A 115,343-nucleotide genomic window follows, 5' to 3' on the forward strand; every position below is an offset into this window, starting at 1 on the left:
TTTTTCCATTTAAAAAAACGGATCAGCAGTACAGCCAAAAACGGCAATAGCAACAGCAATAACAAATACCAGTAGTTTCCTAAATACCAATCCATTAGCTTAACAATTTATAAAATACCCATCTCAATAAAGCATCAAAAATCAGCATTCCCAATGCAATCCAAAGAAAAATCTTAAAATATTCTTCGTAATTATACAGTTTGGAAACCTTGATATCAGATTTTTCCAATTGATTAATCTCATCATATACTTCAGCCAATCCCGAATTCGACGTTGCTCTGAAATACTTCCCTCCCGTCATCTGCGCCACCTCTTTCAAAACCGGTTCATCAATCTTAACTTCAGTTTCTGTAAATACTAAATCTCCGAATATATCGGTCTGTGTAGGCATTAAAGCATAGCCATTGGTTCCGATTCCGATAGAGTATACTTTGATATTATTATTTTTGGCAAGCTCAGCGGCAATTTGTGGCGGCATTGCATTTTCGATTGTATTCACACCATCTGTCATAAGGATAATGATCTTACTTTTAGCCTTGCTGTTTTTAAGGTGATTGACCGCAACAGAAAGTCCTTCTCCGATCGCCGTTCCCGGTTGAAGCTCCATTGGATTCAGATTTTTCAGTTCATCTATAACAACCTGATGATCGGAAGTTACCGGTACTTTCGTAAACGCTTCTCCGGAATACGCAACTAAACCAATCCTGTCATTTGGACGTTTTTCAACAAACTTAACCGCAATATCCTTCAAAGCACTTAAACGATCCGGAGTTAAATCTTTTGCCAGCATACTTAAAGAAACATCCACAGAAAGCATAATATCGACTCCTTTCGTATCATCCCTGTCCTGAGAAATGGTAAACGTTCTTGGTCTTGCCATCGCAATAATCAAGGCAGAAAGAATGATATACTTCGATATTTTCAGTAAAAAAAGTACCGGCAGAACACCATTGTTACTGCTCATATTTTTCACGGTAGGAACTTTAATTCCTTTTCTTTTCTGCTTCCTTATATCTTTAATTAAAAGAGGAATAAACAGTAAAAAAAGAAGCAAGAACCACGGACTATAAAATTCAAAATCAAACATCCTTTCTCAAGTTTTCAAATTCCAAATCCTTTGATGAGCGCTTTACAAATTCTCTGATATTTGCAAAATCTTTTTCCATGGCTTCCTGATCCGGAAAGGTTTTAGCAAATTTCACCAGATCTCCGCGCAAGAAGACCTCTTCCACTACTTTTTCGTTTTCCTGAGAAATGGTATTATTTTTTTTCATCAAATCAATTAAATCATCTGTCAATAACACATCTGCGGGCAAATGATATTGTCTGGAAATAAATTTTCTGGAAATATCGATCAGTTCTACATAGAATGAGCGGTAGTCTCCACTTTCCACATATTTTTTCTTCTTTAAGGAATCCAACTCTTTCAAAGTCTGATTGGTTGCTACTACAGGAGAATCTTTAGCTTTCCTTCCCCATTTAATAAACATAATGATCGCAATAATTAAGGCTATCACTGAAAGAGCGGCTAAAATATACCATTTATAAAGTTCCCAATAATCTTTTACTTCCAGATTTACCCCTTTATTGTTCATAATATCATTAATCTGATCGCCTTTTTTTGCCGTATTAATGACATCTATTTCATAGGGAATTGTTTTTAAAACCTTTCCATCCACTTTGAATTCCAGTTCGGGAATTTTAAAAGTTCCTTCTTCAAATACCGCAAATTCAATTCTCCGGTAATAAATATCCTTAGTCTGGGCAATACTGTCTTTTACTTCTTCAAAATGAAAAGGCAGAAGCTCATTTTCAGGAGCGGCAGAAACTTTTTTATCGTGTAGATTATTAATGGTGATCACAATATGATTGAGTTCTCCCAAAGCAATGGTTTTCTTCTCAACGCTGGAAGAAAGGATCTGCGAAAAAGCATTCGCACAGATCAAAAAACAAAATATGAATAGTAGTTTTTTCAATTTTATCTTTAAATTTTAAAATCACACTTGTCATTCTGACAAAGGAAGAATCTAAATATTAATATTCTTACTTTTTCAAATAAACTTAGCATTTAAAAACATGCCGTTAAGTTCAAATTGAGAAATTCTTCATTTCGCTTACGCTGCATTCAGAATGACAGAAGAAGCTTTATTTTTATTTCTTCTGAAAATAGTTATACAATAACTTTGAGTAATCGGAGCCTGTATTAATATTCATAAAACTCGCTGAACTATTGGCAAAATCCTCTTCTAAAGCTCTCAACTTCTGTTTCTGGGCTTCTGCAAAAGTATATCTCCACCTTGCACTGGAAGTATTTGCCCAGATTTGCTTTCCAGTTTCCGCATCATACAATAAAGTATAGCCGACATCAGGAATTTCATTGTCTTTTTCATCAAAAATCCTCATTCCCAGCAACTGATGCTTTTTTGAAGCCACTCTCAGCATTTTGGAATCATATTCATCTTCAAAATCCGAGAAGAGAAATACCAGAGATTTTCTCTTGAAAATTCCCATCATATATTCCATGGCCTTATCAATTCTTGACACTGCAGGAACATAATCTGCCGTGAGAATATTACTGATAATTGAAAGAATATGTTTTCTCCCCTTTTGCGGAGGAATTACCTTATATACTTTATCTGCAAATAAAATCAAACCTACCTTATCATTATTCCCTGCAGCAGAAAAGCCTAAACTTGCTGCAATTTCTGCAACATATTCTCTTTTCAGCTGAGTTTTTGTTCCGTAATCCATGGAAGCAGAAATATCTACGAGTAGCATCATCGTCAATTCCCTTTCCTCTTCCATCACTTTCACGAATGGTTCACGGAAACGTGCTGTTTTATTCCAGTCAATTCTTCTGATCTCATCGCCAAACTGATACGGACGGACTTCCGAGAAGGTCATTCCCTGCCCTTTAAAAGCACTGTGATATTGTCCCATCAAAGTAGCTTCCGTCTTCTTTCGGGTACGGATTTCTATTTGCTTGACTTTTTTTACAATATCTTTTATCTGCATAAATTAATTTTAATGTTGAGGTTGAGATTAAGTTTGAGAAACTCATCAATTTTCAACTTATTTAAATTCTATAGAAACATTAAACCATTCATCATCAAATTTCGGGCTGTATTTTTTATAGAAATTAATCGCCGGTTCGTTCCAGTTCAACACCTGAAAAACCATTCCGTTGTATTGATTGGATTTTCCGTGTTCCATCGTTGCTTCAAATAATTTCTTCCCGATTTGTTTTCCTCTCAGCTTTTCCGTCACCACCAAATCCTCAAGATATAGTCTTCTTCCTTTCCATGTTGAATATCTGTCATAATACAAAGAGATTCCAACAATTTCTCCATTATATTCAGCCACAAAAGCTCCCCAAACCGAGGATTTCCCAAATCCGTCTTCAATAAATTGCTCTAAAGTCAAAGTTACTTCATGCAACGCCTTTTCATAATCGGCCAGTTCTTTAATTAATTCCAACATCGGAGCACAATCTTCCTGAACTGCCTTTCTAATCATTACTTCATTCATTACGGAGCCTGTATTTTAGCTAAAATTCTATTAATAATTTCTTCTGTGGATATTTCTTCAGCTTCAGCTTCGAAAGTCAAACCAATTCTGTGTCTCAACACATCTTTTGCCAGTTCTTTTACATCTTCAGGAATGACAAATGCTCTTCCTTTTAAAAATGCATAAGCTCTTGATGCTATTGCTAAATTGATTGACGCTCTTGGTGAAGCTCCAAAACCGATGTAATTTTTCAATTCTGCAAGACCATAATTTTCCGGGAAACGGGTGGCAAAAACCATATCCAGAATATATTTTTCAATCTTTTCGTCAAGATAAATCTGATTGATCAGCTCTTTTGCATCTACAATATCCTGTAAAGAAATAACCGGTTTTACCGTGGGTTGATGCGAGGTTGAAACCATTCTCATCACGGTTCTTTCATCTTCAAATTTCGGATAATCAATCGTACATTTCAACATGAAACGGTCGCTTTGAGCTTCCGGTAAAAGATAAGTACCTTCCTGATCGATCGGGTTCTGCGTCGCCAGTACCAGAAAAGGTTTTGGAAGCTTCATGGTTTCGTCACCAATGGTTACCTGCTTTTCCTGCATTACCTCTAATAAAGCCGACTGTACTTTTGCCGGAGCACGGTTGATCTCATCCGCCAATACGAAGTTCGCAAAAACAGGCCCTTTTTTTATTGAAAAATCATTGTCTTTAATATTATAAATCATTGTTCCGACAACATCTGCAGGCAATAAATCCGGGGTAAACTGAATTCTTGAAAAATCACCATGAACAGCATCTGCCAAGGTTTTGATTGCCAGTGTTTTTGCCAAACCCGGAACTCCTTCCAAAAGAACGTGACCATTCCCCAGAAGTCCGACTAAAAGACGGTCTATCATATATTCCTGGCCGATAATCACTTTATTGATTTCCTGTCTCAGAAGAGAAAATAAGTAGTTTTTTTCTTTTACTTTTTCCGTCAGCTGGCGGATGTCTTCTGCTTGATACGTATCTGACATAATTTAATTTAAAATAATTGGTAAATTTCTAATAAATACTTGCATTAATCAACACAATGGATGCCATTTTTGAGTTAAAGTTTGTTAAATATTCCGGCAATAATGCGAGATTCAAAATAGTTGAAACCTTAAAACTCAATGCGATTATTTTATTTTTTCATAAAAATATATAAATTTTGCTTCAATCTGCCGTTCAAAAATTGTCATTTCCAGTTTATTAAACTATTTTTGGTGATTAAAATTTTTGCAAAATGAATTATCATTTTCAAGCTCACAGACAAGTAAGAAAAAACCTTCTAGAAATCCTTCAAAACACTTCTCACGAAGATCTTTTGCTGATTCCTGACGGCTTCAACAATAACATATACTGGAACATTGCCCACACCGTTGCCACACAGCAACTTTTGCATTACTATTTAAGCGGAAACCCTTTCAGAATAGACAAATACTGGATCGAAACCTACAAAAAAGGGACTTTACCTAATTTCGATGTTCAGAAATCGGAAGTGGAAGATTTGGAGTTTTTACTGACTGAAACTTCAAAAATTTTAATGAAAGATTATGACAGTGATTTCTTTTCGGATTACACGCCTTATACGACAAGTTTTGGGATGGATTTGAAAAGCATTCAGGATGCCATTATTTTCAACAATATGCATGAAAGCCTGCATTACGGCTATGTGATGTCTCAGAAAAGAGCAATTTTAGGAGAAAAAGGAAGATAGTTAAATGTGAATTTTGCTTCGCAAGTTAATAGTGAACTATGAATTTTTAGCTAAAAATTGACTTACAAAGTAACATTGACATTTGACAATTCACTATTTAAAATAATAAGATGACAGATAAAAAAGATGATTTTATTTTCGGGCTACGTCCCGTAATTGAAGCAATTGAAGCGGGAAAAACGATTGACAAGGTCTTCGTGCAAAATGCTTTGCAAGGACCCATTTATGCTGAATTAAAAGCAATTTTAGCCAAAAATAAAATCCGTCCCAACTATGTGCCGGTTGAAAAACTGAACCGTTTTACAAGAAAAAATCACCAAGGTGTAGTTGCCTTTATTTCGGATGTCCCGTTTCATAAAATCGAAGATATTGTTCCTCAGCTATTTGAAGAAGGGAAAACTCCGTTTTTATTAATCCTTGACCGATTAACAGATGTGAGAAACTTCGGGGCAATATGCAGAACTGCAGAATGTGTAGGCGTTGATGCTGTAATTATTCCGGAAAAAGGAGCAGCTCCTATTAATTCAGATGCAATAAAAACTTCTGCAGGAGCACTTTACAACGTAAAAATCTGTAAAGAACCGAATTTAGCACATGTTGTAGATTTCCTTCAGCAAAGCGGAATTTCCGTATATGCCGCAAGTGAAAAAGCTCAAAAGCTGATCTATGATGTAGATTTCAAAGAACCTTGTGCGGTTGTAATGGGGAATGAGGAAACAGGAATTTCTAAAGAAGTACTTCATCATGCAGATGAAAAAATAAAGCTACCGATTGAAGGAAAAACACAGTCTCTGAATGTTTCTGTTGCGTGTGGAGCTATTTTATATGAAGCGGTAAGGCAGAAAATGGCTGCAATTCCAAATTTATAATCTATGAAAATTCAATTTCTTTTGCCATTATGTTTTGCAGTGTTCACTTGTAATGCTCAAACGAAGGAAATTCCTACAGACAATCCTCTGAAAACTGAACTTGATCAGTTAGTTCAAAAGGAAGCTTCTGTTTATATGCAGGATCCGGCCCGTGTTGGGATTTCTATAGGAATTTTTAGAGATGGTAAAAGTTATTTTTATAATTACGGAACAACAGAATTAGGAAAGTCACAACTTCCGACTTCCAAAAGTATTTACGAGATTGCCTCCATCACCAAAACTTTTACAGGAACACTTTTAGCCCATGCTTTAGTGGATGGTAAAATTAAATTGGATGATGATATCCGAAAGTATTTAACCGGAAATTATCCCAATCTTGAGTTTGAAAAGCATCCGATAACGATTGCTAATCTTACCAATCATTCTTCGGGATTGCCGCAGTTTTTACCGGATCAGTCCGAAACATTTAAGAAGCCTATGGATTCTGTAGCTTTGATATTATCCGATTTTTATAAAAATTATTCCAAAAAGAAATTTTATGAAGATCTTCATGAGGCAAAAGTAGCTTTTGTGCCGGGAACGGATTATAAATATTCAAATGCAGGAACGCAGATTGCAGGTGATATTCTTGAAAAAGTATATCATAAAAGCTATGAGAATATCCTGTCAGAATATATTACGAAGCCTTTAAAAATGAATCAGACCATAGTTGGTACAGATTCTGCAAAGCTTTTGACCGGCTATAATGAAAAAGGAAAGGTAATGCCCAGAAATATGACCACCATTATTGCACCGGCAGGCGGAATTCTCTCTACAACGGAAGATCTGGTGAAATACATGCAATATCAACTTAATGAAAATGATCAGTATGTAAAAGCTTCCCATACTCCGGTGGTAAAAAGTGAAGGTGATCAAATAGGATTATATTGGAGAATTCATACGTATGATGACGGAACTAAAACCATTTTTCATACAGGAGGAACTTTTGGTTTTTCGAGTGTGCTCCAAATCTATCCTTCAAAAAATATGGGTGTAGTCGTCCTTTCTAATGAATCCGACGGAGAGTCTCAAGGAAAACTGCAGGATATTGCAGACAGTATATTAAGAAATAGTAGTAAAAAATAAAATTAAAAAATTCAAATGAAGAATATTGCGGCGCTTGCGCTAGTTTCAACGATAGCATTGGTTTCTTGTAATAAAAAAGAAACGGCAAAAATTACAAAAGTAGATCCTAAAACAGGAAAAACAGTAACGGTAGAAGTTCCGGCAGATTCTGTTGTAAAAGTAGAGGCAAATCCTGCTATTAAAGACTCATTGGGAATCTTCAAACAGTCTTTTAAATTGGAAAAAGGAAAAACATATCCGCTTACCACTTACCAAAGAGATGTAAAAACCATGACCGATCCGCAAGGAAAGTCGATCACTGCAACCAGCGAGTCTACCGATGAGATGAATTTTGTAGTGAATGACCTCAAAGGAAATGTATATGATCTGACACTCAATCTTGTTGCCAAAAGAAATTCTCAGTCGGCTCAAGGTAAAACACTTGTTGTAGATACCAAACTTCCGGAACCTAAAGAGGAAGATCTTAAGATGCTTTGGATCGTTAACAGAGCCCTTACCAGCAATAAGCTGAATGTAAAAATGGATACTAAAGGGAATGTGATCTCAATTACAGGCTTTGACCCTATCTACACAAAAGTTGCTAATGCAGTGGGAGCTCTTGTAAAAGATCCAGCTCAGAAAGCAGGAGTAACAGCCAACTTGAAAGAAAGCTTCAATGAAAAAATATTGAAAGACCAACTTTCAAAAAACCTGACACTTATTCCTAAAAAAGGAGTAAAAATAGGAGAAAAATGGACAAACAGTGAAAACGCAGATCCTAACGGAAAAATAAAAGTAACGTCTAACTACACTTTAAAAAGTGCAGGAAATGGTATCGTAGAAGTTTCTATTTCAGGAGGAATTCCTAAAAAAACTGAAAAACAGGCACAAGGCCCTGTTACACACAGCATGAGCAGCGAGCTTGTTCAAAACGGAACCATTAAGTTTGACCAAAATACAGGATGGATTACCAACCAGAACATCAATGTAAAAACATCACAGATTGAAACCATTTCAGACGGGAAACAATCTCAGTCTATGAAAAGTATTTCAAACTCTTCTGTTATGGTAAACCCTTCCGGTAAATAAGAAAAGAAAAAGTTTAAGGGAAGTGATTTTTAAATCATGAACTTTAAACTTTGAACAAAAATCAAAAATTATGAAGTACATTCTTGAGTTAGTACTCTCTGCTATTATTATTTTCTTTGTCTGGAATATTCTGAAAAGAATTTTCTTTAAAACTTTTTACAGTTACAGATTTAACAACAATAATGGCTCAAACAACAAACAGCAGGACATTCATAGTTCACAAAAAGGAAAACAGAATCTTAACTGGGATGCAGAAACCGTAGATTTTGAAGAGGTAAAAGAGAGCAAAGATAAAAGGTAACAATTCCGAAAAATAAAAGATAATAACCATCAATATGGCGAAAAATAAAAACTTAATTTATATTGCAATTTCATTAGTTGTATTTATAGTTTTAGCATTTTTATATTCTACTCCTGTTTTCACGGGAAAACAGCTTTTCCAGCATGACATTGTACAGTACAGAGGAGGTGCAAAAGAACTTTTGGACTACAGAGCTGATACAGGAAACGAAACCTATTGGAGCGACTCTATGTTCGGAGGAATGCCTACTTACCAGATGGGAAGCAGATTTAATGGTGATATTATTAAGAAAATTGACAGCTATCTGAACATTCTTCCAAGACCTGTCAATTATATCTTCTTACTTTTTTCAGGATTTTTCCTTTTAGGAATGGTAGTAGTCAGAAACTGGAAATATGCTCTTCTGGGCGCTACATTTTTTGGGCTTTCCACCTATTTTTATATTGCCATTGCGGCAGGGCACAACGGTAAGATCAATACACTTGAGTATTTTGCACCGCTTTTAGCTGGGATTTTACTTGTTTATATGCGGAAACAATACATTTGGGGATTCATTGTCACAACCCTTTTCATGGGGCTTCAGATTGCAGCGAACCATCCGCAGATGACCTATTACCTGTTTATTGCATTAGGCTTTTTATTTATTTCTGAAATTGTAAGAGTCATCCAAAAGAAAACAGAAGTAAAACACTTCCTGATCTCTTCAGGAATCATTGCAGCATCATGCTTAATCGGTGTTGGAATGAATTCCCAAAGAATCATGGCCAACTCCGAATACATCAAAGAAACCGTACGTGGAAAGCAGATCTTAACCAACGACAGTCATACCGGAGGAAACTCAGGGATGGATAAAGAAAGTATGCTGATGTGGAGCTACGGAAAACTGGAAACCTTAAACCTTTTCATTCCAAGATTGATGGGAGGCGGAAGTCAGGAGCCGGAAGGAAAAGAAATGATGGCAAAAATTCAGGAGCTGGTTCAGCAGAATGTAGAATCCCAAACCGAGTACGACAGAATTTCCAAAGGATTCGGAAGTCTTACGTATTGGGGAGACCAACCGGGAACTTCCGGACCTGCTTATCAGGGAGCGATTGTCTGTTTCTTAGCTGTTTTAGGATTCTTCTTTGCCTCTAAAAAATACCGTTACTGGATTTTAGGAGCTTCCATTCTTACCATCTTTTTAGCTTGGGGAAGCAACTTCATGGCCCTTTCAGACTTCTTTATAGATTTTGTTCCGTTTTATAATAAATTCAGGGCTCCGTCATCTATTTTAGTAGTAGTTGAATTACTATTCCCGTTAATTGCAATTATCGGACTGTACAGATTCTTTACAGATGAAAAGCTGACAGAAGAATATAAACAGAAAATTCTTACGTATGTAGGCGGAGGAACATTAGGTTTGATCTTAATTCTTCTTGTTTTTGGAAAATCTTTATTAGGGTTCCATACAGATAATGAGCAGGCATATTTACCTCCATTCCTGTTGGATTATCTTACAGAAGAGCGATTTAAGCTATTCAGAATAGACGCTATCAAAGCATTTATTTATGTTGCGATTACTATTATTCTTTTATTCTTATGTTTAAAGAAAAAATTAAATCAGAATATAGCTTTAATTATTATTGGTGCGGTAAGTTTATTCGATCTATGGTCAGTTAACAAACGGTATTTAAACGATGATAACTATGTAGACAAGATTTTTGCCGAGAATCCTTTCCAGACTGAAAGTTCAGATCTTCTGGCTGAAAAAGTTCAGGGTAATCCTAATCTGGAATCTATTATAGCCAATGTAAATGTCAATAAGACGTTGGAAACCATTGCCGAAAAAGACAAAACACACTACAGAATTTTCAATAATATTTTAGGAACATTCAGCGAGACTAACACTTCATATTTCAAATCTTCAATTGGAGGCTATCACGCTGTAAAACTGAGAAGATATGATGACGTCATCAACGAATACTTCCAGGTAATGGATTCTGTAAAAGTTCCGAATATCCTGAACCTTTTAAATGCAAAATATTGGGTAGTCGGAGGACCAGAACAGCCTCAAGCAGTTCCAAATCCAACTGCAAATGGAAATGCATGGTTTGTAAGTGATTTAAAATTTGTAAATACCCCGAATGAAGAAATTAAGTCTATCGGAGTTATTAATAACAAGAAAACAGCGGTAATTGCTTCTTCTGATAAAGAATATTTCAGTAACAAACCCGTTCAGGCAGATTCTACTGCAACGATCAGCTTAACCGGATATCAGCCGAATGAGCTTGAATTCAAATCAAAATCAAAAACTCCTCAGTTAGCCGTATTCTCTGAGATCTACTATCCTCATGGATGGAAAATGTTTGTGGACGAAAAAGAAGTTCCTTACATCAAAGCAGATTATCTGCTTCGTGCAGTTCACGTTCCTGCAGGAAATCATAATATAAGAATGATCTTCGAGCCGGAAGTTATTGAAAAAGGAAAATGGATCTCTCTTCTTTGTTTCGGTCTATTTATCATATTAAGCGGATTTGGAATTTTTCTTTTAAATAAAAAGAAGAAGGAAATCGTTATTAAAGAAGCATAAATTACACTCTGTCATTCTGAATGAAGCAAGCCGTAGTGAAGATTCTTTACTTTAAATGAGATTCTTCATTCCGTTTCACTTCACTCAGAATGACAAAAGAACGTATCGTTTACTCTACAATTAATGGAACACAAAAAAATATTGATCATCACCTATTACTGGCCTCCTGCGGGAGGTCCTGGTGTTCAAAGGTGGCTGAAATTCGCAAAGTATTTACCTGATTTTGGTTGGAAACCTATCATTTATACTCCGGAAAATCCAAGCTATCCATTATTGGATGAAAGTTTACTGAAAGACGTTCCTGAGAATATTGAAATTGTAAAGACAAAAATCTGGGAGCCCTATCAATTGGCAGAAAAGCTGAATAAAAGCAATAAAAAATTCAAAGCCGGACAATTTGATGTAGGAAAAAATCAAAGCTGGAAATCAAAATTTTCGATCTGGGTAAGAGGAAATTTTTTCATTCCCGATGCTCGTGTTTTCTGGGTAAAACCTTCAGTACAGTTCTTGGAAAAGTACTTAAAAGAAAATAAGATTGATGTTGTAGTGACTTCCGGTCCACCCCATTCTTTACATTTAATTGGTTTAGATTTAAAAAAGAAACTTCCCGATTTAAAATGGATTGCTGATTTTCGTGATCCGTGGACGGAAATCTCCTATTATAAACATTTAAAACTTACCAAAAGTTCGGATAAGAAGCACCGCCAATTGGAAAGTGACGTTTTTAAAAACGCAGATATTACTTTAGCGACAAGTTATACAGATGCCGAAAACTTCAGAAAAAACGGAGCCAATGCAGTTTGTATTACCAATGGATTTGATGAAGATGTGAAGATGTTAAATCGTGAAGTTGTTCAATCGTCTGTTGAAAATTCAAAAACTCAACTCAACAACTCAACGCCTTCACAACTTACCAGTACAGCCCAATTCACATTAAGCTATATCGGTGTTTTAGAACAATTAAGAAATCCTGAAAACCTTTGGAAGGCACTTGATGATCTGGTGAAAACAAATCCGGATTTTTCAGAGAACTTCAGCTTGAAATTTGCAGGAAGAGTAGATGATAAAATCTTACACGAAATTGAAAACACAGGATTAAGGAATCATATTTCAAATCTGGGGTATCTGTCTCATGACAAAGCGATTGAAGAAATGGCGAAATCCTCACTTTTATTGATCACCAACTTCCCTAATGAATCTTCTAAAGGAATTATTCCCGGAAAGATCTTTGAATATCTTGCTACAGGAAAACAGATTATTTCTTTCGGACCAAATGACGCCGATGTTTCAAAAATCTTGAATGAAACTAAAGCAGGAAAACATTTCAGCTATAATGATTCCGAAATCATCAAGAGCTTTATTTTAGAAAAATTTGAGCTGTGGAAAAACGGAAGCCTTTCTGACAATACGCAGAATATTGAGCAGTTCTCCAGAAAAAACCTAACCAAAAAATTGTCTGAAATACTGGGTTAAAAATTTTAAAACGCAAAGATTATATAGATTAAAATCTTTGCGTTAATATTTTATATTGTCCATTGATCATTAACCACCGCAACTAGATAATATTTTCCGTTAAGCTCTTCAAAAACCAGACGAAGGCTTTTCCAGTCCATCTCAGCATTGGCTTCTGATCCTTTTATATAATTCTCTGTAAAATCTCCTTTTGGGTAGATTGCCTTTAGATTATTGAGTGAATTTCCTTTTCCTAAAAATTCATTAAGAGCGACCTGCCCTGTTGCAAAATCCTTTGAATACACCCATTTTGTAAGATAATGATCTATAGTGGCCTTATACAGATCACCTGAACCATCCAATGTTCCCCAAGTGAAAAGAGTTTTAGTCGGCTGATATTGCATGAATTCGGATTTAGAAAAATTCTTATCCTCTTTAGGGTTCACAAAAGCATACATTGAAAAACGTACTCCTTTTTCAGGATGAATAAAGTCAGAAAACTTTTTGTAATCCTTATCCTTCAAAGCCTGAATAATCTCTTCATTAAGTTGTTTTAATTCCTGATCTTTATTCACCTCAGCTGGACTAATCTTTGTAACATCAGTTTTTACATATCCTGTAGAATCGGTTTTGTCATTGATAAATTTATCCGGATTTTTCTTGCAGGCGATTACACTTAGAATGAGTAATGAAACAAATAGTTTTTTCATATTTTTTAATGTTTGCTGTAAAAATTCACCAAAAGCAATGCCATATTTGAATGAGATACAGATTGATGATTATCTCCATAGTTTTTTTGTATACCGCTAAAAGCTCTTTGCATCATGTTTTTTGTATTTTTGTTAGATGGAAATTTTGGATATTCTTATTATCGGCGGAGGTCCCATCGGATTGAATTGTGCATTGGAAGCTCAGAAAAACAATCTTACTTATTTAATTATCGAAAAGGGAACCATTGTAAATTCTTTATATCATTATCCTTTATACATGAGATTCTTCTCAACTGCAGAAAAGCTGGAGATTGACAATATTCCTTTCATATCGACCTCTCCAAAACCCGGCAGACAGGAAGCCTTGGAATACTATCAGGGAATTACAAGACAACGAAATCTAAGCATCAACTTATACGAAAAGGTTGAAAAAGTATCCAAAGAAAATGAAATCTTTACCATTGAAACCACAAAAGGAAAATATCACGCTAAAAATGTCATTATCTCTACCGGATTTTATGATATTCCGAACATGATGAATATTCCGGGAGAAAACTTACCGAAAGTAAAACATTATTATACGGAACCCTATCCTTATGCGCAACAGAAAATTGTGGTCATAGGATCAAGCAATTCTGCGGTAGACGCGGCATTGGAAACGTATAGAAAAGGCGCGGAAGTTACGATGATTATTCGTCATTCTGAAATTTCAAAAAGTGTAAAATACTGGGTGAAACCGGATATTGAAAACAGAATTGCGGAAGGAAGTATTAAAGCATTCTTTAATTCAGAAATTATGGAAATTAAGGAGCATTCTGTCATTTTTAAAGATGAAAAGGGAGAAATCAAAGAAATTGAAAATGATTTTGTCTTAGCAATGACAGGTTATCTTCCCGATTTTGATTTCCTGAAAAACTCAGGAATTGAGTTACAAGGAGATTGCCTGAATCCAGTTTATCATCCTGAAACCATGGAAACCAATATCCCTAATTTATATCTTGCAGGTGTAGTGTGTGGCGGAAAAGACACTCATCTTTGGTTTATTGAAAATTCAAGAATTCATGCTGAAATGATTGTAAAAAATATTCTTTCGAAGTCCTAAATCTATTTTATTTTTTAAGGATTCAATAATAAAAGACAAGCTTTAAAAAAGCTTGCCTTTTTGACGAAATTTCATTTTTATCCTTCTATTTCTAACTCTTCTTTTTTATCTCCAATCAACCAAGGAACAATAAAATAAAAAGCAATGGCAATAATTGACGCCAATATTCCCGTTCCGATCCACAATACATTGAATCCGAATTTTTCAGCAATTAAAGTTCCCAAATACGGAGTGACAATAAATGCTACGGAAAATGAAATTCCATTCAATCCCATATAAGCTCCCTTATTGTTTTTACCGGATCTCAAAGCTGTAATGGTTGACATGAAAGGTAATGTCCAGATTTCTCCAATACAAAGCAACGTCATGGAAATTATTAACGTAATGATGCTGTAATCAAATGCCATCATAGCATACGAAAACCCGCAAATAAAGGTTCCCAAAAGCATCGTTACTGCCAGATTAAAATACTTTTCTGCAATTTGTACAAATCCCATTTCAAGCAGTACAATCAGAAAACCACTATATCCTAAAATATATCCTATATTCTGCTGGCTTAGTTTTGCTGTATCCTTATAGAAAATCGTTAAGGTACTGAATAACTGAAAAAAGCAAATAGAGAACAGCATACAAAAGAAACAGTAAATCAAGAATTTACCATCCCGATACGGCGAATTTTCTTTCTTTATTTCAACAGCCTCTTTCACCTTTTTAGCTTTCAATCTGGCAATTTTATTACGCTTTCTGAAAAATATAATATAGAGAATTCCCGCCGACAAAGCTGCTAAAGCATTGGAGAAAAACAAAAATTCGTATGAAATAGCAGATAAGATTCCACCCAAAGCAGGACCTATTGAAAACCCTAAATTGACCGCCATTCTATTTAATGAAAAGGCTCTGGTTATATTTTCAGGTTTTGCATATTTTGTAATCGCCACTGAGTTTGCCGGACGGAAAGCATCACTGATAATACTCTGAAGTAAAATAATCGCAGCCACTCCAACTTCTGTTTTGAAAACTGGAATTAAACAAAACAGAGGAACACTCAACAGCAGGCTCATATACTGAACTTTATATTCTCCTATTTTATCGGTAATATAGCCTCCCAACCATGATCCTATTACAGATCCGATCCCGAAAAAACTGAGGACAATTCCCGTATTTTCTATACTGAATTTTAAATGATCAGTCATATAAACTCCCAGAAACGGAAGTACCATTGAACCTGCCCGATTAATAAGCATTACCAACGCAAGCATCCAGCTTTCCCGAGAAAGCCCTTTGAAAGAATTGGTATATAAATGTATAATTTTCACAATTTTTATATTTTATGATGATTTGATTTGTTTAAATAAAAAACAGGACTTAAAAAAATTAAGCCCTGTTTTCATTTATATAAATAAACAATTTTTACTCCGGCTTATAAGAGTCTTTTAAGGTCACGGTTCTGTTGAACACAAAATTTGTATCCGTAGAATCCTGATCCTTTGTAAAATAGCCAATTCTCTGGAATTGAAGAGGTTCTCCAACTGCAACATCTTTTAAACTAGGCTCAGCAAATCCTTGAACTGTAGTTACAGAATCCGGATTGATGAAATTTAAGAAATCCACATCTTTCTCTGCATCAGGCTGTTCTACCGTGAATAATTTATCATAATTTCTTACTTCCACAGGAATTGCATGTTTTGCAGAAACCCAATGAATCGTACCTTTTACTTTTCTTAAGCTTTCTTCAGTTCCGCTTCCTGACTTAGATTTTTCATCATAAGTCGCATAAATGGTAGTAATATTTCCGTTTTCGTCTTTCTCTACTCTTTCACCTTTAATGATGTAAGCAGATTTTAAACGGACTTCCCCTCCCAATTTCAATCTAAAGAACTTATTATTGGCTTCTTCCTTGAAATCTTCACGTTCAATATATAATTCTCTGGAGAATGGAATTTCTCTGGTTCCTGCATTTTCCTGTTCAGGATTATTTTCAGTTTCCAGCCATTCTTCCTGTCCTTCAGGATAGTTTTCAATGATTAATTTCACCGGATCAACTACCGTCATTACACGCTTCGCCACTTTGTTTAAGTCTTCACGAACGCAGAATTCCAATAACTGAAGCTCAATTAAATTTTCTCTTTTGGCAACTCCTACTTTCTCAATAAAATTCCTGATAGAAGTAGCGGTATACCCTTTTCTTCTCATTCCGGAAATTGTAGGCATTCTCGGATCATCCCAACCGTTCACTACATTTTCAGCGATCAGCCTTTGCAGTTTTCTTTTGGAAGTGATCATATAAGAAACATTCATCCTTGCAAATTCTCTCTGCTTGTTTCTCACCTTACCTTCATCATATACCTGATCCAGATACCAGTCATAAAGCGGTCTGTGATTTTCAAACTCTAACGAACAAAGCGAATGTGAAATTTGCTCAATATAATCAGATTCACCATGTGCCCAGTCGTACATTGGATAAATTTTCCAATCCGTACCGGTTCTGTGATGAGGTTTATTTAAAATTCTGTACATCACAGGGTCACGCATATTCATGTTTGGTGACGTCATATCGATTTTTGCACGAAGAGACATTGATCCGCTTTCGAATTCACCGTTTTTCATCTTTTCGAATAAATCTAAAGATTCTTCAACAGGACGGTTTCTGTAAGGAGATTCAATTCCCGGTTCTGCAGGATTTTTTCTTTGTTCAGTAATCACTTCAGAAGGCTGCTCGTCTACGTAAGCTTTTCTTTCTTTAATTAACTGAACTGCCCAATCGTAAAGCTGCTGGAAGTAATCGGAGGCGTACAAAACTTTATCCCATTTGAAACCTAACCATTCAACGTCTTTCATAATAGAATCTACGAATTCCTGCTCTTCTTTTTCAGGGTTCGTATCGTCGAAACGAAGGTTTACGGGAGCATTGTATTTTTCACCCAAACCAAAATTGATGCAGATCGCTTTAGTATGGCCTACATGCAGATAACCGTTTGGTTCAGGCGGAAAACGGAAACGGATCTGATCTCTTCCCAGACCGTTTGCCAAATCATCTTCGATAATTTGCTCAATAAAATTGAGTGATTTTTTTTCTTCTTCCATTAAAATTCGCTTTAAGATGTCGAATACTACGACAATTTGCAAATTTAAGAAAATTTAAGGGTAAAAAAAATTGAATGTCATTACATAGAACTTAAAAAATTCACCAATCTGTTATTTTTTCCTAAGCCTTAGATAAAAAAACTTAAATAATTGTTCAAATAAAGATTTTTAATCTTATTTTTGTGCTTCAAGAATAACACCAAGAGTGTAGTACCGTTTTTGAAAAAATTATCACTATATCATGAAAAAAATAAAATCTAAATTCTCACAGTTTGTTGATTATATCAAAAAAGTTATTTTTGTAGAAAACGTAGTTTAAGATTTTAGACTTTTTTTGGTCATTCAATTTTAAAATAGAGCTTCTCACCGCTCAATTCCAGCTGTGTATCGAAGTTATTTGTGAACAACCCTCCAGTTCCTAACCCTTGAGGCATTCTATTATTTTTGGTAAATGTGTACTGAGCAATCGCATTCAAGCCGATATTACTTTCCAAAGCAGACGTAATCCACCAACCTATACCTTGTTTTTCAGCAAGAGAAATCCATTCGTTACTTCCCTCAAAACCTCCAACCAACGCTGGTTTTAAAATAATATATTGGGGGTTTATAATTTGTAACAATTCTTTCTTTTTATCTGAATCAATAATTCCTATTAATTCTTCATCTAAAGCAATCGGAGTAGGAGTTTTTGCGCATAATTCTGCCATATCTTTCCAGTTTCCTGCTTTAATAGGTTGTTCAATGGAATGAATATTTAAATCGTCCAATTGCTGCAAGACAATTGGTGCTTCTTCTTTCGTGAATCCTCCATTTGCATCAACTCGCAGTTCCAATATTTCTTTTGAGAATTTTTGTCTTAATTTCTGAAGAACTGCATGTTCAGATTTCCAGTCGACTCCTATTTTTAATTTAATACAGTGAAAGCCTTTTTCTAATTTATCCTGGATCTGTTCCTCCATATAACCAACATCTCCCATCCAGATCAATCCGTTGATTATAATGGCAGTCTTCCCATCTGTAAATTCACTTGGAAAATATAAGTTTTCTCCGTGCTTTAAATTTAAAACAGCCTGTTCATATCCAAACCAGATAGAGGGAAATTCTTTTAGTTCTTCTTTTAAAAGCTTGGGATCCTGATTAATGTTTTCACAAAGCCATTGCAGTTTTTTTTCATAATCCGGTCTGTCATCAAAACTTAATCCTCTGAAAACTGCACATTCCCCTATTCCTTTTTTCCCATTTTCGGAAACTTCTAAAATAAAGGTCTCTTTTTCATGCAAAACGCCACGAGATGTTCCACTCGGGCGTTTGAATTGTAATAAATATCTTGAATATTCTGCTTTCATTATTTTACGCTATCAATTCGCATAAACTCTTCTGCCTTTTCTACCATTTCAACACTTCCACAGAAGAAAGGAATTCTTTGATGAAGCTCTGTTGGTTCAATTTCCAGAATTCTTCTGAAACCGTCTGTAGCTTTTCCTCCTGCCTGTTCCGCCAGGAAAGCCATCGGGTTACATTCATATAACAATCTCAATTTACCGTTTGGAGCTTGCGAATAGGATGGATAAATATAGATTCCGCCTTTCAGCATATTTCTATGAAAATCAGCCACTAAAGAACCAATATATCTTGAAGTATACGGTCTGTCACCTTCCTCCATCTGGCAATATTTAAGGTAATTTTTAACCCCCTGAGGAAATTTAATATAATTTCCTTCGTTGATAGAATAAATTTTCCCTGTTTTTGGGAAAGTCATATTCGGATGAGAAAGATAATAAGTTCCTAAAGACGGATCCAATGTAAACCCGTTCACTCCATTTCCTGTTGTGTAAACAATCATTGTTGATGAACCGTAAATCACATATCCTGCCGCAATCTGATTAATTCCTTTTTGTAAAAAGTCTTCCAGCTGAACGGGAGTTCCCGGCTCGGTAACTCTTCTGTAGATTGAAAAAATTGTTCCTACAGAAACATTTACATCAATATTTGAAGAACCATCTAAAGGATCAATTAAAACCACATATTTACTTAAATGCCCGTTTTCACCACATTTAATATCAATAAAATCGTCATTTTCTTCAGATGCAATCCCACAAACCACTTCTCTTTGAGACAATGCTGTAATAAAAATTTCATTAGCAATCACATCCAGTTTTTGTTGTTCTTCTCCCTGAACATTCTGGTTTCCGGCAGCGCCTGCAATATCTACAATGCCTGCTTTGTTTACTTCTCTGTTTACAACTTTCGAAGCCAGTCTTATTGCACTAAGAAGACGAGAAAACTCTCCTGTAGAATACTGAAAATCATCTTGTCTATCAATAAGAAATTCTCCTAAAGTCTGTAATGGTTGCTCTGACATATTTTTCTTTTTACGTTTTCTCCAAATTTCGTAAAATTTATCACAACTAAAAAAAATTATCAACAAAAGACCTTATCACCTGTTTATCAATTCAATAAAACCTTATTCAGTAGGTAAAACAACACCTTATCATAAAAAAGGACTCCCTTTTTCTTGAAGCAATCTGAATTATTTCACCTAATTCTTAATTTTAATAAAATCTTAAGCTCGTACAATTGCAGGGCTATTTCATATCTCATCGTAAATGCATAATTTTGTCACCCGTAAAAAACTCTCATAAATTTTTATCTAACAATTTTATTATTAACAATTTAATGAAGATTTTCAAGTTTGGTGGAGCGTCGGTAAAAGATGCTGAAAGTGTGAAGAATGTCTCTATGGTGTTAAAAAGCCAGGGATTTTCAAAATGCCTGCTGGTAATTTCAGCAATGGGTAAAACAACTAATGAATTGGAAAAAGTGGTAGAGCTTTATTTCAAGAAAGATAACTATCAAACTGAAATTGGAAAGATAAAACAAAAACATATTGAGATCGCTGAAGGATTATTTCCTGAAAACCATGCTGTTTTTGCAGAAATAAATCTGTTTTTTGATGATATAGATTCTTTTTTAAGAAGAAACAAATCTCCAAATTACAGTTTTGTATACGATCAGGTTGTAAGCTGTGGAGAAATGATTTCTACGAAAATTGTAAGTGAATATTTAAATGAAATTCAGTTTACCAACCGTTGGTTAGATGCAAGAGATTATATAAAAACAGATAACTCTTATAGAGAAGGGGTTGTTAACTGGGTAAATACTGAAGAGTTAATTTCACATCTGAATAAAGAGAACTGCTATGTTACACAAGGCTTTCTCGGATCAGACGACAACAATTTTACCGTAACATTAGGAAGAGAAGGCTCTGACTACTCAGCTGCCATCTTCGCGTATTGTCTGAATGCAGAAGCTATGACGATATGGAAAGATGTTCCGGGAGTCATGACCGGGGATCCGAGAAAATTCGAAGATGTTTCCCTATTGTCAAATATCTCTTATGAAGAGGCCATAGAAATGGCATATTACGGAGCAAGTGTTATTCACCCGAAAACACTGCAGCCACTTCAGCAAAAAAACATTCCGTTCTATGTAAAATCTTTTGTAGATCCTACAAAAGAAGGTACAAAAGTAGGCGCTTCAGAAAAAAACCAAAACGAAGAATCATATATTTTAAAAGAAAATCAAACTTTACTGAAAATCTCTACCAGAGACTTCTCCTTCATTGCAGAAGATCATATGAGTTTAATTTTCGGGTATTTATCTAAATATAAAATTAAAGTTTCTTTGATGCAGAATTCAGCCATTTCATTAGCTTTATGTCTGGAAGATAAGTTCAACACTATTGATGAGCTTAATAATGAACTGCAAAAAGTATTTGAAACTGAAGTTGTAAAAAATGTATCTTTATTTACTGTAAGGAATGCGAAGATGGAGAACATTAATAAATTTTACCAGGAAAAAAGTGTATTATTGGAGCAAATTTCGAAGAATACATTTCAAATGGTAACAAAATAACGCAAACTGCAACTAAACACACATGAGTTTAATATCGAAAAACGATTTGATTAAAGCTTCCGGCTTAAATAAAATGGGATTCATGAAGAATCCTATTGCAGCTGCTGTAATGAGCATTGCAAAAATAAATGAAGTTAACAAATTATACGATAAACTAAAAGACAAGGAAGATAAAGACTTTTTCGACTCATTTGTGAGAGAAAGAAACCTAAGTTACATTGCTTTTGAAGAGGATCTGGCTAAAATTCCTAAAACAGGACCGTTTATTCTTGTTTCCAATCATCCTCTGGGTGCCATTGACGGTATTTTAATGTGTAAAATCTTATCCGAAATCCGCCCGGATTTCAAAGTGATGGGGAATTTCCTTTTGGAAAAAATCAAACCGATGGAGCCTTATGTTATCTCCGTAAATCCATTTGAGAACAGAAGAGACGCTTACAGCAGTTCATCCGGAATGCGTGAATCCTTGAAGCATTTACAAAACGGGGGCTGTATAGGTATTTTCCCGGCAGGAGAAGTTTCAAATAAAAACAATCCATACGGGGAAATTTTAGATAAGGAATGGGAAAAACCTGCATTAAAGCTTATCAGAATGGCAAAAGTACCGGTAGTTCCTATGTATTTCCATGCCAAGAACAGCCGTTTGTTTTATCAGGTGGCAAAACTTCATCCGAACTTACAGACTTTGATGCTTCCTGCAGAAATGATGAATGACAGGGAAAAGCCTATCAGAATCAGGATCGGAAAGCCTATCACAGTGAAAGCAATGGATGATATGGAAACCATTGAGGAATTGGGCGAATTTCTGAAACGTAAGGTTTATATGATGAAATCTTACTATGAGAAAAGAAAGTCTTTAGCCCAAAGTATCAATCTTCAAAATCTCTATGTAAAATTTCCTTTACTTAAAGAAGAAAATATCGTTCAGAATATTATCGACGAAACTCCGAAAGAGGATATTCTTAAAGACATCAATAAACTGAAAGGCACTGATAAAATGTTTTTCAGCAATGGAAATTATGAGGTATATTTCACTTCTTACGAAGAGATCCCTTCTATTATGAGGGAAATCGGACGTCAGAGAGAACTCACTTTCCGTGCAGTAGGTGAAGGAAGTAATCTTCCTTTTGATTTGGATGAATATGATAAGCATTATCATCATCTTTTCCTTTGGGACAATGCGGAAGAAAAATTAGTTGGGGCTTACCGAATGGCTTTGGGGAAAGAAGTCATGAAAAAATTTGGCATCAAAGGATTTTACACCAGTTCCTTATTTGAATTTGAGCAGGACATCCATCCTTTCTTCAAAAAAGTCATTGAGATGGGACGAGCTTATATCTGTCAGGAATATCAGCAAAAACCTCTTCCTCTTTTCCTTTTATGGAGAGGAATCGTACATGTTTGCCTGAGAAACCCGGATCATAAGTTTCTAATGGGAGGCGTAAGTATTTCCAACAAGTTTTCCGAATTTTCAAAATCTCTGATGATTGAGTTCATGCGTTCTAATTATTATGACTCTGCGGTAGCTCAGTATATTACTCCAAGAAATGAATATAAAGTAAAGCTTAGGGATAGAGATAAAAACCTTTTCTTTGATGAAATGGAATCTGACTTAAATAAGTTGGATAAAATTATTGACGATTTGGAACCCGAACTAAGACTTCCTGTTTTAATAAAAAAATACATCAAACAAAACGCAAAAGTAATTGCTTTCAATGTTGATCCTAACTTCAATGATGCTATTGACGGATTGATGTATATCAGAATAAGCGACCTTCCTGAAAATACGATAAAGCCTGTATTAGAGGAAATGAGCGAACAGATAAGAAAAGAGGAAAATAATTCGGCTGAAAATCAATAGGTTTTTAAGTTTTATTAAAAAAAGTGGGATTAACGCTTGCTTCATATACGAAAACTTACTACTTTTGCATCACTTTAAAACAACGAAGTAAAAGAATGGTTTCTTAGCTCAGTTGGTAGAGCAATGGATTGAAAATCCATGTGTCCCTGGTTCGATTCCTGGAGAAACCACTTAAAAACCACCTGTAAAAAGGTGGTTTTCTTTTCAAAACTGTTTTAAAATAAATTTGCAGGGTTTAATAATTATTATTACTTTTGCACCACTTCAAAAAAGAAGTAAGCCAAATGGTTTCTTAGCTCAGTTGGTAGAGCAATGGATTGAAAATCCATGTGTCCCTGGTTCGATTCCTGGAGAAACCACTTAAAACCGTCTCAATTGAGATGGTTTTTTTTGTTTTTAACATCCATTTACATTCATTTAAAATAAGTATCTTCGCTTTTTTAAATTTCAAATTGAAAATGAAAAGTATCGTTTCCGGGCTGTTTATATTTATTTCTCTTTTTAGCTTCGCTCAGGATGGAATTCAATTTCAGGAACTTCCTTTTAAAGATTTAGTAGCAAAAGCAAAAAAAGAAAAAAAATTGGTGTTCATAGATGCTTATGCCTCTTGGTGTGGCCCCTGCAAAATGATGGAGAAAAATGTTTTTGTCACAAAATCGGTAGGCGATTTTTTCAACAAGAATTTCATCAATGCTCGAATTGATATGGAAAAAGGAGAAGGAAGGGAAGTCGCCACTAAATTTGGCGTGCGTTCATACCCTACTTACCTTTTCTTAAACGGTGAAGGAGAACTGGTTTCTCAAAACTACGGATATATGGAAGAAAGCATGTTCTTGCTCATGGCACAGGATGTCAATTCTCCCAAAAATGCTAAAGGTTCTTTGAAAGAAAGATTTGCCAAAGGTGAAAAAGATCCTGAATTTTTGATTAATATTATTAAACTCAACTCAACTTCTGATTTTGAATTTGCTAAAAAAGCATCCGAAAGATATTTTGAAAACAAGAAAAAAACAGAAGAGTTTACTAAAGATGAGATCGGATATTTATTATATTTCCTAAAATCCACAGAAGATCCCAATTATAAAGTATTTGTTTCAAGAAAATCAGAAGTGATTAAATTCTTACCTGAGAAAACCTATTCAGATTTTGATCATCAGCTCATTTTATCTAACGTTGTAGCACAGTCTATTGATGAAAAAAATAAGCGGATTAATGAAGATTACTTCATGAAAACGGCAGAACCTTTAGTAGGAAAAGAAGAAGCACAGACAAAATTAAACCAGACCAAATTAGCCTACTACGAACAAACGGCGAACTTTACGGAATATGAAAAAACAGCTTTAGAATATTATAAAAAAACAGATTCGTTCGAACCTAATGAACTTTTGAAAGCAGCATGGATTTTTTCTGAGCACGTAAAAAACAAATCCTCACTAAAAAAAGCGGCTGAATGGGCAGAGCAATCTGTAATGCGTGGTGAAACTTCTGAAAACACTTATATCCTGGCAAAAATTTATTTTTTAACAGGGAATACAGAAACGGCTAAGAACTTTGCCGAAATGTCCAGAAATATTGCAGTTCAAAATAACAAAGATGCGAGTCTTGCAGAGGAACTATTAAAACAAATCAAATAATAAAGTCTTGAAAAATAAAATTCTAATCTCCTTATTGGGGTTATTTACATTCCATACCATAAGTGCACAAACAGCTGAAGTGCCTGAAGAAAAACAAGAAATGAAAGTATATGTAAAAGGAAATGCATTACTTATTCCTGTCGGTATTGTAAATGTGGGAATTGAACACCAATTAAGCAAAAAATTTACGGTACAGGGTGATGTTCTTATTTCTCCCTGGAAATCATTTGCTGGAAAACATGCACAAGCTTACTTATTAGGTTTTGACGGGAGGTATTATTTCAGCAAAGCTTTTGAGAAGTTTTATATTGGCGCCAATATTTCTGGAGGTACTTTCAATATACAGAAATGGAACTATTGGAATGACAACTTCTATACACATAAAGATGGTGAAGTAACACCGTATGTACAATCCAATCTTTATCAAAAAGGATATACATTTATTTTAGGAGCAGTCGGTGGATATCAATTCAAGTGGAAAGAAAGATGGAATATAGATATTTATCTTGGAATAGGAACCATGCAGAGTTTTTATAAAGGATATGATAAAATAAGTGGAGACCGTTATGATAACCTAGGAGACAGAATGGGACGTGAATGGGATAGAAGTGGAGAGTGGCTACCTTATCGCGGAGGTGTAATGATCTCTTATAAATTAAAATAATCTCTATGAAATTATTCGGAAGAAATCATATCCTGGTTTGTGTCTTCACTTTTGTGATTCTGTTTTTAATGAATTATTTAGGCAACGAAGAAGCTGATAAAATAGAACGGGCTTTAATGACCGCTTCAGCGGGAGTAATCGGACTAACAATAGGCCTTTTCATTATGAATAAAGGTAAGAATGATAAAAATCCGCCACAGGATTTTGATTAAATAAAAAACGTCAATTGTAAATTTACAATTGACGTTTTTTTTTAATTTTCGTAAATAATATACTTTGTTCTTATCTTTTCAAAATCTTGCAAATCAGATTTCCATGATGCTTTGATTTCTTTCATTGATTTTCCGGCAATAATTTGCTTTCTCAGCTCATCCGTTCCGGCCAACGTATCAAACCATAAGTTTTTAAGGAAGAAATCCAGTTCCGGGTTCTTATAGTTTTTATATGCTTTAATCACCCATTCCAGATTCAATTCCCTAAGATTAGTTTTATAATCCGACAGATTTTCGCCATAACATAATTTTTCGTTTAAAAACGGATCTTTTGCTCCAAAATTAGGTTTGGGAGTAAATTGATATGGTAAATTCGGCGTCCATGGTGAACCATAAATCTGAAACGGTAGATCTGTCCCTCTTCCTACAGAAACCTGCGTTCCTTCAAAAAAACACAGGCTTGGATATAGATTAATAGATTTATCATTCGGTAAATTCGGTGAAGGCTTATCTAAAATCGGATAACGTTGTTTTTTATGATAATTTTTCATCGGAATTACAGTATACTTTGCCTGGGCTCCATTTTTTAGCCACTTTTCTCCGTTGACCATTTTTCCATACTCTCCTATCGTTAAACCATACACAACGGGAACTTCATGCATGCCAACAAAACTTGCCCATTTTTTCTTTAAAACAGGGCCGTCTGTATAACCATCATGAGGATTTGGACGATCCAAAACCACTATTTCAACATTATTCTCTGCTCCTGCTTCCATTAAGTAAGTCAATGTGGAAATATAGGTGTAAAATCTCACTCCCACATCCTGAATATCAAAAACAACAATATCAATCCCTTTCAATTGTTCAGCAGTTGGTTTTTTATTTTTACCGTATAAAGAAACAATCGGAATTCCTGTTTTTACATCTACGCCGTTTTTAACTTTCTCACCTGCGTCTGCATCCCCACGAAAACCGTGTTCAGGAGCAAAAATAGACTGAATTTTAACTCCGTTTCTAACTAAAAAATCTACCAAATGCGTTCGGTCACCCATAAGTCCCGTTTGATTCGTCACAACACCAATTGTCTTATTCTTCAGCAAAGGAAGATAAAGCTCCGGTTGATCCGCTCCGGTTTTGAAACCTGTTTGAGTCTGAGAAGAATATTGATTGAATACTCCTAAAAAAATTAGGCAAATAAGAAGTAAATTTTTAATTTTGAAATCTAAATTCATAAGCTTGAAATTTCCTTTATATTTCTCTAGAAAAATAGCGTTTTCCAAAGATAACAAAAATAATCTCTCAAGGGTTATTATCTTCATAGGCAGACTTTCCGTGGCTTTAGGGATCATTGTTTCCCTCATTACGGTTTCTACCGGCTTTGGTTCTAAGAAAGCGATCAAGGAAAGACTGGCGGATTTCAGCGGACACATTACCATAAAATCTACCAAATCCAACTCATCTTACAATACTTCTGTTCTGGATAATCAGGGACTGCAGCTTCAGAAAATAAAGGATCTTCCGGATGTAGCAAGTGTTCAGAAATATGCTACTGTAACAGGTATTATGCGTAATGAGCATAATTTTGCAGGAATTATCTTTAAAGGAATCGGAAAGGATTTTGACAGTCTTCGTTTTAAAAAATTCTTAATTGAAGGACGAACTCCCGTTGTTACGGAAATAGGCTATAATCATGGAGTAACTATTTCTCAAAAAATCGCCAATGATCTCCATCTCAAACTGAAAGACAGTATCGTTACGGTGTTTTCTAAGGTGGATCAAAAACCAATTTACAGAAAATTCGAGGTCGTTGGAATTTATAAAACAGATATTAAGATGATTGATGAGCAGTTCGTTATCGGAGGTATCAATCATGTTAGAAAAATTCAGGATATGAAACCTGATGAAGTGGGCGGAATCGACATTTTCCTGAAAAATGTGAATGATATTGACAAAGATTATCCTGACATTGAAAAATTAATCGGTTATAAAAATTATGCTGAAAAAGCCACCGAAAAATTTCCTCAGATCACTGACTGGATAAGCATTTATGATGTCAATATTGCTCTCATCATTATTATCATGTTGGTTGTAGTAATCATTAATATCATCATGGTTCTTTTAATCCTCATTATCGAGAGAACAAATTCAATCGGATTACTTAAAACGTTGGGAGCAAGCAATTCTCAAATTAGAGCAACTTTTATTAATTATACATTAATTATTATGATCCCCGGACTTTTGTATGGAAATGCAATCGGTCTTGGATTGATACTTATCCAAAAGTTTTTTGGAGTAATAAAACTTAATCCTGAAAACTATTATGTAAGTACAGTCCCGGTAGATCTTAACCCCATCGCAATTATATCAATTTCAGCAGGAATCTTAATTATCTCCGGATTGGCCTTAATTATTCCTAGTTATCTGATCAGTAAAATTTCACCTGTTAAAGTAATTAAATATAGCTAATTCACTTTATCCTATATCCTGATCTTTGATTCGGATGCAATTTAAAAAACCTTATCTTTGCAGGGCTTATAAAACATTTATGAAATACGCAGAAAATATTCTTGAAACTATAGGAAATACCCCATTAGTAAAGCTTAATAAGGTTTTAGGGGAAGACTTTCCTGCATTAGTTTTAGCAAAAGTAGAAACTTTCAATCCTGGAAATTCTGTAAAAGACAGAATGGCGCTGAAAATGATTGAAGACGCAGAAAAGGATGGAAGATTAAAACCTGGAGGAACCATCATTGAAGGAACTTCAGGAAATACAGGAATGGGATTGGCTCTTGCTGCGATCATCAAAGGATACAAATGTATTTTTGTAACCAATTCTAAACAGTCAAAAGAAAAATGTGATATTCTTCGTGCCGTTGGAGCTGAAGTGATCGTTTGTCCGACAGACGTAAAACCTACAGATCCACGTTCTTACTACTCGGTTTCAAAAAGACTGGCAAAGGAAACGGAAAACGGATGGTATGTTAATCAATACGATAATTTATCCAACAGAGCAGCTCATTATGAGTCTACAGCACCTGAAATTTGGGAACAAACAGAAGGAAAACTGACACATTTCGTAGTGGGAGCAGGAACGGGAGGTACCATTACAGGCTGCGGAAAGTTCTTTAAAGAAAAAAATCCAGCTATTAAAGTAATTGGTGTTGACACTTATGGTTCTATCCTAAAAGAAATTCACGAAACAGGAGAAGTGAATTTAGGAAATGCTTATACCTACATCACTGAAGGAATTGGTGAAGATATTCTTCCTGAAAACTATGATATGTCTGTGATTGATCATTTTGAAAAAGTGACGGATAAAGACGGTGCGGTTTATGCAAGAAAACTGGCTAAAGAAGAAGGAATTTTCTGCGGATATTCTGCAGGAAGCGCCATTGCTTCTCTGGTTCAGATGAAAGATCAGTTTACAAAAGATGATGTGATCGTAGTTCTATTACACGACCACGGTTCAAGATACGTTGGGAAAATCTACAACGATGAATGGATGAAGGAAATGGGTTGGTTAGATTAATCACTTTTCACAATAAAAATAAAACTCAGAGTGTCTTGCTCTGAGTTTTTTGTTTTTTTATTCTTTAATATTTTGTTTTAAAACCTGTTTTAAAGTACTGTAATCTTTCTCACTCATTGATTTTCGCGGAAACATATAACTATACTTTCCTTCAACTGTAATAAATTCATTATTGCTGTCGAAGTACTCAAAATCTTTCCATTCACTGGTTTCTTTTTCATTGTCAATATTTACTGTAAAAAAATTCTGATCAAAGCGAATTTCATATGTATTACAGTTTTCAAGCCTATTTAAATAAGCATTTACCTGTTTTTTCCATCTCGATACTTTATTAATACTTACTGAAAGAAAAATGGCACAAAGCAAAAACAGAAAGCTTACAAAATATAGAATTCCATATTTTTCTTTTGTGAAATCATCTTTAAAGAAAAACATAATCAGTAAAATCAATCCTACAACAATTGTTGTCATTGTTTTTCCTCTTGTCGTTGATGAAAAAAACAAACTCCCCTGATTCCCGCTAAAATATATTTCCTCGAAATCCTGTCTTTTAGGTCTTAAAACCACTACTCTTTCTTCACTCATACTTATTAATTTCTGTGCACAAAGATAAGATTTTCATCCTACCACAATCATCCATTTACTTATCCTTCTTCATATTTATGACTGATTGCCGAAAGTTTATTCATGAGTTCCCTGTTTCTGTGTTTTAAATCTTCCATTTTTTTCAGCATATCATGAATAACTTCCAGTCCCGGAAGATTGATTTCAAGATCATAATGCCAGTTCGCAAACCTTTCAAAAGAAGGCAGATCTTCATATCTCAGATACCTGATTTCATTTTCTGTCTGAATCGTAAGCAAACCCGAATCTACCAGTTCATCAAAAAAAGTAATTTCAATATTGTATATTTTTACGAGTTCTTCTCGTGATATTCTTTCACTCATGACCTTAGGAGTTTTTAAGTTGTTCAAAAAGTTCTTTTTGTTTTTCAGTAAGATTTGTCGGCAATTTCACTTCATAAGTCACAAACAGATCGCCAAACTCCCCTTCCTTTTTATATACGGGAAAACCTTTTCCTTTCAATCTTACAGTAGTACCGTTTTGTGTTTCAGGTTTTACTTTAAGATTAACACTACCAGTCAATGTATTTACTTTTACATCACCTCCTAAAACGGCAGTGTATAAATCTATAGAAACTTTCGTTTTCAGATCATCTCCTATTCTTTCAAAATTAGGATCAGCAGGAATAGTAAAAGTGATATATAAATCTCCATTCGGACCTCCATTAAAACCCGGATTTCCGTGACCTTTTAGTTTAATTTGCTGCCCGTCATATACGCCGGCCGGAATGGTAATTCTTACTTTTTTACCATTAATATCAAAAGTCTGTGGATGGGTTGTGGCTGCATCTTTTAAACTTAAATTCAACTCTGCATGTACGTCCTGTCCCTTAAATTTTCCGGAAGCACTTCCTCTCGAACTTCTGCCGAAACCTCCTCCTGCTCCACCGAACATACTTTGGAAAAAATCTGAAAAATCTTCTCCTTCCCCAAAATTGGCTTCGGAAAATCCACCACCGAAATTTCCACTCTGGTTCTGACTTTGATATTGTCTCTGCTGTTGCTGAGCTTTTTCATATTCTTCCCCATGCTTCCAGTGTTCTCCGTATTTATCGTACTTTTTACGATTTTCAGGATTGCTGAGCACTTCATTGGCTTCATTAAGCTCTTTGAATTTTCTTTCAGCTTCTTTGTCATCCGGATTTAAATCGGGGTGCAGCTTTCTAGCTAATTTTCGATAGGCTTTTTTAATGTCATCCTGCGTTGCACTCTTATCTACACCTAAAATTTTATAGTAATCTATATATGCCATAGAAACCTTTTTACTCAAATTTAAGGAATTTATGCATGAAATTAATACAACTGAATGTTAAAAATAAACCTATCTTTGATTAAAAAGCAGCCCATGAAAGAAGTGTTAAAAAACTACTCAGGAATCATCCTTTTATTGCTAGGAATCACCATTGGAAGCATTATTGGAATTGTTGCTCCCAATGTGGTTTATTACATTAAACCTTTAGGTGATATTTTCCTGAACCTTCTTTTTGTAAGCGTAGTCCCGCTGGTATTTTTTGCTGTTTCCAATTCTATCGCCTCATTAGAACAGCAATCCAAATTTGGAAAGATCATGGTAACAATGGCTTTTACCTTTCTGTTTTTTATTTTAACGGCCGCTGTTTTTACGATTTGTGCAGTTTATTTATTTCCCGTTTCGGGAGTTTCCGGAAGCTCTGAAATCGTGCAAGAAGCCGCTAATAATGACAGTTGGGGCAACAGAATTGTTGGATTTTTTACGGTTGGCGAGTTTACTCAGCTTTTTTCAAGACAAAATATGTTAGCTCTTTTAATTTTTGCTTTTATGACGGGTTTTTCAGCCAGAAAAGCAGGAGAAAAGGGTCAGGTTTTCAGGTCTTTTATTGCTTCGGGATATGAAGTTATGAAGGAGCTTCTTTTATTGATTATGAAAGTTGCTCCCGTTGGTTTAGGAGCTTATTTTGCTTATCAGGTGGCAACTTTAGGACCTCAGCTTTTTGGGTTTTATGCTAAACCTTTAGGACTCTATTATATTGCAGGAATTGTTTATTTCTTAGCCTTTTTCTCTCTCTATGCTTTTATGGCAAAAGGACAAAATGGAGTGAAGAGTTTCTGGACCCATGCTATTTATCCTACTTTAACCGCTTTGAGTACTTGCAGCAGCTTTGCAACCATGCCGGCTAATTTACAGGCCGCATCAAAGATGGGTATTCCAAGCCAGATTTCAAATATTGTGATTCCTATTGGTACGACTTTACATAAAAACGGTTCGTCGATGTCCTCCATTATTAAAATCTACGTTGCTTTTTTAATTATAGGAAGAGACTTTTTTGATCCGACGAATTTATTGTTAGCTTTAGGAATTACAGTTTTTGTAAGTATCGTAGCAGGTGGAATTCCGAATGGCGGTTATATTGGGGAAATGCTGATGATTTCTGTTTATAAACTACCACAGGAAGCGATTCCTGCAGTGATGATCATTGGAACTTTGGTTGATCCTTTGGCTACAGTTTTAAATGCAGTAGGGCAGTTGGTCGCTTCGATGTTTGTGAGTAGGTTTGTGAAGGTTTGATTTTTTTATTTAGACACGAGTTACAAACATTTACATTAATGTTCACAAATGATTTTAAAACACTTATTTTAATTAAATTTTATGAGTTCTTTTTACAAAAGCATCGGGCTTTATGATAGTTTTAGTTTTGATATTGACATGAATAAAACTGAATTTTCAGAAAGCCTCAAGAAGATCACATATGAAACAAATACAACTTTCATTTCACTAATTCCTGATCATGGAATTCCAACACGTTTTGAATATAGGGGAATTGTGAACAAGAATGATTTTACAATTAAAAGAAGATTACATTTCTTCGATTCTAATGTTCTACATTCGGTTATCATGGGAAGTATTTCGGGAATGAATAATAAAACATCACTTGAAATAAAATTTAAACCATTCCTTTTTCATTTTATAATAATGATCGTCTCAACTGTTTTTGCGATGTTTATTGCTGTATATATTAGTAAAGACGAAAACAATTATTTTATTCTTGCTATTCCGTTCTTTGTAGCGATTATCCAATATTTTCTTCTGAAAAGAACCATCAACAGGGACAAATATGACTTTTTGAGGGAATTGAATTTTATTACTCAAAAAAATAATCCATTTAAAAATATATGATAATTATTCACTTCTTTTCACAGGTTCCAGATTTTCCAATTCTTTTGGTGTGAAAAGTCTGTAATCGACTTTAAATGTTTTCCCTAATGGTGTTTCCAGAGAAAATCCGCCTGGTCCGAAACCTTCTACAACATCTAATGTAAAGTGTGAGTATTTCCAGTACTCAAATAAATCACGATCTATCCAGAACTCATGATTATTGATGGTTCCGATCATGGCATCATTCATTCTTTGATAAAATCCTCCTTTCTCAAAACACTGCGGCTGTGTACCTTCACAACAACCTCCGGCTTGATAGAACATGAGATCTCCGTATTTTTTCTCGAGCTCCCAAATTACTTCTATGGCTTTTTCTGTGGCTGAAAGGCGTGATATTTTGGTTTGCATAGCTTTTTCTTTTTTATTTAGAGTTCTTTTGTCTTGAAACAAAAGAACCAAAAGTTCAAGACTTGGAAACTTTCGCTAAAAATTATTTCTGTTCACTAAAAATTCCAAAACTTGCGCGAATACAAGATGTATTCTTCGGTTAAATATTTTTGTCGCGCTTCAAACAGTGGAATTTTCTTAACGTTCACAGAATTAATTTTCTTAACGCTCTATTTTCCTAGGTCGTTTTCTCTTTTTATAAAATTAAAAAAGTTCGGCGAAATTTCATTTCGCCGAACCTACATACTCTCACAAATTTAATTTGATCCGGCAATATCGAGAACGATCCTGCCATCAATCTGTCCTTTTTTCATTTTATCAAAAACATCATTGATATCTTCTAATTTTGCAGCGGTTACTGTAGCTTTAACCAATCCTTCATTCGCAAAATCCAGTGCTTCCTGCAGGTCTTTTCTCGTTCCTACAATTGAACCTCTTACAGTAATTCTTTTCAAAACGGTTTCAAAAATCGGCAGCTCAAATGAACCTGGTGGAAGTCCGTTTAAAGCAAGCGTTCCCTTTCGTCTTAATACATCAATTCCCTGTTTAAAAGCAATGGGAGAAACCGCTGTAATCAATGCGCCGTGCATTCCGCCGACTTCTTTATGAAGATATTCTCCAGGATCTGTGTTTTTTGCATTGACTACTAAGTCTGCTCCCAATTTTTTTGCCAAGTCTAATTTTTCATCCGCCACATCAATTGCTGCTACATGCATTCCCATGGCTTTTGCATATTGTACCGCAACGTGACCCAATCCTCCAATTCCTGAAATAGCCACCCATTCTCCGGGTTTTGTTTCGGTTTCTTTTAATCCTTTGTAAACGGTTACTCCTGCGCAAAGAATCGGTGCAATTTCTAAAAAGTTAACATCGGATTTTAAATGTCCCACATATCTTGAATCTGCAATTACGTATTCTGCAAAACCTCCATCAACACTGTATCCCCCATTCTTCTGAGCTTCACAGAGCGTTTCCCAACCCGTAATGCAGTAATCACAGCATCCACAGGCTGAATATAGCCATGGAACACCTACCGCATCCCCTTCTTTAACCTGAGCTTCCGGTCCGCATGCGACTACGATGCCCACTCCTTCATGGCCGGGAATTAAAGGCATTTTGGGTTTTGCCGGCCAGTCACCATCAACAGCGTGCAAATCTGTATGGCAAACGCCACATGCAATTACCTTTACCAATACTTCATACCTTCCCGGTTCTCGTACAGGAACTTCTTCTATTTTTAAGGGTTGTCCATAGCCTTGAACAACTGCAGCTTTCATTGTTTTTGGAATCATATTTTGATTTTTGTGTTAGTTTTTTAGTTTGATTTTTCATCTTTGATTTGATGATTTTGTTTTAACGCAAAGGCGCAAAGAACTTTTTCACCAATTAGGCTGTGTATTTTTAAGTTCGCAAAGGCGTTTCACTTAGCTAAGACCGCAAAATTTTTCTTACATTTCTTGAATCTGGATAAGGCTCATGAAGGCATAAAATATCTTGCTTACCTGAAATTGCAGTCAAAGAGTACCATTTTTTGCGTGAGGGATAGGAAGAGTCTCGTTTGAAAAACGAGAGTGCAAAGCGCCGAAACGAAGTGAAGCCCTGGATAGCCCGACCGTTTTTCCCCATTGCCGAGATGGGGAAAACGGGCACGCCCTATTAATATTTAAAAATTAAAAGAAACCTAATTTATTTTTGTTGTAGGAAATCAACATGTTTTTAGTCTGGCGGTAATGATCCAGCATCATTTTATGGTTTTCACGACCGATTCCGGATTGTTTATACCCTCCGAAAGGCGCTCCTGCAGGATAAGAATGATACTGATTCACCCAAACTCTACCTGCCTGAATCTGACGTGGAACATTGTACAACTGATGAGCATCTCTCGTCCAGACTCCCGCTCCAAGACCGTAAATAGTGTCGTTGGCGATTTTGATTCCTTCCTCTTCATCTTTGAACGTTGTGAACGCCAACACAGGTCCGAAAATTTCCTCCTGGAAGATTCTCATCCTGTTGTTTCCTTTGAAAATGGTTGGCTGGATGTAATATCCTTCTTCAAGACCTTCTCCTACATTATTTACATCACCGCCAACAAGAACTTCAGCACCCTCATCTTTCCCTAATTTGATGTAAGAAAGGATTTTATCTTTCTGAATCCGAGAAGCCTGCGCTCCCATCATCACAGTTTTATCCAACGGATTCCCAACTTTGATCGCTTTTACTCTTTCGATAACCTTAGCAATGAAAGCGTCCGCAATGTCTTCCTGAACCAATAATCTTGACGGACAAGTACAAATTTCTCCCTGATTTAAAGCAAAAAGAACAGCTCCTTCAATCGCTTTATCTAAAAATTCATCATCTGCATCCATTACCGAGCTAAAGAAAACGTTCGGGGATTTCCCACCTAATTCTAATGTTACCGGAATGATATTTTCTGTTGCATACTGCATTACTAAACGACCTGTAGCCGTAGAACCTGTAAATGCAGCTTTTGCCACTTTCGGATTGGTTACTAAAGCTCTTCCCAATTCTGCTCCAAAACCATTTACAATGTTTACCACTCCGTCAGGAAGCAAATCTCCGATGATCTCCATTAACACCATAATAGAAATTGGTGTACTTTCAGCAGGTTTTAAAACTACACAGTTTCCTGCTGCCAAAGCTGGAGCTAATTTCCATACCGCCATTAAGATCGGAAAGTTCCAAGGGATGATTTGAGCAATTACTCCGAGTGGTTCATGAACGATGAGAGAAACCGTATCTTTATCCAGTTCGTTGTGTGAACCTTCTTCCGCTCTGATTACCGAAGCAAAATATCTGAAATGATCAATTGCCAAAGGAATATCTGCTGCTAAAGTTTCTCTAACCGCTTTCCCATTATCAATCGTTTCAACCGTTGCTAAATATTCTAAATTCTGCTCAATTCTGTCGGCAATTTTATTTAAAATAATACTTCTTTCGGTAGATGAAGTATTTTTCCAGGTTTGAAATGCTTTTTCTGCTGCATTTACTGCCAATTCCAGATCTTCTTTTGAAGAGTGGGCCGCCTGTGTGAAGTTTCTCCCGTCTACCGGAGAAACTACATCGAAATACTGTCCGTTTACAGGTTCCGTAAATTGTCCGTTAATATAATTATCGTATCTGCTTTTAAATTCAGGCCACTGTAATAAAGTCCCTGATTGTAGTTGTGCTGTAGTGCTCATATTTATATAGTTTTAATTTTTCTGTAAAGCCAAATTACATCTCCCTGTGACATTCGTATAGCACAATCGTACAAAAAGACTTCAAAATCGTGCAGAGCACAAACTTTATAATTTCATTAACAATTGTATTACTTGATAATTTCTATATTTGAGTAAACAGGCCATAAAAAATGTTTAGAAATGAACAATAACAAGATTTTATTAGAAACTCCTGAATTAAAAAGGGAAAATCAGCTATTGCACCTAGTTGAAAATCAGACAAAATTCAATCTAAACAATTGTGAATTTAGCATTTATGAGACCCATAAGGCTGCTTTTGACGTAAAACTGCATTTTGAAACGATTGCTTTTACGGCCATGCTTCGCGGAAAAAAACACATGAAACTGGATAATAAAACCAATTATTTTGACTACTATCCGGGAGAAAGTATACTTGTTTCACCGGGAGAGACAATGGTTATTGATTTCCCTGAAGCTGATGAAACGCCATCACAATGTATTTCTTTGAGCCTGAATCCTGAGTTTATTGAAAATTCTCTGAATCATTTAAACTATCATCTTCCGAAAGTGGATGAAACCTCCCGCTGGAATATTGAACTGGATGAATATTTTTTATTCAACAATCAGTCTTTGGCGTCAGCTACCAATAATATTATGAGAATTGCAATGGATGATAATTCTCAGAAAGATATTATGGCTGATTTTGCATTAAAGGAACTTTTGATCCGGCTGATGCAGACACAGGCCAGAAATATGGTGGAAAAAAATATTGCTAAAAATAAATCAAGAATTGGTTTCGCCGTAGATTATATCAAAAAAAATCTACACCAGAAATTATCGATTGACAGTATTGCCAAGATGGCTTATGTGAGTAAATCCAATTTCTTCAAAATGTTTAAAGATGAATTGGGAACTTCTCCGAATGAGTTTATTTTGCAGGAGCGGATAAATCGAGCCAAAGAATTATTGGCAAGCCAGAATAGCATTAAAGAAACGGCTTATCAGACCGGTTTTTCGGATACCAATTATTTTACAAGGGTTTTTAAGCAATTGGTTGGTGTTACACCGAAGAGTTATCAGGATAAAATAATAGTTTTGGAATAAATGTCTATAATGATACCCCCTAAAAATATTATTGAATTTTTATTTGGAATTAAAGTAAGTAAAAGAGCAAACTGGATTATCAATTTATTAATTTTACTTGTTTTTGTTTTTATAATGATAAAAGCATCCCAAAACTGAGATGCTTCTACTTTCTTAAACAGATAATTGATTACCCTTGATAATCATAATACCTTGCTCCTTTCAAAACAGGATTTTCTAATTCTACCGATTTCAGTCCGAAACCTTTATAATTTTCATTAACAGATTTTTCCAGTTGTTTTCTGTGAAGCTTTTCATAAGTATCAAAATCGATTGACTTTCTGTTTTTTAAGCCTTCAAATAGATCCCATTTTACCACCACCGTTTTCCAGTTTTCTGAAACTTTCCCGGCAAAAACTTTAGATTTTGAACCGCTTCCATAGCCTAAGAATCCTATTTCCTGGCCCATCAATTCTTCATTTTCATTAAATGAAGTCTGCATTGCGGAAAGTAAGGCCATAAAAATTGAAGCTGTATACATATTTCCTATTTCTGAAGAAGCTCTTTGGGATTTTTCAATTTTGTCATTGATAAACTGAATGTAGCCTTCAGATTTTGCCACTGCTTTTTGTTCTTCAGGAGTTTCATAAGAAAGTCCGTTTTCTAAGCTGTAAATCTCCGTAAAAACTCTTTTCCCATGGAAAGCATAAGGAAGATGGAAAATAAGGTATTTCCAGGCTTCATAGGGTTTATTTTCGCCTGTAATTTCTTTATAATGCTGATAAGCTTCCCTTATTCTGTCCTGATAACATTGGTTGGAATATTGTCCGTCAAAAACAGGTTCATCGGTAAAAATTTCAATTTTATCAGGAAAATTTTCCGGCGCATTGCTTAACTCTTCTTTTTTAAAGTGACGTCTTGGTTTGAAAAAGTCAAAAACACTTTCCGTAGCCACTCCCCAGTTATTTTCTATTTCAATTAAGTCCGGTTTTGAAGAAACCAACACCGACACTGCACCTCCTCCTTGTGTATATTCCCCGGAAGAAGCCAATTCATATTTTGCATAATCACTCGCAATGACAACTGCTTTTTTATCGGGATTAACTCTTACAAAATCTAAAGAATTGTGAAGTGCATCTACTGCTCCGATACAGGCGAAAGTCATGTCTACCACATCACAGTTTCTGAAACATCTTTCCCCGAATTCTGCTTCCAACACTTTTTCAACCATATGCATGGCGTAAGAAGCTGTTGGTTTTGCCGCATCCAAAGCACTTTCTGTTCCTAAATAAATTCTTGATATTTCTTTTGGATTGATGTTGTAATCTTTAATTAATTTCAACAAAGCTTCTGCTGCGAAAGTTGCTGCATCTTCGTGAACATCCGGAAATCCCATTTTATGCAACCCTAACCCTTTCTCCAGTTTTGCAGGTTCAATTCCTCTTTTTTCTGCCAAATCCCTAATTTCCAAATACAAAGAAGGCACATAATAACTTGCCGCCTCAATTCCAAAAGCCATATTATTTTAATTTTTATACGAATTTAAAAAATGTAAGCGTTTAATGAGTTATAGTTTTTGCTAAATGTTTAAAATTTTTAATTAAAAACGTAAAGTCCTAAAATTGTCAGTCCTTTTTTTACTCAAAATTTTGAATCTCATAAATTATTTAAAAAGCACCTCTTGAGAGAGATGCTCCGACTAATAAAAAAATTTAGTGTTGTACTCTTTATTTTTTTATCATTTTATATGTTTTTACTTCTCCACTATCTGTTTTTCCTGCAACAATATACATCCCGCTGCTTAAAGCAGATACATTAACACTTCCCTGATTATCTTCAACCTTATTGGTCTGAATCTTTTTTCCTGATCCGTCATAAATATTAATTTCCTGCATTTTTTCATCACCTTTAAAGTTCAGAATGTCCTTAACCGGATTCGGGTAATATTTAATCTCTGTTTTCGACAGCTTTGAAATTTCGCTGCTGCTTAAAACATCATTGCTTATGGTAACATTATCTATTAATGTAGAATATCCCTGAGCATTTTCACATTCTATAGCAATCTGATAAATATTGGGAGGCATACCGATATTGGCAAAAAGATACCATGAAGAAAACGGAGGCTGAAATCCCATTAACGTTGACCAAGGATCTGTAGCTGACATTCTATAATAAATTCTGACCCAGTTTGCAGTACCATTCTGTTGGGGATTGATAAGATAAAAACTGATTTTAGGAGAAGTAAGACCTGCAGAATTTAAAGGCGGACTTACCAATTTGGTTTTATCAGCCAAAGTAGTATTGGCCGGAAAGTTGGCAAATTTAGTTCCTGCAAAGGCTGTAATTCCTATACTCCCCGTCGTCGCAGCAGAAACATAAGTCCAGCTTACATTATTGGTCTCATATATTTGCGTCCAGCTTGCTCTGGTTGGTGAGCTGTCCTCGAAAGTTTCCGTCCAGGGAAATGTAGAAACCTGCGCATTAAACCCAATTGCAAAAAACATCAATAAAAAAGAAAAAAACTGACGATTTATCATCAATTTAAAAAATAGATTTGTTTTCATTTTTAGTTATTAAGTATTAAATTCATAACAAATGTATAAATTAACAATTAAACAAATAACATAATTAACAAATAATTAATATTAAATCAATAATAATTTTACAGTAAAAATGAAAATTAATTAAAAAAACCACTATAAAAATAGTGGTTATCATAATTTAGAATAATATCTTATCTTGAATATTTATTTAAAATCTTCAATCGTTTTATTAATTACATCAATCTGCTTATTAATGCTCGGAGCACTTTGTGGATTCTGCTTCAAAAGTTCCATTTTTTTATTTAAACCATCTTTTAACATCTGGCTTATCATCATTTTCGCCTGTGGGTTATCTCCTAATTGCCCTTTTGCATGCCCCAACATTTTTGTGATACTTTCTGTTGCTTTCAAATTATCAGAACTCATGATCCAATTGTATCCTTCTTCCGCAGATTTTCCCAATTCCGGATTCTGGAATTTAACAAACGGATAAAAAGCAGCTACCTGCGCTATATTTGCCATTTGAGAAGTCACCTTATTCTTAACAACAATTGGTAACAGTTTTTCTAATAAGGTATCCGGAGCTCCTTCCAAATCGATTTTATCAGCTAAAGTACTGGCTCTTGCCGGATCAACATCAATGATTGCACTCACTGAACTTGCTTTTACCGCATTAGAAACAGCATTTACTCCTTTTTCGAAAATTGGAAAATATTTTTTATCTTTTGTTTTTGCCAGAGCAGAAATCGCTGCCGCCTGAACCAATGTTTTTGGATCGTTTGAAGCCATTTTTTCAACATCAGAACCCATTGCTTTGAATTGTTCCGCATTCGATAAATCCATCAATTTCAAAGCTCTCATTCTTGTTCTGAAGAAAGGATCTTTGATAGCTGCCGCCAACAGTTTTGTTGCAGCAGGATTTTTTCCTACCTGATCTTTAATTCCATTTAATGCATTGAATTTGCTCAGGAATTCTTTAGATCCCAGGAACTGCATTAAGTTTTGCTCAGGCGTTTTGGTATCGGTAATATCTGCCAGCAAAACTCCGTCTGCATTAATATTTACTAAATCTGCATTTTTGGAAACATCAAAATTGAATGTATTTTTTGCCTGTGCATTTACCCAAACGTTATATCTTTTCGGCTTTCCATTATCGTAAACATCCATTGCCAAAGGAAACTGGAATGGCAATTCCTGAGTCTGCTCAATAACAACCGCAATTTGTTTTTTGACAGGTTCAAAAGTGTAGGAATATTTAATTTTTGGATTTCCGTTTCCGAAGTACCACTGATTAAAGAACCAGTTCAGATCTTTTCCTGAAACTTTTTCCAGAGATAATCTCAATTGATGAGCTTCCGCATTCTGATATTCATATGTTTTAAGATAATCATTCAATCCTGCAAAGAAAGCATCGTCTCCTAAGTAGTTTCTCAACATGTGAAGAATTCCTCCTCCTTTTTGATAAGTTACCAAATCAAAAACATCTTCACGGGAATCGTAATTGAATCTTACTAAGTTTTTATCGAAATTACCCGGCGTTGTAATATACTGATTAATATCCTTCATCAAATGATGATCTGCCTGATCTTTCCCGTATTTGTATTCGTTCCAAAGGTATTCTGAATAGTTAGCAAAAGATTCATTTACCGTTAAATTGCTCCAGCTTTCCGCAGTTACCAAATCTCCAAACCAATGATGGAATAGTTCATGAGCAATCGTATCTTCCCATGTATTTTCATCGATTAATTGTCCCGGCTTCTGTAAGATATCACTTCCATGAAGCGTTGCCGTGGTATTTTCCATGGCACCGCTCACATAATCTCTTCCCGAAATCTGCGCATATTTTGCCCACGGATAATCGTACCCTAATTTTTTAGAGAAAAACTCGATCATTTCAGGAGTATTACCGTAGATCTGTTTTGCATAAGGTTCGTATGCTTTTTCGATATAGTAGTCAACCGGAATATTTCTCCATTTATCCTTCACAATCGCATATTCACCCACTCCCATGAAGAAAAGATAAGTAGAATGTCTTTTATCCATCACCCAATGGTCCGTTCTTAATCCGTTGGCTTCTTTCTGAGAATCTTTTAAAAGCCCGTTGGAAAGGGTTACATATTTATCAGGAACCGTCATATAAATTTCCTGAGTTGTTTTTTGGTTGGATTTATCAATCGTAGGGAACCACGCTGAAGAAGATTCTGTTTCTCCCTGTGTCCAGATCTGGGTCGGCATATCCGGATCTTTTCCCTGAGCATTGATGAAGTACAATCCTTTAGCATCATTAATCGCCAAACTTCCCTGTTGTTTCACTTCATTCGGACGGGCCGTATATTTGATATAAATCGTGTAATCCTGGTTTTTCTGATAGGTCTTATCTAAAGTAATCTTCAGAACATCGTCCTTATAATCGTATTTTAAAGGGGATTTTTTACCATTTGCATCCAAAGCGACTTCATGAATCAGCATTCCTTTTGCATCCAGTGTCAATTCGTTGGTAGGATAGAAAAACGGAGCCGCAGTAAGCCATTCTTCACCGTTCATCTGTTCTTTCTGATAATCGAAGTTTACTTTTAGCTTGGTGTGTTTCAGTTCTGTTGCTTTCGTATGGGTAGCTCTGTACACCTTTTCTCTGCCTGAAGTTTCCGTTTGCGCTGCTACATGTGTGGAAAAGAAAATTCCACTCAAAAGAGCAATCGATAAAATGGCTTTTTTCATTAGTATTATTTAGAGTTTATTTTTTATTCAATTGATGCATTTTCAATGCTCAACATTCTATATTATTTTATTATTCTTTTGTAAACGTATTTTTTGTTCCTCTCTGCTTGATGTCAAACTGATTTTTTTCCGGATAAAAATCGATCCCGATTCCAGCGGCCTCAAATTCGAAACTTTTATCTGAAGTCGCTTCCAAAGGAAAAGCATTCTGTCCCGTTGCCTGAGCCATCAGTTTTTTATCTCTGATAAATATATTAATTTTTAAAGGAACATCCTTACACGAGTAAGTTCCCACGTATTTTTGAAGAACGCTTTCCGGAATCTCCAGCGTTGTAAAGCTTGGCATTTTAAAATCTCTCCCTAAAGCTGTTTCTATCATTTTAATGGTGATTTGATTGGTATCCATATCCGACTGGTTTGCAGTGAAAGCTACCGCAGTTTTCAAATCCGGGAAATAAAACAATACCGACCTGAAATCATCAATTCCTCCTGTATGGCCGAATCCCCAGTTTTTTTCAAAAGGAACTTTCATCAACCCATAACCGTAGTTATCAACAAAATGTTTCATTTTTTCCAAACTTTCTTTTTTGATGAGTTTTCCCTGTTCCAAGCCGAGGATAAAATTCAAAAGATCTCTGGGTGTCGAGATGATATTTCCTGCACCGATAGGAATACTCATATCAGTTTCAGAGGAAACTTCATATTTTCCGTTAGTATAGTCGTAAGATTGTGCCTGATTTTTTGAAACATCAATTTTTCCTCCCACTTCCGTCAGAGTTAATTTTAAAGGTTTCGTAATTTTTTCTTTTATCAGTACAGCGTAAGGCTTTTTATATACTTTCTCAAGGATAAAACCTAATAAAATATAATTTGAATTGCTATATTCATGTTTTGAGCCCGGATCAAAATCGCTTTTATATTTTTTAATAATATTGACTAAACTGCTTTCGGTCTGAGTTTTTGTATTATATTGCATATATTCAGCTTCATCGGTCAGATTATGGACTCCGCTTCTGTGCTGCAATAAATTTTCAATAGTGATTTTATCCGCATTAGGAATTTCAGGGTAAAAATCCGAAAGCTTTCTGTCTAAAGAGATCTTTTTATCTTCAACAGCTTTCATAATCAGTACCGCCGTAAAGGTTTTACTTATGGAACCTACCCTATATTGAGTGTTCACATTAGCTTTTTGTTGTTTTGAAGCATCTGAAAACCCAACCACTTTAATAAAAGTTGGTCGATCATTTTCCGCTATTGCAAAACTTCCCATCACTTTATGATGTACAAAAAGAGAATCGAAATAATTACCTAGCTTTTCTTTGACATTATTTTGGGAAAATGCAAGACCTGAAACACTGATTGCCGATAGAAAAAATAACTTTTTTAACATATTCTGAGATTTAATGAATAAGTAGTGAAAAAGTTAATATTGTTACATACAAAACCCTATTTAATAGGATATTCCCCATCGAAAACACCATTATCATTTAATTTCCAAATGATTTCGGTGTCATCAGAGGAAATTGTATCTTTTTTTAAATACCTAATGATGAATTCTTTATTTTTAACATTATTGAAAGATAATAATTCAGCCAAATACTTCTTCTTATTCACAGCCAAAGAATCATTTTCAATCATTGAAATAAATTCTTTCTGTAAAAGATTGCTATAATCACCTTTAACCCACTTATTAAGATAATCGATTGCTGATATGCTGTGATTCTTAAAAGCTAAGATTTCAATCCGTTTTATGAAATTTTTAGGATAAACTCTATATCTAAAAGCTTCCCGCAAAAGACTTTCGGGAGAATCCGAATGATAGATAATGAGACTATCAAGTTTACGCAGTTTAGAATCAGTTTGTAACTCATTAAAATTCAAAGAACGATAATAATCTCTATACAATGGTTCTGCCGGACTCTGATCCTCAAAAATACAGCCATTCCGTGTGTGAACTTTAAATTTTAGATTCAGAAACTTTTGAAAAAGCTCTTCTAGAAGCTCTGGTTTTCTGTTTAAAAGTCCGACAGCTGCATATACTGCAACTGTTTTATTTTTATTGTTGAGAAGTGATAATAATTCATCATCTGAAGCCATTTTTGTCAACTTTTTAAAGTTTTCAAAATTTTCAGATTCAACCTGCCCTTTTGCTAAAACTCCGGTTTCATAGGTATTGACTCTCGAAATCTGTTTTATAATATTTCTCAGATGTTCAGGAACCGTTAATGTATCATAAACAGCATCATGAGTATTATCAAGAACATCTATAATATCTGTATATTCCACTTTTTTCTCCTGTTTACAATTAAAAAGAAAAGCAGCAAAAGATACCAGAAATAAAATACAGGAAATCTTCATTAAATCGCGACAGGCGCTTTAATCCCCGGATGCGGATCGTAATTTTCCAATGTGAAATCTTCAAAATCAAAATCGAAAACAGATTTGATTTCAGGATTTAACTTCATAACAGGAAGCGGTCTCGGATCTCTTGAAAGCTGTTTCTGAACCTGTTCAAAGTGATTGTTATAAATATGAACATCTCCAAAACTATGAACATAATCTCCTACTTCCAAATCACAAACCTGCGCTACCATCATCAATAATAACGCATAGCTTGCAATATTAAAAGGAACTCCCAGGAAAACATCTGCACTTCTCTGATACAGCTGAAGCGACAGTTTTCCATCTGCCACATAGAACTGAAATAAAGCATGACAAGGCGCCAAAGCCATATTGGGAATTTCAGCAACATTCCATGCGGAAACAATCAGCCTTCTGGAATCCGGATTTTTTTTAATCTGATCGATCACTTCGGTAATCTGATCCACCACTTTTCCATCCGCTCCGTTCCAGCTTCTCCACTGAGCCCCATAAACAGGTCCAAGATCTCCGTTTTCATTCGCCCACTCATCCCAGATGGAAACTCCGTTGTCCTTTAGATATTTGATATTGGTATCACCTTTTAAGAACCATAAAAGCTCATAAATAATAGACTTCAAATGCACTTTTTTTGTGGTTACCAAAGGAAATCCTTTTGACAAGTCATATCTAAGCTGATACCCAAAAACACTTCTTGTTCCTGTTCCTGTTCTATCTGTTTTGTCGGTTCCGTTATCTAAAATATGTTGTAAAAGATCTAAATAATTTTGCATTTGAAAAGCGATTTATAGGGTCCAAATTTAGAAAAAACTTAATGATTTTTTGTTATTGTAAGTTATAAAAAAAGCATTCATAACCATGAATGCTTTCTATTATTTTTTAATATTTTTTGTCTCAAAACCTAATGTTTAAGATCATTAAATATGAAATTTAAGTTTAAACTGCTGTATAACCACCATCTACAAGATAATAACCTCCTGTCATGAATGATGATTTTTCAGAGCTTAAGAATAAAACCAGTTCCGCGACTTCCTGAGGTCTTCCCAATCTTCCCATAGGATGTTTTGCAATTAAGGCCTCCTTCATGTCTCCGCTTGCACTTTCCAGAAGCGGTGTTTCAATATAAGCAGGACCGACTGCATTACAACGGATATTTTTTTGTCCGTATTCTGCTCCGATATTTTTTGTAAGTCCCACAACGGCATGTTTTGCCGAGGTATAAGCAGATGAAAGCGGCGCTGCAACCGTACCATGAATAGATGCTATGTTTACAATCACTCCGCCTCCATCTTTATCCATTTGCGCAAGTTCATATTTACAGCCGTAGAAAACACCATCCAGGTTTACACTTAAAACTTTTCTCCAACTATCCAGACTATAATCTCCTGTCAGTTCCTGTTCGCCTCCGATTCCTGCATTGTTACAGGCAATATCTAATCTTCCGTATATCTCAACTGTTGATTTCACCAAAGCTTCCACTTCTTCTGCCTTTGAAGTATCCGCTTTTACGAATGAAGCTTCTCCACCTGCCGCTTTTATTTTTTCCACGGCTTCTTTTCCGTGTTCTTCATTAATGTCTGAAACAATTACTTTTGCTCCTTCTTTGGCATATGTTTCTGCAATAGCCAATCCGATTCCTGAACCGGCACCTGTAACAATAGCTACTTTATTTTCTAAAATTCCCATATTGATAAAATTTTATATATTTCTTTAAATAACTCACAACAAGTTACAAAGAAACCACACACGTTTTAAAATTTTAACAATAAAGTTTTCTTAATATTACATCCGTTATGTTAAATATTTTAAAAACAATTTATAAAGCGCAATGATTTTTCAAAAAACGAAATAAAAAGATAAGATTTTAAATCTTTTAATTATGACAAAACAATTAATAGTTTTTTTGGAAAGAACTTTATTTTGCCGAAAGAAGAAATCTAATTATCAACAGATTCTTCATTCCACTTTGTTCCATTCAGAATGACAAATGCATTTCTATTATAAAAAAACTAGAATTTACAGAGTTTTTTTAACAGAGTTATATTTACCAAATTTTTTCAATGGTCTGCTGAACTGTATTGATCATAAAAGTTTCTTTTTCCTTCTTCCCCAACATTGCTTTTACTAATGGTGATTCTGCCGAAACAGTCATAATTTTCTGTTGATCAAGCATGATTTCACCTACTGAAACCGAAACATAGAACAAACCTCTGTCAGTTTTTACCAATGCTCCATTCTGTACTTTTAAAGATTGTTCTGAAGTTATTTTCTGAAGCAGAGCCTGCTGATTCAATGTTTCGTTGAGCTGCCTCTGAAGATTATTAATTTCCTGCTGAAGCATTTCTCTTCCCGTTTCATATTTATCTCCCATCGAGCTTTTGGTATCATTATTTGATGCCCTGGTTTCCGCAATAAGATTCTCGAAAGTATGAACTTTCTCTTCAACCTTTATTTTTATTGTATTTAATATCTGTTCTTTATTCATTTTTTTCTTTTAAGGACAACAACTCGTTATACAATATATAGTAACGAGCTCTCAAGCTTTCATAATCACGCTTCCAATCATCAGAAGATTTGGGAGCAGTATATTTTTTGTGATGAACAATAGGTATATTTTCTTCCAGATCATCAAAAGTCCCCCAATATTCTTTAAAATCCGTAACTTCTCCTTCCCAGAAGTTCACTGCATCGTCATTGAGTTGCAAAAACATTTCTTCACCACAATACCTGTTCAGTTTCCAGTACAGATCGGCTAAATCATTATAATTTAAATTAAAAGTAATTTCAACCACTTCATAATCATCACTCGGAACTACAACATCTTTTATAACTTCTTTTTTCTTCCAGTCAGGAATATCGCCAAAGTAAAAAATGATCATATTTTTCTCTCCGAAAGAAATTTTCTGAAGAATGTTAAAATGTCCTGTATTGAGTATATTAAAATCTTTTGCCATAAACACTATTTTTCAAAGACGGCATAATCTGATATCTGAAAATGAAAATTCTTCCCTTGATTAAAATCCCGTTTGGAAGCTTCAAAAACATTGGTAAAAGTTCCTGATAAACGATCGTCTTCAATGGCAAAATCAACAGGGTCTTTTGACATATTCAACACAACTAAAACCTCATGTTCTCCATTTTTTCTGAGATAAGCTAAAATTTTATCATTTGCTGTTGTATTCAGAAGCTGGGTGGAAGCTGCCGGATCACCTCCCCTTAAAGCAGGATTGGAAGATTTTAAATTGAGTAAGGTTTTATAGAAATCAGCATTTTGATAATTATTAGTCCATTTTATGGGATCTTTTTCGAAAAATTCTAATCTTTTATTATTCGGAAGCTCCTGACCTGAATACAATAAAGGAACACCGTTCCAGGTTGCTGAGAAAACAGCCATAGGTTTAGTTATAGCTCCATATTTTTCATATTCTGTTCCGTTCCATGAGTTTTCATCATGATTAGAGGTAAACCAGGCTCTCATTGAACCATCTCCTATCTCAGTATATCTTGCCAGCAAATCTTTAAGGTTCTGCAAAGGCTGATTTTGGTTATAGTAATCATTCGAAGCATGCATCCATTTCCATGAATAGCTTGCATCAAATACTTTTCCGTATTCAGGATTTTCCAATTCGTCAAATTCTCCTAACCAGAAAAGAGGCTTTATAGTTTCTACTTCAGGTCTTGCCTGTTCCCAGAAATCCACTTCTACCCAAGATGCCAAATCGCATCTGAAACCATCTATATTGGTTTCTTTTACCCAGAATTTCATGGCATCAATCATAGCTTTTCTCATATCCTGATTTTTATAATCAAGCTCAATGATATCATCCATACCGGAAGCAATATGAAATTTTCCATCCGGATCTTTTAAATAAAATTCAGGGTGTGTTTTTGTCCAAACATGATCCCAACCTGTATGATTGGCCACCCAATCTATAATGACTTTAAAACCTAATCTATGAGCAGCGTTTACCATATGTTTAAAATCTGCCATTGTTCCAAATTCAGGATTGATAGAAACATAATCTGAAGCTGCATACGGGCTTCCCATGCTTCCTTTCTTATTTTGCTGGGCAATAGGAGTAATAGGCATAAACCAAAGTGTTTTTACACCCATTGCTTTCAGTCTGGGCATTTCTTTTTCAAATGCTTTAAAGGTTCCCTCTTCTGTATATTGTCTTACGTTTACTTCGTAGATATTAGTTGTATGCTTCCATTCTTTCGGAAAATCCATAGTGTTCTTATTTATGTTTTGAGAAGTACAGGAAATCATTCCTATACCAATTATAGCCGATAAAATCCATTTTTTCATTTATCTATTTTTAACAAAAGTAACGAATTGAGTTATAATAGAAATGAACTGTAAATGATAAATTTTAATTAAAAAAGCTATTTTCTGCTTCTTTTTATTCCATAAAAAACCCTGAACTTTCATTCAGGGTTATATATTGTTCAGATATTTTTATCTTTCGTCGTCGTTATCCTCCTCATCATCAAAAGCGTCATCATTGTAGTCTTCTTCCTCGTCATCAAAGTTATCATCATCTTCATCCACAAAGTTGCTGCTTCCTCCAAAATCATCATCAAAACTGAAATCATCATCCATCAAAGGCATTGCAGATTTTTTCTTTGATCCTCCTGAAGCACCGTTTTTGCTAGGAGCTTTTAAGGGAACATTTCCAAATCTGTATACTGTGATAGGGTAATTAACTCCTTTTGTTTCTTCGATTACTTCCACCAATTCGCAGAAGAATTCCCAAAGGTCAAGAAGCCCATATTGGAACTGAGCTTTATCTCCTGCATTTTCGAAGGCTTCATCAATGTACACATCAGACATAATTTCGCCATCACCGTCGTCACTCATATCTTCCAACGGAACACTTTTCACTATCGTTCCATCATCTTCAAGTAAATTAAAAGTAGAAAGCTCGTCACCCTGCAAGCTGAATGCACTCTTAATACCTAAATGTAAGTTCCATAGCGTCTGTTTCCCTTTAACTTCGATATCACGGAAAATATCTTCTTTCGCATCTAATATTACGCGGATTTTGTAAACCATATCAGTTTTTAAATTACTTTTTGCCTTTTTTATTATGATAAATCTCTGCTGCAAATATATAATAAATGACATGTGACAAAAAAATATTTCAGAATTTTTTAAAATATTTTTTTTTCTTACATTTTGCCGAAGTTATTTACTTTTTTCGAGCATAAAACTGAATTTTGTTCCCTCAAGATATACGCTTTCAACCGTAATGTTTTCGTTGTGAGCTTCCAGAATGTGCTTCACAATTGCCAAGCCAAGACCGGAGCCTCCTTCTCTCCTGCTTCGGCTGGTTTCCACACGGTAAAATCTCTCAAAAATTCTGGGCAGAATTTCGGATTTTATCCCCATTCCGTTATCAATAACTTCAATAAGAACTTTATTTTTAAGGATACTTGTTTTCACCACTACTTTTGCCTCCTGTCTGTTGGCATAGTGAATCGCATTGGAAATTAAATTAATAAAAACCTGCGATATTTTTTGTTTGTCTGCATCTACGAAAATCTGAGGATGCAAGGTCTGAATCTGTAATGTAGTATTGCGTTTTTCCGCTTCAAGATCGAGTAAATCAAAGATCTCTTTAATAAGGAGATTCACATCAAATCTGGAAACAGTAAGATTAATCTCTCCAGCTTCCAATCTGTTGATCATATCCAAATCTGTCACAATAGCAATCAACCTTTCAACAGATTTATCAATTCTTTCCAGATATTTATCCCGAATAGCGAGATTATCAACTCCACCATCTCTCAATGTTTCCACATATCCCTGGATAGAAAACAACGGAGTTTTAAGCTCATGGGAAACATTTCCGATATATTCCTTACGGTAGCTTTCCATTTCCTTCATCATGTCAATTTCAGAAACTTTCTGCTGATTGAGATCAGAAAATCTCTCCCCTAATTCTTTAATGGTAATATTTTCATCATTATCCTGAACAATTTCCTGAGGTAAAAGCTGAGAAAGCCCGCGAACTTGCTTTTTTCCATAATAATTGAAAAGCAGCTCCAAAACCAGATAATTGATAATAAAAATAAGAATCAGACAGATGAGAAGTCCTATTCTGAAGAATGGAGTCTGATCATAAAGATCCTTTAGCCAATCAAAAGTGATGACCAAAAGAAACATCACCACTGTAAGTAAACAAGAGGTGGCGAGAGTAAGTCTGTAAAATTTCAATTTTACAAATATTTAATAATTAGTTGTATATATAAAGTTCCGGATTAAACAATAAGCTTATATCCGATTCCTTTTAAAGTCTGAATGGTGTTAATTCCTAATTTTTCTCTTAATCTACGGATGTGAACATCGATCGTTCTTTCTCCTACAATTACATCATTTCCCCAAACTTTTTCCAGAATTTCTTCTCTTTTGAATACTTTTTCGGTATTGGAAGCTAAAAGATACAACAAATCAAATTCTTTTTTCGGTAATAAAAACTGTTGTCCGGCTTTTGAAACTCTGAAATTATCCTTATCGATTATTAGATCTCCTATTTCAATAAGTTTTGTATTATCAGAAACCTGAGAAGTCAGTTGTAGTAATGCATTTACTTTAGACGTTAGGATTTTCGGTTTGATTAATTTTACGATATAATCATTGGCTCCAGCCTGAAAACCTGCTAACTGTGAGAATTCTTCGCTTCTTGCAGAAAGGAAAACAATTAATGTCTTTTGCAGCTCTTTTATTTTACGAAGTTCCTGACAAGTTTCGATACCGTCTTTTTCCGGCATCATGACATCTAATAAGATAAGATCTGGGATAATTTCTTTGGCTTTGTCAATTCCTTCATTACCATTGGTAGCGGTGTAAATGTCGTAGCCTTCTTTTTCTAAATTGTAAGACAGAATCTCTAAAATATCCAGTTCATCGTCTATTAAGAGGATTTTCTTTTGGTTCATTTTTAATTTTTACGAGTCAAAGTTAATAATTTTTAAAGCACAGATTAACAAATCGGCTATCGTTCACATAAAGTTAACAATTATATCCTTTTCTTAATGTTTAGTTAAGAAAAAATTAAATTTTACTAAACCATTTAGCCCATCAATTCTTTATTCCTTTGCACCGAAAGAATCGAGTAAGATAAAGAAAATGAAAAAACAAATCCACAAGAGCATCATGCTGCTTGCCTTGTTTTCCGCTGGCTATGCATTCGCACAGAGCCAGATTCTAGAAGGTAGGGTATTGGACGAGAAAGACAATACTCCTATTGAAGGGGTAAAAATAAAAGTAAATGATCAGGAGGTTACTACTGATATTTCCGGAAACTACTCTATAAGCCTTCCTCCAGGAACCAACTATGTCATCACAGTAACTTCTACAGGATACAACAGAAAAGAGATCAGTGAAGTTGTGATAAAAAGTGATGCCAACACTCACCTTGATATCGTTTTGGATAAGCCAAATACTTCTGCTAAAGAAAAACAGATCGAGGGAGTTGTTATTAAATCCAACGCAAGAAAAGAAACTATTGCTTCTACAATAGGTCTACAAAGAAATGCCGGTGTGGTTTCACAGGTAATCGGAGTTGAAGCTATTAAAAGAAGTCCGGACAGAAACACAGGAGAAGTTCTTAAAAGAGTTTCCGGTGTGAGTTTGTTCGATGGAAAATATATCGTGGTAAGAGGTCTATCAGACCGTTACAACCAGGCCATGCTTAATGGCATTCAGCTATCGAGTACGGAACCGGACAGAAAAACGTTCTCTTTTGACCTTTTCCCGGCTAACGTTATCGAAACACTTGTAATCAATAAAACGTTCATTCCTGAATACACCGGTGAATGGGGAGGCGGATTGATCCAGGTGAATACTAAAGATATTCCGAATAAAAATTTCTTCAATGCACAAGTAGGTGTAGGAGGAAACTCTATCACAATGGGGCATGAATTTAAAATGCAGAAAGGCGGCAAATGGGATTTCCTAGGAATTGATGACGGATACAGAAAACTTCCAAGCGGAATGCCTGCAAAAAATTCTTTCACAATTTTAAATGATGCGGATAAGACAGGATTTGGGAAACAATATGTAAAAAACTTTGGGTATAATTCTGTTGGGTATCCTGAAAACATCAGTTTGCAATTGGACGGAGGTTTTAATACCAAACTTTTCGGAAAAGATTTAGGAGTAATCGCAGTTTTAAACTACAGCAACAATAAAAGAAGAATCGAAACAGCCAACAGTTTCTTTACAATCAACGGAACAAAAGCTGATACCAACTTTGATTATTTCACAGAAAAATACCAAAATGACGTTATTCTGGGCGGTTTATTAAACTTAACATTAAAACTGAATAACAATAACAAGATTTCCCTGAAAAACATCATTACCAGCAATACGGTAAATCATATGTCTTTCAGAACAGGAAAAGATTTCGAATTTGATCCTGTAAACGGAACAAACATCGTAGCAAGAGAAATTGGTTTTAAGGAAACTACTTTTTATAATTCAACTTTAAACGGAACTCATAAAATTGATGCTCTTGGAGGACTCACTGTAAACTGGTACGGAAGTTTCGGAATCCTGGATCAGTATATTCCGTTGTTGCAACGTTTACAGTACAACCAATATCCTGATCTTAACGGAAGTCCTTATTTAGCCTTGATCTCAAACGGTCTTTCCCAAAAATCAGGAAGTGTATTCTACTCTACCCTTAGTGATTATCTTTACAATGCAGGAGGTGATGTTTCTAAAACATTCGAGATGTTTGGAGGCCAAAAGCAGACGATTAAAGGAGGATATTTATTCCAAGTAAAGGATAGAATTTACAATTCCAGACCATTTTCTGTAAGACTTGCAGGATACAACCAGGGATTACTTTCCCAGCCTTTCGAAAGCATTTTCAATCCTGAAAACTTTGGAACAGACGGAAACAAGTTTACATTTGACGAAATCGCAGGAAACCAGTACAGATATATCGCAAATACGATTTTGAACGCAGGTTACTTACAGATGGACAACAACTTTACTTCTTGGTTCAGAGCAGTTTGGGGATTAAGAGTTGAAAACTTCGATCAATTGGTAGGAAGCACGAAAAGAAGTGATGACCGTTTTGTAAATACACGTGTTACTGACTTTTTACCTGCTTTAAATATGACGTTCAAGCTTACGAATAACATGAATTTACGTGTTGCCGGTTCACAGACCGTTGTAAGACCAGAATTCAGAGAAGTTTCTCCTTTAGCTTATTATGACTTTGATTTAGGAGCTACAGTTATCGGTAATAAATATATCCAAAGAACTAAAATCACCAATGCCGACGTTCGTTGGGAATGGTATCCAAGAAACGGAGAAATCCTTTCAGTAGCAGGTTTCTATAAAAACTTTAAAAATCCTATCGAATTATACTTCAACCAATCCGGAGTAGGAACCAGTAATACGTTCAACTACTTAAATGTAGATAAGGCAGATGCTTACGGAGCCGAATTAGAATTCAGAAAGAAATTAGATTTCTTCAGTGCTCTTAAAAACTTCACATTGGGTGGAAACTTTGCTTTAATTAAAAACAAAGTAACCGACGAAGCTACAAAAGTAGACAGACCTATGCAGGGACAATCTCCTTACACGGTAAACGTAAGCTTACAGTATGATTCTGAAAAATCAGGATGGTCTTCTACAGTACTTTTCAACATGATCGGAAGAAGAATCCTTTATGTAGGAAACGATCAGATTCCGCCAATTTGGGAAAACCCGAGACCACTTCTTGACTTCCAGGTTGCTAAAAAACTTTGGAACAACAAAGGAGAAATTAAGCTAAACGTTTCTGATATTCTGAACCGTCATGCGAAATTTTACCACGATCTAAACAATAACAAAAAATACGACAGTGCAGATGCATTGGCTATCGACAGAGTAACAGGTACAAACATCAGCTTAACTCTGGGATACAGTTTCTAATTAAAAATCAATTATCTAATAAAAAAATAATAAGTCTTTATATCATGAAAAAATTTGTTTTATACTCTTTAATGCTTGGTACTTTAGCAACTACAGTTACAGCATGTAGAAACATAGAAGAAGATGGACAAACTATAGTTCAGAACGGTAATTCAGGTGGCGGAAGCACTGAAAACCTTATTCTTTCGGGAAAAATCACTTCGAATCTTACACTTAAAGCTAATAACATCTATAAGTTAAGAGGATTGGTATATGTAACGAACGGTGCCACTCTAACAATCGAGCCGGGAACTAAAATCGTTGGTGAAGCCGATAAAAATGGTGCTCTTATCATTACAAGAGGAAGTAAAATCATGGCAGAAGGTACTGCTGCAAATCCTATTATCTTTACTTCTGAAAAACCAAGTCCAAAAAGAGGAGACTGGGCAGGTCTTGTAATCTTAGGTGCTGCACCTACAAATGCTTCTTTCAACGGACAGGCTGGAGTTGGTGAAATCGAAGGAGGGATTAACAACAGTGAAGGTTTAGGTCTTTACGGAGGAACGAATGCTGCAGACAACAGTGGAGTTTTAAAATATGTAAGAGTAGAATATGCAGGATATGCTTTCTTACCGGATAAAGAAATCAACGGAATTACTTTCGGAGGTGTTGGTAACGGAACAACAGTGGATTATGTGGAAGTTGCTTATGCAAACGACGACAGCTTCGAGTGGTTCGGAGGAACGGTAAACTGTTCACACCTTATTGCTTACAAAGGTCTTGATGACGATTTTGATACAGATAACGGTTTCTCAGGAAAAATTCAGTTTGGTATTGCAGTAAGAGATTCTCAGATAGCCGACGTTTCGGGATCAAACGCTTTTGAATCTGATAACGATGCTAACGGATCTTCTTTAACACCACAAACAGGAGCTACATTCTCAAATATGACGATCATCGGACCCATTAATTCTACTTCTGCTACGAACACAAATGCAGGTTCAATTAATGCATTATTCCAAAATGCTCTGCAGATCAGAAGAAATTCTTCAATCTCTGTTTTCAACTCTGTTTTCACAGGATATCCAGTAGGTTTATTTATTGATGCTACTAAAGGAACTCCAACAGATAACAATATCGGAAGCTCAAGCTTAGTATTCCAAAATAATATCTTGGCAGGAAATTTAACTCAGTTGAAATTTGCAGGGTCTACTACAACACCTACTTCTTTCACATTAACAGATCTTACAAACTGGTATAATTCAAACGGAAATTCTCTTCTTACTTACACTGCAGACGTGAAGTTAACAGGAGCATGGGCTCCGGCCGGAACCACTCCGAACTTCTCTCCAGCTTCTGGTTCTCCCTTGTTGACAGGTGGTCTATTTACTCACGCAAAATTAACAGGCTGGTTTACTCCAGTAACGTATAGAGGAGCTGTAAAAGATGCTACAGATACTTGGTACGCAGGTTGGACAAACTACAATCTATAATAGTAATAGTTTCTTCATATTAAAACACCCTCGAAAAGTATATTTTCGAGGGTGTTTAATCTATATCACCATCTCTGGCAACATTATTCCTATTATTAGATTTAAGATTTCTTAAGAAAGAAGAAATAAATGTTAAGCATAAAGAATGTTTCGCATTGAAGAAGGATTCTTTATTTTCTCTGCTTATTTTACAAAATTGGAATATTTTTAAGAAATAATTACAATATAATCATTATTGGTTCCACCCGTATAAAAAGAAACTACAGATATATTAGCATCAGAATACGTCATCGGGTAAGTTAGTATCATATGCGTTCCACCGGCCACTTCTATTCTTACATCATAATTCACAGCAAATCCTCCTTGTGGCAAACCAGTATTAGGCTCCCAATATTCCACTTCCATACCTCCCCAACCAGTTAAAGTTCCAAATGGGGAGTTTAATGCAGGACTTGTAGATGCTAGAGTTAAATAAGTCGTTGTAGCTGCTGTTGCTACCCACCAATTATTTATTGGAACAGGTGACAGATGAGAATTCATATATTTTCTATAAGAAGTTATATTACGTCCAAGAGGATCCCCAACTGGATAGATATTGTCATTAAATGGGCCTCGCAAAGCTGGAAACGAACCGTTATTAGTAGCACTAACGTGTCCACCCATTATGAATTTACTATAATTCAGAATCTGCATCTCATCGGTCGTAGCATATGGAGGACCTTGGGCATTAATAAAATAAATTGAACCTGATGCCAGCAAAAGTGTTAATAATTTTTTCATAGTAATATTTTAGTTATTTGATTTTACTTTTGTTCTATATACTGCTATATTTTCCCGATAAATTCTTAGACCTTTTTCTATTACGTCTCTTTTACTAAGTCTTTGTAATTCCACCTCAGAGATCCCTTTATCCAAAGCTAATTGTGTAGCAGCAGGGAAAAGAATCTTGATTCCCTCTTCATTAAGCAACTTATTTTCACCAACATATCTTTCACCTCCTTTGCTAATAGCTTTTAAAGCACTCTCAAAGTTATTGACAGCATCAACTTTAAGCGCTTCTACTGTTTCTGGTGTTTCTACAGCTTGTCTTTGCTCATTTTGACAGCTCAACATGAGTGTAATGATAACTAAAGCAATAAATGCAGTTTTTTTCATGATTTTTAATTTTGTAATTAATATTTTTTAAAGTTCTATTTGTTCATATATTTATGAAGTGCAAATAAGAAATTCCATTAAAATAAGTCTAGTATTTATAATAGGATAATTGACAAGCCGAAAAATTAGAGCTTACCGTTGCAACAAAATTGTTAATGGAAAATTTTAGATAAAGAAAGATTTTATTAAAAGATATGTTATGATTCTCAAGTAAGGAATCATCTTTCGAAGCAAACATATTATAATAGCCCGGTTCGACTAGTATATAATATATTTCCAATACTCTTTTGAGTAAAAATATCTGCCTATTAAAAATTAGATATAGTTTTTCACTATACAATTTAAATAAAATTGTACTTCTCATATTGCGATTTGGTTATGGATATTAAAGTTTTATCATAAATAAAACTCTTTTCAAAAATATATAAAATAATTCACTTATGAGTAAATTATTTTATTTTTAGTGCAAAATATCCGAAAGGAGCTTTGTACCAACGAATTGCCAAAAAAAGGATGAAGTAAAAACCTCATCCTTTTTTATCTTAATTTGAATACTCAAATTTTCTGACTGCTTCCAACGTCATATCAATTTCTCTGTCTTTTATCGCATCACTAATGAAATACGTTTCATATCCGCTTGGAGGAAGATATATTCCATTTTTTAATAACTGATGAAAGAAATTGTTGAACAATGAATGATTGGCATTCTGAGCTTCATCAAAATTGGAAACTCTGTTGATATGGAAGAATACTGACATCATAGAACCTTTTCTGTTAATCCTATGAGCGATACTTTTTTCATTTAAAATTTTCCCAATCTCAAAATCCAAAGTTTCCGTAGTTTTTGCCAATCTGTTGAAGAATTCAGGATCGTTTTTGATAATCTGTAAAGTTTTCAAACCCGCTCTCATTGCCAAAGGATTTCCACTTAAAGTTCCCGCTTGGTAAACTCCGCCTTTGGGTGCCAAATGGTCCATAATTTCGTTCCTTCCTGCAAAAGCACCAACCGGAAGTCCACCTCCGATTACTTTACCATATGTTACCAAATCCGCTTTCACGTTAAAAAGTTCCTGAGCCCCTCCAAAAGCCAGCCTGAAACCTGTCATTACCTCATCGAAGATTAATAAAGTTCCGTTTTCGTCGCAAATCTTTCTTAGTTTTTGAAGAAATTCATTCTCTGGAAGGACACATCCCATATTTCCGGCAACAGGTTCAATAATTACCGCTGCAATTTCCCCCTGATTATGTCTGAACAGATCTTCCACCTGCTCAAAATCGTTATATCTTGCTAATAAAGTATCTTTTGCTGTTCCCGCAGTTACTCCGGGAGAATTTGGATTTCCAAATGTTGCCGCTCCACTTCCCGCCTTAATCAGAAACGAATCTGAGTGACCATGATAACAGCCTTCAAATTTTATAAATTTATCTCTTCCAGTAAAACCTCTTGCCAGTCTGATGGCGCTCATACAAGCCTCTGTTCCTGAAGAAACCATTCTGATCTGATCGATATTCGGAACATTTTCCGTAATAAATTTTGCGATCTCAGTTTCCAGTTCTGTCGGTGCACCAAAGGAAAAACCTTTTTCTGCCTGGATTTTTAATTCTTCCAGAACTTCCGGATGAGTGTGCCCCAAAATAGCGGGCCCCCATGAATTTATATAATCAATATATGTATTATCATCAGCATCCGTAAGATAAGCACCTTTTGCAGATTTCATAAAAACAGGAACTCCTCCTACCGATTTGAACGCACGGACCGGAGAATTTACTCCGCCGGGAATGTATTTGTAAGCTTCATCAAATAAAGCCGAGCTTCTTTCGTATCTCATATCTTTTAGTCGTAAAATTAACAATTGCTAGTCAGTGGCCAATATATTAACCATCAACTAGCAATCACCAATATATAAATTAAATTAGTTTCTAGGTTTTTTATCTATTAAATAAATCAGCTGTCCTGCTGAAGGTTTCTGCCCTTCATCCATTCTGTTTTTTGCGTATAATTTATTCAATTTAATTCCGAATTTCTGAGCAATATCATGCATATTTTCGCCTGACTCTGCCTTGTAAGTAGGTGTGTTTCCATCAGAGTTTTTAGATTCAAGGAAAATAATATCGTTTTTATGCAGTACATCAGACTCCAGCTCATTCCATTTTAAAAGTTTGCTTTCGCTTATTTTAAACTTATTGGCAATAAACTGCACATTGGTATCTTCAGGAATGATGATATATTTTAAGCCGTCATTGGGATGACTTTTAATCAAAATGGAATTAAGGATTTCTGCTTTAGTTTTAATCCTCTCCACTCTTTTCTGTTGCTGAGCATAAGAAGTAGGTTTATAAGGAACTTCTACCGTCACCGGTTCTTTTGATTTTTTTCCCGTTTTTGAAGGCTCAAGCTGAGCCATAAATGTTCTGTCATCTTTCAGATCCGGATACATTTTCAGGACTGCGTACAGAACTTCATTAGAGTTAGTATCATCAAATTCGTATAGCTTGTATCTTTCAATTTTCCCGATCAGTATCGAAGCGTAACGCGGATTCGTAGCATAGCCTGCTTTTTTTAAACCTGTTGCCCATGCTTTATAATCTTTCATATCCAGATTGAACAGATTCGCGTAATATTTTCTTGTTGATAAAAATATGGAGTGGTCTTCATAAGATTGCCTCGGATCATCATATACACGGAAACATTCGTTGGGAGCATCATCGGTATGTTTCATTGTTTTCCCGGTCCAATCTTCTTTACACTTTATTCCGAAATGATTTTTCCCCTCCTGAGCGAGTCGGCTTTGTCCGCCTCCGGTTTCCAAGAGTCCCTGCGCAAGAGTGATAGAAGCAGGAATTTTATATTTTTCCATTTCCTCTACCGCATATTTTGCAAATCTTTGGATATATTGATCTTCGGTTGCCCAGGTCTGAGCTGAGAATTTTGATAAAACTAAAAGGCTAATTAGTAAGAAAAGTCTTTTCATGTTTTTCAATTTTACTTATATAATTAAATTTCTATTCTGTTTCCGTAAAAGCAGATTTGCTCCTTCAATTCCCTGCAATCCACCAGTATGAAAGCACAAAACTCTGCTATTTTCAGGAAAATATCCTTCATCAATCAGTTCAAAAATCCGCTGCATCATCTTTCCTGTATATATCGGTTCCAAAGGAATTCCGTATCTTTCTTTAAAGCCATTGATAAAACGGATATTTTCATCTTTTATTTTACCATAACCTCCAAAACTTGAATCTATTAGATCAAAATTTCTTTTCAAAGTTAATTCAAATATTTTATTCTCCAATGAAGAATCGTTTACCACTTTAAATCCTATAACTTTCTGATTATCTTCACAAAATTTTAAAATTCCGGCAATCGTTCCTCCAGTTCCAACGGCGGTGCAAAGATAATCAAAATCTTTTGTTTCGTCATTCAGCATCATTTTCACTCCATTCACCGCATCTTCATTGGTTCCTCCTTCCGGAACAATGAGCGCTTCGGGGAACTCTTTCTGTAAAGATTGGGTAAGTTTTTCTTTATCCCGGTATTCTTCACGGGGAACAAATCTGAAATTCATCCCGTTTTTCTCCGCAAAAACTAAAGTCGGATTATCTCTCCACTTGTTTTGCAGCTCTTCACCTCTGATGATTCCCAAAGAAGGAATATTCAGCATTCTTCCTACGGCAGAAACTGCAGCGATATGATTGGAAAAAGCACCTCCAAAAGTAATGATATTCGGATTTTCAGGATTGTTTTCCAGGTATTGATTAATATTGAAAAAAAGTTTCCAGTATTTGTTTCCTGAAATTTGTGAATCAATAAGATCTTCCCTTTTTATAAAGAGTTTCACATTTTTATTGAGAGGGATCTCAACAACCGGAATATGAATTTCAGGAAGCTTCATAATTGCAAATTTCCTGAAATTATTTTAAATGGTTATTTTTAATTCGTTAAACAAAAGCTAAAATTACAAAACAGGCTTTCACAGATATTTTCGAAAACTCCAGAATTTTCTTTTTCTGAGATAGTCTAAATCAGATTCGTTGGCATAAGCTTCCCTTTCGAATGAGATTCTTCTGTAGGCTAAATCATTGTTTTTTAGTCTGAATAACCAGTAATAATATTCAGCCACATAGAAAATATAGAAAAAAATCACCAAAAGCTCTATTTGTTGTCTCAAATGAATTTTTTCATGATTGATAAGTATATTATTTTCCCTATCTTCGGGTTTCCTAATGAAGATAAAGGGAAAGAGAGCAATGCCATTAATTTTTAATCTTTTTAAAGGCTTTTGGCATATAATTATCATAATAACAAATATAAAGTTTTTTGATTTAGAGATTTAACCTATGGCACTTTTTGACATCAAAGAAGGTGAAGATTTTTACTACAACGAGCAGGGGTACAAGGTTTTTACAGAAAAATTTCATCTGAAAAGAGGATATTGCTGTAAAAGTGGCTGTAGACACTGTCCTTACGGATACGATAAAAAGACCGACACATTCATTAAAAACGATAAAAAAAATAAATAAAATGAAAAAATATATTTTTATTTTGTTAGCCGCGGCTACTTTGGGTTTAACATCTTGCAGCCCATTCAATGTACGTTCTGATTATGCTGATACAGCAAATTTTACTTCATATAAAACTTATAAGTTAAGAATTGATGATTTAAAATTAAATGATATTGATAAAGACAGAGTTTTGAATGAATTGTCGAGACAGCTTCAAAGCAAAGGTCTTCAGTCCGGAGAAAATCCTGATCTGATTGTGAACGTAAAAGCCAACCACAAAAAAATCACCGATATTACCAACAATTCTCCTTACGGCATGTATGGTTGGGGCGGCCCTTTCGGTTGGGGTGTCGGAATGAGCAGAACCTGGACCAGTAATTATAATGAAGGAGCCATTATCGTAGATTTTGTAGATGCAAGAACCAATAAATTGGTATGGCAAGGTATCGGAAGCGGAATTTCTGTAGATTCTCCAAAAGCAAAACAGAGACAGATTCCTGAGATCATGGCAGAAATCATGAAAAACTACCCTCCTCAGAAAAAATAGATTTAAAATAATCAAATATATTACAGCCAATACGAATTCGTATTGGCTTTTTTAATGCAAAGAAAATCTACAATCGACCATCATGTCAGCTAAAAGTAATTTTTTGTTGTTTTGAATACCTACGGCGAAACCCTAAAGTTTGATTTTCACTTCTATAATTAAATAATGTAAAATCTTAACAATTACGTAATTTAATATCAATAAAATTGTATTAACCTTACAAAAATAAATTTTATGAAAAAAATCTTCTTTTTTCTGGGCTTTGCTTCTCTGGTAAGCGCTCAGGCTCCAAGCGGATATTATAATTCTGCCAATGGATTAACCGGCGCCAATCTGAAAACTGCTTTAAGCACTATTATCACCAACGGACATCAGGATAAGGGCTACAACGGGCTTTGGACAGGTTATAAAACGACCGATATTGATAAAAATTATGAAAATGACGGTTCTATTTTAGATATTTATTCTGAAAAACCAACTGCTGCAGATCCTTATAAATATACTCCGGTGACCAATCAGTGCGGAACATATTCGGTAGAAGGAAATTGCTATAACAGAGAGCATATTGTTCCACAAAGCTTATTTAATGAAGCTTCACCAATGGTTTCTGATATTCATTTCATCAGAGCTACAGATGGAAAAGTAAATGGAATGAGATCCAATTATCCGTTCGGAAAGGTAGGAACAGCTACTTTTACTTCTAAAAACGGTTCAAAACTTGGCAGTTCTGCTTCTTCGGGATATTCAGGAACTGTTTTTGAGCCTATTGATGAGTTCAAAGGGGATGTAGCCAGAATGATTTTTTATTTCGTAACCCGCTATCAAAGTAAACTTTCATCTTTTACTTCAGGAGACATGCTGGGAAGTTCTGCTTATCCGGGATTACAAACATGGGAGCTGAATGTATTATTGGCTTGGCACAATCAGGATCCAGTTTCTCAGGCCGAAATTAATAGGAATAATGCCTCATATACTTACCAGGGAAACAGAAATCCTTTCATTGATAATCCTAATTATGTAAATTTAATCTGGGGCTCTCAACAATCTTCAGCGGACACACAGTCTCCAACCACGGCTACAGGACTGACCGTTTCAGGAACTACATCAAACAGTATTTCTCTTACATGGAATGCATCAACAGATAATGTCGGAGTAACGTCTTATAGTATTTATATGAACGGAAGTTTGAAAACGACAGTGAATTCTACTTCGGCAACCATTTCAGGGCTAAATGCTTCTACCTCTTACAGTTTTTATATTGTAGCCAAAGATGCAGCCGGAAATTCTTCTCCGAACAGCTCAACAGTTTCGGGTACAACAGCCGGAACTGTGACACAGTCTACCACTTGTGTAAACGAAACTTTTGAAACGATTCCTGCTTCAAGTCCAGCATCCTATTCAACAAGAACATGGACGAACAATGGAATTACATGGACTGCAACTGATGCAAGAACTGATCAGACAATATCTAATTTAGCAATTACAGTAAGAGACGGTTCTTTACAATCAAGCACATCGGCCAATGGAATCGGTTCTTTAACTGTGACGACTCAACTTAAGTTTACCGGAACCAACGGAACATTCAATGTTCAGGTCAATGGTGTAAGTGTAGGAACAATTCCTTACAGTACAACAGCAACCACTACAACAATCAATAATATCAATACTTCCGGAAATGTAGTTGTTACTTTAACTAACAGCTCATCCAGCAACCGAGTAGCCATTGATAATGTAAGCTGGACCTGCTATGGCGGAACTTCAAGAACAGCAAGCAACAATATAGCAACTTTAGCTCCGGAGAACAACACCTTACAAATTTCTCAGAATCCAATTTCTAATCAGGAGATTTTTGTAAAAGGGGAAACGGATAACATTCAAAAAGCAGAGATCTATAATCTTCAGGGAAAATTAATGCAAAGTATTAATCAGCCTTTTAGAAATAATAGAAACTCAATTAAAATTAAAAACCTTGAACAGGGTGTTTATATTTTGAAATTAGATCAATTAGCCTTAAAATTTATTGTGAAATAATACTAAAAATCAATAACTAATAACCTTTGTCATAGAAAAGACTGCCTAAAAATAGACAGTCTTTTTTTATGAATGTTGATGTGGTGTGTATTTTTTTAAGCTGATGGCCAAAGTCCTTCGTAAGCAGAATTACCATAATTGATTTTCTCTGCACTCACTGTAAAGCTTATCAGCATAGAGTTTTCATCTACTGCATTGAAATCTACTTCGTGCTCAATTACATATCCGTTTTCCCAGTTCAAAGTAATCAATGTTCCTTCTTCGTGAGATTTGTTAAATGTAATTTCTCCGCTGGTTGGTTTATATTTTCCGTTTAGTAAGCTTTCCAGGATATCAGATTTTTCTGTAGCCTCTACAGTAAGTTTGATAATTGCGTTGGAAGGATCTGAAGCTACTCTACCTGATACATCCGTTGATCTGGATACACTGTAGTTCAGCTTTAATAATTTCTGCCCCTCTCCTCCGTTGAATTTAAGAATTCCTCTTGAATTTGCTGCCATGATCTGTAAATTTTAATCGTTAATATTTCGTGATTTGGTGATTTTTAATGAGACAAAGATAGAGTCACTCATCTGATCCCGAAAACTTTTAAAGACCAATTTCAAATTTTGTAGTAATTCTACGATTCTTTGTAGTAATTCTACGATTGCATACCTTTTTGTTATTTCACCGGCTTTCTTTATGACCGACAAAATAATTAAACAGAATAACAAATACTCTTTTAAGAATATTTGATAAAGTTCTAAATTTCCATAAAAAAAGACCGCTGTTTGCGGTCTCTTATCTTTATTTAAAATTGAATTATTTCCCCATGATCTCTCTCATTCTTTCTTGGATCATTTGAGGATCCGACATTCCCTCCCAACCGAATGTTGCAATCATTACGATATTAGCAATCAGGTTCAATGAGCTCAGTATAAGACCAATAATACATAAGATTCTACCCGTACTCAAATTGCTGTAATCAGAATATAAATCCGGGTTTTGCTGATATAATGCATTATCCTTTTTATAAAGTGACAACCCTATAATTCCTGTAATAACTCCTACTACTCCGTAGCAGCAGCATCCTACAATAGATACAATTCCTAAAACAAGCACTGCCGTAGCATTAGGTAATTTTTGTTGATTCATAGTTAAAATTTTAATGTTTGTGTATAATTATATATAAATAAAAAAATGTTTGTAAAAATAGGCAACCACCATGATGACCGAGTTAGTAATGGCTAAAAAAATAATTAAATTTCCGTAATTTCTTTTTTTGTCGATAAAATTAGCTCCAACCACACATAAAAAGAGAAGCAAGGTGTATACAGCTGGAAACATATGAAAAGCCTCACCAAACCGGCCTTCAAAGACCATTAGTATTGCTCTCTGAGCGCCACAACCAAAACATTCTATTCCTAGAATTTTTTTGCTTGGGCAGGGCAACATAAAGTCTTCGATTTTCATATTCTGTTTTTTTGGTGCACTAAATTAAGAAGAAATTTTTGCTCTCAAATACTGATGTGGAAAAAAAGATTCTTCATTCATTTCAAATGAGCCCTGTACGGCAATATACGGATTTCTAAGAATTTCCCGTGCTACAAATATAAGATCGGCATCTCCTTTCTGCAGAATCTCCTCGGCTTGGTTTATTTTGGTAATCAATCCTACAGCTCCCGTTTTTACCTCTGCCTTATTCTTAACTTCAGAAGCCAATGGTACTTGATAGCCGTCAAAAACAGCAATTTTTGCTCCGTGAATATTTCCCCCACTGGAAACATCAATAAGATCTACGTCATGAGCTTTTAGTATTTTTGCCAGCTCTACACTCTCTTTAATATCCCAGCCGTTCTCAGCATATTCTGTTCCGGAAATTCTGACAAAAAGAGCTACATTTTCATTTAATTCTTCATTTACGGCTTCTACTATTTCAAGTAAAAATTTAATCCTGTTTTCAAAACTTCCACCATATTCATCTGTTCTGATATTGGAAAGCGGTGAAAGGAACTGATGAACCAGATATCCGTGAGCTCCATGAATTTCAATAACATCAAAGCCAGCTTTCACAGCTCTTTTTGCCGCGTTTTTAAAATTCTGAACCTGTTCTTTAATTTCGTCAGCAGTTAAAACATGAGGAATTCTTTCAGTCGGATGATACGGAATAGGACTTGGAGCTACTGTTTCCCAGCCTTCTTCTAACGGAATCTGAATATTATTCCAGGTGGAGCCTTTTCTACCTGCATGCGCAAGCTGGATTCCGATTTTACTCTCAGAGTTCTGGTGCACAAAATCAACAATTTTCTTAAGTTGTTCCGCCTGTTCATCATTCCAGATTCCCATACAGTGATTTGTGATTCTTCCTCTGGCTTCCACACCGGTTGCTTCTACTATAATAAGCCCTGTTCCTCCTTGAGCCCGGCTTCCGTAATGTACAAAATGAAAATCATTGGCCAGTCCGTTTTCGCAAGAATACATGCACATTGGAGACATTACCCAACGGTTCTTCAATTCCACATTTCTAAATTGTATTGGTGAATATAACATTGTTTGTTTTTTTAAGTTTTAAAATTACAAATTTAGTCTTAGTAAAAATGTATTGCCTACGTTACGAAAAAGGATTAATTTTATCCCCCTTTTTTAAGAAGACATGAGAAAAGATATACATATTGGTTATGAGCATTTCAAAAACAGTAATGAACTGAGTGAAATAGAACAAGCGCTTTTTGAAAAAGCCAAGTCGGCTAGAGAGAAAGCCTATGCTCCTTATTCAGATTTTTTTGTGGGATGTGCTATACTTTTGGAGAATGGAGATATCTTTTCGGGCAGCAATCAGGAAAACGCAGCGTTTCCTTCCGGGCTTTGTGCGGAAAGAACAACGCTTTATTGGGTTGCCGCAAATTTCCCCAATGAAAAAATAAAAAAAATCTTTATTGTAGGAGGTCCTAAAGAATTTTCTGAAAGCAACCCTCCCATTCCGCCTTGCGGATCATGCCGACAGAGTATCATAGAATATGAAACCAAACAAAATGAAAGTATTGAACTTTATTTTGCCAATTTAAATGAAGAAACGATAAAAGTACATTCTATAAAAGATCTCCTTCCATTTTCTTTTGACGGAACTTATTTATAGATCTTTTGAACATTTTTTTTTCGAATAGCTGGATTTCTTCATATTATTTTTATTGGGAGCTATTTCCTGCTTTCCGTTGCAATCTTTTTTTCAAAAAGGATTTCCACTGTAATCAGGGCTAGAAAATTGCTGCCGTGAAAAGTGAAAACTTGATAATAAGACCACCCCGTCGAAAATTCTCTGAATTTTCGCCACCCCTCCAGAGGAGGGGAATTCTTTGTGAATATTCTTATGTTAGAATTTTATAGCTTTTCATGTTTTTTGCATTTTTGATGAATAAGTTTATCTTTGCAAAAATTTTGGTTTCCAATTATTTGGAATGAAAAGGGAATTGGGTGAAAATCCTAAACTGTCCCCGCAACTGTAGATCGCATTAGAAAATTTCTACGATAAACCACTGTGAAAACGGGAAGGTGTAGAAAGCGAAAGTCAGGAGACCTGCCAGAATATAATTAAATACACATTGCTTTCGGAGGAAAAGTAAAATAAAAATGGATATTAAAAGATCTTTAGTACTGCTTTTTGCATCTTACGGTTGTTTTCTTTATGCACAGGAGAAAACGATTGATACCGTTTATGTTTTCGACAGCCAGATGAATAAGGTAAAGCTTTTTCATAAAGTTAATACCCTTACAGCGGAAGACGTCGAAAAAAATTCTACCAACCTTTCCGAAACATTACGTTTTCAGTCTCCCGTTTATATTAAAGAAAATGGTCGTGGCGCGGTTTCTTCACCTTCATTCAGGGGAACGACAGCACAACAGACAGCCTTTGTCTGGAACGGAATTAATATAAATTCTATGTTTTTGGGACAAGGAGACATCAATAATATTTCTTTATCTGGGTTTGAACAAATGGATATCAAAGCAGGTGGCGGAAGTGTAATATATGGAAGCGGTGCCATTGGAGGAAGCATTCATTTAAACAATATTTTGGATTTCAATAAAGGGATTCATGCATCATTATTTTCTGAAGCAGGATCTTTTGAAACGTATAATAATTTTGCAAGGGCCTCTTATAGTAATGATAAATTAAGCTTTAAAGTTTCCGGAAATTATTCGATCAGCCGGAATGATTATAAAGTTGAAGAAGCCAATTACAATAACAGCAACGGACAGTACAATAATTCTAACGTCAATATTGCTGTTGCTTATAAACTTACGCCTCATCATCAAATTTCATGGATTTCGGAGTTTTTTAACGGAAACCAGCACTACCCTGTTTTTTTTGCAGATATTCAGACCAAAACAAAATACGAGACTCAGAATATCCGAAGCCTGATTGCTTGGGACTGGAATACTTCCAGATTTACCAATGCCTTTAAAGCGGCTTATACAGAAGAAAACTTTCAGTATTTCAATAATATCGACCTGCCAAAATCCAGTGGCGGAACAGGAAAAAATTATATCTTAAAGAATGATTTTAACTATTTTCTTTCATCCAAATGGAATTTAAATCTCATTACAGAGTTTCAGGTAAATGACGGAGAAGGATATCAGTCAGGGATCAAAAAAGTCAGCAGAAATATAGGTTCCGTTTCAGGATTGGTTCGTTATTTTGCTACTAAAGACCTTCGTTTTGAAGGTGGAATTAAAAAGGATTTTGTTGAGAATATTGATTCACCGGTCTTGTTTTCTTTTTCAGGAAACTGGAAGGCTTTGAAATGGTATGAAACCAATCTTAATATCTCCAGAAACTTTAGATTTCCAACATTTAATGATTTATACTGGCATCCCGGAGGAAATGAAAATTTAAAGCCGGAGACTTCTTATCAGTTTGAATTAAGAAATCAGTTTAAAGTTTTGGACGTAAAATTATCTGTAACGCCATATTATATGAAGATTTATGATATGATTCAATGGCTTCAGTCTTCAATGGGATATTATTCTCCTGTGAATACGAATGAAGTGGAATCTTATGGTCTTGAATCTCAGATTGAGTATGCGAAAAATTTTGGAAATCATGCTTTGAAAGGAAACCTGGGATATTCTTACAGTAAGTCCATCAATATGGAAACCGATAAACAGCAAATGTATGTTCCGCTTCATAAATTCTTTGGGAATATTGATTACCAGTATCGATTCTTAAAATTATATGTTCAGGGAATGTTCAACGGACTTACCTATACAGATACCAATGAAAAAAGAAGCGCTGCTATTGATCCTTATTTTGTAATGAATGCAGGAATTTCAGGAACAGTTTTGAAGAATTACACTTTAGGATTTAAAGTGAATAATATTTTCAATCAGGTTTACCAATCGACCGCATATTATTACATGCCACAAAGACATTACAGCATTAACCTTACTATTAATTTTTAAATAAATAAATTATAATGAATCTCAGAAAAATTTTACCTCTTGCTTTAGTATCAACATTTCTTTTTAACATCGCTTGTAGCAGTGATGATGAGATTATCGAAACACAACCAAAAGGTGCTTATCAGGAAGGAATTTTCATCAGTAATGAAGGAGGTTTCACTACTCCGACTGCCGAAGTTTCTTTTACAAGTAATGACCTTTCCACTGTAGAAAATAAAATTTATTCTGCTAACAATAACGGAGAAATTTTAGGAAATGTTTTACAGACAATAGGTTTCAACGGAGATTACGCTTATTTGGTATCAAACGTTCCGAATAAAATAGATATTGTTAACAGATATACTTTCAAAAAACAGACATCTGTAACATCTAATCTGGATGGAGCAAGATATATTGCTTTTTCAGGAAATCAGTACTATGTTACCAACAACAATTTCAGCAATTCTATCAAGCTGAATGTTTACAGCACAGACAATAATTCTTTTGTGAAAAGCATTAGTTTCAACAGAGCTGCGGAAAAAGTAGTAGAAGCCAACGGAAATATTGTCGTACAAACAGACGGAATTACCTATGATGCCAATTACAATGAATTGCCGACAGGATATACTGTTACCATCGTAAAGCCTTCTACAAATACAGTTGACAAAACAGTTACCTTACCAAGCAACGGAATTATCAGAGATCTTGTTTCTTATAATGGCGATGCTTATGCTTTGGCTTCAGACAACACCAATTCTTATATCTATAAAATCAATTCAGCTTCAGGAGCTTTTACGACTACTACGCTTACAGGAATTCCTAAAGTACAGAGATTAAAAATAGAATCCAATAAATTCTATTTTGTAAACAGCACCAACAAAGTTTATTCAATGGACATTAATTCCACTACGGTTCCAACTGCTCCACTTTTAACTGCACCGGGCTACCTTTATGGTTTCAATGTAATTGACGGCAGAATTTATACTTCTGATGCAAGTTTTACAGCAGACAGTAAAGTATATGTTTACAATGCAAGTAGCGGATCATTGATTAAGTCTTTTAATACAGGAATCGGAACAAACGGTTTCTATAAAAATTAATATTCTGCTCACTAAGCAAATAAATAATTTTTTATTTTTTCACATTATGTTCTCCGGGCGGTTTCTTCGAAACCGCCCGGATTTTGTTTGTACAAACAAAAAAAGCAACAGATATAAAATCTATTGCTTTATAATTTATCTAAAATAAGTTTAAGCTAAAGTCAATCCCAGTTTTTCCGCTTCCGCAATCACAAAATTTCTGGCTTCTTCACTGTCATTTCCTATTTCACCCTCCAGAATTGCTTCTTTTACTTTTTCTTTTAAAATTCCGATCTCACGTCCTGGTTTCAAGTTGAACATTTCCATAATTTCTTCCCCGGAAATTGGCGGCTGAAAATTTCTTACCTGATCTTTTTCTTCCACTTCTTTAATTTTCACCGCAACATATTCAAAATTCTTCTTGAACTTTTCCTGTTTTTTAGAATTTTTTGTGGTGATATCTGCTTTACAAAGTGTAAAAAGATCTTCAAGATCTTCTCCGGCATCAAACAATAATCTCCTCAATGCAGAATCTGAAGCATCGTCCGTAATGAGAGCAATTGGTCTTGATGAAAGCTTTACCATTTTCTGAACATATTTCATGTCTGGACCTAATGGTAATTTCAGTCTCTGAAATAAGGTTTTCACCATTTTTGAGCCTAAAAATTCATGCCCGTGAAAAGTCCAGCCTGTTCCTTCAACGAATTTTTTGGTGGGAGCTTTTCCGATATCATGAAGCAATGCCGACCAACGCAGCCACAGATTGTCTGTATTTTCGGAAATGTTGTCAACAACTTCTAATGTATGGTAGAAATTATCTTTATGGGTTTGTCCTTCCACTTCTTCTACTCCTTTCAGATCGATCAATTCAGGAATAATTAATTTCATTAAACCTGTTTGCTCCATCAGTTTCAAACCTGTTGAAGGCTTTTGAGAAAGCATTATTTTGTTGAATTCAACCATAATCCTTTCCATAGAAACAATCTTGATTCTTTCTGCTTCCTGCTTAATCGCTTCCAAAGATTTTTCTTCAATCTGAAATTGTAATGTCGATGAAAAACGAATCGCTCTCATCATTCTCAAAGGATCGTCAGAATAGGTTTGAGCCGGTTCCAAAGGAGTTCTTAAAATCCCCTTTTCCAGATCATCAATCCCGTTAAAAGGATCAATCAGCTCCCCGAAATTATCTTTATTTAAAGAAATTGCCATTGCATTGACCGTAAAATCTCTTCTCTTCTGGTCATCTTCAATAGTTCCTCCTTCCACTTCCGGTTTTCGGCTGTTTTCAGTATAGCTTTCTTTTCTTGCTCCTACAAATTCCAGTTCAAGATCTTTATATTTGATCATTGCGGTTCCGTAGGTTTTAAAAACAGAAACCTTTATTTTAGGATCAATTTCCTTTCCTACGTTCTGAGCCAGCTCAATTCCGCTTTGTTCTGTCACAAAATCAATATCCGTAGAAGCTTTTCTTTTCATCAGTAAATCCCGGACATAGCCACCTACAACATAAACAGATTGATTATTTCTGTCTGCAACTTCAGAGATTATTTTGAAAAGCTTTAAGTTTTGATTTTGATTGAGATTAATTTTCATTGTTAATTTTCTAGTATGTATCTTACTCATTAATCATAATGAGCGTACATTTTATTAATTTTTCCTTCTTCATTAAAAAACATGACCTCCACAGCATGCTTATTCATAATTGATTTATAAAATAGTGCAACTGAATCGACTCCCGCCGTTGATTTTATCAGATCAAAATGAAGCTCTGGGTATTTTTCGAGCGCTTTCTTCCAATACTCTCTTACAGCATCTTTGCCCTGCAATGTACTTTCTTTTCCTCCTGTTGCCATTTTAATCATCGGAGTACTGATCTCAATATCATCAGAATAATGGGAAAGAATAGCCTCCAAATTATGAGAGTTCCATACAGCAACCCATTCTTCGGCAAATTTTTGGTGATCCATTATATTATTTTTTAATAAAAATGAAGTTTTGCAAAGATAATTAAAATCTTTTCTTTTATTCTCGAAGCACTTTTATTCTGTTGTCACTCCAGATTTTAATCACAGAAGACCCAGAATATTTTGAAACTTTTTCCCGGTCTTCTTCCACTGCATAATCTACCAGATTTATAATTTCAGGTGAAATATCTGAAAATTTCAATGGACTTTTATCTCCACTGAAGTTTGCTGAGGTTGAAACTAACGGTTTATTTAGTTTAGTAATTAATTTTTTACAAAAATCATTCTTTACCAAACGGATTCCTATGCTACCGTCTTCAGCCAATAGTTCTTTCGGTAAACCACGTGGGTTTTCATAGACTATTGTTACCGGTTTTTCACTTAAATCGATAATTTCCCAGGCCATTTCAGGAACGTCTACCAAATCCTGCAACCTCTTTTCAGATTCCACCAAAATAATCATGGATTTGTTCTTTTCACGCTTCTTGATGTCAAAAATCTTGTTGACAGCCTTTATATTGGTTGCGTCACATCCAATTCCCCATATCGTATCTGTTGGGTAAAGGATTGTTCCCCCGGCTTTTAATATTTCTATAATGTTTTCCATTAATAATTAAAATTGTAAGTTTTGAGTAAAAACCATTGATATGTAATCTAATCTTAAACAAACAGGTTAGAGCTTGTTTTTATTGATTTTCCAGTTGTAAATTTACAAATCTTTGTACAAAAATCCATTTGAAATCATGGACTTTATATTCAATAGGAATGGGCTTTAGCCCATTTTACAAATCATAAAATCAAATTTGGCTTTAGCCAAAACCTATTTAAAATTATATTTCTCAATAAATTCCTGATGTTCCTCTATAAATGTTTTCTTCCTATGGTGGTTTTCTTGATTTTTAATATAATTTCTAACCGATTCAACCATAGATTCAGAAACTGAAACGGCAAAATATTCATCCTGCCAAGCAAATTTTTCTTGGGTCAATTGATTTTTATTTATCCAATGCGAAGACTCTCCTTTCAATAATTGTACAACTTTTTCAATATTTTGATTTGAACTGAGGGAAATTAAACAATGACAATGATCCGAATAACCATTAACCATATCTAGGAAAATGCCTTTCTCAGCAGCATTTTCTTTAATATGTTTCCAAACTTTTATTTTTAATTCTGAAGTATTGAAATAAGGTATTCTATTTTTTGTCGAGAAAACGACATGAATATAAATTTTAATAAATGGCATTTGTGTTGTTTTGCCAAAAATATAAATTCTTTCTTAAGTTTTGGCTAAAGCCAATGGAATTGTATTAAAATTGAAAACGGGCTAAAGCCCGTTCCTATCGATAACAATTAAAATATTTCTCATTTACAAATTCGGCAAATATCTTTCCTCAATAATATTCAGGTGATGATAATTGTGACCGACAATCAGTTTACCGATGGTTTGTACAGAAATCTGATTTCCGTTAGCTGTTCCGATATTATTTAAAACTGACGGATTCAATGTTTTCAGTAAAATTTGTGAAGATTTTCTCACCAATTGAAACTCTTCCAACAGAGATTCTAAACTTCTTACGTTTGCAAAAGATTGATCAGCATACAATTCTTCATCAAAACCTGGCAATTCGTTTTGATCACCTCTTGCGAAAGCTAAAATTCTGTATTGAAAAACTCTTTCACAATCCGACAAATGCAAAAGCAATTCTTTCAAAGTCCATTTTCCTTCTGCATAGGCAAAAAGCGATTGGTCTTCTGTAAGATTTGAATAAATTTCAACTGTTTTTTCTCCCGATTTTTTTAATTCTCCCAACCAGTCTTCGGATGGAATATTGTCTAAATACCTCTGAACATATTTTTGAAAATCAGTCATGTTTTTTAGTTATAAGTTATTAATATAAATGATAGCCGGTAATTGATCACAGCTAAAGTTTTAATCATTTATGATTTATGAATGATTTGTCCATTCGTAGAAGTTTACTTCATCATAAATTTCGAAGCCACAACCTGGATATAATTGATTCCCGATAGTGTTGGATTTTCCTGTTTCAAGAAGAATTCCTGCGGCATCAGTTAATCTTGCCAATTCTTTAGCCTCTTCAATCAATTCTTTTGAAAAGCCTTTTCCACGATAATATTCATTGATGTATAAATCATTCAAGAGCCAATACCGTTTCATTCTCGTTGATGAAAACAATGGATATAATTGAACAAAGCCAATCAGCTTTCCTTCATTTTCAGCAACAAAGATTTCAGAATCTTTGGTTTGAATTCTTTCTGTTAAAAATTTTTCGGCTGCCGGAATATCGGAATCTTTATGATAAAAAATTCTGTACTGATCAAACAATTCGGCCAATTGCTGCAGGTCCTGAATGGTAGCTTTTCTAGTATTTTTCATATTTGTTATAAATGATGATCATAACTAAGCACACGTTTCATTCTCCAGTCTTTTCCGTCTAAAATCCAAAGAATAGTAAATTTTGCACGGCTTCCTTTGTTCCATTTTCCTTTATAAAATTCGGCAAAATCATGTTCTCCTTCCTGAATAAAAGCATATAAGGTATTATTGTTGTACAAAGGATATACTTTCATGCTGTTTGGAATCAACTCTCGTTTTACCTTATTCGGTCCACCGCAAATATTATTTTTAATTGAAGCTATAAAAGCTGCTTTTCCGGAAGTGATTCCGCCTTTATCGTGGTAAAACTCCAGATCGTCACTCACGATAGAATCATAATGAGAAAGATCACATTTATTGAATCCGATATCGAATATCAAACTGTCTAATTTTTTTGCCGTTTTATACAATTCATCAGTATTTTTTACCTGAGAATATGTAATTTGACCTAAAATCAATAGCAATATAATCTGAATCTTTCTCATGATGTTTTATTTAGATATTTTCAACACTCTGTCATTCTGACGTCAGGAAGAATCTCTTTTAAGAGTAACAGATTCTTCACTATGCTTCGCTGCATTCAGAATGACAATGTGTAAACTTTTATTTAATTAAGAAAAAGCTTTTTCCAAATCTGCAATAAGGTCTTCTGCATCTTCAATTCCAACACTTAAACGAACCAGGTCATCAGTAATTCCTAATTCGGCGCGTTTTTCAGCAGGAATAGAAGCGTGAGTCATCAAAGCAGGATGATTCGCCAAAGATTCTACTCCACCAAGAGATTCTGCCAACGTGAAAACTTTTACTTTTTCTAAGAACCTGATCGCATCTTCTTTTTTACCAGATTTGAAAGTGAAAGAAACCATACCTCCGAAATCTTTCATCTGAGATTTTGCCAACTCATACTGTGGGTGAGATTCCAGTCCTGGATAAATTACTTTGTCTACTGCAGGATGAGACTCTAAATATTTTGCTACCGCCATTCCGTTTTCAGAGTGTCTCTGAACTCTTAAAGCCAAGGTTTTAATTCCTCTCAATACCAAATAAGAATCGTGAGGTCCTAAAATACCACCACTTGCAAACTGGATGAAGTGAAGCTTATCTCCCAATTCAGCATCTTTTGCGATCAAAGCTCCTGCAATAACATCAGAATGACCACCTAAATATTTGGTTGCAGAGTGCATTACGATGTCTGCTCCCAAATCAATCGGTCTCTGAAGATAGGGTGTTGCAAATGTGTTATCCACTGCAACCAAAATATCTTTTCCTTTTGCAACCTCAACAACCGCTTTAATATCTACCAACTTCATTAATGGATTTGTCGGAGTTTCAACCCAGATCAATTTCGTTTTATCGGTAATAACATCAGCAATTTTTGAGGCATCATCAAAATTCACGAACGTAAATTTCAACTGGTATTTTTCAAAAAGTCTGGTGAACATTCTGTAGGTTCCTCCGTATAAATCATCTACTGCAATTACCTCATCACCTGGATTTAATAATTTTAAAACACAGTCGATGGCAGCTAAACCTGAACCAAAAGCCAATCCTCTTGCTCCATTTTCAATGCTTGCCAAAGAGTCTTCCAAAGCCTGTCTTGTAGGATTTGCAGCTCTTGAATATTCATACCCGGAGTGTACTCCCGGACTTTTTTGTGCGAATGTAGACGTTAAAAATACAGGAACATTTACAGAACCTGTAGCAGATTCGTGGTGTTGTCCTCCGTGTATAACTTTTGTATTAAAATTCATAATATTTTGCTTTTTAGCTTATTGATTTTGGCATTTAGCTTTACAACTAACCTGCCAAAATTCTATTATTATTTGCTGAACACCTTTAACAAAAAGCCAATTGCCAATTGCTAAAAGCCTTTTTACATTTTAATTGCAGACTTGATTGCAAATTCTTCTGCCATCTCCTCAATCCATTGTGCCACATCTTCTTCTCCCGTAGCTCTTTGATAAGTGTTTCCAAGAGAAACTAAGACCTGATGAATAAACATTTTCATTTGATCCACAGGCATTTCTTTTGTCCACAGATCAATTCTTAATGCTTCCATTGCTTTCTCGTCCCAAACGGAAATCATGGTTGCTTTGGTTTCCTCTTTTTCGATTCCTCCGTCCTGCGCATTCCAGGTAATGGTTTCGGGAATATGGTTTTCATCCAATTCTACATCTATCGTAATCTGAGTCTTTCTCATTCTTTCTATTTTTCTAATTCTTTTTAGTTAATTTTTAGGTTTATATCCTGATTGATTGAAAATGGTTTGTGCATCCATTTTTAAGAAATCCAATAATTTAGTTTCCGGATTTTGTTTTAAATAAGATTTACAAATCTGCCATCCGGTAAAAATACCAATCTGGGGAGAAGATTCGTTATCTATTTCAGTATAAAATTTTGAGAATGGTCCGGAAGAAATAAAACGCTCTACCAATCTAGGATCATCACTGAACACTAAATTACTCTCTACAAAATAATTCCAGATATTGGCTTCGTTGGTAACTGCCCAGTCATATTGTTTTTGGGTGTAATTCATTTTAAGATAATCCGGAAAATCAGGTAAGAAGGCATCCTGAAGTGTCATAATTTTCCCATTCAGAATCAGCTGATCTACAAATTTCTGTCCCGTTGAAGCTGTCACAATATTTTCCGCAAAAATCTGCGAAACTTTAGGCACAATATTAGCCGGGTTCATCGACTTTTGGAAATACAGCTCCAATCCTTTATAATTAGGATTCCCATCTCCCATAAATCCTGTAATATCTATGAATAAAAAACCGCTTTTTTCATCATAAATAATCGGATCCTGAATCATTTGCAATGCAGACGAAAATAAGTATACTTTCGGACTCTTAAATTTCGGAAAATAGTATTTTATGTGTGAAAATAATTCCTGAAGTTCAGTCTGAAGCTTGTTCACATCTATTTTATGTATCGCTTCATTATAAATTTTAATTTCATTGGCATCTGTTCTTCTTTTCGAAAAATCTTCATCAGACACCGTTCCCTGAAACCAGGGAAACTGAGTTTTAAACTGCTCCAGAGGAACATTTTTATCATAAAACATTTTAGAAATATCCACTACCTGCACTTTTTCTGCCGGTTTTTCAATTTCTACTTTCCATTGTGATTCCTGCTCTTTTTTACATGACTGTAAGCTTAAAACTAAAATGGAAGAAAGTATAGCAATTCGGAAAATCTTCATTATTTTTACATCGTTTTTAAACACACAAAAATAAGGAATATAATCGGAAAATATTCAATTGTGAGGTCGATAAGTTGTCGGATATTAAGTCTAGAAATTGTTTTTTGAAGCAATAAATATCAATACAACTTTCTGTTTTTACAGCCTGCTTACAATTCAATAATTTAAACGATGTAATGTTTTAATAATAAAAATATGCAGACACAAAAAGTAATAGATCATATCGTAAACTGGCTAAAAGATTATGCCACCAAAGCAAATGTAAAAGGATATGTAATTGGAGTTTCCGGTGGTGTAGATTCCGGTGTGGTTTCTACCTTATGTGCCATGACCGGACTTGAAGTTTTGCTTTTGGAAATGCCGATCAGACAAAAGGAAGATCAGGTAAACCGGGCTCAGGATCATATTGAAGATCTGAAGAAAAGATTTCCGAATGTACAGGGAAAGAGAATCGACCTGACTCCCGTTTTTGAAACTTTTGAAAAAAGTGTGGAAGATCATGTTGAGGGAAGATGGAGCAACAATTTATCTTTGGCCAATACAAGATCGCGTTTCAGAATGGTAACTTTATATTACTTCGGACAGCTTCACGGACTTTTGGTTTGCGGAACAGGAAATAAAGTAGAAGATTTCGGAATCGGATTTTATACAAAATATGGAGACGGCGGTGTAGATGTTTCTCCGATTGCTGATCTTTACAAAACTGAGGTTTATCAATTGGCAAAAGATCTGAGCCTTATCGAAAGTATTCAGAATGCAATTCCAACTGACGGACTTTGGGATGCGGAAAGAACGGATGAAGATCAAATCGGGGCCACTTATCCTGAACTGGAAAAAATTCAGAAAGAATATGACACTAAAACAGTTGAAGATTATGAAGGCCGTGATAAGGAAGTCTTTATGATTTTTGACAGAATGCATAAAGCCGCAAAACATAAAATGGTTCCTATTCCTATCTGTGATATTCCGGAAGAGTGGAGAGAAAATTAATAGATAAACCTTATTAAACTTACGCTCATGAATGCTAAAACAAGACCTCTGTTTTTCATCTGTTTAGGACTTCTTTTCGGAATGTCTGTAATGTATGTCTATAATCATTTTATTAAGGATAAGAATTCTCTTCAGCAGGAAAAAACGATAAATAATCATAATGATTTTCAGGCAAAGGAGGGAAATACAGTAGAAAACAGTAGTGAAATTTATTCTATCACAGAGGAAGCAAAAGTTATTTCTTATGTAAAACAAAATCACAAGCTTCCTGATTATTATATCACAAAAAATGAAGCCAGAAAACAAGGTTGGAATCCTTCAAAAGGAAACCTTTGCGATGTTTTGCCGGGCAGAGCAATCGGTGGAGACAAATTTAATAACCGGGAAGGAACTTTACCACAGGGAGAAAAATACTTTGAAGCTGATGTGAATTACCACTGCGGAAGCAGAAAGGCAGACCGTATCATTTTCACAAAAAACGGAGATGTTTATTTGACGAAAAACCATTATAAGAGCTTTGAAAAGCAGTAGTAAAAATTAAAGAAAATAAATATGAAAACAATATATATAGATTTTACAGACATAGGAGATTATGAAGACTTCTATGCTCAATTAAAAGAAAAACTACCTCTTCCTGAGTATTTTGGAGAAAATCTGGATGCGTTGTCTGATATCATTACCGGAGAGCTGGAAATGCCCCTCCATTTAGAGTTTGTAAATATGAGCATTGACCAGCTGGAAATTTTCGAAGACTTACTAACCACATTGGAAGATATCGAAGATGAGATGGAAGATTTCACTTTCACTTATTATCTTGAGCAGTACGAAGACGATGAAGAAGAAATCAACGAAGAGGAAATATAATATAACAAAACTCGCAGATTGCTCTGCGAGTTGTTTGGTCTAGGACATGAAGTTAATCTGTCTAATTTAACTATTGCTTTATGAATTTATAACTCTGTTGTTTTCCCCCCTCAACAGAATATCGCAATAGGTAATCTCCACTTAATAAAGACGATACGTCAACCTGGTTATCTACCGAATTGAATGTTTTCACTTTTTGCCCGACCATATTATAAATTTCAGCTTTATCAATTTTTTTATTTCCTTTAAAATAAAGGATACTGGTTACCGGATTTGGATAAACTCCTACTTCATTGTTATCTTTTACATGATCTTTCACTGATAAATACTGTGTAAGATCTAAATAGAAACCTACAATCTGTCCGGATGCATTTAATCCTGTTCCTGCAATCTTTTTCCCGTCCTGAGAAATCGCCAAAGGCAATCCCATTGTCACCCCATTTGTTGCAATTCCTAATGATGTTGCATAATCATTTAAATTAATACGCCCGTTTGCCGCCGTCCAAATAAAGCCTTCTCCAGACATTGGAGGTGCTGAAAACGCCCTGAAATACCCTACTACAGTTGTTCCATTGGCAGATATTCCTGTGGCACCACCCCTGAAGAAGACCGAGGAATTTGGATGTGTTATATATGTTACTCCCGATGTTGTATTCCAAACATAAGGATTAGGCAATGCCGAACCTATGACTGTATTTCCATCCGCAGAAACTGCTCCGGCTTCCCCCAGATTATTTCCGCTACCATCTGTAATAAAACTTTCTACTCCATTTACCCATCTTGCCCCGCTTCTCGTTCCTGTGGGCTCATCCTGCCAACCAACAATGACAGTTCCATCAGTGTTCACCGCATTCGCTCTTGAGCTTCTTCCTGAAACTATACTTCCCAGATCTACCACTCCATTTGTTGCATCCCATTTCACAGCATGTGCTGTAGCCGCAGTAAGCCATCCTAAACCGACAATGGTTGTTCCATTCAAACTCATTCCCCAGGTAGAACTCACCGATCCGTCCCAACCTGTAGGAACCAATCCTCCTCTGTTTACCCATGTAGAAGTAGTTACATCATAGGTTGCTATTTCATTAAAACCTGTCGCAGCATTCGTCATTGAAGATGCAATTTTGGTCCCGTCATTAGAAACGACCGTTCTACCTGCAGCAGGATAACCGTTTGTAAGTGATCCTATCTGCACAAGTCCGCCTGCAGCGGTCCATTTATAAATTGCTCCCGCACTTGTATGCATACTCACCACTCCATTATCAGAAACTGCACCTACTGTGTAATTTCCAAGTCCCATTACGGTAAGCTGAGCTTTTATCATTCCAAAGTTCAGCAAACAATAACCCGCCAATACTTTAATTGAAAGATTGTAAATTTTTTTCATGCTTTTTATATTTAATATTTGAATTGGTGAGAGCAATATTAATATTATATTTACCCAATTAAAAGAAATTGTCTTTTACAATTCGTGAAATTCAAAAGAGACAAAACAATAAAGCACTAATAATCAACAATATAAATTTAAGACATTTTGAACTTATTTTCAAAATGATTATTTATAAAGACACAAAACAATTTTTATTTCTTTTAAAAACAAAGAGAAATTTACAAACCTAAATCATTAGGATACTCAGTAGAACCTGTTTAATTCTATTATTTTTTTATGAATTTATAATTCTGTAGTTTACCCCCTTTTACAGAATATTGCAGAATATAATCTCCACTTAACAAAGATGATACATTAATCTGATGATCCATAGGGTTAAAGGATTTCACTTTTTGGCCAACCATATTATAAATTTCAGCTTTCTCAATTTTTTCATTTCCCTTAAAATAAAGTATGTTCGTTACCGGATTCGGATAAAAACCAAGATCATTATTACTAGACGCTTCACTTGTTGATAAACAGCCTGAAGAATTTACCGTAACTGCTAAACGAGCACTGCTCTCGCAAGCTCCCACAACCTGAGCAGCATAATACGTTGTACCGTTCACCAACAGCGTTGTGCTAGGAAGTAAATTTCCGCCCGTGGCAGCACTATACCATTTTATACCAGAACCTCCAACGATAAGATCTGCCAGAGTCTGTGATGAACAAAAGTTCTGAACAGAATTCCCTGTAGGCGCAAGAGTGCTTCCGTCACATATCTGAAAAATTACATGATCTAAAAAAGCAAAATTTCCAGCCTGATTTATATTATTTTTTACTCCTTTAAAATTTACCCTGTTTGTCCCGGCTGGTAAAAGTATGTTTTTGGTAACCCATTGACTGGCCGTTGGAGTGAAAAAAGATGGAATTGTTCCTCCCGTGTTTAATTCCCCAGTTTGCCCTATTTCATAATTATGAGCCAGCGTAAAAGTTTGCCCTCCATCGGTTGAATATTCTAATAAAATATGATCATCTGCAAAAACCGTCTGAAGAGCCACAGGCATAGTATATCGGTTTGCGGCTGCGAATTGAAATGAAACTCCAACCTGCCCATTCGTAGGGTTATTTAAAATCGGAGATTTAACATTATAGGTAGAAAGTCCTGAACTGTTATAAAAGTTATACATTAAACTTCCGCCAGTTCCTCCATTCGGAGAATCTACGGATGTGTTTTCAACAACAATTACCGCAGCATTGGAATAATCCCATTGAGATTGCGTCGTAGTGCCTCCAAAGTTTTCAGTATATGGGAGACTCACCTGTGCTCCAATGAACATCGGAAAGAATGCGAGTAACTTCAAAAAAAGAAAATAATTTTTCTTCATAATATGTATTAAATTAAGATTTTTAATATATTTTAAATTGATGAAACAATATTAATATTATATTTATCCGTTTAAAAGATGTTGTCTTTTACAATTCGTGAAATTCAAAAAAATCAAAATCTCAACAACTTAATAATCAACAAAATAAATTTTAACTCTATTGAAGATAGTTTCAGGAAAGATTGTTTATAGCAGTATAAAAAATAGTTTACTTGCCTTAAAAATGCCGAAAAACAAAGGGAACCTTTTATTATTACTTCTCATTTTTTGGTCCATTGTTACAAACGGACAGTCTGGTCCCGACTTTTCTATTCTGGCAGATAAAGCATTTCAGAAACTGTATCAAAATCCGGATGACTGTATTAGCTATTCACAAAGCCTTCTTCTCAGTGATCAGAATATTGAGCACAAAATAGTTCTGCAAAATATCATTTCCCAGGCCTATGCCATGAAAGGAGATTATGTACAATCTGTAAGCACCTCGATACAGAAAGAAGATTTTCAGCAGAAAAACCTTTCCTATTTTATGCAGGCTTTTGGAGATTATAATCTTGCAGAGCAGTATCAAAATCTGGATTTATATAATCAGTCGAAAAAAATCATTAGCCGGCTTCTGTGTGATCAGCATCTTTTGAAAAGTAATGATCCACGCCTAAAAATCACGATCGCCAAACTTTATCAGCTTCAGGCGCTTAACTTCGGAATCAACAGAGAGTATAAGGATGCTTTACAATATCTCAACAAAAGTGACCAATATATCAATAATAGCAACGAAGAAAATATTATAACAAAAATTGAGAACAAGATTTTCCGTTCTACCTACCTGATAAAACTGAACCGTTTAGAAGAGTCTAAAAAACTGATCGACAGTTTAATTTATAGTCTTGAAAAATATAAAGACCGTCCATTTTTATTAGGATTTGCTTATGAAACCTTATCCCGCTATTATTTCTTTAAGCAGGATTATAAAACATCAGTTGCCCAATCAGAAATGGCACTTTCGCAAATTGAAAACCTCCCCTTTAACAATTTAAAAATCAAAATTTTTGAATCCTTATCCAGAAATTATTTTACCTTGCACGACAATGCAAAATACCATCAGTATAATAAACTTTACCTGGATTTAAAAACAAAGGAAGATTCCAATACCAAAGAAGGAATACGGTATATTGTAAAGCTTGTAGAGACCAATCTGAATAAAAATACCGAATTCCAGAAACAGAAGTATTCCCAATCCTTTTGGATGTTGACCCTGATTTTGACCTTCCTTATTCTGGGATTACTCATTTATCTGATTATCATTAAAAACAAAAATAGAGACCTAAAAAAACAATTTGATTTTTTTGAAAAGCAAAGAAGACAGAAAATTGCCTCTTCTCTGCCGCTTATAAAAACAATTCCTTCTGTTGAAAAGAACCCGGAAAAAGATTCTAATAAAATTTCAAAGGAAAAAGAGGAAGAAATCCTTCAAAAGCTGGAAGAGTTTGAACAATCTGACCGGTTTTTGAACAAAAACATGTCCCTTTCCCTACTTTCTTCCCAAATGGAAGTCAATACAAAATACCTTTCAGAAGTCATTAACAGCAGCAAAGAAAAGAACTTCAACGGATACATTAATGAATTAAGAATCAATCACATTGCTCATTTATTACGAACCAATCCTACCTTTCTTAATTATAAGGTGAGCTATCTTGCAGAATATTCGGGTTTTTCTTCACACAGTACATTTACAACCGTATTCAAATCGATTACAGGAATGTCGCCCAATGCTTATATTCAGGAAATCAGTAAAAGTAAATCTTTATGAAGTTCATTATAAAACTATTTTCGTTCTTGTTACTGAGCCTTTGTATTTCTTTAAATGCTCAAAAAGCTATCGGCGATTCTCTGATGAAAAAAGCCTATAATGAAATCTATGACAACCCGGACAACAGTATTAAAATCGGAAAAGATCTATTAAAAAAAGATAATGACATCAATACTTCCATCAGGATTTACATGCTGCTTTCCACAGCCAATATTGCCAAGAGAAATTTTGATGAATCTTTAAAATACATTTTAAAAGCCAAAGAGCTTTCTCAAAAAACAAACGATGCTAAAAACCAGGCAAGTGTCCTCATTGCTGTTGCGATACAGTACCAGCAAATGGAACTTTTCAGCAAAAGCCTTGAAACCCTGAACGAAGCAGACGTCTATTTAGCAAAACTCCCTGAAGATTCCCCTGAAAAACATGTAGAAACCGCGAGAAGCTATGCAATACGAGGCATGATCTACAAAAGCCAGTCAAACTCAGAAATTGCTCTCGAAAAATTCTTAATTTCTCTGCAAAATTTTGAAAAAGTACCGGTAAAGAAAATCACCTACTCCAATGTAAGCGTGGTATATTATAATATTGGTTATTGCTACTTGAACTTAAATCAAATTGAAAAAGCACAACAGGCATTTTCAGAATCGATAGAATACGCACAAAAAAACCATGCCAAAAGTCTTGAAGCCTTTGCTCTGAAAGGAATGTCTGAAGTACATAAGCAAAAACATGAATATCAGACTGCTATTAATCTGTTACAAAAAGCTGAGAATCTTAGCAAAAACACGGGAGACATTGTCCTCAACGAAGGAATTTATAAAGAAATGTCGGATAATTATCTGGCTTTAAGAAAACAGGATCTTTACCAGTTCTATCATAGAAAATATTTTGAAATGAACTTCAAAAGAAAGGAAAATGAGCTAATCTCCATCAATCAGGTTATTGACAATCATAATAAAGATACTTCCATTAAAAATAAAGAGGTCAAATCTTATTACATCTATTTAATGATTGCTGCATGTGTTGTAAGTTTAATGATTGTAGGATTTTTTATATACCTGATCTTAAAAATAAAAAAGCAGAATAGAAGATATCAAAAAGAAATACAGCATATTATACGTGCTTCATAACAAAAAAGCATTCCGGTTTCGGAATGCTTTTTAATTTTTTATAATACAAATCTATTTACCAATAGCTTCAGTAATCGGATTTCCTACATTTCCACTAGGAAACTGAATTTTCAGTAAAGACGAAACTGTAGGAGCAATATCAGTCATATAATAAGGCTTACTGCTCTCTCCATGCTGAATTCCCCATCCCATAAAAATTAACGGAATATGTGAATCATAAGAATTCCAAACGCTGTGTGTAGTTCCGGTTTTTGCATACGGAGGCAGCATAGAATCATGAGAGATTAGCTGAATATCTCCACTTCTCTGCCTGTTGATTCCATTGATAATTCTCTGCTTGATAGGCTCCGGTATCGTAGCTTCCTGAACTTCAGTCACAGAAACCGCATACAGTACAGTAGGATCTTTTTCCAATTCTTTGATTGCAAAATCTCTTACATCATCTAACTCAAGCTTATTATCTTTCAGTAATTTCCTGTCAAAATAAACCTGATAATTATCTACGGCATTAATCAATTTATCTACTCCGAATTTCTCTTTCAGTTTTTCATTGATATTTTTTTCCATTCCTTCCCCAAAGAAACCTGTCGCAATTTTATGCTCCTGCAAAAATCCTACAGAATGTGCTCCTCCATGATCTGCGGAAAGGAAAACCGTATATTGTCCTTTTCCAACTTTTGAATCCAAATAATTGAAAAACTGAGCCAAATCCTGATCTAATCTTAAATACACGTCCTCAACTTCAATAGAATTCGGGCCAAACTTATGACCTGCATAATCTGTTGAAGCCAAATTGATCGCTAAAAAATCCGTAATATCATCTCCTCCTAATTTTTCACCTTCCACAGAAGCTTCTGCCAATTTCAAAGTCAGCGTATTTCCGAAAGGTGTGTAACGGATATTATCTTTTTTTGCTTTATAATCAGCAGCTAAATTACTGTAAGGAAAAGTAGGTGTTTTTGCACTTCCTAATAGCCCTTCCCAGGAAGAATTGTCCGGCGAACTTTCCGTATACTGACTGATCGGAAGTAAAGTATTCCAGCCATTTTCTACCAATTTATCCGGTAAATTTTGAGAGTTGAACGATTTCACCCATTGCGGCAAATCATTCATATACCAAGTACTCGTGATAAAATTACCTGAAGAATCGTCAAACCAGAACGCTCCGTTCGGATTGTGACCTGCCGGAAGAATAGATGCACGGTCTTTTAAAGAAACTCCGATTACTTTTCCCTGAAAATTGGTTGCCAGTCTCAGTTCGTCTGTAACGGTAGTCGACCAAAGATTTTTTGGAGAGTGACTTCCTATTTTTGCATTCGTGGTTCCTACCGGTTTTACACTTTCGTCTGTTGTACAATATACATTTTGCCCCGTTTCTTTATCCGTCCAGTCATTCCCTGCAATCCCGTGAATTGCCGGAACCGAACCCGTATAAATACAAGTATGTCCTAAAGCCGTAACAGTAGGAACATACGGAATATGTACATTATTTAGAGAATATCCTGTTCCCAATAATCTTTTGAAACCGTCATTACCGTATTTATTGTAAAAACGATACAGGTAATCCCACCTCATTTGATCTACCACCAAACCGACTACCAGTTTCGGTCTTTCTAACTGTGAATTTTTGTTCTTCTGCGCATTGATTGTAAAAACGGATAAAAAAGTAACCGCCGCAATCGAAATTTTCCTAAACATTCAGTAAAATTTTATTGTGAACAAATTTACGGGTTTTGAAAATTTTAGTGTGTGAAATTTTGATTAAATTTAAAATTACAATATCCCACTATCTTTAAGCTAATTTTATTTACATTTGATGGCTGTAATCAACTTTTCCAAATGATTTTAGGTGTATACTGGTATTTTAAATTTCCTGAAGATCTTTATCAGTTTAAATATTTTCAATTTTATCCGGGGCACGGCGGACACATCGATAATTTAGCTGAACTTAAGGCAACTGTTGAGGTCCAAAATCCTGACAGTGTCGTTACAAAGCTCGAAAAATTAGTCAGTGAATTCTCAACCGCATTCTTGTATATAGGCATCAATGAAAACCAAATCCTAATCAGTATCAATGACTATCATTTGTTTGATTTTTATTTTCAGATGGCTGCAGATATTGAGAAAGTATTAATTACAGAAAATGCAATCTTAGTTGATCCCAAGAATCCGTTTCTAAAAAAAACGGAGAGGATACTAAGAAATAATCGGGACGGTAAATTCGAAACCATTCAGCATAAGTTCATACAGATTGTTGGTTCAGAATTCAAGAAAAATAATGCCGAAAATCTTTCTATAAGAGTTGATTGTAATTTACCTCTTGCAAACAAAAATATTTTTATTGAAAGTGTAAAAAATAGATACCAGGAAGAACATCTTGATGTCTTTTATTATCACTATACAGAATTTGGAAATCACTGTAACCTTATTTTATTTTTCACCAATGGCAGGCAAACAAAAAACAGTGTACAATTCGTAAATATCAATTCTTTTGGAAGTAAAATACGAAAGCTTTCTCAAGAATACGCGGCGTCTTTTGGGCATTTCAGAGGTTTTGAGAACTATCCTTTACACGGCCCGGTAATAGAATTAATGACAGATGAAGAATATATTCTAAAACAAGAAATTAAAAAAACATGATCAAATTTAAATATGTTATTCTGTATGTTGAAGATCTTGAAAAATCCATGAATTTTTACAAAGACACATTCAATACAGAAATAAAATTCATTACCCCTGAAAAAGATTACGGCGAACTGATCACGGGTGATATAACGCTTTCATTTGCTTCCCTGACTCTTGCTCATTCCAATATTAAAGAAGGATTTTTACATTCAAAGGCAGACAGGAAGCCTTTCGGGATTGAACTGGGTTTTGTAACTGAAAACGTGGAATCTCTGGTAGAAAAGGCAATTCACAATGGTGCCGTTTTATATGAAAATACAGTTGAAAAACCTTGGGGACAAAAGGTAGCTTATATTAAAGATCCTGATAATTACCTGATCGAAATTTGCACCGAAATCAGCTAGAATCATCTCAAAAAATCCAACAGTTCATGGAAATCAAAAAACTAGAAAAACTCACCTTCAATCCAACTATAAACTGGGGTTTCAACGGCTATGAAACGGATAAAATCTTTACTGTTTCCACCATAAAAATAGGAAAATCTTTTGAATTCAGTTTAAGAGAAAAAAAACAGTATTATCAAAAGATCTGGAAAACGAATACCGAGGATATCAATGACTTGAATGAAATTATTGAACAAGGAAATTCTTTCGGAGCCTTTGAAAATCACGAGTTAATCGGTTGGGTAATATGCGATTTCAGAGTATGGAACAACAGTCTTTTTATTGAAAATATTCTGATTGATGAAAAATCCAGAGGTCAAAATATAGGAAGATTACTCATCAAATATGTCAATCGTAAAGCCCGAGAATTACAATGCAGAATGGTAGAGTTAGAAGTTCAGAACACCAATTATCCCGCTATACAATTCTATCAGAAGGCGGGATTTTCCATCACCGGAATTAATACAAAGCTGTATAAAGATTCTTCTGAAACAGCTTTATTTATGAGCTTTGATGTTATGATTTAAAATAGTTTTTATAAACTGTCAATAAATATTTCTAATTGATAGATATACAGTATATTTATGAAATACTTATTACAATGAAAAAACTCATAATTTTTATATTTATACTTCTTTTTAATCAAATTTTATTTGCCCAGAAAGAGCAATATTACGATTTCATAAAAGCATGGAATTTTATAAAGTATTATCATCCCGATCTAGCCAGTGGAAAAACTGATGCAGACAGCTTATTTTTAGCTTCTGTTAAAAATATCAATTCAAAGGATGATTTTAATTCTGTTATTGATAAATTATCTAAAAATTTAAATAAAAAATTAACTATTCTTGCCCCAGCTGAAACTTCAAAGGATGTTTTAACCCAAAATCAAAACTTTGACTGGTTTCAGAAAAACGGAAAAATTTCTTCCGAAAATAAAAGCCTGCTCAACAATATATACCGTCACCGTTATAACTTTGAATTATTAAAGGATGGAAAATCAGTGAGCACGGAGAAAAAATATTCATTCCCGAAAAATGAAAATCTCCCGATTGAATACCGTTTGCTTACTTTGGCAAAAATTCAGGGAATAGTAGATTATCTTTTTCCGCATAAGTACATTATGGATGAAGGTTTTGAAAACTACTTCAAAAACAGCCTGGAAGTAAACCTAAAAATAACTTCGAGAAAGGATTTCGAAACTGTACTTGCAAAACTGGTTTCAAAGCTCAAGGACAGTCATGCCTTTAGTTTTTACAGACTATTGAACTACAAAGGTGATATTCTCAACATGCTAAATCTTGCACCTTTTGACTTTCAGATTGTAGATGATCATATATTGGTAACTCATCTTATTTTTCCTGAAATCTGTTCGAAAGATCAAATCAATGTAGGCGATAGAATTTTTTCCATTAATGGTAAAAGTATTCCTCAGATCATCAAAGAAAAAGGAGAATTATTATCGACATCCAACACTGAAAAACTGGTTTACCTTCTTTCGAAATATGAAAACAATCTGATCTGGAGCGATGATCTTACACAGAAGACTTTAGAAATAAAGCCAGGAAAAAGCAATAAGAAATTCTCCACAAAAATTGACCTGATTAAATCTTCAAATAAAGAAAAATATGATCTGATTGTCAGTTATTTACAGGATAAAATTAAAAAGAGAGAAAGCCGTCAACTTATTAATAAAAATGTTGCTTATTTTAAAGTTAATGAAACTTTAGAATTTATTAATAATATTGATGACAACAAAATAGATGCAGTGATGGACAGTATTTTAAGCAATGCTGCTCAAAAAAAAGCTATTATTTTCGATATGAGGGCTTATCCGGATTGGGGTGGCTTTTTCTATCATTATATCTATAAATACTTCTCTCCCACAGATAATTATTTTGGAAAATATTATAAACCTAATTTAAAAAACATTGGAACTTTCACTTATAAGGATTATGATTATTTCCCGGCAATTTCTGATAAAATAACACATCCTTACAAAGGAAAAGTCTTTATTCTCGTTAATCCTGATACCCGAAGTGCAAGCGAATGGTATTCTATGAGTTTACAGAAAATTTTTCCGCAATCGCTTACAATCGGTCAGCAAACTTCTGGTGCAGATGGTGATCTTGTTGAAGTAAATTTACCTGGTGATTATGTGTTAGAATTTACCGGAAACGGAATTTTCTATCCTGACAATTCTCAAACCCAGCAAATAGGAATCAGAATTAACGAAATTATAAAATATAAAGACAAAGATATTCTTGAAAACCGCGATTTGGAATTTGAAAGAATTCTAGGCTCTATAAAATAGTTTTTCAGCTAATCCTTAATAATATGAAAAGGTTGGTTTTTAAAATAGTTTATTAAATTTGACTGGTTTTATGATTAGTTAGTTTTTGGATTTCAAAAAAATCAAATGGAGAATGGAAAAACACAGCTGACAAGGCTTCGGAATTCCGTAGGCTTTTTCCCCGTGTGTTTTTTAATGAAATTCGTGAAGTTGGCTTCATCTGAAAATCCTAACTGATAAGATATTTCAGAAATCGTAAGGGTTGTATATTTTACGGATTTCTCAAATTCGTTTACTAATTTATCAATAATCATTTCTTTTGCCGACTTTCCTGCTATAAATTCCGTCATACTGGTAAGCTTTCTGGTGGTAATATGAAGAGCATTGGCATAATAAGAAACTTTTTTCTGGGTCTTAAAATCTCTTTGAAGCATTACTCTAAATTTATTGACATACGATAAATATTCCAATTTTTCATCTTTTTCAATCTCTTCATGATTAGTTGCTAATAAAGCATCCAGTATTATTGTTTCAAGAGTATTATGAGCCGCCGAAATATAGAGTCTTTCATCTTTTTTCTGAAAATCCTGAAGCCTGGTAATCAGAAAATATCTCATGATGTCTTTAGGAACATCGCCTATGTAAGGAGAAATAAAAACTTCCCTTCCGTAATTAAAAAATAAAGCAGAATTTAAAAAAACAGAGTCAGTAGAACACTGTTCATAAAAAATGGATGAAAAAGAAAATACATAAGCCTCTTTTCCTTTACATTCTCCAAAACTTATATTTTTATGCGGGCCCACAAAAACAGTACTAATGCCTTTTACTTCATAGCTTTGCCCTTCCACTATCATTTGTAAATCATCAAATATAAACCAAACATTAAAATACTCCAAGGTATTAAAATCTCTTTTGCCTCCATTTCTGTCTATAACATAATTTATCGGATTCATGCTGAATCCAGTTTTTTTCAATCTCTCTGTAATTGTATACGCCATTTTCCTCTAAAACTAATCTGCGATTAAATTAGTAAAAAATACCTAAATCTCAACTTTTTTCTTCCTCATCATCATTTTTAAAAATTAATCAAAAGATTCTTTGAATTTCAGTTAATATATAACGTTTTTTATTGTAAACGTTATTCAAATTATTTCATAAAAAACCACGCCCTTCGGGCGCGGTTTCATTTATATAAGCTTAATAAATTAAAACTTCAAATCGCCGTTTACATCTCTTACAGCCTGAGCTGCCTCAGCAAATTTCAATTGCTCTTCTGCAGTAAGGGTAATGTTTACGATTTTTTCAACACCGTTTGCTCCAATAATAGCAGGAACACCTAAACAGATATCGTTTTGACCGTATTCACCTTCTAACATCAATGAACAAGGAATCATTTTCTTCTGATCACATGCAATTGCCTGAACCATTACAGACACTGCAGCACCCGGAGCATACCAAGCTGAAGTTCCTAATAATTTTGTAAGAGTAGCTCCTCCTACTTTAGTTTCTTCAATTACATATTTTTGTTTTTCTTCATCTAAGAACTCCGTTACAGGAACACCGTTTCTGGTTGCCTTGCTCAATAAAGGAAGCATACCTGTATCACTGTGAGCTGCAATTACCATTCCATCAACATCAGAAATAGGGCTTTCCAATGCCTCTGCCAATCTGTATTTGAATCTTGCAGAGTCTAACGCACCTCCCATTCCGATAATTCTGTTTTTAGGAAGTCCGGAAGTTTTGTGTACAAGATAAGCCATTGTATCCATTGGATTGGAAACCACGATGATAATTACTTCCGGAGAGTGTTTTACTAAGTTTTCAGTAACCTCTTTTACGATTCCAGCATTGATTCCGATCAATTCTTCTCTTGTCATTCCAGGTTTTCTTGGAATTCCTGAAGTAATAACCGCTACATGAGAACCCGCAGTTTTGCTGTAATCACCTGTTGTTCCGGTAATTTTTGTATCAAATCCGTTCAACGATGCTGTCTGCATCAAATCCATTGCTTTCCCTTCAGCAAATCCTTCTTTAATATCTACTAAAACTACTTCTGAACAGAAGTTTTTCATAGCGATGTATTCTGCACAGCTAGCTCCTACAGCTCCTGCTCCTACTACAGTTACTTTCATAATGTATACTTTTTTAAAATTTATTTTTAAAGTTTAGTTCAAAATTTTAACTCCCAAATTTAATGATTCCTGAAAAAGTGGGCAATTTTTCGGGAATTTTAATTGTATTTTTAATAAATACTTTAATCCTTACCACAAAGCTCCCCTTCTTTACTGAATTTCTTTATTTATTGAGTATATTTTTGTTAGTTGATAATAATTATCATCAATATGGCATACATAATAATTAAAATTATGATTATTAACAGGTATTAACATAAAATTTTTAAAAAAAAGTGCTAATTAAATAAATTTTCATTAGATTTATATCACCAATTTTTGAAAATTATTGAATTTCATAGAACCGGTTCTCTTTAGAATTTCAAAATGACTCAACCCCACAAAAAATATTATCATGAGAAAATTTCCCTTAATTCTCTTTTCATTAGTTCTTTCAATAGGATTGTGGAATCCTTCCGAAGCATGTACAAGAGTTGTGTACAAAGGTCCTGAAAATAATGTCATCACAGCACGTTCCATGGATTGGCGTGATGAAATCCCCGCTAATTTGTGGATTCTTCCTAAAGGAATCGCAAGAACAGGAGAAGTAGGATCTGTTTCTGAAAAATGGACTTCCAAATACGGAAGCGTGGTCAGTACTTCCTGGGATATTGCCTCTTCAGACGGTATGAACGAAAAAGGACTGGTAGCCAATCTTCTTTGGCTTGGAGAATCTGAATATCCGAAATTCGATCCTAAAGGCAGAAAAAAAGGTATTGCTATTTCACTATGGGCACAATATTTTCTTGATAATTTTGCTACCGTGAAAGAAGCGGTAGAACAGGCCAGAAAAGAAAAATTCGTTATCGTAAGTGATTATATACCCGGAACCGAAAGATTCACAACTGTTCACCTTTCCCTTTCTGATGCTTCCGGTGACAATGCTGTTTTTGAATATATCGGCGGAAAACTTATCATTCATCACTCTGCGGAATATAACGTAATGACCAATTCCCCTATTTTTGATGAACAATTGGCTTTAAATAATTACTGGAAAGGAATTCCCGGAACAGTAATGCTTCCCGGAACCAATCGGGCTGCAGACCGTTTTGTGAGAGCATCCTATTATATCGATGCCATTCCGAAAACAGCAGATACAAGAACAGCAGTAGCAAGTGTTTTCAGTGTCATCAGAAATTGTTCTGTACCTTATGGGATCTCATCAGAAACCGAGCCTAATATTTCTTCTACAAGATGGCGTTCAGTTTCAGACCAGAAAAACCTTGTATATTATTTCGAAACGGTTTTTACTCCCAATACCTTTTGGGTCAACCTTAAAGAATTTGACTTAAGCGAAAAAGGAAAAGTAATGAAGCTGGATCTAAGTAATTTTCAAACCTACAACGGAAAAGCAAATTCAAATTTCAAAGAATCTACTCCATTTAAGTTTTTAGGATTGAATTAATCTTATATAACAAAAAATACACTCACTAAAACACAAACAATATGACTTTTTTTTCAATTAAAAAGAGTCTGTTGCTCTGCTTTATACTATTTTGTTGTAATGCAATCGCACAGATTCCGGACTCTATACAAACCGAACCGAAAGAAGATAATGTGAAATACCCTATTCTCCAGATCAAAGGTCTCTTCCAGGCCAGATATCTGGTCGGAATGTCTAAAGATGTGGATGTCAATGGTCTTCATCATTCCGATGAATCCGGAGTCAGCAACAATTTTATGGTAAAATATATGAGGGTTCAGGTTCGTGCGCAAATCAGCAAACGTACTGAAGTTGTGGCTCTTGCCAATTTAGCAGATTTTAAAAACGATCCGAAAGGCAGAGTTCTTGAAAACGCCTATTTAAAATACACCTTCAATCACAAATTAGCCTTAACTGTTGGACAGTTCAGACCTTGGTTCGGAATTGAAGAAACCTATCCTATTGATATTATTAAATCGTTGGACTGGTCAAATCAGTATACTGAATTCGGGAAACTAGGCTGGACAAGTTTCCAGATCGGACTTTCTGCAACCGGACAGTTACAACTAGGACAACTTCCTTTTCAGTATGCGGTTTCTGTAGTGAATGGAAATGGAAAAAACCAAGTAAATGACAATGATAATGGTAAACAATATTCAACGCGACTGGTTTTTGGTTTAGTTAAAAAATACAATTTTAATCTCGGTTTAAATGGCGGTATCGGCGAGGTTTTAAGCAAAAGAGTATATGCCGTAGGAATTGATTTGAGCTCTCTTGTTCATTTTGATCCCAAATGGAGTTTAGATATGCAGCTCGAAGCTAAACAGGCAACCAATCATCCGTTATATTTTGCAGCAGATCCGGAAACAAGACCATCAAATCCCGATGCTTATCTGATTCGTGGAGCATATTTTCTTCCGAATGTACGGTATGAAATCAATCACAGGAATCTGAGTGCTTTTGAATTATCCTGTCGTTATGAATATTTAGACACCAATTTCAGGTTAAATTCAAATCCGAGACAAACCATTACCCCTATGTTCGGTTTAGAATTTTTGAAAAATTATGGTGCAAGGATACAACTGGGAATGCAGTTCGACCGCTACAAATATCAGATACCAAATACCTCTCAATACAACAATAATCTATTCATTGTTCAAGTACAAAGTAGATTTTAAACCTTAAAATAACTATTATGAAAGAAATCAACATTAAAGCTATCGCAATTACATTTGCTATTGCTCTTATCATATGGTTTATTCCAGCTCCGGAAGGCGTTGCAGAAAACGCATGGCATTTGTTTGCTATTTTCGCAGCCACTATTTTAGGAATCATTTTAAAAGCTGCGCCTATGGGCACCATGTGTATGATGGCCATTGGGTTTACAGCATTGACACAAGTTGTTGCTCCGGGAGACGCCGGAAAATCCATCACAAAAGCACTTTCAGGATTTGGAGATAAAGTCATCTGGCTGATTGGAATTTCATTCTTTATCGCAAGAGGATTTATTAAAACAGGTCTGGGTAACAGAATAGCTTTCCTGTTCATTAGAATTTTTGGAAGAAGTTCACTAGGTTTAGCCTACGGATTAGGATTGGCAGATATGTGTCTGGCTCCGGCTATTCCTAGTAATACGGCAAGAGGCGGCGGAATTATTTACCCAATTATGAAGTCGATGGCCATCAGCTTTGATTCTGTTCCTGAAAAACCCGAAACTCATAGAAAATTAGGTTCGTATTTAACATTAAACAGTTATTATATGAACCTCATCACTTCTTCTATGTTTTTAACAGGAACAGCGAGTAACCCGATGTGTCAGAAGTTTGCAGCAAATTTAGGAATCAATATCACCTGGATGTCCTGGGCTGCAGCAGGTTTCATTCCCGGATTGGTAGCTTTTTTCGTAGTGCCTTTGGTCTTATACAAATTATATCCACCAGAGTTAAAGAAAACCGGTGATGCTCCAAAAATGGCAGCTCAAAAATTAAAAGAAATGGGGCCTATTTCCAAAAACGAATGGTTAATGCTATTAGCATTTTTCATTCTATTGGCACTTTGGATTTTTGGCGGAGCGTTGTCAATTGATGCAACCACAACGGCTTTCATTGGTTTAACATTACTTTTATTAACATCAGTTTTAACCTGGGAAGATGTAAAATCCGAAAAAGGAGCCTGGGATACCATTGTTTGGTTTGCCGTTTTGGTGATGATGGCAAGTTCATTGAATGAGTTGGGATTCATCGGCTGGTTCAGTGATTTGATTAAAGCTAAAATCGGACACATGACATGGACTGTAGCTTTTCCCGTCATTATTCTTGTATACTTTTTCAGTCATTATATTTTTGCCAGTGCTACGGCTCACGTTGCGGCAATGTACGCTGCATTGCTTGGCGTTGGTGTTGCCGTGGGAATTCCGCCAATGCTTTTGGCAATGATGTTAGGTTTTATGGGCTCTATCTATGGCGTTCTTACCCACTACGGACACGGACCTGCACCGGTATTCTTCGGAAGTGGCTATGTCGATTTGAAAGCATGGTGGCTTCGAGGGTTGGAAATAGGAATTATACTTCTCATCATTTACATGGGAGTTGGTGGACTTTGGATGAAAATTTTGGGATATTATTAATTTAAATTGAAAAAATATGCTGTCAACATTGTCAAGAAAAATGCTGATGTGTCTTACGGGACTTTTCTTAGGGTTCTTTCTGTTGATTCACTTCTTAGGAAACCTTCAGTTATTTTTACCACAGGAACAGGCGCATCTTCAATTTAATGCCTATTCACATTTTTTGTCGGGAAATATTGTGATCAAAATAGTTTCCTATATTCTATATTTAAGTATTATTCTTCATGCTTTGGATGGATTGCTCATTACTTTGAAAAACAGAAAATCAGGAGCAAGTTATCAGTCAGATCATCGGGGAAGAGCCAGTAAATGGTATTCCAGAAATATGGGAATCTTAGGGACATTGATTTTGATTTTCCTTGTCATTCATTTCCAAAATTTCTGGTATATCTACAAATTTGGGAATCCTCCCTTGGACGAAAACGGAAATAAAGACCTTTATATTTTGGTTGTAACTGTCTTTAAAGAATGGTGGTATGTGGTTATTTATATCATTTCAATGATTGCTTTATGTTATCATTTAATTCACGGAATTCATAGCGCAGTCCGAACCTTAGGTTTATTTCATCCGAAATTTGTAAAATGGTTTAAAACTATTGGAATCGCTTACTCTGTTATTATAAGTACCGGATTTGCCTTGATGCCGATTTATGTATTCTTCACTTACCGTTAAAATGAAAAAATCATGATTTTAAATTCAAAAATACCGGAAGGCCCGCTAGAAAAAAAATGGGAAAATTATAAAAAGACTGCCAAACTTGTCAATCCGGCCAACCGAAAAAAACTTGATGTAATTGTGGTCGGAACCGGATTAGCTGGAAGTTCAATTGCCGCATCATTAGGAGAAATGGGATACAATGTAAAATCCTTCTGTTTCCAGGACAGTCCGAGAAGAGCGCATTCTGTAGCCGCTCAAGGTGGTGTAAATGCTGCCAAAAACTACAAAAATGACGGCGACAGTGTGTATCGGATGTTTGTAGATACCTTAAAAGGCGGAGATTTCAGAGCCCGCGAAGCCAATGTATACCGAATGGCAGAGTGTTCATTAAATCTTATCGACCAGGCAGTTGCACAAGGTGTTCCTTTTGGCAGGGAATACGGAGGTTACCTGAACAACCGCTCTTTCGGAGGTGTACAGGTAAGCCGGACTTTTTACGCAAGAGGACAAACCGGACAGCAATTGCTCTTAGGCGCCTATCAGGCATTGATGAGACAGGTTGGTAAAAAAAGTGTTCAGTTATTTTCAAGACATGAAATGCTGGATGTAGTTACGATAGATGGGAAAGCAAGGGGAATTATCGTCAGAAATTTAGACACCGGAGAAATAGAAAGACATTCTGCACACGCTGTTGTTTTGGCAACGGGTGGTTATGGTAAAATCTACTATTTATCGACTTTAGCAATGGGCTGTAACGGTTCTGCTATCTGGAGAGCTCATAAAAAAGGTGCCTTAATGGCTTCTCCCAGCTGGATTCAGGTGCATCCTACTTCTCTTCCGCAATCCGGAGACTATCAGTCAAAACTAACGTTGATGTCGGAATCTTTACGGAATGATGGCAGAATCTGGGTTCCGCTAAAAGAAAATGAAACGCGAAAACCTAATGATATTCCCGAAAACGAGAGAGATTACTATCTTGAAAGACGATACCCGGCTTTTGGAAATTTAGCACCAAGAGATATTTCCTCAAGAGCAGCCAAAGAAAGAATAGATGCAGGTTTCGGAATCGGTCCTTTAAAAAATGCAGTCTATCTTGATTTTTCTAAAGCTATTAAAGAACAGGGAAAAGAAAAGATAAAGGAGAAATATGGTAATTTATTTGATATGTATCTTAAAATCACCGGATATGATGCCTATAAAGAACCCATGATGATTTCACCTTCTGCACACTTTTCGATGGGTGGACTTTGGGTGGATTATGAATTAATGACTACCATTCCGGGATTGTTTGCTTTGGGTGAAGCTAATTTTGCAGACCACGGAGCAAACCGATTGGGTGCAAATTCCCTGCTTCAGGCTTCTGTTGATGGCTATTTTATTGCACCTTATACCATTGCCAATTATTTATCAAATGAAATTCACACAGGAAAAATTTCCACGGACGATATTGAATTTGAAAAAGCAGAAAATCATGTGAAGCAGCAAATCGAAAGTTTTATCAATATCAATGGAACAAAAACAGTTGACTTTTTTCATAAGACTTTAGGAAAGCTACTTTATGATTATTGTGGATTAGCCAGAAATGAGCAAGGATTAAAGTTGGCTATTGAAGAAATCCGAAAACTGAAACAGGAATTTTATAGAAATGTAAAAGTTTCCGGACAGGGAAATTCAATGAATACCGAACTGGAAAAAGCAGGCCGTGTTGCGGATTATTTTGAAATTGGTGAACTGATGTGTTATGATGCTTTAACCCGTAATGAATCCTGTGGAGCCCATTTCCGTGAAGAATACCAAACACCGGACGGAGAAGCTTTGAGAAACGATGCGGAGTTTCAATTCATTTCTGCATGGAGCTGGACAGGTGAAAACAATGAGCCTGAGCTCATTAAAGAACCTTTGATTTTTGAAGAAATACAGCCAACCGTGAGAAGCTATAAATAAATTTTATCCATTAACCTCAAAAAAAGAAAAATTATGGATTTACATCTGAAAATATGGAGACAGGAAAATCATCAAAGCACAGGAAAACTGGTAAATTATAATTTGACAGACTTAAATCCTCATATGTCTTTCCTTGAAATGCTGGACACGCTGAATGAAAAACTCATCATTGAAGGGGAAGAACCAGTAGAATTTGATCACGATTGTCGTGAAGGAATCTGCGGACAATGCGGCATGATGATTAACGGATTGGCTCACGGACCTTTGGAGCACACCACGACCTGCCAACTTCATTTACGTTCTTTTCAAGATGGAGAAACGATTGTAATTGAACCTTTTCGGGCAGCAGCTTTTCCCGTAAAAAAAGATTTAAAAGTCGACCGTTCTGCTTTTGACAGAATTATTTCTTCTGGAGGTTTTGTTTCTGTGAATACAGGGCAGGCTCCTGATGCTACAGCCATTGCAGTGCCCCACCAAACCGCTGAAGAAGCTTTTGATTCAGCAGCATGTATTGGTTGCGGAGCGTGTGTTGCAACGTGTAAAAACGGAAGTGCAGCATTATTTACCTCAGCAAAAATTACCCATATGGTTTTGCTTCCTCAAGGAAAAGAAGAGCGGAGCGAGCGTGTTCTCAATATGGTAAAACAAATGGATAGTGAACATTTCGGCCACTGTTCCAATACTGAAGCCTGTCAAGTCGAGTGTCCACAGGGAATTTCCGTGCTGAATATTGCAAGAATGAATTATGAATATAGCAGAGCCCTATTTTTTAATAAAAAATAAATAGCAATAATCTAAATTGCAGAATAACAGCAAATAATAATTGTAAAAAATAAAAAGCTCTGATTAAAAATAATCAGAGCTTTTTACTTTCATTGATCTAATAAGATAAATTCATGCGTTGAAATGATGCATTACACTTCCTTATCAAAATACAACATATAATATTTTCCTTTTTCATCTTCCCCTGTAGCAATCTTCTGGCGATCTCCATGAATATAAATATGGAAGTTCTTATCCAGTTTAATGATGCTTTTGAAATGTCTCTGTGTTTTCTTTACTGCAGCCTCACTGATCGGGAATTCTTCTGCAATATTGATCTGCATATCCTGTTCGTAATCAGTTTTAAAATTATTAAAACTCTCAATTACATGCTCATCTCCCAATACCTCATTGGCAAATTCATCCAGCTTAAATTCTTCCTTTTCTTTAAAGAAATTAATGGATTTATTCAGAAAATCGGCCTGATCTGCTTTGGAAACTTCAAATTCCTGAGGCAATTGCTTTGTGATATAATCTTTATATACCATTAAAGCTTCCTGCGTATGAAAATATTCATCATCACGCTGCTTTACTTTTAAAAAGTCTTCAAACCAATAGTACATATCCCCGTTTTTGTTGTTATCAACTACAGAAAGTACATATCCGGTTTCTTTATCATTATTGTAAATAAGAGCTGCCTTATCAATTTTTGACAACCCGATTCCCATATCTTTTTCAATTTCGAAGCTTTCTTCCTGCGGTGATATTTTCAGAAAAGATTCTCTTTTTTCAGTTTTAAAAATACCGATTTTGTCTACTTTTTCACCATTTTCTCTTTCATCTTCAAAATAAGCCACAAACAGTTCACCACCCTGAACTCTTGGGTTTTCCGCGGCTTCAAAAAGGTGTTTCGCAATGTTTTCAGATTCCCAAAGAAATTTCGCTTTGTCATCGAAAATTTCAGACACCGCACTATAAATAGGATTATTCACCAGATAAGAATCACTATAGAAATGAAACGTTTCTTCAGATTTGAACGAACCCAAAAAGTAATTCTCCAGTAATTCCGCCATCCCTTCATCCAGCTGCAATTCTTCCTGAGAAAGCATTAAAGATTCTCCGTTGATTTTATTTCCGACTCTGTGTACTACGATTTTTGAAAACATTTTCGATTTTTATGGATTGCAAAGATATTAATTATCTCAGATACTCCACCGTTTTTCATTTTGAGAAAACCTTATCATTTAGATATCTAAAAAAAATGAACGCCACAATTTACAAGTGATTTTCTGTCAGATTTTCCATTTGTCAGATTTTTCGGGATAATTTCTGCCACGTATGCTTCATTACATTTTTCATCAGTTACATTACAAAAAACTGAATATAGAACACCTAAAACCTAATTAAAAATCAATCCCTTAACATTTGAAACATAATATGAATAAAAATTAAAAGCCTCATAAACAACTATTAACAGGGAGATTGAGGCTTTTTACATCCATGTATTATCATGATTATAAAAAATAGTTAATTATTTATTCTGCATTTATCTTGGTATGCTTTTCGCTTCGATACTGGTACTTGAAAAATATAAATTATGGTGAACGTGAATATGCAAGCTATTAATCAAAAAACAGCTATGGAGTATTTAAAATTTTTCTATCCCCCTCTTCGAAGTGAAATCACCCAATTGTCTTTACAGGATAATTTTGCAGGGGGCATTCAGGCAACAATTAACTATTTAAAAAGACTTTTACAGGAATCTAAAGTCAATATTATTGCTCATCACATTAAGCTTATGGACATGATTTATAAAAATGGTGACTCTTATGTAAAAAGTATTATTGAAAATATTTTTGTAAGATCATTTGAAAGCTTTAAAAAGCACGGAAAAATCCAGCACTGGAAACTTCTTTATCAGAATATGCCTGTAAGCTTTCAGGTCATCTACAATGATCAAAGAAAGCAGGATAAGATATTTTTTGGAAAATAAAGTAAGTATAAAAAATTCGGGCGAAACCAAAGGTTTCGCCCGAATTTTTTAATTCTTTTTCGAAAATGCCTTTTCTACGGTTTCCAGCTCGCTTTTATTCATTTTTGAAGATTTCTCCAATTTCGCTGTAAAACTAGCAACTTCTTCTGCAGTAGATGGACAACCCAGATTATCTCCTTTCTGATCGAAAGAATCTGCAAGAACCTCTCCTTTAGGATTCAAAACCAGCCAGAACGGAAGTCCCGCATTTTCACCTTTGTACTTATTCATCAGTTCCTGACCGCCGGGATTTTCAAGTTTTTTCTTTTCTCCCATTTCCTGGACATCAACGTAAGCCGTTACAAATTTCTTTTCAAAAATAGGTTTGGTTTCCGGAAGGTTCATATTTTTTTCCATTACATGACACCATTTGCACCATGAAGCATGGAAGACAAGAAGTACATTTTTATTTTTTGATTTTGCCTCGGTAAGTGCCTTGTTCAATACGACATCTGCTTTTTCCTGCGCAAAACTGAACTGAAACAGGAACAATCCTAATATAATAAGTATTCTAGAAAACTTCATTTGATTTTGTTTTTGGTTTAAAGTTATACGAATGTAAGATTTTTTATCTTCTAAATAAAATTCCCCTCGCTTACGCTCGGGAAATTCAGAATAAAACTAGATGAAGGATATTTTTTTAAGGATTCTGTTCATATCCCGCTACCTGAATTTGAGACAAAGGGATCTGATACAGATAATCATTGGTGGTAATCGTATAATTATATTTAAGATCTGCTGCAGCCTGATTGATAACACTCACGGCGATATTCCATCGTACAAGATCATGCCAATATACTCCTTCTCCCGCAAATTCTACTCTTCTTTCTTTGCGGAGTGCTGTCGTAAAATCTGAACTTGACATAGAAGTAGAAAGTGCTGAAAGCCCGGCTCTCTGACGAATTCTGTTTAAATAAGGAACTGCTGCACTGGTATTTCCCTCATTATTTAAAACTTCTGCATACATTAAAAGTACATCTGCATACCGGATAATCGGAAAGTTAATAGGCCAGTCGTAACGGTTGGTTATCACAAGTCCTCCTTCGCGAAACTTCACAAAATAATTGGCATAATCTACCTGTCCGTTTTGCGCGATAAACTGAGTTTTAACCGTTACTGCTTTTCTCAGGTCTCCCGCTTCATAAGCATTAAGCAAAGACTGAGAAACGCCTAATTCACTGGAGCTGTATAAACTTCCCTGCGCATTGTATAAAGGATCGGCTGTTCCAAATGTAGGCGAAACATAGCTTGGCAGATATGATCCCTGCGACAATCCACCACTGATATGCTGAATTTCGAAAATGTGGTACTTATTATCATTCACACTTTTAAACAAATCTGCATAATTGGGTGCAAAAGTTACATATTGTCCTTCCCCCTGAATTACAGCAAACAAATGTTCCTTTGCTTTTGCCAGATAAGAACTGTTATTAAGAGGATAGCCGTATCCCGTAAGGTATATTCTGCCTAACATAGCATGAGCCGCTGATTTGGTAATCCGGCCTTTATTTTTTGAATCATATGTATTTTTCAAACCACCTATGGATGCCTCAATTTCTGAAGTGATGAAGCTATAAAGAGTAGTCAAATCTGTTCTTGGAATGGAAGCAGCTTCAGAGGGACTGACCGGATGATCTACCAAAGGAACTTTTCCGAAATTCCGCATGAGTTCAAAATAAGCATAAGCTCTTAAAAAACGCGTTTCGGAACGATATTGTTCTTTTGTGGCAGGATCTGCAAAAGGAACGGCATCAATTCTTGCTAATATGTTATTTGCATAGGAAATAAGCTGATAAGCGTCTTCCCACAGAATTTCTACTTCCTCTGTTGAAGAAGTATCCTGAAAACGGTTGATGGCATAATAATCTCTGTTTCCGTTTTGTGAAATTGCATTAAAATTATTGGACCGGACTTCTGAAGCCAGTAAATAAAAATTAACATCGAAGCCTCCTCTGGACGAGGAATTAATCATTGCAGAATATACTCCCGACAAAGCCTGCTGAATCTGAAGTTCCGTAGTATAAAAAGAGGTTTGCGTAATATTATTTTCAGGTTCCAGCATGAGATCTTTTTCACAACTCATCATTCCCAATAGAAATATTCCCAAAACCAATGTCTTTCCCAAGCTTTTACTATTTCTGTTATCAATTGTTTTCATTTTTTAAATTTTAAAAGTTAAAGTTTAAGCCCATCATATATACTTTTGCGTTAGGATAGGCTCCGTAATCGGTTCCGTCTGACTGTACGGATTCTGGGTTATAACCGCCATAATAATGGTCTTTTCTCCAGACATTTTCTAAACTGACATATACTCTCAAACTGGAAATTTTGAGTCTGTTCACCAGATCTTTTGGAAAGTTATATCCTAATGTCACATTTTTAAGCTGTATATAAGTGGCATCATACAGCCATCTTGTATCTAATAAACTTCCCGTAGTTCCATCTAATCTCGGAGTTTTCCCGTCTCCTGGATTTTCATCAGATCGCCAGCGGTTTGCCCAATTTCCCATAACGTTTGTTGTAGTTCCCATTCCTGTGCGATCGATTGCACGACCTAGCAAAGCATAACTATAGCCGCCTTTTTGTCCCTGCAAGAATACGGAAAGATCAAAGTTTTTATAGGTGAATGTATTGGTGAATCCCCAATAATAACGAGGAGTCGGTCCTCCGATAATATGACGGTCGTCCTCATTGATGATCCCGTCTCCATTAAAATCCTTATACTTAACATCTCCGGCAATCGCGCCACTTGTTTTAGCAACGTTCGGATTGTTGATGTCAGCCGTAGAAAGTACACCTATCGCTTCATACAAATAGAATGAGTTCAGTTCCTGACCAACCTGTATAATGTTCGTACTATTACTGAAACCTGTATAAATAGGAATATTGTCACGGCCTAACTGTAAAACTTTATTCTTATTGAAAGCAATATTCGCAGAAGTATTCCATCTGAACTCTCCAATTAAATTTTTGGTATTTAACTCTAATTCTAATCCTTTGTTCTGAACTGATCCAATATTACTCCACATGGTAGTATATCCGGTTACAGCCGCTACAGGCTGCTCAAGAAGCAGGTCCTTAGTTTTTTTGATATAATAATCTGCCGTAAAATCAATTCTATTCAATATGCCTAGTTCAAAACCAAAATCTGAAGATTGCGTTTTTTCCCAAGTTAAATTACGGTTTTCAATTGTGTTGGGAATTAAGCCATTAGACAAACTTCCTCCGAATGAATAATTTCCTCCTCCCAATGTTCCAAATGCCCTGTAATCTCCAATCGAATTATTCCCGTTTTCTCCCCAACTGTATCTTAATTTAAGATTATTTAGCCAGTTTACATCTTTTAAGAAATCTTCCTTATCCACTTTCCAGCCTGCTCCAAATGCTGGAAATATTCCCCATAGATTATCCCATCCGAATCTGGAAGAACCGTCTCTACGAATACTCGCCAACAACATATATTTCTTTTTATAATCATAGTTTACACGACCGAACATTGAAATCAGCATCCATTCTGACGCCGTATATTCCGAATTAAGCACAGAGGCAGATTGCGTGAAATTGAAGGTTTTTAAATCATCATTCGGAAAACCTTTGTTCCTGTTGTATTGAGTGGTTGTTCTGTAATTTTCAGCGCTATATCCTGCAATGGCTGCAATACTGTGGTCCCCAAAAGATTTTTTATAATTTAATAAAGCTTCTCCCAAATATCTGTTGTAATTTACCGTTCTGCGGCTCGCAATACTTACCTGCCCCGGAGTATTGGTAATTAAATCAAAAGTGGGTGTGTAGCCGTTATTCAGATTAAAGTTATTGGTAGCTCCTCCTGAAATTTTAATGTTTAAATCCGGTAAAATATCATAGGAAACATATAAGCTGGATAATAAGCGGAACTCATTGGTATTGTTGGTCGTATTTTCCATTACTCCGATCGGGCTCTGAGTGGAACCAGCCCATCTGTATCTCGTATTTTTCCAGAAATTGGTATACAAACCCGCACTCAATTCCGTCACAGGAACCATAGAAAGCATTTTGTGAGCTAAATTATCTTTTCCATCAACGGTTGCTCCATAACTTTTTGAATAGCTCGGACGAAACGAAATGCCCGCCTTCCATTTATCTGAAATATTAAGATCAATAACAGCACTTAAATTAAATCTACTGAAACCTGTATTAATTGCCAAACCTTCCTGATCGAAATAGGCACCCGAAATGAGGTATTTTACATTTTTATTCCCTCCTCTTGCCGATAACTGGTAACTCTGAACAGATGCAGGCCGATAAAATACATCCTGCCAATCGATATTAGCAACTTGATTGGTTCCCCATCGCGGATCAATCATGTAATTGATGTTTGCTAAATTATAATCTGTTGTATTAGCTAGATTAAAATAGTTTGCCCTTATTGCATAACTATCGGATGCAGAATTCCCCGGAGCCAGTGCCACCCATCTTTTATTAATTGATTCTGTTGCGTAATCAATCCATTCTGAGCTTGTCATGATATCCAGCTTTTTTTCGATAGTCTGAATTCCATAATATTGTGAAAAGCTGAAGACAGGTTTTCCGGATGCTCCTTTTTTGGTCGTTATGATGACAATTCCATTAGAACCTCTGGATCCATACATCGCAGTAGAGGCAGCGTCTTTCAAAACTTCAATCGATTGCACATCATCGGGAGAAACATTGCCCATATCATCGACAACCATACCGTCAACAACATACAGAGGAGAATTACTTGCCGATATTGAAGCCGAACCACGGACTCTTATCTCTAAAGGTTCACCGGGTTTTCCTGTTGTGGAACGGGTTTTAACCCCTGCAATTTGACCCGTTAATGCCTGATCTACTCTTGCAATAGGACGATCCTTGAAGGTCTCGGCATTTACTCTACCTACTGAACCTGTGACTTCTCCTTTTTTCTGCGTACCATAAGCAATCACAACAACTTCCTCAATATCTTTAGTTTTATTTGTTTTTGTACTATCCTTCGTAGTTCCGGTAGTTTGTTTTTCCTGTGCGAAGATAAAAGCAGTGGTACTTAGTAAAATACCTAAAGTAACTATGGATTTCTTCATTCTATGATTCGTGATTATTAATTAACTTATATTCTTTCGTGAAAACAAAACATGACATTTCTCATGTTTTAATTTCATAAAAGTATACTTCTCATCAATTTCTGCTATCCTGTGGTCACCTGTGAATTTTCTCTCAACAGAGAAATACTAAGGAATCATTAGAAAAAATATCAAAACGGCAATTTTTTTAAAACAAAAATAGCCTCCAAAGGAGGCTATTGAATAAGGTAATAAATACTTCTGAATAAGCACTTAGAATTAATTTCCAAGTTCCAACTGATTTCTCACTAAATTATAATAATCAGACTTTCTCTCGACCAAACTTTGATGACTTCCCTGCTCAGCAATTTCTCCATTTTTCAGGACAATAATCTGATCAGCATTTTTTACTGTGCTCAGTCTGTGCGCAACAATAATCACTGTTTTTCCTTTGAAAAAAAATTGAAGATTATCATGAATTATTTTTTCATTTTCAGCATCTAATGCAGAAGTAGCTTCATCGAAGAAAATAAAATGCGGATTTTTATAGACTGCTCTTGCGATTAATATTCTTTGTTTTTGCCCACCTGAGATTCCGTTACCAGAAGCTCCGATTTTGGTATTCAATCCTAATGGCAATTCTTTCACAAATGATGTAATATTAGCCGTTTCCAGTGCTTTTTCAAGTTGGGTATAATCTATATCCTCATCACTTGTCACGATATTTCTTTCAATAGTATCTGAAAAAATATACCCTTCCTGCATGACAACACCACAATTCTTTCTTAAATCTATTGGTGATATATTATTAATATTAAGATGATTAAAATTAATTTCTCCGGAAATCGGTTCATAAAATTTTAAAAGCATTTTCATGAGAGTTGTTTTACCACTTCCACTGGCTCCTACAATGGCAGTTACTTTCCCCTCCGGAATAAATAAATTGATGTCTTTTAAAACATAAGGCGATTGAGGACCTTCATACTGAAATGAAACATCTTTGAAGTAAATTCCTTTTTCAATCCCGTTTTTTTCTGTATATTTTTTACTTAATAACGGGACTTGGTTTTCCTTTTCTTCTTCAGAGTTATTTTGAACTTCATTTAACCTTGCTAAACTTAGCTTTGCATCTTGTAAAGAACGGAAAAAGCTGATCAGCTGATTGACAGGCGAATTCATTTGCCCAATGATATAGGAAACACTGAGCAACGCCCCTAAAGTCATATAACCTTTTATCACAAAATATGCAGAAAGAAAAGTAACAATAATATTTTTGAGTTGGTTGATGAATTCAAATCCCGAAAGCTGTATCTGATCCAGTTTTAGAATTCTGATATTTATTTTAAAAAGCTTTTCTTGAATTTTCTCCCACTCTTTACGTTTAAAATCTTCAAGCTGATTAAGCTTCATTTCGGAAACCCCGTTAATAATTTCATAGATGGACTCCTGATTCTCGCTTCGCTGCTGAAAACGGAAATAATCCAAAATTTTACGCTTCTTCATCCAGTAAAGAGACCAGAGAACCGAAATCGTTGTAAGCACCATATAAACAGTTAATATTCTTACATCATAATACCACAAGATTCCGAAGAAGGCTGTAAATGTAATAATTGAGAACAACGTCAACAGACTTTGTGAGGTAAGGAAATTTTCAATCCTTTCATGATCCTGAATCCGTTGACTAAAGTCTCCCATCAACTTGGTATCAAAAAATTTAATCGGAAGTTTCAGTAGTTTTTTAAGGAAATCGGAAATAATCTGAATGTTTATTTTTGTTCCGACCACAAGAATAATCCAATTCCGAAAAATATTGATCACAATGTTTCCAAAAAAGAAAGCCAATTGTGCCAGCAGGATATATACTATTACAGAAAGATTTTTTTTATTTACCCCTTCATCTATCAATTTCTGAGTAAGAATAGGAAATATTAAAGTAATAAACGTACCTAAAGTAAGCAAAAAAAGCATCCAATAGATTTGCTTTTGGTAAGGTTTTAAATATTTCAGTAAATATTTAACGGAAAGTGTTTCTTCTTTTAATGGTATTTGCTGATAAAAGGCTTCTGTAGTTTCTAAAAATAAAGCAACTCCCTTATTTCCGTCTGAAAGCCATGATTTTTTAAATTTTTCTTCATTTAAGGAAACAAAACCATGCCCGGGATCAGCAATTTTATGTATACGCTTCCCAGTAATAATGTTTTTGGAAATTTTGTAAAGAACAACAAAGTGATTCTGATTCCAATGAAGAATACAGGGTAAAAGATCTTTCGAAAATCCTTCACTCTCCATTTTTAGGGCTATTGTTTTATAGCCCATATTTTCAGCTGCTTCACAAATTCCCAATAATGATACGCCTTCTTTAGTGATAAAACTTTTACTTCTTAAATCCTGTAAACTGAAATTTTTACCATAATGAGAAGACACCATGGCTAAACAGGCAGGACCACAGTCCATTTGATCATATTGGGCAATGAAACGCATTATTTAATATATTTTCTTACATGAAAGTTATTAATAGAATTTACACAGAGAGATTCACCGGTAATAATTTTGATTAATTACTTTTAACTTTAAGTTTCCTCAAATTGCTAAACATTATATTATTCTTTTGTAAAGTTAGCGTATCTGTTTGGCCACCAATCTTCAGGGAAAACACATTTTGTAGATTAAAGGATAAAGACTGGGATGCAACCAACAAATTTATTTGGCCGCAGTTGATAATTTTAAGTTTGATAGTTTTAAAATCGGTTTTATGTTCGGTTTCAAATGAGCCTAGATTCAAGGCATTTATTGAAATATTTTCATTTTTAACTGTAAGATAGATGTTGTAATTATCTTTTTTGCTTTCTTCTGTGGCATGGACTGAATTTATAAAAGCGACACCATCGACTATTTTAAAGTCAATATGCTTACCATTATCTGAATTCCTCTCTATTATAATAGAGTTTACCTTTCCCTTCGAAAGAAATACTTTTCCGAAATTTTTAAGGTTAATTTCACTAAAAACATTATCATTTAAGCAGAGTTCACTTTTTATCATCTGGGAATAATAATTTTGAAAGGGTAGAAATGTAATTATTCCTACAATTAGTTTTAAGGTGTTACACGTAAAGTTCATTCAAATTAAGATCCGGATTATTAATGATTTCATTACAAAAATTCAGGATATAATCTCTTTTACCTTCTTCATGTTTTTCTGCGGTAGCTATTAATTCATTAAATACATCATAGATCATAGATTTCCTTAAACCTTCACTATTTCTGTCTAAAAAGACAGGATGATAGTGTACATCAAAATAGGTGATTTCAGTTTTATTGATCAGAAGACTGAATATTAACTTTAAAACCTCCAGCGCTTCATTTATTTTCTGTTCTCTGAAATAGATTCTTGATATATTTTGCATCTGCTGAATCTTATGGTAAAAAACAATGGGAAACTGTTCTTCAAAATATGAATCTAAAATCATTGTTTCTTTCGTCATCCTTAAAGCAGCTGCATAATCTTTTTTTTTATAAAATAAATAAGCATCAACCGGTGTACAGATCAGATCATACAGCTTATCTTCTTTTTTATTTAAAACAGATTTATCAATGTATTTTTTCGCTCTCGAAACTAATGCTTCAGCGGCCAATATATTACCACTCCTGGATTCTTTCAATGCACCACCGTAATTTTCATAATAAAACAGAAAATTCCTTTTATACTCACAAATTGAATTGATCATCTGAGTAATGCCTTCATCAAATTTCAAATGATCTTTATAGCTTTTCTCGTTAGACTGGGCAAGAAGTTCCAGACCCGTATATAAATCATCATATTTTCCCATAATAAATAATTAAAAAGTTTCAAAAACCTCCGCTCCTTTTTGAGAAATCAAGTACGACAATGCTATTCTGTCTTCAATATTAAATTTGATGGGTGGACAAGAGAAAATCCCCTCCTTCCATGTTTTAGGACATGCTCCTCCGCAAATAGGAAGTATTTTACATGTATGACACGGAGAGTTCGATTTGTTTTCTCTAATCAAATCATACCAGTTGATAAAATCTCTTTTCGGCAATAAATCGTCTGGAGATAAAGTATCCAGGTTTCCTAATATATAACCTGCATCATCATAACTAGGAACATACGATATCTCTGTACAATTATATATATTTCCATAAGCATCTACTAATTCCGCTTTGGGATCAACTGCCATACAGGTTTGCTTTTTTCTTTGTGGTAAGATAGAAGCGGAACTAAATTCATTCTTCAGACAGTACATTAACCATTCAATTTCTTTATCGGCAAAATTTTCAACTTCTAAAGATTTTAAGTGAGCATCATTACCCCATGAGTGAATGGGCGCAACATAAAAGTTTGTAATTTTCTTATGAAGTCCCAAGCTTTTTAATTCATCAATCAAAAGAATGGCTGCTTCATCATTCATTTTGTCAACATTACATCTGATACTGATAGCCGCGTTTAATGTATCAAATTCCTCATGGTTTAGGATATTAATAAGGTTTTCCATAATGATCTTATAGCTTTTTTCGCCTGATTTCAGGAACCTTCTCTTATCATGATACTCTTCTGTACCGTCTAAGGTGATTTCAAAAAAACGTATATGATGATTTTTAACTAGATCTAAAAACACATTGAGCTTCAAAGAAAGACCATTGGTTACCATCTTAGAAGAATACCCTAAGTTATGTTGATCAGCCAGTTCTTTCAATCGCGGAGTCATGCTTTTTATATTACTTAAAGCCATTAAAGGCTCTGCACCAAACCATCCAATTTCTAAGGTATTATATGAATGTTCATTTTCTAATTTATATTTCAGTCTTTCTAGTATTGCATCCATTTGCCCCTCATTCAGAAGTGCTTTAGTATGATTTTGCCCACAATATCCGCATCCTAACTGGCAGTTGGCTGTAGGCTGTATAACCTGATATAATGTTTTGCTGTCTAAAATTGAATTTTTATTTTCCTGTATTACTTCTTCTAATTCGTTCTCCTGGCTGGGAACAATTAAATATGTCGATAATAATTTTGAAAAGATATTCTCTGGCAAACTGTCATAGTCTTCTCTTTCATATATGGCTGCGGTATCACTTTCTAGTGCTATTGTTTCTCCAGTCCTGGTCGAGAAATACAGAACGGTATCATTTCCAGCTTCTGTTTTTATCCTGTAATATGAATTTCTAAACATAATAAATGAGTTAAATGAAAAAAACCCCATAACATAAAGCTATGTTATTATGATATGGGGAATTTAATATTACAAACTAGTTGTAGGTTGTGTTGGCTGCGTAGGTTGTTGTGGACCGCAAGAATTGTTTACTGTACAAGAGTTATTAACTGTACAAAGCGGCTGCCAAGCTAAGGCAGCTTGTCCTCCTCTGATAGCCATTTGTTCGTTAACACTAATAATTTCTCCTTTTTTTAGAGAGTCAAGTTTTGCAACTTCGAAAGCATTCTTTAATTTAGAATTTCTCATTTTGTTTAATATTAAAATTTAAGATTTGGTTAAAGTTTCGATACATTAAACCCTAATTGGTATCGCTTGCAAGCATTAATTAATCCATATAATATCCATATTGCGCACTATAAATACCTGTGAATTAAATATTTTTAGAAAGTACTCGCCGGAGCTGTACTATTATTCAGTTTCTTTTGAATCTGCAGCTTTTTCCCACTAGAGAAATCATAACTCAACCCCAATACAAACATATTTCTGTTATTATAGATATTTGTTTTATTAGTATATGCTACCCAATCACCGGATAAACTTTTCGTATGATATTTAGAAGGTGTTCCTACCCAATACATACCGGTTGTGAAAGTCCAGCTCCCGTGTTGATAAGCTATAAGGAGATGGCTTTGGTTTTCGTCTTTACTTAGGAAAGACCCACTTAAAGAAAAGACCGGGATATTGAATTGATAATAGGCAGAAAAATTTTTGTATTGAGAGATTAATGCAAAATTATTTCTTACAAAATTTCTTGTATACTTCTTTCCGTTTACAGAAGTTAGTTTTGTGGCAGTGGGTGCAATATAAGTTTTGAGAACAAGCCAACTATTTCCAAAAGGTTTTATGGAACCACTGATCTGAACTCCTTTTTCACTATAGCTTTTGGCATTTTCATAAGTTAATGCATACCCTCCCGTTTCCGGATCTAATTGATAAAATTGTGCAAAATATCTGTCAGCAATATTATAAAAAAGCGTAGTATTTAAATCCAAATATTTACTGCTGAAGGAATAGATCAGATTATTTTTAAAAACATGCTGTGCCTTAAGATAAGGATTTCCTTTCTGAACAATATTGGGCACAACCTGTACAACATTACTGCTTAAAGCCGATGCAAAAGGACTTTGAGAAGAATATTGAGTAACAAATCTCAAAAACTGATTTTTAGGGAATTCATAGCTCAAAACCACTTTCGGAGTTGGAGCCCAATTATCCTGTATAATTTCTGCACTCTTGTTGTGAATTTGAGTAAGCCCCATTCCCAACCTATAAGAAAACTTGTCTTTTTTACCCGAATATTCAGTGTAAAGATATTGTTCCAGATAATTTACAGAATATTTCCCTGCTCCTAA

General features: G+C 35.0%; 108 protein-coding genes, 2 tRNA genes and 1 riboswitch (2 of these 111 only partly in view). Of the genes, 44 read left to right on the forward strand and 66 right to left on the reverse strand.

Features of this window, described 5'->3' with window-relative positions:
• The 6 genes from P0Y62_08155 to P0Y62_08180 all read right to left on the reverse strand — a co-directional run.
• Positions 1-95, reverse strand: partial view of a VWA domain-containing protein gene (locus tag P0Y62_08155; protein ID WEK71527.1) — the start only. 913 nt of this gene lie to the left of the window's left edge; 95 of the gene's 1,008 nt are visible here — the first part of the coding sequence; it begins with the start codon at positions 93-95; the stop codon falls past the left edge of the window.
• Positions 95-1,087: a VWA domain-containing protein gene (locus tag P0Y62_08160; protein WEK71528.1), complete on the reverse strand. Its 993-nt coding sequence runs from the start codon at positions 1,085-1,087 to the stop codon at positions 95-97. The genes P0Y62_08155 and P0Y62_08160 overlap by 1 nt, the downstream gene beginning before the upstream one ends.
• On the reverse strand, positions 1,080-1,982 hold the full coding sequence (locus tag P0Y62_08165; GenBank protein WEK71786.1) for a BatD family protein: 903 nt from the start codon (positions 1,980-1,982) through the stop codon (positions 1,080-1,082). The genes P0Y62_08160 and P0Y62_08165 overlap by 8 nt, the downstream gene beginning before the upstream one ends.
• Positions 1,983-2,151: 169 nt before the next feature.
• Positions 2,152-3,015: a DUF58 domain-containing protein gene (locus P0Y62_08170; GenBank protein ID WEK71529.1), complete on the reverse strand. Its 864-nt coding sequence runs from the start codon at positions 3,013-3,015 to the stop codon at positions 2,152-2,154.
• A 57-nt stretch (positions 3,016-3,072) separates the two neighbouring features.
• Positions 3,073-3,528, reverse strand: a complete 456-nt coding sequence (locus P0Y62_08175) for a GNAT family N-acetyltransferase (protein ID WEK71530.1) — start codon at positions 3,526-3,528, stop codon at positions 3,073-3,075.
• A complete protein-coding gene (locus P0Y62_08180) occupies positions 3,528-4,532 on the reverse strand; it encodes a MoxR family ATPase (GenBank protein WEK71531.1) in 1,005 nt (334 codons plus the stop codon). Before P0Y62_08180 ends, P0Y62_08175 begins: the two co-directional genes overlap by 1 nt.
• Positions 4,533-4,783: 251 nt before the next feature.
• Between P0Y62_08180 and P0Y62_08185 the strand changes: the two genes are divergently transcribed.
• The 7 genes from P0Y62_08185 to P0Y62_08215 all read left to right on the forward strand — a co-directional run bounded on the left by P0Y62_08185 (position 4,784) and on the right by P0Y62_08215 (position 12,662).
• Positions 4,784-5,257 carry a DinB family protein gene (locus P0Y62_08185; GenBank protein ID WEK71532.1) on the forward strand — a complete coding sequence of 158 codons (474 nt, stop codon included), beginning with the start codon at positions 4,784-4,786 and terminating at the stop codon, positions 5,255-5,257.
• Positions 5,258-5,367: 110 nt separating this feature from the next.
• Positions 5,368-6,126 carry a 23S rRNA (guanosine(2251)-2'-O)-methyltransferase RlmB gene (gene rlmB / locus P0Y62_08190; GenBank protein WEK71533.1) on the forward strand — a complete coding sequence of 253 codons (759 nt, stop codon included), beginning with the start codon at positions 5,368-5,370 and terminating at the stop codon, positions 6,124-6,126.
• Between the two features lie 3 nt (positions 6,127-6,129).
• On the forward strand, positions 6,130-7,251 hold the full coding sequence (locus P0Y62_08195; GenBank protein WEK71534.1) for a serine hydrolase: 1,122 nt from the start codon (positions 6,130-6,132) through the stop codon (positions 7,249-7,251).
• 15 nt (positions 7,252-7,266) lie between these two features.
• Positions 7,267-8,319 carry a DUF6263 family protein gene (locus P0Y62_08200; protein ID WEK71535.1) on the forward strand — a complete coding sequence of 351 codons (1,053 nt, stop codon included), beginning with the start codon at positions 7,267-7,269 and terminating at the stop codon, positions 8,317-8,319.
• A gap of 70 nt (positions 8,320-8,389) precedes the next feature.
• Entirely contained in the window at positions 8,390-8,620 is a 231-nt protein-coding gene (locus tag P0Y62_08205; GenBank protein ID WEK71536.1) for a hypothetical protein, read from the forward strand.
• 34 nt (positions 8,621-8,654) lie between these two features.
• Positions 8,655-11,189, forward strand: coding sequence for a hypothetical protein (locus P0Y62_08210; GenBank protein WEK71537.1), 2,535 nt, complete (start codon positions 8,655-8,657; stop codon positions 11,187-11,189).
• A gap of 123 nt (positions 11,190-11,312) precedes the next feature.
• Entirely contained in the window at positions 11,313-12,662 is a 1,350-nt protein-coding gene (locus P0Y62_08215) for a glycosyl transferase family 1 (protein ID WEK71538.1), read from the forward strand.
• Positions 12,663-12,712: 50 nt separating this feature from the next.
• Here the strand turns inward: P0Y62_08215 and P0Y62_08220 are convergent, their stop codons facing one another.
• Positions 12,713-13,351, reverse strand: coding sequence for a hypothetical protein (locus P0Y62_08220; GenBank protein WEK71539.1), 639 nt, complete (start codon positions 13,349-13,351; stop codon positions 12,713-12,715).
• A 136-nt stretch (positions 13,352-13,487) separates the two neighbouring features.
• On the opposite strand from P0Y62_08220, the gene P0Y62_08225 reads away from it, so the two are divergent.
• Positions 13,488-14,453, forward strand: coding sequence for a YpdA family putative bacillithiol disulfide reductase (locus tag P0Y62_08225; protein ID WEK71540.1), 966 nt, complete (start codon positions 13,488-13,490; stop codon positions 14,451-14,453).
• A gap of 77 nt (positions 14,454-14,530) precedes the next feature.
• On the opposite strand, the gene P0Y62_08230 is transcribed toward P0Y62_08225, so the two are convergent.
• From P0Y62_08230 to fbp, 4 genes are all read right to left on the reverse strand, one after another.
• A complete protein-coding gene (locus P0Y62_08230; GenBank protein WEK71541.1) occupies positions 14,531-15,769 on the reverse strand; it encodes an MFS transporter in 1,239 nt (412 codons plus the stop codon).
• Between the two features lie 94 nt (positions 15,770-15,863).
• A complete protein-coding gene (locus P0Y62_08235; GenBank protein WEK71542.1) occupies positions 15,864-17,537 on the reverse strand; it encodes a glutamine--tRNA ligase/YqeY domain fusion protein in 1,674 nt (557 codons plus the stop codon).
• Between the two features lie 338 nt (positions 17,538-17,875).
• Positions 17,876-18,883 (reverse strand): o-succinylbenzoate synthase, encoded by a 1,008-nt coding sequence (menC, locus tag P0Y62_08240; GenBank protein ID WEK71543.1) that lies wholly within the window; start codon positions 18,881-18,883, stop codon positions 17,876-17,878.
• Positions 18,883-19,899, reverse strand: a complete 1,017-nt coding sequence (gene fbp / locus P0Y62_08245) for a class 1 fructose-bisphosphatase (protein ID WEK71544.1) — start codon at positions 19,897-19,899, stop codon at positions 18,883-18,885. The genes menC and fbp overlap by 1 nt, the downstream gene beginning before the upstream one ends.
• A 314-nt stretch (positions 19,900-20,213) precedes the next feature.
• Here fbp and P0Y62_08250 point away from each other — a divergent pair, with 314 nt between their 5' ends.
• The 7 genes from P0Y62_08250 to P0Y62_08280 all read left to right on the forward strand — a co-directional run bounded on the left by P0Y62_08250 (position 20,214) and on the right by P0Y62_08280 (position 25,823).
• The gene (locus tag P0Y62_08250; protein WEK71545.1) at positions 20,214-21,452 is read left to right on the forward strand and encodes an aspartate kinase; all 1,239 of its coding nucleotides are present in this window, start codon (positions 20,214-20,216) and stop codon (positions 21,450-21,452) included.
• A gap of 22 nt (positions 21,453-21,474) precedes the next feature.
• Positions 21,475-23,313, forward strand: coding sequence for a lysophospholipid acyltransferase family protein (locus P0Y62_08255; protein WEK71546.1), 1,839 nt, complete (start codon positions 21,475-21,477; stop codon positions 23,311-23,313).
• A gap of 97 nt (positions 23,314-23,410) precedes the next feature.
• Positions 23,411-23,483: transfer RNA gene (locus P0Y62_08260), tRNA-Phe, on the forward strand.
• Positions 23,484-23,599: 116 nt separating this feature from the next.
• Positions 23,600-23,672 (forward strand) — tRNA-Phe (locus P0Y62_08265).
• A gap of 99 nt (positions 23,673-23,771) precedes the next feature.
• Positions 23,772-24,947, forward strand: a complete 1,176-nt coding sequence (locus P0Y62_08270) for a thioredoxin family protein (protein ID WEK71547.1) — start codon at positions 23,772-23,774, stop codon at positions 24,945-24,947.
• Between the two features lie 7 nt (positions 24,948-24,954).
• A complete protein-coding gene (locus tag P0Y62_08275) occupies positions 24,955-25,611 on the forward strand; it encodes a DUF3575 domain-containing protein (protein WEK71548.1) in 657 nt (218 codons plus the stop codon).
• 5 nt (positions 25,612-25,616) lie between these two features.
• Positions 25,617-25,823 (forward strand): hypothetical protein, encoded by a 207-nt coding sequence (locus P0Y62_08280; GenBank protein ID WEK71549.1) that lies wholly within the window; start codon positions 25,617-25,619, stop codon positions 25,821-25,823.
• 41 nt (positions 25,824-25,864) lie between these two features.
• On the opposite strand, the gene P0Y62_08285 is transcribed toward P0Y62_08280, so the two are convergent.
• Positions 25,865-27,055: a DUF1343 domain-containing protein gene (locus tag P0Y62_08285; GenBank protein WEK71550.1), complete on the reverse strand. Its 1,191-nt coding sequence runs from the start codon at positions 27,053-27,055 to the stop codon at positions 25,865-25,867.
• A gap of 4 nt (positions 27,056-27,059) precedes the next feature.
• Here P0Y62_08285 and P0Y62_08290 point away from each other — a divergent pair, with 4 nt between their 5' ends.
• Positions 27,060-28,289, forward strand: a complete 1,230-nt coding sequence (locus P0Y62_08290) for an FtsX-like permease family protein (protein WEK71551.1) — start codon at positions 27,060-27,062, stop codon at positions 28,287-28,289.
• Positions 28,290-28,368: 79 nt separating this feature from the next.
• Positions 28,369-29,352 carry a pyridoxal-phosphate dependent enzyme gene (locus tag P0Y62_08295; GenBank protein WEK71552.1) on the forward strand — a complete coding sequence of 328 codons (984 nt, stop codon included), beginning with the start codon at positions 28,369-28,371 and terminating at the stop codon, positions 29,350-29,352.
• Between the two features lie 57 nt (positions 29,353-29,409).
• Here the strand turns inward: P0Y62_08295 and P0Y62_08300 are convergent, their stop codons facing one another.
• Genes P0Y62_08300 through P0Y62_08310 form a run of 3 tightly spaced genes read right to left on the reverse strand, consistent with a single transcriptional unit; the run spans position 29,410 to position 31,227 of the window.
• Positions 29,410-29,937 carry a hypothetical protein gene (locus P0Y62_08300; protein ID WEK71553.1) on the reverse strand — a complete coding sequence of 176 codons (528 nt, stop codon included), beginning with the start codon at positions 29,935-29,937 and terminating at the stop codon, positions 29,410-29,412.
• Positions 29,938-29,996: 59 nt separating this feature from the next.
• Positions 29,997-30,299: a chaperone modulator CbpM gene (locus P0Y62_08305; GenBank protein ID WEK71554.1), complete on the reverse strand. Its 303-nt coding sequence runs from the start codon at positions 30,297-30,299 to the stop codon at positions 29,997-29,999.
• 4 nt (positions 30,300-30,303) lie between these two features.
• Positions 30,304-31,227 (reverse strand): J domain-containing protein, encoded by a 924-nt coding sequence (locus P0Y62_08310; protein WEK71555.1) that lies wholly within the window; start codon positions 31,225-31,227, stop codon positions 30,304-30,306.
• Positions 31,228-31,320: 93 nt separating this feature from the next.
• On the opposite strand from P0Y62_08310, the gene P0Y62_08315 reads away from it, so the two are divergent.
• Complete coding sequence (locus tag P0Y62_08315; GenBank protein WEK71556.1) at positions 31,321-32,520, forward strand: dicarboxylate/amino acid:cation symporter; 1,200 nt, start codon at positions 31,321-31,323, stop codon at positions 32,518-32,520.
• A gap of 81 nt (positions 32,521-32,601) precedes the next feature.
• Entirely contained in the window at positions 32,602-33,129 is a 528-nt protein-coding gene (locus P0Y62_08320; GenBank protein ID WEK71557.1) for a hypothetical protein, read from the forward strand.
• Between the two features lie 3 nt (positions 33,130-33,132).
• On the opposite strand, the gene P0Y62_08325 is transcribed toward P0Y62_08320, so the two are convergent.
• The 3 genes from P0Y62_08325 to P0Y62_08335 all read right to left on the reverse strand — a co-directional run bounded on the left by P0Y62_08325 (position 33,133) and on the right by P0Y62_08335 (position 36,755).
• Positions 33,133-33,516, reverse strand: coding sequence for a DUF779 domain-containing protein (locus P0Y62_08325; protein ID WEK71558.1), 384 nt, complete (start codon positions 33,514-33,516; stop codon positions 33,133-33,135).
• A gap of 296 nt (positions 33,517-33,812) precedes the next feature.
• The gene (gene adhP / locus P0Y62_08330; GenBank protein WEK71559.1) at positions 33,813-34,847 is read right to left on the reverse strand and encodes an alcohol dehydrogenase AdhP; all 1,035 of its coding nucleotides are present in this window, start codon (positions 34,845-34,847) and stop codon (positions 33,813-33,815) included.
• Positions 34,848-35,225: 378 nt separating this feature from the next.
• Positions 35,226-36,755 carry an aldehyde dehydrogenase gene (locus tag P0Y62_08335; protein WEK71560.1) on the reverse strand — a complete coding sequence of 510 codons (1,530 nt, stop codon included), beginning with the start codon at positions 36,753-36,755 and terminating at the stop codon, positions 35,226-35,228.
• 180 nt (positions 36,756-36,935) lie between these two features.
• On the opposite strand from P0Y62_08335, the gene P0Y62_08340 reads away from it, so the two are divergent.
• A complete protein-coding gene (locus tag P0Y62_08340) occupies positions 36,936-37,859 on the forward strand; it encodes an AraC family transcriptional regulator N-terminal domain-containing protein (GenBank protein ID WEK71561.1) in 924 nt (307 codons plus the stop codon).
• 169 nt (positions 37,860-38,028) lie between these two features.
• On the opposite strand, the gene P0Y62_08345 is transcribed toward P0Y62_08340, so the two are convergent.
• The 13 genes from P0Y62_08345 to P0Y62_08405 all read right to left on the reverse strand — a co-directional run bounded on the left by P0Y62_08345 (position 38,029) and on the right by P0Y62_08405 (position 52,420).
• Complete coding sequence (locus tag P0Y62_08345) at positions 38,029-39,357, reverse strand: hydroxymethylglutaryl-CoA synthase (GenBank protein WEK71562.1); 1,329 nt, start codon at positions 39,355-39,357, stop codon at positions 38,029-38,031.
• 208 nt (positions 39,358-39,565) lie between these two features.
• Complete coding sequence (locus tag P0Y62_08350) at positions 39,566-40,402, reverse strand: T9SS type A sorting domain-containing protein (protein WEK71563.1); 837 nt, start codon at positions 40,400-40,402, stop codon at positions 39,566-39,568.
• 183 nt (positions 40,403-40,585) lie between these two features.
• Positions 40,586-43,099 (reverse strand): M1 family metallopeptidase, encoded by a 2,514-nt coding sequence (locus P0Y62_08355; GenBank protein ID WEK71564.1) that lies wholly within the window; start codon positions 43,097-43,099, stop codon positions 40,586-40,588.
• Between the two features lie 70 nt (positions 43,100-43,169).
• Positions 43,170-44,489, reverse strand: coding sequence for a serine hydrolase (locus P0Y62_08360; GenBank protein ID WEK71565.1), 1,320 nt, complete (start codon positions 44,487-44,489; stop codon positions 43,170-43,172).
• A gap of 56 nt (positions 44,490-44,545) precedes the next feature.
• Positions 44,546-45,385, reverse strand: a complete 840-nt coding sequence (locus tag P0Y62_08365; protein ID WEK71566.1) for a hypothetical protein — start codon at positions 45,383-45,385, stop codon at positions 44,546-44,548.
• Between the two features lie 71 nt (positions 45,386-45,456).
• A complete protein-coding gene (locus P0Y62_08370) occupies positions 45,457-46,251 on the reverse strand; it encodes a thymidylate synthase (GenBank protein WEK71567.1) in 795 nt (264 codons plus the stop codon).
• A gap of 163 nt (positions 46,252-46,414) precedes the next feature.
• Positions 46,415-47,164: a glucose 1-dehydrogenase gene (locus P0Y62_08375; GenBank protein WEK71568.1), complete on the reverse strand. Its 750-nt coding sequence runs from the start codon at positions 47,162-47,164 to the stop codon at positions 46,415-46,417.
• A gap of 358 nt (positions 47,165-47,522) precedes the next feature.
• Complete coding sequence (locus P0Y62_08380) at positions 47,523-47,963, reverse strand: hypothetical protein (protein ID WEK71569.1); 441 nt, start codon at positions 47,961-47,963, stop codon at positions 47,523-47,525.
• Positions 47,956-48,432, reverse strand: a complete 477-nt coding sequence (locus P0Y62_08385; GenBank protein WEK71570.1) for a hypothetical protein — start codon at positions 48,430-48,432, stop codon at positions 47,956-47,958. The genes P0Y62_08380 and P0Y62_08385 overlap by 8 nt, the downstream gene beginning before the upstream one ends.
• 5 nt (positions 48,433-48,437) lie before the next feature.
• Entirely contained in the window at positions 48,438-49,787 is a 1,350-nt protein-coding gene (locus P0Y62_08390; GenBank protein ID WEK71571.1) for an alpha-amylase family glycosyl hydrolase, read from the reverse strand.
• A gap of 150 nt (positions 49,788-49,937) precedes the next feature.
• Positions 49,938-50,534: a hypothetical protein gene (locus P0Y62_08395; GenBank protein WEK71572.1), complete on the reverse strand. Its 597-nt coding sequence runs from the start codon at positions 50,532-50,534 to the stop codon at positions 49,938-49,940.
• Between the two features lie 132 nt (positions 50,535-50,666).
• Entirely contained in the window at positions 50,667-51,698 is a 1,032-nt protein-coding gene (locus tag P0Y62_08400; GenBank protein WEK71573.1) for an ATP-binding protein, read from the reverse strand.
• 44 nt (positions 51,699-51,742) lie between these two features.
• Positions 51,743-52,420 (reverse strand): response regulator transcription factor, encoded by a 678-nt coding sequence (locus P0Y62_08405; GenBank protein ID WEK71574.1) that lies wholly within the window; start codon positions 52,418-52,420, stop codon positions 51,743-51,745.
• Positions 52,421-52,610: 190 nt separating this feature from the next.
• On the opposite strand from P0Y62_08405, the gene P0Y62_08410 reads away from it, so the two are divergent.
• Both P0Y62_08410 and P0Y62_08415 read left to right on the forward strand, forming a co-directional pair.
• Positions 52,611-55,412 carry a TonB-dependent receptor gene (locus P0Y62_08410; GenBank protein ID WEK71575.1) on the forward strand — a complete coding sequence of 934 codons (2,802 nt, stop codon included), beginning with the start codon at positions 52,611-52,613 and terminating at the stop codon, positions 55,410-55,412.
• Positions 55,413-55,456: 44 nt separating this feature from the next.
• On the forward strand, positions 55,457-56,884 hold the full coding sequence (locus P0Y62_08415) for a hypothetical protein (GenBank protein WEK71576.1): 1,428 nt from the start codon (positions 55,457-55,459) through the stop codon (positions 56,882-56,884).
• Between the two features lie 207 nt (positions 56,885-57,091).
• On the opposite strand, the gene P0Y62_08420 is transcribed toward P0Y62_08415, so the two are convergent.
• From P0Y62_08420 to P0Y62_08445, 6 genes are all read right to left on the reverse strand, one after another.
• Positions 57,092-57,547: a hypothetical protein gene (locus P0Y62_08420; protein WEK71577.1), complete on the reverse strand. Its 456-nt coding sequence runs from the start codon at positions 57,545-57,547 to the stop codon at positions 57,092-57,094.
• A 126-nt stretch (positions 57,548-57,673) separates the two neighbouring features.
• Positions 57,674-58,039 carry a hypothetical protein gene (locus P0Y62_08425; protein ID WEK71578.1) on the reverse strand — a complete coding sequence of 122 codons (366 nt, stop codon included), beginning with the start codon at positions 58,037-58,039 and terminating at the stop codon, positions 57,674-57,676.
• Between the two features lie 542 nt (positions 58,040-58,581).
• The gene (hemL, locus tag P0Y62_08430) at positions 58,582-59,868 is read right to left on the reverse strand and encodes a glutamate-1-semialdehyde 2,1-aminomutase (protein ID WEK71579.1); all 1,287 of its coding nucleotides are present in this window, start codon (positions 59,866-59,868) and stop codon (positions 58,582-58,584) included.
• A gap of 84 nt (positions 59,869-59,952) precedes the next feature.
• Positions 59,953-61,011: a glucosaminidase domain-containing protein gene (locus tag P0Y62_08435; GenBank protein ID WEK71580.1), complete on the reverse strand. Its 1,059-nt coding sequence runs from the start codon at positions 61,009-61,011 to the stop codon at positions 59,953-59,955.
• A 15-nt stretch (positions 61,012-61,026) separates the two neighbouring features.
• On the reverse strand, positions 61,027-61,929 hold the full coding sequence (locus P0Y62_08440) for a pyridoxal-phosphate dependent enzyme (GenBank protein WEK71581.1): 903 nt from the start codon (positions 61,927-61,929) through the stop codon (positions 61,027-61,029).
• 78 nt (positions 61,930-62,007) lie between these two features.
• On the reverse strand, positions 62,008-62,334 hold the full coding sequence (locus P0Y62_08445; protein WEK71582.1) for a hypothetical protein: 327 nt from the start codon (positions 62,332-62,334) through the stop codon (positions 62,008-62,010).
• A gap of 40 nt (positions 62,335-62,374) precedes the next feature.
• Between P0Y62_08445 and P0Y62_08450 the strand changes: the two genes are divergently transcribed.
• From P0Y62_08450 to P0Y62_08460, 3 genes are all read left to right on the forward strand, one after another.
• Positions 62,375-62,557 carry a DUF5522 domain-containing protein gene (locus P0Y62_08450; GenBank protein WEK71583.1) on the forward strand — a complete coding sequence of 61 codons (183 nt, stop codon included), beginning with the start codon at positions 62,375-62,377 and terminating at the stop codon, positions 62,555-62,557.
• Position 62,558: 1 nt separating this feature from the next.
• Complete coding sequence (locus P0Y62_08455; GenBank protein ID WEK71584.1) at positions 62,559-63,086, forward strand: DUF4136 domain-containing protein; 528 nt, start codon at positions 62,559-62,561, stop codon at positions 63,084-63,086.
• A 234-nt stretch (positions 63,087-63,320) separates the two neighbouring features.
• Positions 63,321-65,117: an endonuclease gene (locus P0Y62_08460; GenBank protein ID WEK71585.1), complete on the forward strand. Its 1,797-nt coding sequence runs from the start codon at positions 63,321-63,323 to the stop codon at positions 65,115-65,117.
• A 95-nt stretch (positions 65,118-65,212) separates the two neighbouring features.
• Here the strand turns inward: P0Y62_08460 and tssD are convergent, their stop codons facing one another.
• From tssD to namA, 4 genes are all read right to left on the reverse strand, one after another.
• Positions 65,213-65,617, reverse strand: coding sequence for a type VI secretion system tube protein TssD (gene tssD, locus P0Y62_08465; protein ID WEK71586.1), 405 nt, complete (start codon positions 65,615-65,617; stop codon positions 65,213-65,215).
• A gap of 301 nt (positions 65,618-65,918) precedes the next feature.
• On the reverse strand, positions 65,919-66,251 hold the full coding sequence (locus tag P0Y62_08470; GenBank protein ID WEK71587.1) for a CCC motif membrane protein: 333 nt from the start codon (positions 66,249-66,251) through the stop codon (positions 65,919-65,921).
• 27 nt (positions 66,252-66,278) lie between these two features.
• On the reverse strand, positions 66,279-66,569 hold the full coding sequence (locus P0Y62_08475) for a DUF2752 domain-containing protein (GenBank protein ID WEK71588.1): 291 nt from the start codon (positions 66,567-66,569) through the stop codon (positions 66,279-66,281).
• 24 nt (positions 66,570-66,593) lie between these two features.
• Positions 66,594-67,646 carry an NADPH dehydrogenase NamA gene (namA, locus tag P0Y62_08480; protein ID WEK71589.1) on the reverse strand — a complete coding sequence of 351 codons (1,053 nt, stop codon included), beginning with the start codon at positions 67,644-67,646 and terminating at the stop codon, positions 66,594-66,596.
• 103 nt (positions 67,647-67,749) lie between these two features.
• Here namA and cdd point away from each other — a divergent pair, with 103 nt between their 5' ends.
• From cdd to P0Y62_08495, 3 genes are all read left to right on the forward strand, one after another.
• Entirely contained in the window at positions 67,750-68,232 is a 483-nt protein-coding gene (gene cdd / locus P0Y62_08485; GenBank protein ID WEK71590.1) for a cytidine deaminase, read from the forward strand.
• Between the two features lie 283 nt (positions 68,233-68,515).
• Positions 68,516-68,693: riboswitch (cobalamin riboswitch) on the forward strand.
• Between the two features lie 30 nt (positions 68,694-68,723).
• Positions 68,724-70,553 carry a TonB-dependent receptor gene (locus P0Y62_08490; GenBank protein ID WEK71591.1) on the forward strand — a complete coding sequence of 610 codons (1,830 nt, stop codon included), beginning with the start codon at positions 68,724-68,726 and terminating at the stop codon, positions 70,551-70,553.
• 14 nt (positions 70,554-70,567) lie between these two features.
• Complete coding sequence (locus P0Y62_08495; protein ID WEK71592.1) at positions 70,568-71,632, forward strand: hypothetical protein; 1,065 nt, start codon at positions 70,568-70,570, stop codon at positions 71,630-71,632.
• Positions 71,633-71,782: 150 nt separating this feature from the next.
• Here P0Y62_08495 and P0Y62_08500 read toward each other — a convergent pair whose 3' ends face one another.
• The 10 genes from P0Y62_08500 to P0Y62_08545 form a co-directional block, all read right to left on the reverse strand.
• Positions 71,783-73,204, reverse strand: coding sequence for an HD domain-containing protein (locus tag P0Y62_08500; protein ID WEK71593.1), 1,422 nt, complete (start codon positions 73,202-73,204; stop codon positions 71,783-71,785).
• A gap of 29 nt (positions 73,205-73,233) precedes the next feature.
• A complete protein-coding gene (locus tag P0Y62_08505) occupies positions 73,234-73,578 on the reverse strand; it encodes a nuclear transport factor 2 family protein (protein WEK71594.1) in 345 nt (114 codons plus the stop codon).
• Positions 73,579-73,633: 55 nt separating this feature from the next.
• Positions 73,634-74,182 carry an L-threonylcarbamoyladenylate synthase gene (locus P0Y62_08510; protein ID WEK71595.1) on the reverse strand — a complete coding sequence of 183 codons (549 nt, stop codon included), beginning with the start codon at positions 74,180-74,182 and terminating at the stop codon, positions 73,634-73,636.
• Between the two features lie 213 nt (positions 74,183-74,395).
• A complete protein-coding gene (gene tnpA, locus P0Y62_08515; GenBank protein WEK71596.1) occupies positions 74,396-74,821 on the reverse strand; it encodes an IS200/IS605 family transposase in 426 nt (141 codons plus the stop codon).
• Between the two features lie 123 nt (positions 74,822-74,944).
• On the reverse strand, positions 74,945-75,448 hold the full coding sequence (locus P0Y62_08520) for a DinB family protein (GenBank protein ID WEK71597.1): 504 nt from the start codon (positions 75,446-75,448) through the stop codon (positions 74,945-74,947).
• A gap of 75 nt (positions 75,449-75,523) precedes the next feature.
• Complete coding sequence (locus P0Y62_08525) at positions 75,524-75,973, reverse strand: GNAT family N-acetyltransferase (protein ID WEK71598.1); 450 nt, start codon at positions 75,971-75,973, stop codon at positions 75,524-75,526.
• Between the two features lie 5 nt (positions 75,974-75,978).
• Positions 75,979-76,458: a nuclear transport factor 2 family protein gene (locus P0Y62_08530; GenBank protein WEK71599.1), complete on the reverse strand. Its 480-nt coding sequence runs from the start codon at positions 76,456-76,458 to the stop codon at positions 75,979-75,981.
• 126 nt (positions 76,459-76,584) lie between these two features.
• Positions 76,585-77,724 (reverse strand): cystathionine gamma-synthase, encoded by a 1,140-nt coding sequence (locus P0Y62_08535; GenBank protein ID WEK71600.1) that lies wholly within the window; start codon positions 77,722-77,724, stop codon positions 76,585-76,587.
• Positions 77,725-77,846: 122 nt separating this feature from the next.
• Positions 77,847-78,173 carry a gliding motility protein GldC gene (gene gldC / locus P0Y62_08540; GenBank protein WEK71601.1) on the reverse strand — a complete coding sequence of 109 codons (327 nt, stop codon included), beginning with the start codon at positions 78,171-78,173 and terminating at the stop codon, positions 77,847-77,849.
• Positions 78,174-78,200: 27 nt separating this feature from the next.
• On the reverse strand, positions 78,201-79,178 hold the full coding sequence (locus tag P0Y62_08545; protein WEK71602.1) for a gliding motility protein GldB: 978 nt from the start codon (positions 79,176-79,178) through the stop codon (positions 78,201-78,203).
• Between the two features lie 195 nt (positions 79,179-79,373).
• Between P0Y62_08545 and nadE the strand changes: the two genes are divergently transcribed.
• From nadE to P0Y62_08560, 3 genes are read left to right on the forward strand one after another with little or no spacing between them, the layout of a single operon-like run.
• Positions 79,374-80,168, forward strand: a complete 795-nt coding sequence (gene nadE, locus P0Y62_08550) for an NAD(+) synthase (protein WEK71603.1) — start codon at positions 79,374-79,376, stop codon at positions 80,166-80,168.
• 27 nt (positions 80,169-80,195) lie between these two features.
• Entirely contained in the window at positions 80,196-80,699 is a 504-nt protein-coding gene (locus P0Y62_08555) for a ribonuclease domain-containing protein (GenBank protein WEK71604.1), read from the forward strand.
• Positions 80,700-80,720: 21 nt separating this feature from the next.
• Positions 80,721-81,032, forward strand: coding sequence for a barstar family protein (locus P0Y62_08560; protein WEK71605.1), 312 nt, complete (start codon positions 80,721-80,723; stop codon positions 81,030-81,032).
• 70 nt (positions 81,033-81,102) lie between these two features.
• Here the strand turns inward: P0Y62_08560 and P0Y62_08565 are convergent, their stop codons facing one another.
• Complete coding sequence (locus P0Y62_08565) at positions 81,103-82,416, reverse strand: T9SS type A sorting domain-containing protein (protein ID WEK71606.1); 1,314 nt, start codon at positions 82,414-82,416, stop codon at positions 81,103-81,105.
• A gap of 269 nt (positions 82,417-82,685) precedes the next feature.
• Complete coding sequence (locus P0Y62_08570; protein WEK71607.1) at positions 82,686-83,762, reverse strand: T9SS type A sorting domain-containing protein; 1,077 nt, start codon at positions 83,760-83,762, stop codon at positions 82,686-82,688.
• Positions 83,763-84,009: 247 nt separating this feature from the next.
• Here P0Y62_08570 and P0Y62_08575 point away from each other — a divergent pair, with 247 nt between their 5' ends.
• Entirely contained in the window at positions 84,010-85,593 is a 1,584-nt protein-coding gene (locus P0Y62_08575) for an AraC family transcriptional regulator (GenBank protein ID WEK71608.1), read from the forward strand.
• On the forward strand, positions 85,590-86,723 hold the full coding sequence (locus P0Y62_08580; GenBank protein WEK71609.1) for a tetratricopeptide repeat protein: 1,134 nt from the start codon (positions 85,590-85,592) through the stop codon (positions 86,721-86,723). Before P0Y62_08575 ends, P0Y62_08580 begins: the two co-directional genes overlap by 4 nt.
• A gap of 51 nt (positions 86,724-86,774) precedes the next feature.
• Here the strand turns inward: P0Y62_08580 and P0Y62_08585 are convergent, their stop codons facing one another.
• Entirely contained in the window at positions 86,775-88,421 is a 1,647-nt protein-coding gene (locus P0Y62_08585; GenBank protein WEK71610.1) for an alkaline phosphatase family protein, read from the reverse strand.
• A gap of 141 nt (positions 88,422-88,562) precedes the next feature.
• Between P0Y62_08585 and P0Y62_08590 the strand changes: the two genes are divergently transcribed.
• The 4 genes from P0Y62_08590 (at position 88,563) to P0Y62_08605 (ending at position 92,105) form a co-directional block, all read left to right on the forward strand.
• Positions 88,563-89,363, forward strand: a complete 801-nt coding sequence (locus tag P0Y62_08590; GenBank protein WEK71611.1) for a hypothetical protein — start codon at positions 88,563-88,565, stop codon at positions 89,361-89,363.
• Positions 89,360-89,752 (forward strand): VOC family protein, encoded by a 393-nt coding sequence (locus P0Y62_08595; protein WEK71612.1) that lies wholly within the window; start codon positions 89,360-89,362, stop codon positions 89,750-89,752. Before P0Y62_08590 ends, P0Y62_08595 begins: the two co-directional genes overlap by 4 nt.
• A gap of 26 nt (positions 89,753-89,778) precedes the next feature.
• Positions 89,779-90,318 carry a GNAT family N-acetyltransferase gene (locus P0Y62_08600; GenBank protein ID WEK71613.1) on the forward strand — a complete coding sequence of 180 codons (540 nt, stop codon included), beginning with the start codon at positions 89,779-89,781 and terminating at the stop codon, positions 90,316-90,318.
• A 74-nt stretch (positions 90,319-90,392) separates the two neighbouring features.
• Entirely contained in the window at positions 90,393-92,105 is a 1,713-nt protein-coding gene (locus P0Y62_08605) for a S41 family peptidase (GenBank protein WEK71614.1), read from the forward strand.
• Between the two features lie 101 nt (positions 92,106-92,206).
• On the opposite strand, the gene P0Y62_08610 is transcribed toward P0Y62_08605, so the two are convergent.
• Positions 92,207-93,037: a helix-turn-helix domain-containing protein gene (locus tag P0Y62_08610; GenBank protein ID WEK71615.1), complete on the reverse strand. Its 831-nt coding sequence runs from the start codon at positions 93,035-93,037 to the stop codon at positions 92,207-92,209.
• Between the two features lie 252 nt (positions 93,038-93,289).
• Entirely contained in the window at positions 93,290-94,216 is a 927-nt protein-coding gene (locus P0Y62_08615) for a malate dehydrogenase (protein WEK71616.1), read from the reverse strand.
• Between the two features lie 394 nt (positions 94,217-94,610).
• Between P0Y62_08615 and P0Y62_08620 the strand changes: the two genes are divergently transcribed.
• The 6 genes from P0Y62_08620 to P0Y62_08645 are packed head-to-tail and all read left to right on the forward strand — an operon-like array spanning position 94,611 to position 101,689.
• Positions 94,611-95,660: a linear amide C-N hydrolase gene (locus P0Y62_08620; GenBank protein ID WEK71617.1), complete on the forward strand. Its 1,050-nt coding sequence runs from the start codon at positions 94,611-94,613 to the stop codon at positions 95,658-95,660.
• A 41-nt stretch (positions 95,661-95,701) separates the two neighbouring features.
• Positions 95,702-96,856, forward strand: a complete 1,155-nt coding sequence (locus P0Y62_08625; protein ID WEK71618.1) for a porin — start codon at positions 95,702-95,704, stop codon at positions 96,854-96,856.
• Between the two features lie 17 nt (positions 96,857-96,873).
• Positions 96,874-98,304 carry an anion permease gene (locus P0Y62_08630; protein WEK71619.1) on the forward strand — a complete coding sequence of 477 codons (1,431 nt, stop codon included), beginning with the start codon at positions 96,874-96,876 and terminating at the stop codon, positions 98,302-98,304.
• A gap of 16 nt (positions 98,305-98,320) precedes the next feature.
• Positions 98,321-98,977, forward strand: coding sequence for a succinate dehydrogenase cytochrome b subunit (locus P0Y62_08635; GenBank protein ID WEK71620.1), 657 nt, complete (start codon positions 98,321-98,323; stop codon positions 98,975-98,977).
• A 12-nt stretch (positions 98,978-98,989) separates the two neighbouring features.
• Positions 98,990-100,906: a fumarate reductase/succinate dehydrogenase flavoprotein subunit gene (locus tag P0Y62_08640; GenBank protein ID WEK71621.1), complete on the forward strand. Its 1,917-nt coding sequence runs from the start codon at positions 98,990-98,992 to the stop codon at positions 100,904-100,906.
• Between the two features lie 33 nt (positions 100,907-100,939).
• On the forward strand, positions 100,940-101,689 hold the full coding sequence (locus tag P0Y62_08645) for a succinate dehydrogenase/fumarate reductase iron-sulfur subunit (GenBank protein ID WEK71622.1): 750 nt from the start codon (positions 100,940-100,942) through the stop codon (positions 101,687-101,689).
• Positions 101,690-101,820: 131 nt separating this feature from the next.
• Here the strand turns inward: P0Y62_08645 and P0Y62_08650 are convergent, their stop codons facing one another.
• Positions 101,821-102,834 carry a nucleoid-associated protein gene (locus P0Y62_08650; GenBank protein WEK71623.1) on the reverse strand — a complete coding sequence of 338 codons (1,014 nt, stop codon included), beginning with the start codon at positions 102,832-102,834 and terminating at the stop codon, positions 101,821-101,823.
• Positions 102,835-103,307: 473 nt separating this feature from the next.
• On the opposite strand from P0Y62_08650, the gene P0Y62_08655 reads away from it, so the two are divergent.
• On the forward strand, positions 103,308-103,661 hold the full coding sequence (locus P0Y62_08655; protein WEK71624.1) for a hypothetical protein: 354 nt from the start codon (positions 103,308-103,310) through the stop codon (positions 103,659-103,661).
• Between the two features lie 48 nt (positions 103,662-103,709).
• Here the strand turns inward: P0Y62_08655 and P0Y62_08660 are convergent, their stop codons facing one another.
• From P0Y62_08660 to P0Y62_08700, 9 genes are all read right to left on the reverse strand, one after another.
• Positions 103,710-104,225, reverse strand: a complete 516-nt coding sequence (locus P0Y62_08660; GenBank protein WEK71625.1) for a thioredoxin family protein — start codon at positions 104,223-104,225, stop codon at positions 103,710-103,712.
• A gap of 115 nt (positions 104,226-104,340) precedes the next feature.
• A complete protein-coding gene (locus P0Y62_08665) occupies positions 104,341-105,858 on the reverse strand; it encodes a RagB/SusD family nutrient uptake outer membrane protein (protein WEK71626.1) in 1,518 nt (505 codons plus the stop codon).
• Positions 105,859-105,868: 10 nt separating this feature from the next.
• Entirely contained in the window at positions 105,869-108,778 is a 2,910-nt protein-coding gene (locus tag P0Y62_08670) for a TonB-dependent receptor (protein WEK71627.1), read from the reverse strand.
• Between the two features lie 258 nt (positions 108,779-109,036).
• Complete coding sequence (locus P0Y62_08675; GenBank protein WEK71628.1) at positions 109,037-111,238, reverse strand: peptidase domain-containing ABC transporter; 2,202 nt, start codon at positions 111,236-111,238, stop codon at positions 109,037-109,039.
• Positions 111,239-111,311: 73 nt separating this feature from the next.
• Entirely contained in the window at positions 111,312-111,797 is a 486-nt protein-coding gene (locus P0Y62_08680; protein WEK71629.1) for a DUF2807 domain-containing protein, read from the reverse strand.
• A gap of 61 nt (positions 111,798-111,858) precedes the next feature.
• Positions 111,859-112,584: a hypothetical protein gene (locus tag P0Y62_08685; GenBank protein ID WEK71630.1), complete on the reverse strand. Its 726-nt coding sequence runs from the start codon at positions 112,582-112,584 to the stop codon at positions 111,859-111,861.
• Positions 112,585-112,593: 9 nt separating this feature from the next.
• Positions 112,594-113,949 (reverse strand): radical SAM protein, encoded by a 1,356-nt coding sequence (locus tag P0Y62_08690; GenBank protein WEK71631.1) that lies wholly within the window; start codon positions 113,947-113,949, stop codon positions 112,594-112,596.
• Between the two features lie 69 nt (positions 113,950-114,018).
• Complete coding sequence (locus P0Y62_08695; protein WEK71632.1) at positions 114,019-114,237, reverse strand: hypothetical protein; 219 nt, start codon at positions 114,235-114,237, stop codon at positions 114,019-114,021.
• 134 nt (positions 114,238-114,371) lie between these two features.
• Positions 114,372-115,343 carry the final stretch of an outer membrane beta-barrel protein gene (locus P0Y62_08700; protein ID WEK71633.1) on the reverse strand. Its footprint extends 1,140 nt past the window's final position, so the window shows 972 of its 2,112 coding nt (coding positions 1,141-2,112); its start codon lies beyond the right edge, outside the window; it ends in the stop codon at positions 114,372-114,374.

The organism is Candidatus Chryseobacterium colombiense, from assembly GCA_029203185.1.
GTDB lineage: Bacteria > Bacteroidota > Bacteroidia > Flavobacteriales > Weeksellaceae > Chryseobacterium > Chryseobacterium colombiense.

Excerpts from the sequence above, each read along its gene's own strand:
- P0Y62_08160 (WEK71528.1), bottom strand. The coding sequence starts at position 1,087 with ATGTTTGATTTTGAATTTTATAGTCCGTGGTTCTTGCTTCTTTTTTTA.
- P0Y62_08170 (WEK71529.1), bottom strand. The coding sequence starts at position 3,015 with ATGCAGATAAAAGATATTGTAAAAAAAGTCAAGCAAATAGAAATCCGT.
- P0Y62_08175 (WEK71530.1), bottom strand. The coding sequence starts at position 3,528 with ATGAATGAAGTAATGATTAGAAAGGCAGTTCAGGAAGATTGTGCTCCG.
- P0Y62_08180 (WEK71531.1), bottom strand. The coding sequence starts at position 4,532 with ATGTCAGATACGTATCAAGCAGAAGACATCCGCCAGCTGACGGAAAAA.
- P0Y62_08185 (WEK71532.1), top strand. The coding sequence starts at position 4,784 with ATGAATTATCATTTTCAAGCTCACAGACAAGTAAGAAAAAACCTTCTA.
- rlmB (WEK71533.1), top strand. The coding sequence starts at position 5,368 with ATGACAGATAAAAAAGATGATTTTATTTTCGGGCTACGTCCCGTAATT.
- P0Y62_08195 (WEK71534.1), top strand. The coding sequence starts at position 6,130 with ATGAAAATTCAATTTCTTTTGCCATTATGTTTTGCAGTGTTCACTTGT.
- P0Y62_08200 (WEK71535.1), top strand. The coding sequence starts at position 7,267 with ATGAAGAATATTGCGGCGCTTGCGCTAGTTTCAACGATAGCATTGGTT.
- P0Y62_08205 (WEK71536.1), top strand. The coding sequence starts at position 8,390 with ATGAAGTACATTCTTGAGTTAGTACTCTCTGCTATTATTATTTTCTTT.
- P0Y62_08210 (WEK71537.1), top strand. The coding sequence starts at position 8,655 with ATGGCGAAAAATAAAAACTTAATTTATATTGCAATTTCATTAGTTGTA.
- P0Y62_08215 (WEK71538.1), top strand. The coding sequence starts at position 11,313 with ATGGAACACAAAAAAATATTGATCATCACCTATTACTGGCCTCCTGCG.
- P0Y62_08220 (WEK71539.1), bottom strand. The coding sequence starts at position 13,351 with ATGAAAAAACTATTTGTTTCATTACTCATTCTAAGTGTAATCGCCTGC.
- P0Y62_08225 (WEK71540.1), top strand. The coding sequence starts at position 13,488 with ATGGAAATTTTGGATATTCTTATTATCGGCGGAGGTCCCATCGGATTG.
- P0Y62_08235 (WEK71542.1), bottom strand. The coding sequence starts at position 17,537 with ATGGAAGAAGAAAAAAAATCACTCAATTTTATTGAGCAAATTATCGAA.
- menC (WEK71543.1), bottom strand. The coding sequence starts at position 18,883 with ATGAAAGCAGAATATTCAAGATATTTATTACAATTCAAACGCCCGAGT.
- fbp (WEK71544.1), bottom strand. The coding sequence starts at position 19,899 with ATGTCAGAGCAACCATTACAGACTTTAGGAGAATTTCTTATTGATAGA.
- P0Y62_08250 (WEK71545.1), top strand. The coding sequence starts at position 20,214 with ATGAAGATTTTCAAGTTTGGTGGAGCGTCGGTAAAAGATGCTGAAAGT.
- P0Y62_08255 (WEK71546.1), top strand. The coding sequence starts at position 21,475 with ATGAGTTTAATATCGAAAAACGATTTGATTAAAGCTTCCGGCTTAAAT.
- P0Y62_08270 (WEK71547.1), top strand. The coding sequence starts at position 23,772 with ATGAAAAGTATCGTTTCCGGGCTGTTTATATTTATTTCTCTTTTTAGC.
- P0Y62_08280 (WEK71549.1), top strand. The coding sequence starts at position 25,617 with ATGAAATTATTCGGAAGAAATCATATCCTGGTTTGTGTCTTCACTTTT.
- P0Y62_08285 (WEK71550.1), bottom strand. The coding sequence starts at position 27,055 with ATGAATTTAGATTTCAAAATTAAAAATTTACTTCTTATTTGCCTAATT.
- P0Y62_08295 (WEK71552.1), top strand. The coding sequence starts at position 28,369 with ATGAAATACGCAGAAAATATTCTTGAAACTATAGGAAATACCCCATTA.
- P0Y62_08300 (WEK71553.1), bottom strand. The coding sequence starts at position 29,937 with ATGAGTGAAGAAAGAGTAGTGGTTTTAAGACCTAAAAGACAGGATTTC.
- P0Y62_08305 (WEK71554.1), bottom strand. The coding sequence starts at position 30,299 with ATGAGTGAAAGAATATCACGAGAAGAACTCGTAAAAATATACAATATT.
- P0Y62_08310 (WEK71555.1), bottom strand. The coding sequence starts at position 31,227 with ATGGCATATATAGATTACTATAAAATTTTAGGTGTAGATAAGAGTGCA.
- P0Y62_08315 (WEK71556.1), top strand. The coding sequence starts at position 31,321 with ATGAAAGAAGTGTTAAAAAACTACTCAGGAATCATCCTTTTATTGCTA.
- P0Y62_08320 (WEK71557.1), top strand. The coding sequence starts at position 32,602 with ATGAGTTCTTTTTACAAAAGCATCGGGCTTTATGATAGTTTTAGTTTT.
- P0Y62_08325 (WEK71558.1), bottom strand. The coding sequence starts at position 33,516 with ATGCAAACCAAAATATCACGCCTTTCAGCCACAGAAAAAGCCATAGAA.
- adhP (WEK71559.1), bottom strand. The coding sequence starts at position 34,847 with ATGATTCCAAAAACAATGAAAGCTGCAGTTGTTCAAGGCTATGGACAA.
- P0Y62_08335 (WEK71560.1), bottom strand. The coding sequence starts at position 36,755 with ATGAGCACTACAGCACAACTACAATCAGGGACTTTATTACAGTGGCCT.
- P0Y62_08340 (WEK71561.1), top strand. The coding sequence starts at position 36,936 with ATGAACAATAACAAGATTTTATTAGAAACTCCTGAATTAAAAAGGGAA.
- P0Y62_08345 (WEK71562.1), bottom strand. The coding sequence starts at position 39,357 with ATGGCTTTTGGAATTGAGGCGGCAAGTTATTATGTGCCTTCTTTGTAT.
- P0Y62_08350 (WEK71563.1), bottom strand. The coding sequence starts at position 40,402 with ATGAAAACAAATCTATTTTTTAAATTGATGATAAATCGTCAGTTTTTT.
- P0Y62_08355 (WEK71564.1), bottom strand. The coding sequence starts at position 43,099 with ATGAAAAAAGCCATTTTATCGATTGCTCTTTTGAGTGGAATTTTCTTT.
- P0Y62_08360 (WEK71565.1), bottom strand. The coding sequence starts at position 44,489 with ATGTTAAAAAAGTTATTTTTTCTATCGGCAATCAGTGTTTCAGGTCTT.
- P0Y62_08370 (WEK71567.1), bottom strand. The coding sequence starts at position 46,251 with ATGCAAAATTATTTAGATCTTTTACAACATATTTTAGATAACGGAACC.
- P0Y62_08375 (WEK71568.1), bottom strand. The coding sequence starts at position 47,164 with ATGGGAATTTTAGAAAATAAAGTAGCTATTGTTACAGGTGCCGGTTCA.
- P0Y62_08380 (WEK71569.1), bottom strand. The coding sequence starts at position 47,963 with ATGAATAAAGAACAGATATTAAATACAATAAAAATAAAGGTTGAAGAG.
- P0Y62_08385 (WEK71570.1), bottom strand. The coding sequence starts at position 48,432 with ATGGCAAAAGATTTTAATATACTCAATACAGGACATTTTAACATTCTT.
- P0Y62_08390 (WEK71571.1), bottom strand. The coding sequence starts at position 49,787 with ATGAAAAAATGGATTTTATCGGCTATAATTGGTATAGGAATGATTTCC.
- P0Y62_08395 (WEK71572.1), bottom strand. The coding sequence starts at position 50,534 with ATGGTTTACAAAATCCGCGTAATATTAGATGCGAAAGAAGATATTTTC.
- P0Y62_08405 (WEK71574.1), bottom strand. The coding sequence starts at position 52,420 with ATGAACCAAAAGAAAATCCTCTTAATAGACGATGAACTGGATATTTTA.
- P0Y62_08410 (WEK71575.1), top strand. The coding sequence starts at position 52,611 with ATGAAAAAACAAATCCACAAGAGCATCATGCTGCTTGCCTTGTTTTCC.
- P0Y62_08415 (WEK71576.1), top strand. The coding sequence starts at position 55,457 with ATGAAAAAATTTGTTTTATACTCTTTAATGCTTGGTACTTTAGCAACT.
- P0Y62_08420 (WEK71577.1), bottom strand. The coding sequence starts at position 57,547 with ATGGGTGGACACGTTAGTGCTACTAATAACGGTTCGTTTCCAGCTTTG.
- P0Y62_08425 (WEK71578.1), bottom strand. The coding sequence starts at position 58,039 with ATGAAAAAAACTGCATTTATTGCTTTAGTTATCATTACACTCATGTTG.
- hemL (WEK71579.1), bottom strand. The coding sequence starts at position 59,868 with ATGAGATACGAAAGAAGCTCGGCTTTATTTGATGAAGCTTACAAATAC.
- P0Y62_08435 (WEK71580.1), bottom strand. The coding sequence starts at position 61,011 with ATGAAAAGACTTTTCTTACTAATTAGCCTTTTAGTTTTATCAAAATTC.
- P0Y62_08440 (WEK71581.1), bottom strand. The coding sequence starts at position 61,929 with ATGAAGCTTCCTGAAATTCATATTCCGGTTGTTGAGATCCCTCTCAAT.
- P0Y62_08445 (WEK71582.1), bottom strand. The coding sequence starts at position 62,334 with ATGATAATTATATGCCAAAAGCCTTTAAAAAGATTAAAAATTAATGGC.
- P0Y62_08450 (WEK71583.1), top strand. The coding sequence starts at position 62,375 with ATGGCACTTTTTGACATCAAAGAAGGTGAAGATTTTTACTACAACGAG.
- P0Y62_08455 (WEK71584.1), top strand. The coding sequence starts at position 62,559 with ATGAAAAAATATATTTTTATTTTGTTAGCCGCGGCTACTTTGGGTTTA.
- P0Y62_08460 (WEK71585.1), top strand. The coding sequence starts at position 63,321 with ATGAAAAAAATCTTCTTTTTTCTGGGCTTTGCTTCTCTGGTAAGCGCT.
- tssD (WEK71586.1), bottom strand. The coding sequence starts at position 65,617 with ATGGCAGCAAATTCAAGAGGAATTCTTAAATTCAACGGAGGAGAGGGG.
- P0Y62_08470 (WEK71587.1), bottom strand. The coding sequence starts at position 66,251 with ATGAATCAACAAAAATTACCTAATGCTACGGCAGTGCTTGTTTTAGGA.
- P0Y62_08475 (WEK71588.1), bottom strand. The coding sequence starts at position 66,569 with ATGAAAATCGAAGACTTTATGTTGCCCTGCCCAAGCAAAAAAATTCTA.
- namA (WEK71589.1), bottom strand. The coding sequence starts at position 67,646 with ATGTTATATTCACCAATACAATTTAGAAATGTGGAATTGAAGAACCGT.
- cdd (WEK71590.1), top strand. The coding sequence starts at position 67,750 with ATGAGAAAAGATATACATATTGGTTATGAGCATTTCAAAAACAGTAAT.
- P0Y62_08490 (WEK71591.1), top strand. The coding sequence starts at position 68,724 with ATGGATATTAAAAGATCTTTAGTACTGCTTTTTGCATCTTACGGTTGT.
- P0Y62_08495 (WEK71592.1), top strand. The coding sequence starts at position 70,568 with ATGAATCTCAGAAAAATTTTACCTCTTGCTTTAGTATCAACATTTCTT.
- P0Y62_08500 (WEK71593.1), bottom strand. The coding sequence starts at position 73,204 with ATGAAAATTAATCTCAATCAAAATCAAAACTTAAAGCTTTTCAAAATA.
- P0Y62_08505 (WEK71594.1), bottom strand. The coding sequence starts at position 73,578 with ATGGATCACCAAAAATTTGCCGAAGAATGGGTTGCTGTATGGAACTCT.
- P0Y62_08510 (WEK71595.1), bottom strand. The coding sequence starts at position 74,182 with ATGGAAAACATTATAGAAATATTAAAAGCCGGGGGAACAATCCTTTAC.
- tnpA (WEK71596.1), bottom strand. The coding sequence starts at position 74,821 with ATGCCATTTATTAAAATTTATATTCATGTCGTTTTCTCGACAAAAAAT.
- P0Y62_08520 (WEK71597.1), bottom strand. The coding sequence starts at position 75,448 with ATGACTGATTTTCAAAAATATGTTCAGAGGTATTTAGACAATATTCCA.
- P0Y62_08525 (WEK71598.1), bottom strand. The coding sequence starts at position 75,973 with ATGAAAAATACTAGAAAAGCTACCATTCAGGACCTGCAGCAATTGGCC.
- P0Y62_08530 (WEK71599.1), bottom strand. The coding sequence starts at position 76,458 with ATGAGAAAGATTCAGATTATATTGCTATTGATTTTAGGTCAAATTACA.
- P0Y62_08535 (WEK71600.1), bottom strand. The coding sequence starts at position 77,724 with ATGAATTTTAATACAAAAGTTATACACGGAGGACAACACCACGAATCT.
- gldC (WEK71601.1), bottom strand. The coding sequence starts at position 78,173 with ATGAGAAAGACTCAGATTACGATAGATGTAGAATTGGATGAAAACCAT.
- P0Y62_08545 (WEK71602.1), bottom strand. The coding sequence starts at position 79,178 with ATGAAGATTTTCCGAATTGCTATACTTTCTTCCATTTTAGTTTTAAGC.
- nadE (WEK71603.1), top strand. The coding sequence starts at position 79,374 with ATGCAGACACAAAAAGTAATAGATCATATCGTAAACTGGCTAAAAGAT.
- P0Y62_08555 (WEK71604.1), top strand. The coding sequence starts at position 80,196 with ATGAATGCTAAAACAAGACCTCTGTTTTTCATCTGTTTAGGACTTCTT.
- P0Y62_08560 (WEK71605.1), top strand. The coding sequence starts at position 80,721 with ATGAAAACAATATATATAGATTTTACAGACATAGGAGATTATGAAGAC.
- P0Y62_08565 (WEK71606.1), bottom strand. The coding sequence starts at position 82,416 with ATGAAAAAAATTTACAATCTTTCAATTAAAGTATTGGCGGGTTATTGT.
- P0Y62_08575 (WEK71608.1), top strand. The coding sequence starts at position 84,010 with ATGCCGAAAAACAAAGGGAACCTTTTATTATTACTTCTCATTTTTTGG.
- P0Y62_08580 (WEK71609.1), top strand. The coding sequence starts at position 85,590 with ATGAAGTTCATTATAAAACTATTTTCGTTCTTGTTACTGAGCCTTTGT.
- P0Y62_08585 (WEK71610.1), bottom strand. The coding sequence starts at position 88,421 with ATGTTTAGGAAAATTTCGATTGCGGCGGTTACTTTTTTATCCGTTTTT.
- P0Y62_08590 (WEK71611.1), top strand. The coding sequence starts at position 88,563 with ATGATTTTAGGTGTATACTGGTATTTTAAATTTCCTGAAGATCTTTAT.
- P0Y62_08595 (WEK71612.1), top strand. The coding sequence starts at position 89,360 with ATGATCAAATTTAAATATGTTATTCTGTATGTTGAAGATCTTGAAAAA.
- P0Y62_08600 (WEK71613.1), top strand. The coding sequence starts at position 89,779 with ATGGAAATCAAAAAACTAGAAAAACTCACCTTCAATCCAACTATAAAC.
- P0Y62_08605 (WEK71614.1), top strand. The coding sequence starts at position 90,393 with ATGAAAAAACTCATAATTTTTATATTTATACTTCTTTTTAATCAAATT.
- P0Y62_08610 (WEK71615.1), bottom strand. The coding sequence starts at position 93,037 with ATGAATCCGATAAATTATGTTATAGACAGAAATGGAGGCAAAAGAGAT.
- P0Y62_08615 (WEK71616.1), bottom strand. The coding sequence starts at position 94,216 with ATGAAAGTAACTGTAGTAGGAGCAGGAGCTGTAGGAGCTAGCTGTGCA.
- P0Y62_08620 (WEK71617.1), top strand. The coding sequence starts at position 94,611 with ATGAGAAAATTTCCCTTAATTCTCTTTTCATTAGTTCTTTCAATAGGA.
- P0Y62_08625 (WEK71618.1), top strand. The coding sequence starts at position 95,702 with ATGACTTTTTTTTCAATTAAAAAGAGTCTGTTGCTCTGCTTTATACTA.
- P0Y62_08630 (WEK71619.1), top strand. The coding sequence starts at position 96,874 with ATGAAAGAAATCAACATTAAAGCTATCGCAATTACATTTGCTATTGCT.
- P0Y62_08635 (WEK71620.1), top strand. The coding sequence starts at position 98,321 with ATGCTGTCAACATTGTCAAGAAAAATGCTGATGTGTCTTACGGGACTT.
- P0Y62_08640 (WEK71621.1), top strand. The coding sequence starts at position 98,990 with ATGATTTTAAATTCAAAAATACCGGAAGGCCCGCTAGAAAAAAAATGG.
- P0Y62_08645 (WEK71622.1), top strand. The coding sequence starts at position 100,940 with ATGGATTTACATCTGAAAATATGGAGACAGGAAAATCATCAAAGCACA.
- P0Y62_08650 (WEK71623.1), bottom strand. The coding sequence starts at position 102,834 with ATGTTTTCAAAAATCGTAGTACACAGAGTCGGAAATAAAATCAACGGA.
- P0Y62_08655 (WEK71624.1), top strand. The coding sequence starts at position 103,308 with ATGGAGTATTTAAAATTTTTCTATCCCCCTCTTCGAAGTGAAATCACC.
- P0Y62_08660 (WEK71625.1), bottom strand. The coding sequence starts at position 104,225 with ATGAAGTTTTCTAGAATACTTATTATATTAGGATTGTTCCTGTTTCAG.
- P0Y62_08665 (WEK71626.1), bottom strand. The coding sequence starts at position 105,858 with ATGAAAACAATTGATAACAGAAATAGTAAAAGCTTGGGAAAGACATTG.
- P0Y62_08670 (WEK71627.1), bottom strand. The coding sequence starts at position 108,778 with ATGAAGAAATCCATAGTTACTTTAGGTATTTTACTAAGTACCACTGCT.
- P0Y62_08675 (WEK71628.1), bottom strand. The coding sequence starts at position 111,238 with ATGCGTTTCATTGCCCAATATGATCAAATGGACTGTGGTCCTGCCTGT.
- P0Y62_08680 (WEK71629.1), bottom strand. The coding sequence starts at position 111,797 with ATGATAAAAAGTGAACTCTGCTTAAATGATAATGTTTTTAGTGAAATT.
- P0Y62_08685 (WEK71630.1), bottom strand. The coding sequence starts at position 112,584 with ATGGGAAAATATGATGATTTATATACGGGTCTGGAACTTCTTGCCCAG.
- P0Y62_08690 (WEK71631.1), bottom strand. The coding sequence starts at position 113,949 with ATGTTTAGAAATTCATATTACAGGATAAAAACAGAAGCTGGAAATGAT.
- P0Y62_08695 (WEK71632.1), bottom strand. The coding sequence starts at position 114,237 with ATGAGAAATTCTAAATTAAAGAATGCTTTCGAAGTTGCAAAACTTGAC.